The following is an 84,880-nucleotide window of genomic DNA, read 5'->3' as shown; positions in this document are numbered from 1 at the left end:
ACCATGAGCCTCGTCGCCACCCCCACCGCCGGCCCGCAACTGCTGACCCCGACCGACCACACCCTGATCATGATCGACTTCCAGTCGCAGATGGCTTTCGCGACCCACTCGATCTCGGCCACCGAGCTGCGCACCAACACCGCCCTGGTCGCCCGGTCCGCGGCCGGCTTCGGCGTCTCGACCATCCTGACCACGGTCGCCGAGAAGAGCTTCTCGGGCCCGATGTTCGACGAGATCAAGGACGCCTTCCCCGGCGAGGCGGCCATCGACCGCACCTCGATGAACACCTGGGAAGACGCCAACGTCATCGCCAAGGTCAACGAGATCGGCAAGCCGCGCATCGTGCTGGCCGGCCTGTGGACCGGCGTCTGCATCGTCGGCCCGGCCCTGTCGGCCCTGGCGCAAGGCTTTGAAGTCTACGTGATCGCCGACGCCTGCGGCGACGTCTCGGCCGAGGCCCACAACCGCGCCATGGACCGCATGGTCCAGGCCGGCGCCCGCCCGATGACTTCGCTGCAATATCTGCTGGAGCTGCAACGCGACTGGGCCCGCGGCGAGACCTATGAGCTGACCACCGGCATCGCCCGCACCTATGGCGGCGCGTATGGCCTGGGCATCACCTACGCCAAGACAATGTTCGGCGCTTCGGAAGGCCACGCCACCGCCGCCTGACGTCCGTTTCGAGGCGGGGTTGTTCAAGACCTCGCCTCCCCTTCAGTTCACGGAGCGTCGGTCATGAAACCTTACCTGCTGTCCCTCGGCGCCGGCCTGCTCGTCGGCGTGATCTACTCGCTGCTCAATGTCCGCTCGCCCGCCCCGCCGGCCATCGCCCTGCTGGGCCTGATGGGCATGCTGCTGGGCGAGCAGGCGATCCCGATCGCCAAGCGCCTGCTGACCAAGGCCCCCGTTGTGTCCTACCTGAAGGCGCCCGAATGCGCCGGCCAGGTGCTGGGCCCGCAGGCCATTGATCCGCAGAAGCCGGAGGGCCAGGCATGACCCTCAATCGCCGCCAGACGGTCGCGCTCGGCGCGGCTTCCCTCTTTTCCAGTCCCGCTTTCGCCCGGAGCCCCGGCATGACCGACCTGCTGCTGATCAACGGCAAGTTCACCACTCTCGACCGCAGCAACCCGCGCGCCGACGCCGCCCTGGTCCGCGACGGCAAGTTCGCCGCCGTCGGCGAGGAGGGGGAGGTCCGTAGCCAAGCCGGCCCGAACCCGACGATCATCGACCTGAAGGGCCGCCGGGTGATCCCGGGCCTGATCGACAGCCACATGCACATCATCCGCGGCGGGCTGAACTACAACATGGAGCTGCGCTGGGACGGCGTGCCGACCCTGGCCGACGCCATGGCCATGCTGAAGAAGCAGGCCGCCAACACCCCGCCGCCGCAGTGGGTGCGCGTCGTGGGCGGCTTCACCGAGCACCAGTTCGTCGAGAAGCGCCTGCCGACCCTGGACGAAATCAATGCCGCAGCCCCCGAAACGCCGGTGTTCATCCTCCACCTCTACGACCGCGCGTTGCTCAACCGCGCCGCCCTGCGCGCCGTCGGCTACACCAAGGACACGCCCAATCCACCGGGCGGCGAAATCCAGCGCGACGCCTCGGGCGAACCGACCGGCCTGCTGCTGGCCCAGCCGAACGCCACGATCCTCTATGCCACCCTGGCGAAGGGTCCGAAGCTGCCCGAGGACTACCAGCTGAACTCCACGCGCCACTTCATGCGCGAGATGAACCGCCTGGGCGTGACCGGCGTGATCGACGCCGGCGGCGGCTTCCAGAACTATCCGGACGACTACGCGATCATCGAGAAGCTGCACGCCGACGACCAGTTGACCCTGCGCATCAGCTACAACCTGTTCACCCAGAAGCCGAAGGCCGAGCTGTCGGACTTCCAGTCGTGGTCCAAGCAGGTGAAGCCCGGCCAGGGCGACGACAAGTACCGCCACAACGGCGCGGGCGAGATGCTGGTCTACAGCGCCGCCGACTTCGAGGACTTCCGCGTCGAACGCCCCGAGATGCCGGCCAACATGGAAAGCGACCTGGAGCCGGTGATCCGCCACCTGGTCGAGAACCGTTGGCCCTGGCGGCTGCACGCCACCTATGACGAGACCATCACGCGGGCGCTGGACGTCTACGAGAAGGTCAACCGCGACATGCCGTTCGACGGCCTGCACTGGTTCTTCGACCACGCCGAGACGATCAGCGACCGCAATATCGATCGCATCGCGGCCCTGGGAGGCGGCATCGCCGTGCAGCACCGGATGGCCTTCCAGGGCGAGTACTTCATGGAGCGCTACGGGGCCAAGGCCGCCGAAGCCACCCCGCCGATCGGCAAGATGCTGAAGGCCGGGATTCCCGTCGGCGCCGGCACCGACGCCACGCGGGTCGCCAGCTACAATCCGTGGGTCTCGCTGAACTGGCTGGTGACCGGCAAGACGGTGGGCGGCACACGCCTCTATCCGCCGGCCAACCGCGTCGACCGCGAGGAAGCCCTGCGCCTGTGGACCACCGCCAACACCTGGTTCTCGAACGAGGAAGGCAAGAAGGGCCAGATCGCCGTCGGCCAGCTGGCCGACCTGGCCGTGCTCAGCGACGACTACATGACCGTGCCCGAGGATGAGATCCCGCACCTGTCGGCCGTGCTGACCCTGCTGGGCGGCAAGGTCGTCCACGGCCAGGGCGAGTACGACAAGCTGTCGCCGTCCCTCCCCCCGCCGATGCCCGACTGGTCCCCGGTGCGGACCTTCGGCGGCTATCAGGATCGTTCGCGTGGCCACGCCCGCGCCCTGGCCAGCGCGTGCGGCTGCGCCAGCAGCTGCAACGTCCACGGCCATAACCACGCGGCCGCCTTGGGCGCCGAGGCCCCGACCAGCGATGCGCGCTCCTTCTGGGGCGCCATGGGCTGCGGCTGTTGGGCGGTGTGATCATGGAGACCCCCGCCCCCCTCTCCTCGCTGCTGCGCTCGTCTGCCTTCGGCGTCTTCGCCCGCGCGGTCCTGACCCTGCCCTACTGGTGGAGCGGGATCGCCAAGCTGGCCGACCTGCACGGCGCCCTGGCCGAGGCCGCTCATTTCGGCCTCAAGCCGGCCTGGCTGGTCGTGGCCGCCACCGTTGTGGTCCAACTGGGCGGCTCGATCGCCCTGATCCTGGGCCGCGCGGGCTGGCTGGCCGCTGGCGCCCTGGGCGTCTTCACCGCTTTCGCCACCCTGATCGCCCATCCCTACTGGACGGTCACGGACCCGGTGGAGCGCTTCCACGCGCTGAACACCTTCCTGGAGCATATCGGCCTGATCGGCGGATTCATGCTGGCGGCGATCCTGGTCGAGCGGGAGAAATGGGCGTGAGCGCGCCGCAACCCACCTGGCTGGCCGGCGCCACCGGCGTCGGCATGGCCCTGGTCGGCGGCTATGTCGATGTGGTCGGCTTCGTGCTGCTGTTCGGCCTGTTCGTGAACCACGCCACCGGCAACCTGGTCATGCTGGGCGTCTCGCTGGCCGGCGGCGGCCAAGGCATCGCCACCAAGCTGTTGTCCCTGCCGGTGTTCATCATCGCCGCGGCCGCGACCTACGTCATGATCTGCAAGCGCCGGGCGCGCGGCCAGGCCAATGAGGCGGCGGTGCTGCTGCTGCAAGCCGTGATGCTGGTCGTGTTCATGCTGTTGACCGTCGCGGCCCTTCCGGCCCAGAACGCCGACGAGCCGGCGGTAATGCTGGCCGGCCTGGTGGGCGTCTGCGCCATGGCCGTGCAGAACGTCGGTGCGAGGGTAGTGTTCAGCAAGATGGCTCCGACAACGATCATGACCGGCAACGTCACCCAGATCGCCATAGACCTCGTCGATCTGCTGTCGTCCAAGACCGGCCTGGACGAGGCTCTGCGCGCGCGGATCGTCAAGACCTGGCCGCCCGTCATGGCCTTCGCGGTCGGCGCGGTCGGCGGCGCGATCGGCGTGATCCTGGCCGGTCCCTGGAGCCTGCTGCCGGCCGCCGTGGTCGTCGCGATCCTGGGCGGCCTCTACGCCCGCGCCCCGCGCGCGGTGGAGGCATGAGGCGTGTCGTTCTCGCGGCGGCCCTGTTGGCCGCCGCCGGCGCCGCCCAAGCCGCCGAACCAGCCGCCGAGCCGCCCGCCTTCAAGCCGATCCGGTCCGACGAGGACTATGGCTATCTGAGGTCCGCCCCGACGCTGACCGGTCTGGACTCGCTGCGCTACATTCCCGTCGGCCAGGATGGTTACCTGACCTTCGGCGGCGAGGCGCGCGTGCGGCTCGACACCATGGACGCCCCGCGCTTCGGCGTGGGCGGCGCGGAGGCCGACAGCTTCGCCCTGGTCCGGGGCCTGGTCAGCGCCGACCTGCACCTGAATTCCACCGTCCGCGTCTACGGGGAACTCGGCCTGCACCGCGACCTCGGCAAGCGCGAGGCGCCGGCCGCCATCGACCGCGACGGCCTGGACGCCCAGGTGCTGTTCGTCGACCTGACCCCGAGCAAGTCCTGGCGCCTGCGGCTGGGCCGCCAGGAAATGAGCTTCAACGCCACCCAGCGCTTCGTTGCGGTGCGCGAGGGGCCCAACATCCGCCAGAGCTTCGACGGCGCGCGACTGACCTATGCCGGCCAGGGCCTGAAGGTCGATGCGTTCTACACCCATCCGATCACCCTCTCGCCCGGGGCCTTCGACGACAGCCACACGGCGGGCCAGGCCTTCTGGGGCGTCTACGCCACCGCGCCGCTCAGCAAGGCCGCCAGCCTGGATGTCTACAGCCTGAACCTCGATCGCGACCGGGTCCGCTTCGGGACAGTCACCGGCGATGAGCGTCGGCGCGGCCTGGGCGCGCGACTGGCCGGCAAGGCCGGGGCGATCGACTACGAGGTCGAAGGCATGGTCCAGCGGGGCCACTTCGCCGGCCAGGACATCCGCGCCTGGGGCGGCAGCGCCGGGGCGGGCTACACCTTCGCCGCGCCATGGAAGCCACGACTGTCGGTGCGCCGCGACATCGGCTCCGGCGACAGCGATCCGACGGACGGCAAGCTGGAGACCTTCAACCCGCTGTTCCCCAAGGGCGCTTACTATAGCGAGGCGGCGCTGATCAGCTGGAGCAACCTCTCCGCCTGGCGGGTCGCCCTGGGCGCGGCCCCGACCAAGACCGTCTCGGTCGAGGTGAGCCACACCGACCGACGTCGCCAGACCGGCCGCGACGCCATCTACATGCAGCCCTACGCGGTGCTGGCCGGCGGCGGCGCCTCGACCGCCAAGGGCGTCAGCCAGGACTGGCAGGCCGACGTCGCCTGGCAGGTCAACCGCAACGTCAAGGTCACGCTGGAGGCGGTGCACACCGACGCCGGCGCGGCGGTGAAGGCGGCCGGTGGACACGACGTCGATTTCGGCATGGCCATCGTCCAGTTTCGCTTCTGAGACGACTACGCGACGGGGCGATACCCCTTTTGGGTTAGTGAAATGTCACCCGTTGGCGGCTGACGCCAAACACGTTCATCGACCATGGTCTCCCAACGGTCAGGCGCAGGCACGCGTCACGGGCCAAGCCTTGGGGGAACGCGATGCTCAACGCGATCGGAACAGCAGACATCGAACCGTTCGCCGTCGGCGACAACGGCATGATCTCCGAGCTTTTGGACAAGGCCCTGCGCCTGTTCGAAGGCGATCGGATCGCTTCCCGCCGGCTGGTGGAGCAGGCCTTCACCCTGGCCGACCGCTCGACCCATCCCGCCCCTCTGGTCCAAGGCGCCCTGGCCGCGTGGCAGGCGCGGCGGATCGAGGCCTTCGTCGAGCAGCATCTCTCGCACCCCATCCGCATCGACGCGGTGGCTAGCCTGGTGTCGCTGAGCCCGAACTACTTCTCGCGCGCCTTCAAGGCCACGTTCGGCACGACCTTCTCGCACTATGTGATCCAGCAGCGCATCACCCTGGCCAAGCAGATGCTGCTGACCACCGACGCCTCGATCGCCGAGATCGCCCTGGACTGCGGGCTGGCCGACCAGTCGCACCTGACGCGCCTGTTCAAGCGCGCGGTGGGCTCGCCGCCGAACGCCTGGCGCCGCGCCGCCCGCTGCGACGCCTGGACGCCGCCAGTGGCTGCCTAGTCAGATGTCGATGATCCCGCGCCGCACCGCGACGGTGACGGCGTGGGTGCGATCGCTGACCCCCAGCTTGCCGAAGATGCTCTTCACGTGAACCTTGACCGTCTGATCCGAGATCGACAGCCGCCGCGCGACGCCCTTATTGGGCTCGCCGCGCGAGATCAGGCGCAGCACGGCCAGCTCGCGGTCGCTGAGCTTGTCCTCGTTCATGTGCGACAGGATCTGCTCGGCCACGCACGGCGAGACATAGCGGCGACCGGCGCTGACCGTGCGGATCGCCTCGACCAGCTCGCGGTGCAGGGAGCTCTTCAGCAGGAAGCCCAGGGCCCCCAGCCGCAGGGCGCGCTCGGCATAGGCGTCGCCGCCATAGGTGGTCAGCACCGCGATCTTCGAATCCGGCGCCTCGCCCAGGATCACCGGAATGGCTTCCAGCCCGCCCAGGCGCGGCATCTGCAGGTCGATCAGGATGACGTCGGGCTTCAGCGTTCGCGACTTCTCGATGGCCTCGGCGCCGTCCGACGCCTCGCCGGCCAGTTCGAAGTCGGGCTCGGCCAGCAGCGCGTTGGCGATGCCCTCCCGCATCAGCGGATGGTCATCGACGATGAGCACACGCGTCTTGCGGCCCTCGGGCGTCATGGCGTTCATCGGGTTCAACGGTTGCGGGATCTGGCCTGATCAGTACGCGGACAGGTCAGGACAGTTGTAAGCGAAACATAGCCGTAACCGGAACGGGTTTGGCTACGCTTTTGAACGCCACGATCACTCTGTCCCCAGAGATCGCCGACAGCGCTTACCCGCAAGCCATTTTTGCGTTTGAGGCAGACGCGCCAACACCCCCGGACATGTCGATGTCCGGGGGCGAAACGGTGAAATCGATTCGCTCAGGCGGTCAGGCCAGGTGCGCTTCGACGAACCACAGCTGCTTGTCGATTGCCCGCGACACCTCGGTGAAGACGTCCGAGGTGTCGGCGTCGCCCAGCTCGGCGGCGGCGTCGATGTCGGCGCGCAGGGCCTTGCCGAACTGGGCCAGGACGGCGGCCACGGCCTTCAGGTGGCTTTCGCCGCCATGGGTCTCCAGCGAATACTCGTAGAGTGACGAGTTGGCCGCCGTGGTCTTGGCCCGGCCGTCCGGAATGCCGCCGATCGAGGCGATGCGCTCGGCGATGATGTCGGTGAACTCCTCGACCTCGCCATGCAGGGCGTCGAACAGCTGGTGCAGCTGGTAGAAGTTGAGCCCGCGCACCGTCCAGTGCGCCTGCTTCAGCTGGGTCTCCAGGTCCAGGCAATCCGACAGCCGCGCCTGAAGCAGGGCGACCGATTGTTTGCGGACGTGGTCGGAGAGGTCGATGCGGCTGGAATACATGAGCGATCCGTTCGTGAGAGACTGGAGCCCTAGCCAATCCCAGAATCCGAACGGCGCCTTGTACGGACGCATCCTGACGGCGAGAGATATGATCAAAAGCGTCCGCGCTCGACGCTTCTTTGCGGCCAAGCTAACAATGCCGACCGCGCCACATCTTCAGGACCGAGAGCTGCCGACTATGCCCTGGGGACGGGTCCTCCTGCGCGCTCTGCCTCTGGTCCTGGTCCTGGTCTGCGGAAGCCTGGCCTGGGCGGAAGAGCCCCAGCAGCAGATCCCGCGGCTTCTGCACACAGCCTGGCGGCAGGACACCGGCGCGCCGCCGAACATCTGGTCGATCGGCCAGGCGCCGCAGGGCGAGCTGTGGCTGGGCACCGGCGCGGGCCTCTACCGCTTCGACGGCGTGCGCTTCAGCCAGTTCCGCTCGGACGGGACGACCACCCTGCCCAGCGAGATCATCATGGCCATGATGGTCACCCGCGCGGGCGAGGTCTGGGTCGGCTACCACTCGGGCGGCGTCTCGGTGATCCGCAACGGCAAGATCACCAACCATGTCGACGGCCCGCCCAGCGGCACGCTCAAGCAGTTCGTCGAGACCCGCGACGGCGCGGTCTGGATCGCCGCCTTCGGCGGAGTGACGGTCTATCGTAACGGCCGCTGGACGCCGATCGCCTGGGACCCGGCCTATGGACGGGCGTTCAACATGCTGGTGGCCCGCGACGGCGCGGTCTGGGTCGCGGCGCAGTACGCCCTCCTCCGCATCGATCCGGTCTCGCTGCAGGTCCGCAAGAGCAACGAGGCCGTGGAAGGCTCATGGGCCCTGGCTCAGGCGCCCGACGGACGCCTGTGGTTCGCCGACCAGGCCCTGGGCCTGCGCCCCCTGGACCCCGCCCACCTGTTCGATCCCGTCACGCCGGTCCGCAAGGCCCCGGCCAAGCCGGACCTGCTGGTCTCGCGCCGGGTGATGTTCGACAGCGCCGGCGTGCTGTGGGGCGCCTATGAGGACGACAAGGGCCTCTACCGTATCCTGGCCCCCAGCCGCGTCCCGACCGGGCGCGTGCTGTCCAAGGCCGATGTCGATCAGACCTATGGCGCGGCCCAGGGCCTGACCGCCGATTTGGCCGCCGCCCTGTTCCTGGATCGCGAGCGCAATGTCTGGGTCGGCAGCCTGCTGGGCCTGGACCGCTTCAGCGCCGCCGACATCGTCACCGAACGCTCGATCCCGTCCAGCACGCGCGAGGGCTATCGGGCGGTGGTGACACCACAGGGCCGGCTCTATCTGACCGACGCCGATACGCTCTATCGCTTCGACGGCGCGGGCCGGCCGCGCGTGCTGCACCAAGGCCTCGGCCATCCCAACGAGCTGTGCGCCGGCAAGGACGGCACGGTCTGGATGGCCGCCGACAAGGGTCTGTGGCGGGTCAACGGGCCAAGCCTCGCGCCGATCGCCCCGCCCGTCGGCGCCAAGGGGCGCATCGTCCTGGCCTGCGCCCAGGACAGCGTTGGCGGCCTGTGGGCGTCGTTCAGCGGCGCGGGCCTCTTTCGCCACGACGGCCAAGGCTGGCGGCCGGTCACCGCCCAGCTGCCCAAGAGCTTCTATCCACGCATCCTGGCGGCCAGCGCCAATGGGACGATCTGGGCCGCCGACCCCGGCTTCGACCTCTATGCGATCGGCGGCGGCGGCGTGCGACGGTTCACGCCAGGCGACGGCCTGACGATCGGCGAGTTGAAGACCATCGTCACCGACCGCCGGGGCCTCGTCCTGGCCGGCGGCGAGCGCGGCGTGGCGCGGCTGGCGGGCGACCGCTTCCAGTCCCTGACCGTCGACCGCCATCCGGCGCTGAGCCTGGTCTCGGGCCTGGCGCCCGACGGCCTGGGCGGGGTCTGGCTGGGCACGATCCGGGGCGTGTCTCGGATCACGGCCGAGGCGCTGGACAAGGCCTTCGCCAACCCCGCCATGCCGGTCGAGCTGAAGCGGTTCGACTACCGCGACGGCCTACCCGGCGCACCGCAGCAGCACTGCTGCCACCGCACGGTCGTGGCCGATGGCGACCACCGCGTCTGGCTGCTGACCAACCGGGCCGTCGCCTGGATCGACCCCGGCGCCCTGTCGCACAATCCGGTGCCGCCGACGGTCAGCATCACCAGCGTGACGGCGAACAACGTCCCTCTGCCCGCGCGGCAGGACATGCGGCTGACCAGCGACATCCGCGACCTGCGCATCGACTTCGCCGCCCCCAGCTTGGTCGTGCCCGATCGCGTCCGCGTGCGCTATCGCCTGTGGGGCGTCGATGGCGACTGGGTCGATCCGGGCGCTCGGCACCAAGCCTTCTACACGCGCCTGCCGCCGGGCCAGTACCGGTTCTCGGTCATCGCGGCCAACAACGACGGGGTCTGGAATCGCGACGGCGCGACCTTGGATTTCGTCATCCCACCGACCTTCTTCCAGTCGCGGACCTTCCTGGTGCTGATCGGCCTGGGCGTCCTGCTGCTGGGCGGCGGGGCCTTCTACCTGCGCCACCGCCTCACCGCCCGCCGGATCACCCAGCAGTACGAGGACCGGATGGCCGAGCGCGAGCGCATCGCCCGCGAGCTGCACGACACCCTGCTGCAGACCGTCCAGGCCCTGGTGCTGAAGGTGCACAACCTGACCAGGACCTTGCCCGACGAGGCCTCGCGCGGGCAGGTCGCCGAGGCCGTCGACCGCGCCGAGCAGGTGGTGATCGAGAGCCGCGAGCGGATCATGGACCTGCGCACCGCCCGCTCCAGCGAGGACCTGGCGCAGCGTCTGAGCGTCGCCGCCGACTTCACCGGCGCGACCGCCAAGCCGGAGCTGCAACTGACGACCCTAGGCGAGACCCGCCAGCTGACGCCCTCGGTGCTGGACGAGGTCACGCAGATCGGCTCCGAAGCCATCCGCAACGCCGTGCGCCACTCCGGCGGCAGCCTGGTGAAGGTGGAGATCGCCTTCGAGCCGTCCGCCTTCCGGCTGGTGGTGCAGGATGACGGCGTCGGCATCCCCGAGGGGCGCCTGGCCCGCGCCGAGCAGGCGGGCCACTACGGCGTCGTCGGCATGCGCGAGCGGGCCCAGCGCCTGGGCGGCGACCTGCGGGTCGAGAGCAGTGGCGGCACGTGGATCGAACTGACCATCCCGCCGCGCCAGGCCTATGGCGAACGCCAGTGGTTGAGCGAACTCATGGCCAGATTCCACGCCCTACCGGTTTTGGGGAACCGGTAGCAAACAGCAGCGTTCCAAAAGGAGTTCGGGGATGGGTGCGCCCCGGACGAGGCTGTCGAGCACCCTGCTCCGGCCGCGTCCGGTTCCGGTCACCCTCGATCCACACGAGTGGCGCTGAGTTGGGGTGACGAGCATGCAAGGCGTTCTGGAACGGGCCACGGACAAGCCCGAGCTCGACGGGCATCAGCTGTTGGCGGCGTTTCGCGCCTTCCGGCGAGGCGACTTCTCGGTCCGCCTGCCCGGCGACCTCAGCGGCCTGGACGGCGAGCTGGCCGAGGCCTTCAACGACGCCGTCGAGATGAACGACCGACTCTCCAAAGAGTTCGAACGGCTGCGCGACGTGGTCGGCCGCCAGGGCAAGATCAACCAGCGCGCCCAGCTGCCGGGCGCGGTCGGCGCCTGGGCCGACAGCGTCGAGGCCGTCAACAGCCTGATCACCGACATGGTCCATCCGACCGCCGAAATGGCCCGGGTGATCGGCGCCGTGGCCAATGGCGACCTGTCCCAGACCATGGATCTGGAGAACGAGGACCGTCCCCTGCGCGGCGAGTTCCTGCGCACTGGCAAGGTCGTCAACACCATGGTCGGGCAGCTGGGCTCGTTCGCCTCGGAAGTGACCCGCGTGGCCCGGGAAGTCGGCACCGAAGGCAAGCTGGGCGGCCAGGCCCAGGTCAAGGGCGTCACCGGCGCCTGGAAGGACCTGACCGACAACGTCAACCTGATGGCCGGCAACCTGACCGGCCAGGTCCGCAACATCGCCGAAGTCACCACCGCCGTCGCCAATGGCGACCTCAGCCGCAAGATCACCGTCGACGTGAAGGGCGAGGTGCTGGAGCTGAAGAACACCATCAACACCATGGTGGACCAGCTCAACAGCTTCGCCTCGGAAGTGACCCGCGTGGCGCGCGAAGTCGGCACCGAGGGCAAGCTGGGCGGCCAGGCCAACGTCAAGGGCGTGGCCGGCACCTGGAAGGAGCTGACCGACAATGTGAACCTGATGGCCGGCAACCTGACCGGCCAGGTCCGCAACATCGCCGAAGTGACTACCGCCGTGGCCCGCGGCGACCTCTCCAAGAAGATCACCGTCGATGTGCGCGGTGAAATCCTGGAGCTGAAGGACACCATCAACGTCATGGTGGACCAGCTCAACGCCTTCGCCTCCGAAGTCACCCGCGTGGCCCGCGAGGTCGGCACCGAAGGCAAGCTGGGCGGCCAGGCGCGCGTGGAAGGCGTCGGCGGCACGTGGAAGGAGCTGACCGACAACGTCAACCTGATGGCCGGCAACCTGACCGGTCAGGTCCGCAACATCGCCGAGGTGACGACCGCCGTCGCCATGGGCGATCTCTCCAAGAAGATCACCGTCGACGTGAAGGGCGAGATCTTGGAGCTGAAATCGACCATCAACGTCATGGTCGATCAGCTGAACGGCTTCGCCTCGGAAGTGACCCGCGTGGCGCGTGAAGTCGGCACCGAAGGCAAGCTGGGCGGCCAGGCGCGCGTCGAAGGCGTGACCGGCGCCTGGAAGGACCTCACCGACAACGTCAACTTCATGGCCGCCAACCTGACCGGCCAGGTGCGCAACATCGCCGAAGTCACGACGGCCGTCGCCATGGGCGACCTCTCCAAGAAGATCACCGTCGACGTGCGCGGCGAGATTCTCGAACTCAAGAACACCATCAACACCATGGTCGATCAGCTGAACTCGTTCAGCTCGGAAGTGACCCGCGTGGCCCGCGAAGTGGGTACGGAAGGCAAGCTCGGCGGTCAGGCCCAGGTGAAGGGCGTGGCCGGCACCTGGAAGGACCTCACCGACAACGTCAACTTCATGGCCGCCAACCTGACGGGTCAGGTCCGCAACATCGCCGACGTCACCACCGCCGTCGCCAATGGCGACCTTTCCAAGAAGATCACCGTCGACGTGAAGGGCGAGATCCTGGAGCTGAAGAACACCATCAACACCATGGTGGATCAGCTCAACGCCTTCGCCTCGGAAGTCACCCGCGTGGCGCGTGAAGTCGGCACGGAAGGCAAGCTCGGCGGTCAGGCCCAGGTCAAGGGCGTCGGCGGCACTTGGAAGGAGCTGACCGACAACGTCAACCTGATGGCCGGCAACCTGACCGGTCAGGTGCGGAACATCGCCGAGGTGACCACCGCCGTCGCCATGGGCGACTTGTCGAAGAAGATCACCGTCGACGTGCGCGGTGAAATCCTCGAACTCAAGAACACCATCAACACCATGGTCGATCAGCTGAACTCGTTCAGCTCCGAAGTGACCCGCGTGGCCCGCGAAGTCGGCACCGAGGGCAAGCTGGGCGGCCAGGCCCAGGTGAAGGGCGTGGCCGGGACCTGGAAGGACCTCACCGACAACGTCAACTTCATGGCCGCCAACCTGACCGGCCAGGTCCGCAACATCGCCGACGTCACCACCGCCGTGGCCAACGGCGACCTCTCCAAGAAGATCACCGTCGACGTGAAGGGCGAGATCCTGGAGCTGAAGAACACCATCAACGTCATGGTCGATCAGCTGAACGGCTTTGCCTCGGAAGTGACCCGCGTGGCCCGCGAAGTCGGCACCGAGGGCAAGCTGGGCGGCCAGGCCGCCGTGCCCGGTGTCGCCGGCACCTGGAAGGACCTGACCGACAACGTCAACATGATGGCCGCCAACCTGACCGGCCAGGTCCGCAACATCGCCGACGTCGTCACCGCCGTCGCCCAGGGCAACCTCAAGCGCAAGCTGACCCTGGACGCCAAGGGCGAGATCGCCTCGCTGGCCGACACCATCAACGGCATGATCGAGACCCTGGCCACCTTCGCCGACCAGGTGACCAACGTCGCCCGCGAAGTGGGTTCGGAAGGCAAGCTGGGCGGCCAGGCCCGGGTGCCCGGCGCCGCCGGCCTGTGGCGCGACCTGACCGACAACGTCAACGAGCTGGCCGCCAACCTGACCACCCAGGTCCGCGCCATCGCCGAGGTGTCGACCGCCGTGACCAAGGGCGACCTGACCCGGTCGATCACCGTGGAAGCCTCGGGCGAAGTGGCCGCGCTCAAGGACAATATCAACGAGATGATCCGCAATCTGAAGGATCAGACCCTCAAGAACACCGAGCAGGACTGGCTGAAGACCAATCTGGCCCGCTTCAGCCGCATGCTGCAGGGCGAGCGCGACCTGTCGACCGTGTCGAACCTGGTGCTGTCCGAGCTGGCCCCGCTGATCAACGCCCAGCACGGCGTGTTCTACGTCTCCGACACCAACGAGGCCGGCGAGGCGGTGCTGAACCTGGCGGCCAGCTATGCCGGCAACCGGCGCAAACCCCCGGCGGCGCAGCTCTATCTGCGCGAAGGCCTGATTGGCCAGTGCGCGGCGGAGAAGGAACGCATCCTGCTGACCAACGTCCCCAAGGACTACGTCAAGGTCAGCTCGGGCCTGGGCGAAAGCGCCCCGCGCAGCATCATCGTCCTGCCGGCCCTGTTCGAAGGCGAGCTGAAGGCGGTGATCGAACTGGCCAGCTTCGGCGCGTTCAACGAGACCCAGCAGGCGTTCCTGGACCAGCTGATGGAGTCGATCGGCATCGTGCTGTCGACCATCGCCGCCAATATGCGGACCGAGGGCCTGCTGGAGCAATCGCAGCTGCTGACCTCGGAACTGCAGGCCCAGCAGGAAGAGCTGAAGAAGACCAACGACCGCCTGGAACTGCAGGCCGCCAGCCTCCGCCAGTCCGAGGAACTGCTGCGCTCCAAGCAGGACGAGCTGCAGACCACCAACGCCGAGCTGGAGGACAAGGCCGTCCTCCTGTCGGCCCAGAACAAGCAGGTGGAAGCCAAGAACGCCGAGGTCGAGCAGGCCAAGGCTGCGCTGGAGGAGAAGGCCGAACAGCTGGCCCTGACCTCCAAGTACAAGTCCGAGTTCCTGGCCAATATGAGCCACGAGCTGCGCACGCCGCTGAACAGCCTGCTGATCCTGTCGAAGATGCTCAGCGAGAACGCGCAAGGCAATCTGAGCGACAAGCAGGTGGAGTTCTCCAAGAACATCCACTCGGCCGGCGCCGACCTCCTGGGCCTGATCAACGACATCCTCGACCTGTCGAAGATCGAGAGCGGCACGGTCACGCTGGACATCGGCCAGATGCCGTTCGCCTCGCTCAGCGACCAGACCCGCCGCACCTTCGCCCAGCTGGCGCAGGACAAGAAGCTGGACTTCGCGATCGACCTCGATCCGGCCCTGCCGCCGGCCATGTACACCGACGACAAGCGCCTGCAGCAGGTGATCAAGAACCTGCTCAGCAACGCCTTCAAGTTCACCCAGGCCGGCTCGGTGAAGCTGTCCGTCAGCCGCGCCGAGTCCGGTTGGGCGCTGGGCAACGACCACCTGAACAAGGCCGGCCAGGTGCTGGCCTTCGCGGTGGCCGACACCGGCATCGGCATCCCCGAGGACAAGCAGCGGATCATCTTCGAGGCCTTCCAGCAGGCCGACGGCACCACCAGCCGCAAGTACGGCGGCACGGGCCTGGGCCTCTCCATCAGCCGCGAGATCACCCGCCTGCTGGGCGGCGAGCTGAAGGTCGTCTCGACCCCGGGCGAGGGCTCGACCTTCACCCTCTATTTGCCGCTGAACTTCAGCCCGACGGCCCAGCCGGCGCCGATGCCTGCGCCGCGCATGCCGTCCGCGCAGTCCTCGACCTTCACCTTCTCCACCGCCGACGCGCCGGCCTATGAGCCGGTCGAGAGCGTGATCGACGATCGCGACACGATCACGCCCGCCGACTCGGCGGTGCTGATCGTCGAGGACGACCCGCGCTTCGCCTCCATCCTGCTGGCCCTGGCCCGCGACGCCGGCTTCAAGGGCGTGGTGACCAGCGAAGGCGCCAGCGTCCCGTCCCTGGCCCGCCGCTTCGCGCCCGAGGCCATCCTGCTGGACGTCGGCTTGCCCGACATGGACGGTCTGGCCCTGCTGGACCTCCTGAAGCGCACGCCCGAGACTCGGCACATCCCGGTGCAGGTGATCTCGGCCGACGATCGCGGCGGCCTGTCCCTGTCGATGGGCGCCCTGGGCTTCACCAGCAAGCCGGTCGAGCAGGAGGCGGTGGTCTCGACCCTCGACCGCGTGCGTCGCCTGGCCAGCCACGAGGATCGCTCGCCGGTCCTGGTTGGCGGTGACCAGGAGACGGCCGCTCTGCTGGCCTCGGCCTTCGGCGGCGCGCGGACGGAAGCCAAGCTCGACGCCCTGCCGCCCGAGGCCTTCGACGGCGAACAGGGCTGCCTGGTGGTGGCGATCGCCAGCGGCCGGGTCGGCCCGACGCTGGACCTGCTGCGCCAGCGCGGCGCGGTGTCCGGCTCGACCGTGCTCTACGCGCCGGGCGAACTCGACGCCGAGGAGGAGCGCCGCCTGCGCCTGGCCGTGTTCACCGGCGCGGCGCGCCTGGCCCGCAACGGCGAGCAGTTGATCGACCACGTCGCCCTGATCCAGCACGACCGGGTCGAGCGCCTGCCCGACAGCGCCCGCGCCATGCTGACCCGCACCCGCCACGCCGACGCGGTGCTGACCGGCCGGACCGCCGTCGTCATCGACGACGACATCCGCAACATCTTCTCCCTGGCCAGCGCGCTGGAGGAATACGGCATCGCCCTGCGCTACGCCGAGAGCGGTCGCGCGGGCCTGGAGCTGCTGGACAGCCTGCCCGAGGTCGACATGGTCCTTGTCGACATCATGATGCCCGACATGGACGGCTACGAGACCATGCGCGAAATCCGCGCCCGCTCGCGCTTCGCCAACCTGCCGGTGGTGGCGGTGACGGCCAAGGCGATGAAGGGCGACCGGCAGAAGTGCATCCAGGCCGGCGCCTCGGACTATGTGTCCAAGCCCGTCGACCTGGACCAGCTGATCTCGGTCCTGCGCGTGGCGGTGCAGCGCGCCGACGCCCGCAAGCTGGCCGGCGACAACATTGTAAGCCTGTCCAGCGTGGCCCACTGAGCATGTCGATCCAGGCGGTCCAGTTCCCTCCAGAGCCGCTTCCGGTCGACCGACCGAAGGCCAAGATCCTGATCGTCGACGACGACGAACGGAACGCCTTCGCCGCGTGCCAGGCCCTGGAAGCGCTGGACCAGGAACTGGTCGTCGCCCGCTCCGGTCCCGAGGCGCTGCGCAAGCTGCTGACCGACGACTTCGCCGTCATCCTGCTGGACCTGCATATGCCGGGCATGGACGGCTACGAGACCGCCGCCCTGATCCGCGAGCGGCGGCGCACCCGCGACGTGCCGATCGTGTTCCTGACGGCGGTGTTCCGCGACGAGGGCCACATCTTCAAGGCCTATTCCGCCGGCGCCGTCGACGTGGTGTTCAAGCCGGTCGATCCCTTCATCCTGCGCTCCAAGGTCCAGGTGCTGGTCGATCTGCACATCAAGCGCATGGAGCTGGCCCAGGAGCTGGAGAACCGCCAGCGCCTGCTGGAAGAGAATGCCCGCGTCCAGGCCGAGAAGCTGGAGGCCGAGCGCTCGCTGCAGATCAGCCTGCGCCGCCAGCAGGCGATCCAGCTGGCCCTGCCGATCGTGTTCTATTCCCGCCAGGCCGACCCGCCCTATGCCGCCCTGTCGGTCAGCGAGAGCATCCTCGGTTTGACGGGCTACGACGCCCATCTCTTCACCGACGATCCGGACTTCGGCTACGGCCACGTCCATCCGGACGACCGCGCCATCGTCGCCCAGGCGCAGGAGGAGGCGCGGCGAGGCATCGCCTATACCTGCGAGTATCGCCTGCTGTGCGCCGACGGGACCTACAAGTCGCTGATCGACCAGGGCGTCCCGGCCGAGGACCACGAGACCGGCCGCCCCGTGGTGTTCGGCACCCTGCTGGACAACACCGAGCGCCGCGCCCTGGAAGAGGCCCTGGGCCACGCCCGCAAGATGGAGGTCGTCGGCCAGCTGACCGGCGGCGTCGCCCACGACTTCAACAACCTGCTGACCGTGGTGCTGGGCAATGTCGATCTGATCCAGCGGCGCTGCGGCGCGGACTTCGCCTATGTCCGCCAGGTCACGGCCATCCGCCAGGCCACCGAGCGCGGCGCGGCCCTGACCCGCCAGCTGCTGGCCTTCTCGCGCCGCCAGCGCCTGGACCCCGCCGCCGTCGACCTCAACGACCTGGTGCGGGACTTCGCGCCGCTGCTGCGGCAGGCGATCGGCGACGGCGTGTCGCTGCGCTTCGAACCGGCCCAGGCTCCGGCCTTCGTCAATGTCGACCCGGCCCAGCTGGAAAGCGCTCTGCTGAACCTGGCCGTCAACGCTCGCGACGCCATGGGCGGGTCAGGCGGTCTGACGATCAGCATTCAGATCGACCCCGACGCGGGCCACCGCCTGGTCGTGCGCGACACCGGTCCGGGCATGGCCCCCGACGTCGCCTCGCGGGTGTTCGAGCCGTTCTTCACCACCAAGGACGTCGGCAAGGGCTCGGGCCTGGGCCTGGCGCAGGTCTATGGCTTCGTCAGCCAGTCCGGCGGCCAGGTGACGCTGTCGACCACCCTGGGTGAAGGCGCGGCATTCGAGATCACCCTGCCCGCCATCGCGGCTGGTCCCGCGCGCGCGCCGGCTCCTTCCGCGCCAGCTGAGGACGCCACCGGCTCGGAACGCATCCTGGTGGTCGAGGACGACCCGGCCGTGCTGGCCCTGGCCGTCGATACGCTGGAGGGCCTGGGCTACCACGTGACCACCGCCCGCAACGCCGCCAGCGCCCTGCGCCGGCTGGGCGGATCGAAGGCGTTCGAGATGCTGTTCTCGGACGTCATCATGCCCGGCGGCGTCAGCGGCCTCGATTTGGCCCGTCAGGCGCGTGGCAAGCACCCCAAACTGAAGGTGCTGCTAACTTCAGGCTTCATCGGCGAGGAAGCGATCGACTGGGCCGACGAGTATCCGATGCTCGACAAGCCGTACGACGCCCCGTCCCTGGCGGCGAAGGTCCGCGCGATCCTCGACGCCGAGGCCCGCGCCTAGGCGGTGATCGTCACGCTGACGATCGTGCCCTCGGTGAGTTCGATCGAGAGCGGCGCGGCTTGCAGACCGGGCACGAGGTTGAAGACCCGCTGGGCTGGGATGGCCGCGAAGTCCGCATCGGCAATGACCGTGATCCGGCCGTTCCCCTTGGCCACCGTCACCGTCCGCTTGTCCTTGCGCTCTACTGCTTGGTCGGCGCGGGCGATCATCGGCAACACCAGCCGCACGGTCTTGCCGGCTAGAACCCCGGTGACCTGGGCGGTCAGGGTCAGGCCCTTCGGCGTCAGGGCGTGGGTCAGGGCGTAGGCGACCGTCCCCTTCCCTTCCGGCGTCACGAGCTTGCCGCTGGCCACGGTGCGTACCGCGTCCCCTCCGCCGGACACCTCGAACTTCGCGGTCAGGTCGGCGATGTTTGTGAAGACGTCCTTGCCGTCCACCAGCTCGATGCGCGGGGTCAGCACCTGGTGGTTGGCGTCGATCGGGGCCTGCTGGTTGCTGATCTCGACGGCCTTGTAGCGGGTCATGCTGGACGCCAGCACCGGCCCCAGAGTCTGGTGATACAGCAGCGAGACCGCCCCGCCCGAGGCGTGGCCGCCGCCGGCCGGCGTCAGATAGTCGAAGTCGTAGTCGGTGAACGTCGCTCGCCACGGCCCGACCGAGGCCAGGTGCGTGCCGATCTCCGGGAAGCGCTTCAGGCCGTACGGCTTGTCGCGCGGCAGCTCGGTCCGAGCGACCACAGTTGGCTTGGCCAGGTCGATGACCGCCGCCAGCGAGGCGGCATGGCTGAAGGTGTGGTGGATGCAGGGACGGTAGCCGGCGGCGCGATAGTCCGGCCCGCCGTACAGCAGGCCGTCATGGGTGCAGGCGGCCATCAGGGCCAGGTTGCGGGCCGAGACCTCGGCGAAGCGCGGGTCCTTGTCGGCCAGCACGCGATAGGCCGTATGGCAGCCGTCGCTGGTGCGACTGCCCCACCAGGTCCATTTGACGTTCCGCGTGCCCCAACTGTTGTCCCAGGCGCCGTCGGGCAGCATGAACTCCATGTGGGCGCGTAGGCTCGCGACCACCTGATCCATCACCGCCTGGTCGCCGGTGCGCAGGGCGTACATGGCCAGGGCTGGCAGGGATTCCTCGACATTGTAGCCAAGGTCCACCGGCGGCCGCCCCTTGGCGGTGCGGCCGCGCTGCGGATGGCCTTCGCCGAACAGCAGGCCGTTCGGGGTGAAGTAGTCCAGCGCCCCGTGGGCGAAGGTCCGGGCCTTGGCGGCATAGGCCTCGTTACCGAACACCTCCGCGCCCAACGACATCGCGTAGGCCGTCGTGATCGGATAGTTGATGTTGCCGGTCTCGAAGGTCATGAACCCGTCGAGGAAAACCAAGGCCTTCTCCAGCCGCGCGCGCCAAGCCTCGCGGGTGGCGCGGTCCAGCAGGTCGCCGTGGTGCAGCAGGGTCTCCGACAGCGCGATGGCGCGGAAGACCGTGATGCCTTTCCAGTCGTTGAGGAAGACGTCATTGACCCAGCTGCCGTCAGGCCGGGTGACGTTGCGCTCGCTCCAGCCGTGGGCCGCGATCGCCGCTCGGACATAGCGCTCGTCACCGCTGGTCCGCGCCTGGCGTAGCAGCGGATAGACCGCGTCACCGATCCGGCCGTGGACCATGCCGCAGCCGGGACACAGGAAGGCGCCGTCGCCCTCGCCCGCGCCATGCACCTGCCGCTTCAGCAGACCGTCGCACCAGGTCTTCAGCAGCGCGCCGTAGGGCTCGAGCCCCGCGCCCACCGGCGAAGCGCCATGGGCCACGCCCGGCGCCAGCATCGCCGCTGCCGACAGTCCCAGCACATGCCGACGCGGCAATCCGTTCCCCATGACGCAACCTCCCCTCGCCGGTCGTCGCCGGCGGTTGGGTTAGTCTTGCGTCAGGGAAGTCATTTTGGCCAGACCAATATTGAATTTGGTCATGCCACTTTCGGTTCAGCCTGCGGAGCGACCTTCTTCGCCGGACGACGACGCTTGGGCGTCCCCGCCGGATTGCCCCAGAAGGTCACCACCGCCAGCGTGCCCAGCAGCGTCAGGGTCAGGCCCGAGATGGTCATCACCAGCCGATACGCCAGCCCGCCGACCTTGGCCGCGTGCAGCGGGAAGTCGGCATTGGCGATGCGCGAACCTAGCGGCAGAGCCTGGGCGTCACGACTGCCGACCATCGCGCCGGTGGCCGGATCGAACCAGGCCATCGAGCGGCCGTTGGGAAGCCACTCCACCTGCTGGCGCAGACGGATCGAGATTAGCCCGCCCTTCTTCTGCGGCAGGCCGATAGTCCGCACCTCAGCGCCCGGGAAGCGCGCCTGGGCCGTGGCGATCACCTTGGTCCAGTCGAGGTCCTTGGCCAGCTTGCCGCCCTTGGTCTTGGGCGCGGCCGAGGCCTTCTCCATCACCGCCGGCGGCGTGAACGGCGCGCGCAGGGCGTTGGAGAACCATTTCAGGTTCATGGCCGCCCCGGTGGCCAGCGACAGGATCAGCAGCGGCGCGATCAGCACGCCCAGGTCGCGGTGATGATGGACGATCGCCGCCCGCTTCATCATCCGGGGCCACAGGCGGACGTGGAACATCCGCCGCGTCGGCCACCACAGGATCAGGCCCGTGACGACGAAGCCCAGGCCCGCCAGACCCGCGATCCCGCCGACGATCTCGCCGGTGTCGCCGTTGAACAGGTGATGGTGGAAGTCGAAGATCCACACCTCCGGCCGGGCCCAGTTGGAGGTCCAGGCCTGGACGATATCGCCGTCCTGGTCGGTATAGGCCGCCTTCTGCTCGGTCTTGTAGGCCAGCTTGTGCAGGCCCATCCGCTCGGTCGCCAGCACGATCGAGCGTGGGCGGTCCTGGGCGGCGAAGACCTTGGTCGCCATCGCCCCCAGGGTCGCCGCGTCCTGCCGCTGGGCGTCGGCGGCGTGGGGCACGGTGGCGCGCAGGAACGCGTCCTCGTGCACCAGCAGCGCGCCGGTGAAGCCCAGAAGCGCCAGCAGGAGACCGATCAGGCCGCCCGTCCAGCGGTGCAGCAGGCGCAGGGTTTTCATCAGAAGCGCGTTTCCCAGCCCAGCGTCGCGGTGCGGCCACGGCCGGCGTAGAACTTGTCTTTGGCGGGCAAGACGGTGTCCGAATTGTACGAGATGTACTGCTTGTTGAAGATGTTCTGGACCCCCAGCGACACGGCCCCGACCGGCAGCCGGTAGCGCACGAAGGCGTCGGCGACCGTGTAGCCGTCGAAGTCGTCCTTCACCAGCGCCGTCTGCATGTCGCGCTTGATGTACTTCTGCACCTGCGCACGCAGCGCCCAGTTGCCGTTCTGATAGTCAGCCGCGAGGTTCAGGCGGTCGGGCGAGATGTTGGCGCCGTCCAGGTCGGTGTCGACCTTGCCGTCGGCATTGGTGTCGGTCTTGCCGCGCAGGCGGGCATAGCCGGTCGAGACCGAAAGGCCCTCCACTGGGGTGCGGGCCTTTACATTGACCTCCAAGCCCTCGATCGCCACGCCCTGGCGCTGGACGTCGAAGATGCCGCCGGCGTTCTTGACCAGCAGTTGGCCCAGCTTCGACTTGGACCAGAAGTAGGCGACGCTGGCGTCGAACGGCCCGCGCTTCAGCTCGGCCCCGACCTCGCGGTTGTTGGACACGATCGGCTCGATCGACAGGTAGGTATCGACATCGACATTGGCGACGTTGATGGCGCGCAGGATCCGGCCGACGTCCGGCACGGTGTAGCCCTCGGCATAGCTGCCATAGAGGCGCACGCCCTTGGCCGGCTCGAACACCACGCCGCCGTTCAGCAGGGTGGCGCTGAACTCCGGATTGCCGCCGCCGACCTTGCGCGAGCCGTAGAAGGCCAGAGTGGTGAAGTCATCGACCTTCAGCTCGACATTCTCGAAGCGCGCGCCGCCGGCCAGGCGCAGCTTGCCGTCGAACAGGGCGTAGTTGCCCTGGATGAACGGGGCCAGGCTCTGGAACTTGGTCGGCGGCACCCAGGCGCGGCCGGTGACGATCAGCATCTGCTCGGTGCGGTCGGTCAGGGCGTCGAGGCCGGCGGTGGCCGTCAGGCCTTCGATCCCCGGCACGGCGCGCTCGTAGCTGATCCGCGCGCCCAGCTTGCGCGAGCGGTTCGAGGACTGTTCGAACAGCGTGCCCGACGGGGCGATGGCCACGTCCTGGAAGGTCGCGCTCTTGTCGCCGCCGAACGTGTCGCGCGAGCGGTTGAAGAACAGCTGGGCATTCAGCACGCCGCCATGGAGATCGTCATTGACCAGGGCCGCCGACAGGGTCTCGACGCGGTTGGCCGCCGGCTCGCCGGGCTGCACGCCGCGATAGGCCGTGGTCGGCAGGCGGGTCAGGCGGTTGCCGTCGGTCGGGGCCGCCGCCGTACCGGTGACGGTCACGAAATCGCCGTCGCCCTTCAGCTCGAAGCGGTTGCCGACGATATCCAGGCGCGTGCTGGGCGAGATTTGCCAGCCCAGGCGGGCGAACAGCGACAGGGTCTTGGAGTCCTGGACGTCGCCTTGCGTGTTGTCCATGCCGATGCGGCGGCCGTTGGCGTCGTAGAAGGCGCCGCGGGTCTCATAGGCGACGCCGGCGGTGGCGTCGAACGCCCCACCGCGCCAGCCGACCAGGCCGGCGATCTTGGCCCCCAGCGCGTCGCCCAGGTCATGGCCGGCGGTAGCCTGGACCAAGGCCCGGCCCGAGACGCCGTCCGTCTTCGGCGGACCGACGGTGACCTGGTTGACCACGCCGCCGGTGGCGCCGATGCCTTGCAGGGCGTTGGAGCCGTAGATCAGCTCGACGCGGTCGATGAAGAACGGGTCGATCGTGTAGCCGTCGCGCGAACCGTCGCGGATCGGGGTCGACTGCGGGATGCCGTTGATGGCGTAGAGCGGCGAGCGGCCGCGCAAGGATTCCCCCGCCCCCGACAGCTTCTGGCGGGTGGGCGAGAACGACGGCGACAGGGTCGAAACGGCGTCGACGATCGAGCCGCTGACCGCGACCTGTTGGCTCAGCATCTCCTGGTCGATGACGTCGACGGTCAGCGGCAGCGCGCTGGCGGGCAGGATCGTGCGGGCGGCGGTGATCACCACCTGATCCACGTCGGTGTCGCGGCTCTTGTCCTGAGCGTGCGCCGCCGACAGGGCCAGCAGGCTGAGCGTGGAGAGCAGCGCGCCACGCAGGCCGGCGCGAGAGAAGTGAAGTCGCATGGTCATCCCCGTCGAAGTGACGCGGCTATGACCTAAATGCGAGTGATTTGCAATATCGCCAAGGTGGAAGTGGGAGCGCCGCGTCCGATTGGGGGGCTGGGGGTCGGACGCGGCGCGCGAGGTCTTGCCTCGAAAGCCGCTAGCGGGGGGACGGCGGCGGCTTCGAGAGACATACTGACCGGACGCGCCGCCCTCGCCTATCATACCTAGCATGGGGTCCGATCCGGCCGTCTGGCCCCGATCCCATACCTTAGTATCATGGCGCCTGAGGGCGCGGACGAGCAGCCTTGAAGCCAGTGCAGTAACGGCGCGCCGACGGGCGGGCCGCCAGTGAAGAGGATAAGCCGTGGGTCACGGTCCGACCGTTTCAGTGATCGACGACGACGGTGAGGTGCGCGCCAGCTTGCAGAACTTCCTCCGGGCGGCCGGCATGGCGGTGCGGAGCTTCCCGGGCGCGCGCGAGTTCCTCGATGACGACGGTCCCAGCGACTGCGTGATCACCGACCTGCACATGCCCGACATGGATGGCCTGGCCCTGCTGGACGCCCTGGCCGCGCGCGGCTCGACCACCCCGGTGATCGTCATGACCGCCTTCCCGACCGAGGCGGCTCGCGCCCGCAGCGAGGCGTTCGGCGTCGTCGAGTTCTTGACCAAACCCGTCGATCCGGACGTCCTGTTCGAGGCGATCGAGGCGGCGCTGCGCAAGCTCTGATCTCTTCGCTGCCTTGGAACGTCTTTGGGGGAGGAGACGCGCATGAAGAGCACCGACACGAACAAGCCGCTGGTCTGCGTCATCGACGACGACGCCGAGGTGCGCGGCTCGTTGGACGCCCTGCTGCGCTCGGCCGACTTCCGGGTGGCTGCGTTCGCCAGCCCCGACGGCTTCATGGCCAGCGACGAGGCCGACGCCGCCGCCTGCCTGATCCTGGACGTGCGCCTCAAGAACGCCGACGGCCTGGAGTTCCAGCAGACCCTGCTGGAGGCCGACGCCCGCGTGCCCGTCATCCTGATCACCGGCCACGGCGACATCCCGATGACCGTGCGCGGCATGAAGGCCGGGGCCGTGGACTTCCTGGCCAAGCCCTTCGTCGATGACGCCCTGCTGACCGCCGTAGGCGAGGCGGTGAAACGCGACCAGGAGCGCCGCGCCAAGGACGGCGCCGACGACAGCCTCAAGACTCTCTACGCCAGCCTCACCCCGCGTGAGCGCGACGTCATGGGCCTGGTCACGGCCGGGCTGATGAACAAGCAGATCGCCGCCAAGCTGGCGCTCAGCGAAGTGACCGTGAAGATCCATCGCGGCAACCTGATGCGGAAGATGCAGGCGCCCTCGCTGGCCGACCTCGTCCGCATGGCCGAGACCCTGGGCGTTCGCGACAGCGGCGCCGCACGATATGGTCACGCCTAGAACTCCAGCGGAAAAGGCGGCATGGACCAGCCCCACCGGACCCTCAATCGCTGGCTGATCGCCGTGGCGGCCCTGCTCGCCGCCGGCATCTTCGCGGCCGACCTGCTGACCGCCCTGCAAGGCGCGGTGGCGGTGCTCTACATCGCCGTGGTGCTGCTGGTCGCCCAGACCGGCGGCCGTCGGCTGGTGGTCGGGTCGGGCGTCATCGCCGCGATCCTGACCATCGCCGCCTTCGTCGCCAACCACCGCTCGGGGCCGCTGGATGGGGCGGCGATGCGGTTCGGCGTCAGCCTAGTGGCGATCATCGCCACGACCCTGCTGTCCCTGCGCGACTGGTCCGTGCGCCTGACCCTGGCCGAGCAGGCCCGGATGCTGGAGCTGACCCACGACACGGTCATCATCCGCGATGGCCAGGACCGCATCGTCTACTGGAACGACGGCGCCGAGGCGCTGTACGGCTTCGCCCGCAAGGACGCCGTGGGGGCCATCTGCAAGGACCTCCTGCGCTGCCAGTTCCCCGCCGCGACGGTGTCCGAGGCGCTGGAACGCGACGGCCAGTGGTCGGGCCTGGTCACGCGCACGCGCCACGACGGCTCGCAACTGGTCCTGGCCAGCCGCTGGCTGCTGCGCCGCGATCCCGACGGCCGCCCGGTCGGCATCATCGAGACCAGCGCCGACCTCACCGAACAGCGCCGCGTCGAGGCCGAGCGCGAGGTGTCCGAGCAGCGCTACCGCGCCATGTTCAACGCCGCCGGCTTCGCGGCCTGGGAGTCCGACTGGTCGGCCGTCCGCCGCCGGCTGCTGGAGACGTCTCCCGACCTGACCCAGCTGCGCGAACGCCTGCCCGACGACCCGGCCGCGATCCGCGCGGCCGCGCGCCTGGCCAATATCCGCGACCTCAACCAGGCGGCTCTCGACCTGTTCGAGGCGACCAGCGCCGAGGAGGTGATCGGCGGCAGCCTGATCAGCGGCTATCCGGCAGAGGCCGAGCATGCCCTGCACGACATCTTCTGCGCCATCGCCGAGGGCGCGACCATGGCCGAAAGCGAGACCCGCCTGACCACCCGCACCGGGCGCGCCATCGATGTCGTGCTGCGCGTCACCCTGGTCGAGGGCGGCGAGCCCTGGTCGCGGGCCCTGGTCATGGCCTTCGACGTCACCGAGCGCAACGCCGCCCGCGCCCGCCTGGAGCACGCCTCGGCCGAGCTGGCGCACGCCGGCCGGGTCTCGATCCTGGGCCAGTTGGCCGCCTCGATCGCTCACGAGGTCAATCAGCCGTTGGCGGCGATCATCAACTACGGCAAGTCGGCCAAGCGCTGGCTGAACCGCGAGGAGCCCGAGGTCGCCGAGGCCCAGACCTGCCTCGACCACATCCTGTCCAACAGCGGCCGGGCCGCCGACATCATCGCCGGCGTCCGCAACCTGTCGCGCAAGGCCTCGGGTCAGGTGGAACCGGTCGATCTGGCCCAGTTGCTGCGGGAGTCGCTATCGCTGGTGCAGCGCGAGGCCAAGGCGGCTCGGGCGAGCATCCAAGCCGTGATCGCCGACGACCTGCCGCCGGTGATCGGCGATCGCGTCCAGATCCAGCAGGTGGTCGTCAACCTGCTGATCAACGGCCTTCAGGCGATGCAGGGATCAAGGCGGCGCGAGCTGGAGCTCAGTCTCCACGCCGAGGGCGACTTCCTGCGGGTGGCGGTGACTGACAGCGGCCCCGGCATCAGCGGCGAGCCCGGGCGGATCTTCGAGCCGTTCTTCACCACCAAGCCCGACGGCGTGGGCCTGGGCCTGTCCATCTCCCGCTCGATCATCGAGGGCTTGGGCGGGCGGATTTCGGCGAGCAACAACGCAGGATCCGGCGCCACCATCGCCTTCACCCTGCCCCGCGGCGCGGCCGCCGCGACCTAGGGACCGGGCCACCCCATACCTACGGGTGAGTTCCTTCGCCGACGACCGGCGCCAGACTGCTCAAGCGTCGGGAACACAACCCTTCCCGGCCGCGCCACACAGTCTGGAAGGTCCGACGGCCATGCACGTTTCCACGACCCCACTGACCGACGCCGCCGTCCTGGCGAACTTCATCCTGACGCCGGAGATCTCCGACCAGCTCGAGGCCCGCCTGCGCGAGGAGTTGTCCGCGCGCGCCCGGCGGGTGCTGGAACAGGTCCAGCCGGCCCGCGTCGCCACACACACCGGGGGCCTGGCGCCCTGGCAGGCTCGGCGGATCAAGGCGCAGATCGAGGCGCGCTGTGGCGAGTCCCTGCGGGTCTCCGAACTGGCCGCCAGCCTGAACCTCAGCGCCAGTCATTTCTCGCGGGCCTTCAAGATCACCTTCGGCGAGTGCGCCGGCGATTATCTGCGCGCCCGCCGCGTCGAGCGCGCCCAGCGCCTGATGCTGGAAGGCAAGCTGGGCCTGGCCGAGATCGCCCTGCAATGCGGCTTCTCGGACCAGGCCCACTTCTCGCGGGTGTTCTCCGCCACGATCGGCATGCCGCCGCACCGCTGGCGCCGGACGCTGGCGCTGGCCGCCTAGCTGGCCTCGCGCGCGTCCCTCAGCCGGAAGGCCTCGACCACCGCGGCGATCAGCCTCCCTTCCGGCGACGGCTTGGCCAGATGAAAGTCGGCCCCGGCCGCGAAGCTGGCATATTCGGCGTCGCGGCCCGCGTGCGAAGTGAACATGATGATCGGCGTGGCGGGCAGGCCTAGGAGAGCCTCCTGCCGGCGGATTTCGCGTACGGCCGACAGCCCGTCCAGCACCGGCATCTGGATGTCCATCAGCACCGCGTCGAAGCGGGCGGCCAGGGCCAGGTCGATGGCCACCCGGCCGTTCTCGGCCATCTCGACGGCGGCCAGCGGCTCCAGCAGCACGCCGGCGGCCAGGCGGAACACCAGGTGATCGTCGACGACCAGCACCCGCCGGGCTCGACCGGCGGTCAGCCGTGACGGGACCTCGCCGACCACGACCGTGGGCGGCGGTTCGTTGTTCAGGACATGCTGCAACCGCTGGAACATTTCGCATCACCACGTTCGGATGACGCCAGGATTGTCCGTCCTCCGCCCAAACGGCGATCGTGCTGCGGTATGGCCAACCCAGTTTAAGTTAGAAGGGCCGATACCAAGGTATCGGGTCGCCCTGCCCGAGGCGCCAGATAGAGCGTCAGGACGCCATCGGCCACGAGGCCAAGCGGCCCTTCAGCTGGTCGATCATCCGCACCAGCTCGACCACGGAACGCGCGCCCATCTTCCGCATCATGTGGCCGCGATGGATCTTCACGGTCACTTCGGAAAGGTCGAGGTCGGCGGCGATCTGCTTGTTCAGCTGGCCCTTCACCACGCCATCCAGGACCTGCAGCTCGCGGGCCGTCAGGCGCTCGCGGCGGGCCAGGATCTCGGCGGTGGCCAGGGCCTCGCGGCCGCGCAGGCGGTCCTTCTCCAGGGCGGCTGTGACGGCGTCCAGCATGTCCTGGTCGCGGAAGGGCTTGGCCAGGAAGTCGACCGCCCCGCCCTTCATGGCCCGCACGCTCATCGGGATGTCGCCATAGCCGGTCATGAACACGATCGGCGCGTGGTCGCCATGGCGGTCCAGCTGGTCCTGGAACTCCAGGCCGCTGAGGCCCGGCAGGCGGACGTCCAGCACGAAGCAGCAGGCCGCGCCTGAGGGCACCCCACATGACATTTGGGGAGCGGCCCGGAACTCGGCGATCGAGCCGTACTGGCGGCTCTCCAGGTTCACCGACCGGAACAGGCGCGCCAGGCCGTCGCGGATGGAGGCGTCGTCCTCGATGACGATGACGAGGTCGCTGGGGGTGTTCTGCGGATAGCTCATGGGATCAGTCTTCTAAAATCGGCAGGCGGACGGCGAAACTCGCCCCGCCTTCGGGATTGTTGGAAGCGCGGATGGAGCCGCCGTGCGTCTCGACGATGGAGCGGACGATCGCCAGCCCCATGCCCAGACCGTCGGCCTTGCTGGTGACGAAGGGGTGGAACAGGGTTTCGATATCGCCACTCAAGCCCACGCCTTGGTCGGCCACAGTCAGCACGATCGCATCGCCGTCGCGGGCGGTTGAGACCGTCAGCGTCCGATGGTCGGGGTCGCTCTTGGCCATCGCCTGGGCGGCGTTGACCATCAGGTTGATCACCACCTGCTGCAGCTCGATCCGGTCGCCTTGGACGAGCGGCAAGCTGGGATTCAGGTCCAGGCTCACGACGGCGCCGCACTGGCACAGGTCGTGGCCGATGATCCGGCTGGTGTTCTCGACCAGGGCGTTGAGATCGACCGCCTCGACCGTGCGCGGCGCGCGGCGGGCGAAGTCGCGCAGGCGTTTCAGCACCTCGCTGGCGCGCAGGGCGTCCTCGACCATCTGCTCGACCCCGGCCCGCGCCTCGGCGAGATCCGGCTCAGGCCGCTTGAGGAACCGCAGCGCCGCCTGGCCCTGGACGACCACCGCGCCCAGCGGCTGGTTCAGCTCGTGGCCGATCGAGGCGGTCAGCTCGCCCATGGTCGTCAGACGCGTAGCGTGGGCCAGGGCGCGGCGGGATTCCGACAGCTCCTCCTGGGCCTGGTGCAAGGCCGACAGGTCGGTGATGCCGATCACCACCCGGTCCAGCAGCGGCCGCTCGGGTGAGAAGGTGATCGAGTACGAGACCGGGATCAGCGTCCCATCCAGGCGGCGCAGATGAGCCTCGGCGGTGAAGGTGGCCCCTCCGCTCCAGATCGTTTCCAGCACGCGCTGGAAAGGGCCGGCGTCGCAGGTCAGGACGTCCTGGTGATGCTTCAGGAAGGCGGTCTTCGAGGTCGCGCCAAACAGCGCCAGGGTCGCTGGATTGACGTCGATGATCTCGATGCGCTCGGCGACCCTCGCCGGGAAGTCGGGATGTTCTGCGATGTAGCGCGACAGGTCGGTGACGCCCTGGGCCCGCAGGTCGTCCAGGGCGATCTTCACCGCCGAATAGTCCTTCACCCACAGCAGGACGCCGACATTGTTGAACAGCGCCCGCCAGCGCCGGCCGCCCTCGCACACGACCCGCGACACCCAGGCCTGGCGCAAGGCCACAGCGGTGGACACCCCGATCGCGGTCAGGCTCCAGGCCAGCACAGAGACATCCGGCGCCTGGCTGGCGGCCAGGATCGCGCAGAGCAGCGCCACGGCCGCCAGGGCGACCACCGGCAGGCCCACAGAAGCGACGATCGGACCCAAGGCGTAGAGCGGCGTCAGCGACGCGTCGGGCGCGCGGTTCTGGATGAAGATCCACGCCACCAGCCCGGTCACCGCCGCGCCCGCCATCCAGCGGGCCGACGTCCGGTAGGGCCAGGGGGTCTTCAGCTCGATCCGGTTGATCATCATGAGGGTCCGTCGGACCACGGACGGCGCGATCCTGGCGGACAGATGTGATCATTGGGCGAACATCGCTATTCACATCAAAGTATGAGCCGCGCCCGGACGACCTCGCGACCCATACCGAGGGATTAGTCCCCTCGCCGATCCGGTCGGGCCGGCCAAACCCCTGTGGAATGGCGGGCGGCGCGGCGGGGTCCGATAACCGGTTCATGACCGCCCCCGCCCTCGTCCTGTCGCCCGACACCGCCTTCGGCCGCGCGGTCAGCGAGATTCTCGCCCGGCTTGGCGCACCCTCGCTGCTGGTTCTGCCGCCCTACGACGGTGACGGCCTGGCCGAGAGCCGCGCCTATGTCGAAGAGGTTCTTGCCATCGCCTCGGCGCACGTCCCCGGATACGGCCTGATCATCCATCCTCTGTCGCTGAGCGCCCTGCCGCCATTCGGCGACGAGGCCGACTACGCCCACCGCGCGGCCCTGGCGGCGGCGCAGCTGAACCGCGCCTGGTACGCGCCGCTGAGCGTGCGGGTGGCCCAGCTGTTCATCGACAGGCTGGACATCGTCACCAACCGCGCCGATCGCACCGCGCCGCTGGACCTCGACGGCCTGAAAATCGGCCTGCGCCACGTGCTGGCCGGCGCGGACGAAGCCTTCTGCGATCCCGCCGCCCTCGCGGTCTGGGAGGCGGTCAACGGCGACTGGTGATCAAGTCAGCACGTCGCGCCGCGGGACCAGGGCCGGCGGCAGGTCCTCGCGGCCGGCGGCGAACAGCATCTCGCGCTCGACCGTGCGGCTCAGGGCGTCCAGCGGCAGGTCGTTGAGGTCCGAGCCGAACGGGTCCTCCAGCTCGTCGCCCAGAGCGTCCAGGCCGAAGAAGGTGTAGCCGACGATGATGGTCAGCAGCGGCGCCCACCAGCCCAGCGACGAGGCCAGGGCGAACGGCAGCAGCATGCAGAAGACCAGCGCCGTGCGGTGCAGCAGCAGCCAGTAGGCGAACGGCAGCGGTGTACCCTTGATCCGCTCGCAGCTGGCCTGGACGGTCCCCAGTTCATTCAGTCGGGTCTGCAGCAGGGCGTGGCCGACGGTGTCGATCCCCGCCAGCCGCTCCGTGGTCCGAGCGATCTGCGCCAGCGCCAGGTCCGTCGGATTGGGCGCGGCGCGCCAGTCGATCTCGGGGCGCCAGGCTGCCAAGGGCGCGACCTCGTCTCGATCCCGCAGGCGCGCGGCCAGGCTCTGGGTGAAGGCCGCCACACCCAGCAGCACCGGCGCGCGGGCCTCGATCGGCAGGCCGCCCAGCTGACGGGCGATGGCGCGGGCGGTGACCAGCAGCTGGCCCCACAGCTTGCGGCCCTCCCACCAGCGGTCGTAGCAGGCGTTGTTCCGGAAGCTGATGAAGATCGACAGCGCCAGACCCATCACCGTGAACGGCGTGGCGGCCAGGTGCGCGAAGGCGCTGGGCTTTACCCTTGCCAGCAGCACCGCCGCCACCGACAGGGCCGCCAGCACCAGCAGCCGGCCAGCGATCTTCGGCACGATCGAGCCGTGCAGGGTGAAGAGGACCTCGCGCAGTCCAGGCTGGGCCTTGACGATCATGTCGTCGGCTTACGCCCGCGCACGCCGGCCCACCAGTTGCGGCGACGCGGTTTTTGAACGCTCTTGCTGGAGAATTCAGCGCACACCCAGCACGACGACGCGGGTCGGCGCGGCCGGGTCGAAATTGTCGTCGGACATCAGTACCAGGGTCCGGCGGCCGGGTCCCCACGCCATGGCTTCCAGGTTGGCGGGCGGGACGCCCAGGCGATCGAAGTTCACCACCAGCTGCTTGGTCAGCACGGCCTCGCGGGTGTCCACGACATAGAGCCGGCAGTGGTAGGAAAAGCGCCCGCCCGCGTCCTCGACGCCGGAGCGCTCCAGCACCAGCAGGCGGTGGGCGTCCAGCGTCAGGATTTCGCTGATCCCGTTGTCGCCGCGCCTCGCCGGCGCGGCCTGGATGGGGTCGAGGCGGTAGGCGTATTGCGCGACGACCTTGCCCTGGCGATCCAGCTTGGCGATCCGCGTGACGCCGCCGGTCGCGACGGTGCTGACCGGGCCGTCCTGGACCAACGGCGCCTCCATCGAGACCCACAGCCAGCGGCCATCCGGTGAGAAGCTCAGGCCTTCCAGGGTCAGGTTCGGGCGCGCGCCGTCCTTGAAGCTGAACGGCGTCGGGATCGTCCCCTTCGCCGCGCCGTCGCGACCCATGCGGCGCAAGGCCGGATCAAAGCCGCGCGGGGCGTCGCCCTCGGTCGACCAGACGAGGTCGCCGTTCAGCGGATCGATCCGCAGCGCCTCGGCGTCCGGACGTTCGCCCTGCTCGGGCCTCAGCCGAACGTGGTGCGTCAGCTTCAGACCCTTGTCGTCCAACCGCCCGACGAAGAACCCCGCCTTGTCCGAGCGGTCGTCGGAGATCATCAGCCACTCGCCGCTGCGCCGGTCGTAGTCGAGGCCGGAGACGCCGCCGAAAGGCGTCCCATCAACCATCGTCCCCTGCGGGACCTCGAAGCTCGCCAGCAGCTTCAGCGCCAGGGCGAGACCGAGCAGGCTCACTTCAGGACGCGCACGCTGTCGCGCGAGATCAGCTCGACATTGAACACCACCCGGCGGCGCGGCTCGCCCCGGGCGCCCATCCGGCGGATCAGGGCCTCGACGGCGGCGGCGGCCATGTCCTCGACCGGCATGTCGATCGTGGTCAGGGCCGGCGTGTGCAGCTGGGCCCAGGGGATGTCGTCGAAGCCGACCACCGAGACGTCGTCGGGCACCGACAGGCCCATCTCGCGGATATGGCGCATGGCCCCGATGGCGATCAGGTCGGCGCCGGTGATCACCGCCGTAGCGGTGCGGCTCTCCAGCGCCTTGGCGACCTCGGGCTCCAGGTCCAGCGAATAGGCGTTGTGGACGTGCCAGACGAGGTTGCCCCGCTCGCGCACCGTGGCGATCGCCGCCTCGGCCCGCTGGCGAGCGCTGGAGGCGGCGTGGGGACCGGAGATCACCCCGATGTTCACATGGCCCGCCGCCAGCAGATGCTCGGCCGCCAGGCGCCCGCCATCGGCATAGTCGGCCTGGATGACGTCGTAGCCGGGCAGATTTCGATCCAGCACCACGGTCGGCACGCCCTCGATCAGCTTGCCGACCGGACCGTCGTCGGCGATCGGGAACCAGATCACCCCGTCGACGCCGTGATCGACCAGCAGGTTCACCGCCCGCTCCTCGGCCTCGGCCGAGCCTTCGGTATCCGTGAGAAAGACGCTGTAGCCATGGGCCCGCGCGGCCTGGATCACCACCTGAGCCAGGCTGGGGAAGAACGGGTTGGTCAGGTCCGGCAGGATCAGGCCGATGGCCCCGGTCTTGCCGGTCTTCATCGCCTTGGCGCTCTGGTTGGGCCGATAGCCCAGCTCGGCGGCGACCTTCAGGATGTGCTCGCGCGTCGCCTCGCCCACCGAGCCCGCGCCATTGATCGCGTAGGACGCGCTGGCCAGCGACACGCCGGCGGCCTTGGCCACCTCCTTGAGGGTCGCCCTGCGGGGTGGGTCTTCGCTCTTGGCCATGCGGGGATTCCGTCGGGAGATAGCCAGGACGTGAAACCTTTCATGGGCAGCGTCAAGGATCGGGGCGGATCGCAACGACCCGCCCCTTCCGGAAGCGCCTAACAAGGGGAGAAGACGCCCCCGAACTGGTCCCTAGAACCGCGCCTTGACCGAGAAGGTGTAGGTGCGCGGCGCGCCGACGAAGTAGCGGTCCAGGGTCTTGGCGTTCGGGGTCGCGGCGGTGTAGCCGAACTCCGGCTGGGTGGCCGTCGAGCCGCTGACCGCGCCGATGTATTCTTTGTCGAACAGGTTATCGACGTTGAACTGGAAGCGCAGGTCCGGGACGCCTGCACGCTTCAGGTCATAGGTCGCCGTCAGCCCGACCAGGGTGTAGGCGTCCAGCATCTCGACGCCCAGTTCCTGGAAGGTGGTCGGGGCGACGATGTGGCCGCCGACGCGCTTGCCGACATAGCGGGCGTTGGCGTCGATCTTCAGGCCCGCCAGCGGCTTCCAGCCGACCTGGCCATAGACGCTGTCCTTGGGGATATCGCGCACGCCGGCCCCGCCGATGATCGCGACGGCGGCCAGGGCCTTGCGGGCGTCGCTGCCCACGGCAGGGTTGTCGTGCTTGGCGTCCTGGTGCGAGTACGAGCCGTAGAGATCGACGACGCCGAAGTTGTAGTAGCCGGTCAGCTCGACGCCCTTGGTCTTGACGCCCGCGATGTTGACGGCCTTGGTGGCGACGTTGCCGCGCACGACTTCCTGCGGGTCCAGGGTCGCGGTTGGGTCCCGCGGCACGATGCCGACATTGTTCTTCAGGTCGACGTCATAGGCCTGGATCGAGAAGGCCATGTTCGGCTTCACGTAGCGCAGGCCAAGATCCACGTTCTCGGTCGAGACCGGGGTCAGGTCCTTCGGGTTGATCACCGCCGTCGAGCCCAGGAAGGCGTCTTCCGGGATGCCGGCGAAGTTCTTGGCGTAGCCGCCGAACAGCTCCCAGGCGTCGGCCAGCTGATAGGTCGCGCCGAGCTTCGGATTGAGGTCCGAGTGCTGCGAGAACTTGACGTTGGCCTTGTATTCCAGCGGCGACTTGGCGTCGTATTTGACGTCGTACCAGGTGACGCCGAGGTCCACTTTCAGCTTGTCGTCGAAGGCGCGCAGCTCGTCCTGGGCGTAGAGCATGGTCGTCTCGACCGAGGCGCTGCGCTCGTACTCGACATAGTTCAGCTTGGAGCGGTCATAGGCGATGCTCTGGGCCGAGTTGATGATCGGGAAGAAGTTGCGCTTCTCCGTGGAGTCGCCGCCTTCCCACCAGCCGCCGAAGCGCAGGTTGTGCACTCCGAACTTGGCTTTCAGCTCGCCGGTGACGCCATAGCGATCACGGTCGCGGGGCGTGACGCGCATGTCGGCCGGACCGCCGACGACGTTGCTGTTGCGGATCGTCGTGAGCGTCGGACGCACCGCGCCGCCATTGGCGTTGTAGCCGGTCACGGCGCGCGGATCGCCGCCGGTCAGAACGCGCTGGCGGTCCTGATAGCGGAAGGATTCGCCCTTGAGGTTCTGGTAGTACGGATTGACGTCGAAGCTGATCGCGTCGCTCAGCACGAAGTGGCTGTTGGCATAGGCCAGCCAGTCCTTGCGCCAGCCGCCCAGGGCCCCGCCGAAGTCGATGTCCTTGGCCGGGATGCCGGTGATGGCGTCCAGCGCGCGGTCGCTGCGCGGCGCGGCCTCGAACTCGCCCTTGGTGACGATGTTGAAGTCGTTGTCGGTCTGGTCGTTGTACGAGACGCGGGCCTTGACGAACGAGCCGTTGTCGAAGGCCTTCACGACCTTCAGCTCATAGTGATCGCGCTCGCTGCCCCGGCTGGCGCGGCCGGCCCAGACGTCGTTCTCCTGGTGCGAGTAGGTGAAATAGCCCGACAGGCCCGGCGCGATCTCGCCGCTGTCGACGCGGGCGTAGATGCGGCGGAAGTCGAACGAGCCGACGCCGGCCTCGACCGTGGCGCCGAAGTCCTGGCGCGGGGCGTCGGTGACGAAATCGATGAAGCCGCCCAGGGCGAAGCGCGACGGCGCGCCGATGTCGCCGGCGCTCTGCGACACGGTGATCTTGCCGATATTGCTGCTCTCGATGAAGCGTTGCGGCGGCGAGCCGCCGTTGAAGCGGCTGTCACCGGTGGGGATGCCGTCCAGGGTCAGGCCGACCTGCTCGTCGCTGAGGCCGCGCATGTAGATCTCGAACGAGAAGCTGCCGCCACGGGCATCACCGGTCGAGACCTGCACGCCCGGCACCTTGACCAGGGCCTGGGTGATCTCGGCGCCCAGCGGACGCTCCTGGATGTCCTCGGCGCCGATGGTGAACGTGGCGCGAGCCAGGCCCGAGCCGAAGCGTTCGGCGGTGACCACCACCTCGTCGACCGTTTCGGTCGGAGCGGCGGGCGGCGCGGCTTGTTGGGCCATGGCGGGCGCGGCCATGACCAGGCACAGCGCGCTCGAAGCCAGCCAGATGGACGTCTTCATACTCAAGCCCCCTTCAGGCGACCCGCTCTCGGCGGTGTCGGTACGATTTAGTGAAACGTTTCATATTCGAGTTCAATGACATTTTCATCACAGGGAGCGGAGGATCGTTCGGCGCCCAATCCGAAGGCGTGCTTTGCATTATCAGGCATTTTCCAGATGTCCGGGTCCAGCTTGCGCGCCATACGGACGAAATGCCAAGCACCCGCTTACCAGCGATTGCGTGCTATTTCCTTGAAACGTTTCACTCTATAAGCTTCTCCCGAGCGTCGTCGGAGGGGACATGCCGGACAACGAAACCGCGCGCGCCTTGCTGGGCGTCGTCGTCTTCCTCGGCATCGGCTGGATGCTGTCGGAGAACAGGCGCGCCCTGCCCTGGCGGCCGGTGCTGGTGGGCCTGGCCTGCCAGGTCGCGCTGGCCCTGCTGCTGACCAAGGTTCCGGCCATCACCGCCGGCTTCGCCGCCGCCACCCACGCGGTCGACGCCTTGCAGGCGGCATCGAAGGCTGGGTCCAGCTTCATGTTCGGCTATCTGGGCGGCGGTCGCGCGCCGTTCAGCATGGCCGACCCCAGCGCCGCCTTCATCTTCGCCTTCCAGGCCCTGCCGGCCATCCTGCTGGTCGGGGCGCTGTCCGCCCTGCTGTGGCACTGGAAGGTGCTGATCGTCATCGTCCGCGCGGCGGCCTGGGCGTTCGGCAAGCTGTTCGGGGTCAGCGGCCCGGTCGGGGTCTCGACCTCGGCCTGCGTGTTCCTCGGCATGGTCGAGGCGCCGCTGCTGATCAAGCCGTTCCTGCCGCGCCTGACCCGCGCCGAGATCTTCATCATCATGGTCGACGGCCTGTCGGTGATCGGCGGCTCGATGATGATCGTCCTGGGCTCGCTGATCGCCGCCAAGGTGCCCAACGCCTTCAGCCACCTGCTGATCGCCTCGATGATCAGCACCCCGATGGCCATCGGCATGGCGAGGTTGATCATCCCCGGTGAGACCAGCACGGCGCATGAGCCCATCGTGCTCACCAGCCCCTATCGCAGCAGCCTGGAAGCCCTGACTTTCGGCACGCTGGACGCGGTGAAGATGGTGCTGAACATCGCCGGCCTGCTGATCGTCTTCGTCGGCCTGATCGCTCTGATCAACATGGGCCTCGCGGCGCTTCCGCACGCCGGCGCGCCCCTGACGCTGGGCGGTGCCCTGGGCTGGCTGCTGACCCCGATCGTTTGGCTGACCGGCGCGCCGCTCTCCGACCTGCAACACGTCGGCGCGATCCTCGGGACCAAGGTCGCCGCCAACGAGGTGGTGGCCTACAGCGACATGATGGCCCTGCCGCCCGGCGCGCTCAGCGACAAGAGCCTGCTGATCCTGACCTACGCCCTGGGCAGCTTCGGCAATGTCGGCAGCGTCGCGATCCTGATCGGCAGCCTGTCGTCCATGGCCCCGGAGAAGGTTGGCGAGGTCGTCGAACTCGGCTTCAAGGCCCTGGCGGCGGCGTTCCTGACCACCTGCCTGACGGCGACCATCATGGGGGTGATCGGGGGTTAGGCCATCACTCCTGCCAGAAGGCTGTCAGGAGCGGTGTGGAAGGAATGGCGTGTTCAACCTGGAGAGGGAACAAGCCATGACCGCGCAAATCGTCTTCACCGAAATCCCGGCCTCGGATCCCGAGCGCGCCTGCCGATTCTACGAGACCCTGCTGCAGGGCGAGGTGACCCGAGCCGACGGCGGCCCCAACCCGATCTGGATGCTGCCGCACGCCGAAGGCGGGCATGCGCCGGGCCACATCTATCCCGGACAACCGGCGACGAACGGCGCCGGCGCGACCACCCACTTCGCCGTGAACGATACGCTGGACGACGCCATGGACCGGGTCCGCAAAGGCGGCGGCGAGGTCGTGTCGGACGTCATCGACATCCCGGTGGGGTCGTTCTTCTACGCCAAGGACACCGAGGGCAACAGCCTGGGGCTCTTCAAGTACAGGACGGCCTAGCCGCCAGCAGCGCGCCCGCCGCCGCGACCCCAGCCTCCGCCGCCACGCGCGGCGGAGCGCCGGTGATCAACGCCGCCAAAGCCGCGCCGGCGAAGGTGTCGCCAGCGCCGGTGGCGTCGTCGGCGTCCAAGGGCGTGACCGGCAAGTCGAAGACCTCACCGGCCGCCTCGACGTGGACGCCGGCGGCGCCGCGGGTCTCGAACAGGATTTGGCCGGGTGGCTTGGGCGCGGTCCGCCCCGCTTCCAGCCAAGCGCGTTCGCCGGCGTTGCAGAAGATGACCTCGGCCCGCGCCGTCAGCCGCGCCACCAGCTCCGGCGGGAAGCACCCCGGGTCGTCCTTGGCGATCCAGGCCAGGCGGGGGCCTTCGAGGTCGAGCAGAGGGGCGGTGATCTCCGGTGGGCCGGCGGCGATCACCAGCCATTCGGCGTCGACGGCGAGACGCAACTGGGCCTCGGTCAGCACCGCGGGCCCCGGCCGCAGCAGGCAGCCGTAACTTCCGTCGGCGTTGTAAATCAGCAGGCACCGCGTCGACGGCGCGCCAGGCGTCATCGCGACGCCGTCCAGCGACATGCAGGCCGCCTGGTAGGTCGCGCCGTCGGCGTCGTCGCCGATCCAGGTCAGCGGCGCGGCGGCCACGCCCGCTTTCACCAAGGCCGCGCTGGCGTAGAGCGCCGCGCCGCCGGCGCGCGGCCAGGCGGCTTCGCGCATCAGCCGCGTGCCTTGGCCGGTGAAGTCGCCCTCGACCCGGACCACGTAGTCGATCGTCGCGAAGCCCGCGACCGCCACCCGCACCATCGACCATCCTCTCGTTTCAGCGGCTTGACTGAAACGTTTCACTGGGTAGTTTGCAAGGACATTCTGACCTTCGGACACCGTCATGCAGCCGCCCAGTTTCATCGCGTTCACCGGCGTCGATCGCCTCGAGCTGCTGCCGGGGCTCAAGGCGTTGTCGGCCCGCTATCCGATCGAATGGGGCGTGCTGGTCGATCCGGCCCAGGAGGGGGACAGCGCCCTCTTCCCGCCCGCCGAGATCCGCGACGCCCTGCTGGCCGAACGCGACCTGCGCTGGGCGGCCCATGTCTGCGGCGACGCGGCCAAGGCGATCGTGGCCGGCCCCCTGACCGCCCCTCCGCCGCCGACCGGTATCCAGCGCGTGCAGGTCAATCACAGCTTCAAGGGCAGCACCCCGGCCCAGGCCGCCGCCGCCCGCGACTATGGCCGCCGCCTGGGCGTGCGGGCGGTGCTGCAGTGCTCGGCCGCCTTCCCGGTCAGCCAGACCGGCGTCGATTGGCTGTACGACGTCTCGTTCGGCACCGGCGCGCGGCCCGATCGCTGGCCCGCGCCGCCGCCGGCCGAGGGGCCGTTCTGCGGCTATTCCGGCGGCATCGGTCCCGGCACGGTCACCGACATCCTGACCCGCATCGCCGCGCCCGACGGCGCGCTCTACTGGATCGACATGGAGTCGGGCGTACGCACCGACGGGGCCTTCGACCTGGCCAAGTGCGAGGCCGTCTGCCGCGCGGTCTACGGATGACCACCGCGCCGAGGCTGGTGATCCTCGACACCGATCCTGGCGTCGATGACGCCCTGGCCCTGCTCTATTTGCGCGCCCATCCCGGCCTGCGCTTGCTGGCGATCACCACGGTGTTCGGCAACGCCGACATAGAGATCACGACCCGCAACGCCCTGTGGCTGCGGGCGCGGCTGGGGCTGGGCGCGCCCGTCTGCCAAGGCGCCGGCGCGCCGCTGGCTCGCCCACGTGGCCCCTCCCCTGTCCATGTCCACGGCGAGAACGGCCTGGGCGACATCGACCTTTCCGGTCCCGCCCTGCCCTGGGCCGATCCCGGCTTGGCGCATGAGAAGATCGTCGAGCTGGTCCGCGCCCATCCTGGCCAGGTGACCCTGGTGGCGATCGGCCCGCTGACCAACCTGGCCCTGGCCCTGCGCGCCGCGCCGGACATCGCCGGCCTGGTCGCCGAGGTCGTGATCATGGGCGGCGCCTTCGCGCGCGGCAACGTCACCCCGTTCGCCGAGGCCAACCTCCACAACGACCCCGAGGCCGCCGCCGAGGTCCTGGCCGCGCCCTGGCCGCTGACCCTGGTCCCGCTTGATGCGACCCTGCCCTGCGTGCTGACCGACGCCGCCGCCCGCGCGATGGCCGAGGCGAACGACACCGGCCGTTTCGTCCACGAGGTCACCCGAGGCTACGCCGCCGCCTATGCCCGTCACGAGGGCCTGGACGGCTGCGTCCTGCACGATGTCGCCGCCCTGGTACGCCTCACCCGTCCCGAGCTGTTCACGGCGCGCTCGGCGCCGGTGGCGGTGACCCTGACCGGCGAGCGCCTGGGCCAGACGACCTGGTCCGAGCAGGGCCTGCTTCGCCAGGTCTGCACGGACGCCAGCGGCCCTGAACTCGCGCGGCATTTCCAGCAGACCTTGGCCTAGGCCCGAGCTTCCGGCTTAGCTGGCGGACCTGTTCCGACCGGAGTCGCTGATGCCGTTGCTTGCCCTGCTCGCCGCCCTGGCTCTGTCGCCAGCCGCCGTCGAGGTCCCCGCCCAGCCTGCTCTGACCCAAGCGATCGCGGCGCGGGACACCGCCCTGTTCGACGTGATGTTCGCCGACTGCGACCCGGCCGCCCTGACGAGCATGGTCACCGACGACATGGAGTTCTATCACGACAAGGGCGGGCTGATGGCCCACGACGCCTTCATCGCCGACTACGCCAGGAGCTGCGAAGCCAAGAAGGCGCCGGACGCTTGGCGCTCGCGCCGCGAGCTGACAGCCGGCACGATGAAGGTCTACGCCATCCCCGGCTTCGGCGCGGTCGAGGAAGGCGCGCACGTCTTCTACGAGCGCAAGGGCGACGGCCCCGAGCGGCTGGCCGGCAAGGCGCGGTTCTCGATCCTGTGGAAGCTGGGCGCCGACGGCCAGTGGCGCATGGCGCGGACCTTCAGCATCGACCACGCCGCCATTCCCTAGAAAAAATGGCCGGCGCTTTCGCACCGGCCACGAGGGGAGGCTAGTCGAACCTGGCGACGGGGGGAGGACCCGCCGCCAAGCCTTGGATCGAGCTAGAAGCGCGCGGTCACGCTGGCGTAGACCACCCGGCCCTCGACGTCATAGGTCGCCGAGAACGTGTTGTTGGACGGCGCCGACGAGCCGACGATCGGCGGGTTCTTGTCGAACAGGTTGCGCACGCCCGCGGTCACCGAGATGTCCTTGTTGATGTCATAGGCGCCGGTCAGGTCGAAATAGCTCTGCGCCTTGATCACCGGGTTGGTCAGCGTCGCCTTGTCGGGGAACGCCGCGCCGAGGCGCTTGGGCAGCAGATAGGTGTCGACCGTCGTCTCGCCGATGAAGCGATGACGCAGGCTGAGCGTGGCCGCGCCCGAGCGCCAGGTCACGCGCGACGTGCCCTTCCAGCGCGGGATCGGCTGGCCGCAGGTCGGGCCGAAGGCGCCGACGCAGTAGTTCTTGGTCGCCGGCAGCGCCTGGACCGGCGTGGCGGTGAACTCGTCGGTGTAGGTGAAGTTCGTGCCGATATCGAAGCGGCTGTCGCCGAACGGACCCCAGGCCAGGTTGAAGCGGTAGCTGGCGTCGAAATCGACGCCCGAGGTCTTCAGGCCGCCGGTGTTGCCGTTGGTGGTGGTGACATAGCCTGGACCGGTGATCTGGCCGGTCAGCGGATCGCGGGTGATCGCCTTACAGAACACGCTGCTGGCGTCCTGGATGGTGTTGTAGCAGAGGCTCAGGGTGTTCGCGATGCCGCCGCCCAGGGGCGCGATGGCGCCGTCCAGGTTGATCTTGAAGTAGTCGACGCTGAGGGCCAGGCCGGGCACGAAGCGCGGCTGCAGCACGATGCCGAAGGTCGTGGTGTCCGACTCTTCGGGACCGACGTTCGGGTTGCCGCCCGACACCTGGTTGATGAAGGTGTTGGGCTGCACCGACAGGCTGAACACCGAGGCCGCCGGCACGCCGGTGGCCACGCAGATCGCCCGCACCGCCGCCGTCTGCTGGGCCGTCGGCTGGCGGCTCGAGCAGGGGTCGACCGCCGAGGGGCCGCTAGTGGTGTTGCCGCCGAACAGCTCGCCCACGTTCGGCGCGCGGATGGCGTGCTGGAACTGGCCGCGCACGGTGATGTCGGAGACCGGCGCGTACTCGCCGCCCACCGAATAGGTCCACACGCCGCCGACGCCGGCCAGGTCGTAGTCGGAATAGCGGAAGGCGCCGTTGACGCTGGCGCGCTCGCCCAGGGGCGAGTCCTTCAGCAGCGGGACGCGGACTTCGCCGTAGACTTCCTTGACCGATTCCGAGCCCTTGGTCGCCAGGGCGGCGTTGAAGCCGGAGACGTCACCCGAGGCCAGGAAGCTGTCGGGCACGAAGCGCGCCGAGGCCTTGCGATACTCGACCCCAGTGCTGAAGTCGGCCGGACCGGCCCAGGTGTCGAACAGCTCGCCGGCCAGGCTGGCGGCCAGCACCTGCTGCGAGGACTCGGTGTAGTTGGTCGAGGTCACGGCGATCGAGGCCGCGCCTTGCGGCGACAGGTTGGCGCCGAAGATGTTGAGCAGCGGGGCCGCGCCGCCGGCCGACAGCAGGCCCGCCTGGAACTTGCTCAGCGAGGCCGCGCCGCTGGAGATGCTGGTGTCGGTGGTGCGGGTGTAGCTGTAGTACGCGTCGTACTTCAGGTTCCGCAGGAAGCCTTCCGAGACGCTGCCCACATCGCCGCGCACGCCGAGCGCCGTGCGATAGGCCGAACGGTCGACGGTGTTCAGGCGATTGCCGACGTCGGGCAGGCGGCGGTTGACGTTCAGCACGGCCAGGCCGTCGCCCGCCGTGGTGGTCAGCGACGAGGTGCCGTTGGTGACGCGGATCGTGCCGGTCTCGGCCAGGTCGAGCTGGCGCAGGACCTCCTGCATTGGGGCCGACAGGTAGGGGTTGTTGACGTTCAGCAGGAAGTTGCCGCCGATGCCGCTGGGCGGCAGCTGCATCGTGACGCGGTTGTTGCTGTAGCTGGCCTCGGCATAGCCGGTCATGTGCGCGTTGAACTCGTAGTGGCCCGCCATGTTGGCCATCACGCGACGCTGCGGGATGACCACATAGGCAGCCGGACCCAGGTCGTAGTCGTCGCCCGGCGTGACGGCCGGACGCGCGGTCTTGCCCGCGTCGTCGAAGGTGAAGCCGCGCGAGCCCATCGAGCTCAGACCCGCCGCCGCGAGAGCAGCCGTCAGGCCAGCGCTCGACGGCGAACCGACGGTGACGAAGCGGCCGTTGGGGATCGTGCCGCTGCCGCCGAAGATCAGGCCCGGACGACCGCCCGCGCTCAGGCAGGTCTGGCCGCCAGGAACGGCCATCGGCGTGCCCGGACGCGTGGCGCTCCAGGTGCTGGCCGTGACGCAGCCGTCGGCCATGCTGGGCGTGGCCCAGCCGCCGCGGTCGCCGCGCGTGTAGCCGCCGCGATCCAGGTAGTTCAGCGCCACGACGACATTGCCGCGGTCATCGGCGAAGTTCGTGCCGAAGGTCAGGTCGGCCGTATAGGTCTTGGTCTTGGTGTGGGTGTCCTGGCGGGCCTCGCCGGTCAGTTCCACGCCCTGGAAGTCGTCCTTCATGATGAAGTTGACGACGCCGGTGATCGCGTCCGAGCCATAGACGGCCGACGAGCCGCCGGTGACCGTCTCCACGCGCTTGATCAGCGCGGCGGGGATCGTGTTGATGTCGGTGGTCTGGTCCGGGCCGGTGATCGTGAAGCGGCGGCCGTTGACCAGCACCAGGTTACGCTGGGCGCCGAAGCCGCGCAGGTTCAGCGTCGCCGTGCCGCCCGGCACGGTGTTGGCCGTCGGGCCATTGTTCTGCGAGCCCAGGAACTGGGGCGTGTCGTTCAGCAGCGTCTCGACGTTCTGCGTGCCCGACAGGCCGATCTCTTCCGCGCCGATCACGGTCACGGGCGTCGGGGCCTTGAAGCCACGGGCCGACAGACGCGAGCCCGTCACCACCACTTCGGTCACGGTCTGGTCGTCGGCCGAAACGGGGGCCGAAGCCGGGGCCGGTGCTTGCGTCTGCGCGCTTGCCAGCGCTGGCACAAGGAAGACAGCGGCCAGGGCCAGCGCGGTCTCGCAGCCCATGAACAAACGTTGCTTGCGGTTCTTTTCCATCATCCCCTCCCGAAGGTACCGCTATCATTTTGCGGCGATTGGCGAGACGCTAAATCCATATTCCGATATATGCAATAGCCTTCCATAAAATGATACCAGTGCGGCATTTGAAGCACAGCAGCGTAAAACAACCAGGAAACAGGGACCAGGAGATGCTCTTTTGAAAGTTGAGAATCCTTCCAGGCGCATGCTGCTGGCCACCACCACCGCGGCTTTCGTGGCCCCTGCCCTGGCAAAAGCGGCTCCGGACGACTGGGCGAGGGCCGCCACGATCGGGCGTTCGGTCCGTCCGCCGAGGTTTCCTTCGCGGATTTGGGACATCGTCTCATTCGGCGCGATCGAAGGCGATATCGACACTGCCAGCGCCGCGATCGCCCGCGCGATCCAGGCCTGCGCGGCGGCCGGCGGCGGTCGTGTCCTGGTCCCGCCAGGCCGATGGCCGACCGGCGCCATCCGCCTGCTCAGCTGCGTCGAGCTGCACTTGGCGGCGGGCGCGACCCTGGTCTTCAGCACCGATCCGAAGCGCTACCCGATCGTCGCCACGCGGTGGGAGGGCGCGGAGCTGATGAACTACTCGCCGCTGGTCTTCGCCGACGGCGAGCGCGACGTGGCGATCACCGGGCGCGGGACACTGGACGGTCAGGGCGCGGCCTGGTGGTCGTGGAGCAGCGGCCCGCAATTCGGATGGCGCCCCAGCCTGCCCGACCAGCGCCCTGCCCGCCAGGCCCTGTTCGACATGGCCGAGCGCGGCGTCCCGGTGGCGGAGCGGGTCTTCGGGGAAGGCTCATATCTGCGGCCAATGATGGTGCAGTTCCAGAACTGCACGAACGTGCTGGTCGAGGGCGTCACCCTGCGGGACTCGCCGTGCTGGACGCTGCATCCGGTGCTGTGCCGCAATGTCACCGTGCGGGACGTCACCTTCATCGGCCACGGCCCCAATACCGACGGCTGCGATCCGGAGTCGGTCGACGGCATGGTCATCGAGCGCTGCACGTTCGACTGCGGCGACGACTGCATCGCCATCAAGTCGGGCCGCAACGCCGACGGCCGCCGCCTGGCCAAGCCGACCCGCAACATCCTGATCCAGGACTGCGTGATGAAGGACGGCCACGGCGGTGTGGTGATCGGCAGCGAGGTTTCCGGCGGCGTCGAGAACGTCTTCGTCCAGCGCTGCCACATGGACAGCGACCAACTCTGGTACGCTCTGCGCTTCAAGAACAACGCCATGCGCGGCGGGGTCATCCAGGACATTTACGCCCGCGACATCACCGTCGGCCGCGTGTCTCGGGCGGCGATCCTCTGCGACTTCAACTACGAGGAAGGCGCGCGCGGCGCCTTCACGCCGGTGCTGCGCAGGGTGCGGATCGAGCGGATGCGGGCCCGCGCCGCCGCCCAGGTCGCCGACCTGCAAGGCCTGCCGAACGCGCCGCTAGGCGAGATCGCGCTTCGCGACTGCCGCTTCGACGGCGTGACCAAGGCCAGCGTGATCGCCCATGCCGACGCGCTGCGACTGGAGCGGGTGAGCGTCAACGGGAGGCGGGTCGCCTCCTCTGCTCAGCTCAGCGCGCCACCGACCTGACGTTCACCCAGTCGAAGTCGGCCACGCCGGGCTTGGCTTGCCCCGGCTCGCCATAGCTGAACAACGCCGGCCGCGCGCCCTTCCACCAGGAAAAGCGCGGCAGGACCCCGCCGCCCATGTCGACGAAGGTCTTCCCGCCGTCGCGGCTGTAGCTGTAGTTCGCCGCCTGGTCGGCGACGGCCACGCGCAGGTCAACCACGCCAGCCGGCAGCGCCGGACCCAGGGTGTCGATGCCTCGGAGCGAGAAGACGATCCGGCTCTGGCCGTCCTTCTTGAACACACCGATCGCGCCGATGCCCGCGCCGAACATGGCCAGGCCCGCCCGCTGCCCCTCGACCAGGCCCTTGGCGTCGAGACGGGCGGTGATGACCGAGCCCCGGCTCTGCAAGGACTGGGTCAGGGTGTTGCGGGCGCTGACCAGGTTGACCGCCGGCCCGCCCGTCAGGCGCAGGAAGCCGGGACGCGCCGACAGGCTCCAGCGGCTGTCGTCGGGATTGTGGTTCCACTCCCACTGCGGCCCCAGCTTGGCGCCCGAGAAGCCATCGGAGGTCTGGGGCGAGACGGCCAGGAAACGTCCGCCGACATCGGGCATGGCGTGCGTCAGGACCGGCTGGCCGCCTTGCGCGTCCGAGCCCGCGCCGGGGATCGGCTCGCCCATGAACGGCCAGTCGTCCTTCCAGGTCACCGGCTGCAGGTGGACGATGCGGCCATAGGCGCCTTCGCCGTTGAAGTGGACGAACCAGCCCTGGCCGGACGGCGTCTCGATCCAGCCGCCCTGGTGCGGGCCCTTGAGGCCGTTGCCCGGGACCAGCACCTCGCGATGCTCGTAGGGCCCCCAGATCGACCGCGAGCGCATCACCGCCTGCGGCCCGGTGTCGACCCCGCCGATCGGCGCGAAGATGTAGTACCAGCCGTTGCGCTTGTAGAGCTTGGGTCCTTCCAGCACCGGCAGGGCCTTGGCGTCCTCGATGATGACCTTGCCCTCGTCCAGCACCGACTTGCCGTCCGGGGCCATGCGGTGCAGCACCAGCGGCCCGGCGCCGACCTTGCCGTGGACCAGATAGGCCTGGCCGTCGTCATCCCAGAAGGGGCACGGGTCCTCGAAGTTCGGGCCGGCGATCACCGCCACGGGGGCGGTCCATGGCCCGTCGACCTTGGTCGCGGTCGACATGAAGATCCCCTCATAGGGGGTGGCGAAATAGACGTAGAACTTGCCGTCGTGATGGCGGATCGACGGCGCCCACACGCCGCCGGCATAGCGCTGGCCGGACGTGCGCTGGTCGCGCGGCGTGCGCTTGCCCGTATCGTCGGTCGGCACGGGTCCGGGCAGGTCGTATTCCGGCGCGAACGGCAGCTTGGGCAACACGTGACCGGCGATCGTCCAGTGGACCAGGTCCTTGGACGTCAGGATCGGCACGCCGGGCGAGAAGTGGAAGCTGGACGCCACCAGGTAGTAGGTGTCGCCGACCCGAATGACGTCCGGGTCGGAATAGTCGGCCGGCAGCACCGGATTACGATAGACGGCCGCCGGCGACTTCGGCGCGGCCAGCGCCGGTCCGGCCAGGGCCAGGACGCCCGCCGCCACAAGTCCCATCACGCGCATGACGAGGTCCTTAGAACGATTGGGTGGTGGTCTCGTCGATCCGGCGATCGGGCAGCCAGCGGCTGCCGAACGACCGGAAGCCCGTGACGTTGTCGAGCAGGAAGCTCGGCCCCTTGGGCAGCCGCAGGCGGAAGAGGTCGATCTCCTCGACGTCGTTCAGCCAGAAGGCCGGACGCGCGTCGGCCGCCTCGACGGCGATCTCGACGTTGCTCATCTCGATGTTGCGGGCGTGGCGGATGAAGAAGCCGCTGGCCGGCAGGTCGCCGAACATGTCCGGGTCGGGATAGGCCTTGTCGGCCTCGGGTGGTCGGCGCTTGGCGAGCTCCGCCGTGCCCCCGCCCAGCGAGTGGAAATAGACGTCGCTGATCTTGACGTCCTCGACCGGGTGGCCGGCCACGCCGGCGATGATCGACGGCTGCGGCGTAGCGCCATGGCTGACGATGTTCTGGATGGTGATGCGGCGCAGCTTGCCGACCGGCACGCCCTCCGGCCCGCGCATCCGGCTGCCCAGGCGCAGGAACAGCGGCGGGAAGCCGGTGCCGCGCATTGTGATGTTGCTGATGGCGATATCTTCGGTCAGCGCCCCGTCCATCGTCTCCAGCGCGATGCCGTAGCAGTGGTCGAACACGCAGTTGGTGATGGTGACGTTCTTGAAGCCGCCGTTGGACTCCGTGCCCAGCTTGATGCGGCCATAGCCGTGGAAGCCCGCCGGCATCTTCTTCCAGGTCCCGTCGATGACCGAGCCCATCTCGTAGTTGCCGGTCACGAAGCAGTCCGAGATCGTCAGGTTCTCGGTCGGGCGGGCATAACCGAGCGCGAAAGAGCTCTTGGGGCAGATGCCGTCGTCCCAGGGCGAGTTGATCGTGCAGTTGGTGACGCGGACATTTCGGCAGCAGTCGATGTCCAGCCCATCGCGGTTGGTGTCGACGATCAGATTGTCGATCGTCATGTTGTCGACGCCGGTGGCCAGCAGCGCGAACCAGCCGCCCTGCAGGATCTTGAAGTCGCGCAGCAGGACGTTGCGGCAGTTCTTCAGCGCGATGGCCTTGTCGCCGACGCCGGGGCCGGAGATGTCCGGCGCATCGCCGGGGAAACGGTTGCCGCGCGTCAGGTTCTTGCCCCAGATCAGGCCCGTGCCGGTGATCGAGACGTCGTGCAGGCCCTCGCCGAAGATCAGGCTATTGTTCCAGTGGCTGTGGCCATAGTCCTGATAGGCGTTGCCGGCGCCGGGGCCCGGGTCGTCATAGCCGTTCGGAGCCACGCCATTGGGCGCGGCGGCCAGGATCACCGCGCCTTCGCCCAGATGCAGGGTGATGTTGCTCTTCAGGCGCAGCGTGTAGCAGGCATAGGTCCCGGGCGGGAAATAGACCACGCCGCCGCCCAGCGACGCCACGTGGTCGATGGCCTTGTTGATGGCCGGCGAGTCGATCTTCGCGCCGTCGCCGACCGCGCCGAAATCACGGACGCTGAAGGCGAAGGGCGTGGGGCCCTTGGCGGTCCCGACCGGCGTCGCGGCATTGGCCATGGACGGCGGCGTCAAGGCGGCGCCCGTCAGCAGGCCACCCAGCATCAGCCCTCGTCGATCCATGCTCATCGCGCCCTCCCATTGCCCGTTTCGTCGGGTCTGGAGGGGGAGACAAACAAGCCGCCCGCGATGGAGTCAACGCCTTTTGTTACCGGTAGCATCGACAATGCCAGCGTTGGCGCCCTATCGTGCCAGCGCTGGCGAGGCGCGGGGAACGCACCGCCGGACAGCCGTGGGGAAGGCGCCAAAACATGATCCAGAGCGATCCGGCCGCGAGCATGGCGGTGACCATCGACGACGTGGCCAAGGCCGCCGGCGTCTCGATCCGGACCGTCTCGCGCGTGCTCAACAAGTCCCCGAAGGTCGGCGAAGAGACCCGCCAGGCCGTCGAGGCGATCATCAAGGCGATGGGCTACAGTCCCAGCTCGCGGGCGCGGGCCCTGGCCTCGGGCCGCTCCTACCTGATCGCGGTCGTGCAGGACGATCCCAACGCCCATGTCATCGGCGCCCTGCAGCGCGGCATCGTCGAGGTCTGCTCCCAGCACGGCTATGAGCTGGTCGTCCATCCGGTGCGCTTCGGCGATCCGGACATCGCCCACGACATCGAGAAGTTCGTGCTGCGCTCGCGGGTCGACGGCCTGATCGTGCTGCCGCCAACCTCGGAGATCGCGGCCATCCCCACGCGACTGACAGCGTTGGGCGTACCTTCGGTCGGCATCGCCTCGATCGCCGTGGACCCCTATCCCAGCATGCTGGTCACCCGCGAGCGCGCCGCGACGGCGGAGCTGGCCCGCCATCTGCTGGACCTTGGCCACCGGCGCATCGCCATGATCGAAGGCCCGCCGCGTTTCCGCTCGGCGCAGGAGCGCAAGGCGGGCTTCCTGTCGGCCCTGGAGGCCTCGGGCCTGCCGATCGAGCTGGAGCTGCGTCCGGGCGACTACGGCTTCGACAGCGGCATGGCGGCGGCGGCGTCGCTACTGGCCCTGGAGCGGCGGCCGACGGCGATCTTCGCGTGCAACGACACGATGGCCGCGGCCGTGGTCAAGGCGGCGCGGGAGGCGGGCATCGCGATGCCGGACGCGCTGTCCGTCGCCGGCTTCGACGACGCCGACCTGGCCTCGATGATCTCGCCCGCCCTGACGACGATCCGCCGCCCGCTGCGCGACATGGCCAAGACCGCCACCGAGCAACTTCTGGCGATGATCAGCCAGCAGCAGCCAAGCCTGCCCTTCCAGGTGGTCGAGGCCAGCCTGATCGTCCGACGCTCGACGGCGCCGGCATGAGGTGGCGAGGCTAGGAATGGACCGGGGTCGGGCAGCCCGCGCCGCGCTCGCGTCTTTTCTCGGCGCTGCGGATCAGACTGTTCTTGATCATGTGCACGCCCAGCAACGGCGTCATCACGGCAAGGGCAAGTCCCATCACCGACGCAATGATCATCAGGGCCACGGCGCGCAGCGGCATCGTCGCCCAGCTGGCCAGCGCTGAAGCGTCCAAGTCGCTTTCCCGCGCCTGGCGGCGAGACAACCTGCCCTTGAGGGTTTCGACGAGGAGAACCGGTGACAGCAGGACGGCGCCGACCACGCTGGCGACCAGAACAAGCACCAGGGCCGCATAGCGGAGAACCCCCACCAGCCTTGCCTTGGCGTCCGCGCCCACCCGGTGTGTTGGGCCGATTTCGATCGCCCGCATCATTCCGCCCCTCCAGACCGGTCGCGTCAGCGTTTCCGGCAGCCACAAGAGCTACGCCTCAAAAGTGAAATAGTTGCGCTACGTGCTGCTTTTCTGTGGCGGCGGCTCAAGAAGCCGTCTTCCTGGACGCTAGCGGCCAGCGACAGACGTTCTTGGCTTCGACCTGACAGGCCGAGCCACCTGCGACCCCATCTCCCAAATACTGGCCCGGGCTCAAAGGCCTGAGCCAAGGCAGAGCTTGCCTGGGCAGCGGTCGACATCCGCCTTCGCGCACTTTTGGCGGTTAAATTGGCAGCCCACTTGATGGGACCGTCCGCGCGACCGTTGCGGCGCCTGGCTTCTCGGTATCACGCCACAAAACAACCCATGACAGATTCAATAACTTGACACCCGTCTGTCGCGAACATCAGCTTTAGTAGCGGTCTAGTTTCTGCGGGGGGCGGAGATGTGGCAGTTCTGGCGTAAGAGCGCGGCTGCGCTTCTTGTCCTGACGTTTCTGGGGCCTTCGGAACCGGCGCCCGCCGGGGTGACCGTCGCCAGCCCGGAAGTGGCGTGCGGCGACGCCATCTTCGCCAGTCCGAGCTTCGCGAGCTTCCTCAGCAGCAATCCCCAGCTGCGATCTCTATCCCATGCGGACCAGAAGCGCGCCTACGTGGCGCGGGGTCTCGTCGCTAGCGCGGACGTGTTGAGGGCGGCGACCAAGACCGCCAAGGACGTTGGCCTAACCCAGGACGACCACTCCGAAGATATCGAGGTCGATGTCGAGGACTACCTGCCCCCGGGCGTCGACATCGCGCGGATCCAGCTACCGGCGGACCATGCGTCCTTCGAGGTCATTCCTCTCGTGCAGGCCCGCATCGAGATGGCGGCCGGGGCGAATACCGACACCGTGGGCCGTCTTCGCCTTCTCCTGAACGAGATGCGGGGCCGATGGGGCGATAGCAGCCCACGCCTGCTGCCGATCCTGCTGGTCTATTCCGACGCGCTTCGAAGCAATTCCGAGGCGGATGAAGCCGCTGTCGTCGATCGTCAGTTCCTGAGCATCGCTCATGCTCACCCGGAGCGGGCTCGACCGCTCAATCGTTCCATCCAGAGCGTGTCCTACCGACTCTCCGAATACTACGAACGACAGGCGCGCGCCCTTGAGGTCGACAACATCTGGGGCGGCGAGAACCAGATCCTGAAAGCCAGAAGGAATGCGACGGATTTCAACACGGAGGCCGAAGCCGCGCGTCGACGCGGGACCTTCTATATCGAAAACATAGTACCGCTGGTGATCGGCTCCCTTCCGGGCGGCGCCCCGATGAGCCTCGCGCAGGTCACCATGCCGACATCGACCCCTAGCGAGGGCGCTACCAGCATCGGCGCTATCGTCAATTCGACGATCACCCTGGTCGTCGCCGTATCCGATCTGGACTCCGGCAAGACCGTCTCGCTGGGCGCGGCGCGCGATGCCGCGGCGCGCCCCTCGGCCATGACCGGTTGCCTCATAGAGAGCGGCAAGGCGTTCGCCGCCTGGGACGCCACGGCCGGAATGAAGACGTTTCGCACGGCGCTGGATCAGGTCGATGCGCGAACGGCCGCCCAGGCGGTCCGCCTCATGATCGAAGGCGGAGATCTCAGAGCGGCGTTCTCGCCGAAATCGGGCCTCAACGCCCTCGACGACGACGACGCGAGCGACTGGCTTGCCTGGAGCCTCGGCGGTTTCGCGGCCGCGTATGGCAACGGCGATCTCCCCAAGATCGCCGATGTGCTTGAGGCGTTGCTTAGCGATCAAGTCCTGACGGAGGTGGCCAACGGGCTCGAGAAGGCCGCGATCGGCGAGGACAAGGACAGCCCTAGCGCCAAGCAAAACCGGAAGGCTCTACGCGCGCTGGGTCCCTATGTCGCCGGCCTGGTCCAGAAGCTTCGCCCGGTCGTGGCGGACACACTGCGCGAGCCAAGCCCTAAGAGCGAGAGGGACACGGTCGAGCTTCGTGACTGGCTCGCACGGACCGAAAAGCCGTTCAAGACCCGTCTCATGAAGGTGGCCCGAGATCAACTACTGGGGGCGGACGATTACCGACGGGAGGATTTCGAGCAGCAGCTCCCGGAGCTGATGAAGTCCTATGACACTGTCTATCCGCTGTTAACCGGCTTCGCGGATGGCCTGGTCGTCAAGGCGGCGATCGCCAATAACGACATGGTCGGCGCCCGCCGCGCCGCCGCTATCGCCGCCCAGAGAACGGCCGTCTATCTGGCCACGGCGCCATCTTCGCCGCAGACCGACGACATCCTGCGAGCCGGACTACGCGCCGGGACGACGCTGACGTCAGCGCGCGCCATCGACGAGGGCTACGCGGATGCCGCCCGCGACCTGGCCGCCGCCATGGGCGTCACGATATACGCCAAGTTCAACAGCATGAGCGAAGCCTTCTCCGAAGGGGAATTCGACGAGGCTCCGACGGAGGCGAATCCGCCCCCCAGCAGCGATGAGGAACGGCTTGGATTGAAGCTCCAGGAGGCGACGGCCTCGCTCGGCGGCGACTTCCTTTGGGGCGAAACCTCGCCAAGCCCGGAAATGACGAACGCGCGCTCAAAATTAGTGAGCGAACTGTTCACGCTTTTAGCCGCCCGGAACAAGGACACCAACTGGCTGGAATTAATGCGCAACGGGCTCGATCCCGCGACGCTCAAGCCTTTCAAACGCCAGACCGCGACCAATCTCGCCAACCTCTTCGGCGGCGTCGATCCTTTGTTCGAGCGAGGCCTGACGATCACCTCGACCCATCTGACCGCGCTCAAGACCGCCAACCGCCCCCAAGAGACGGCCATGGTGGGCGACATCTGCGCGGCGGCGGTGCATTGGTGGAGCACGGCGTCGGTCGAAACACGAAAATCCTATGGCGCAGTCGCTCCGGAAAGCTTCTACCGGGCGCTGATCAGCTGGCTGATCCAGTTCGATCGTCCCGAGGAGGCCGAAACGGTCGCGAAGTTCTGGGTCGAGGCCAAGCGGTCGCCGTTCGCGATCCCACGCCCCGCCTTGAACATACAGATGCGGGCCTGGCGGCAAGATCGTTCGGCCTGGACCATTCAGGCCTGGCTGACGACCTCGCGCCTGTTCCGCGCCGCCAAGCCGGCCGACGCCGATCTCGACCTGCTGCTCAATGCGATGGACGCCGCCAACCGCAACGTCACAGGCGCCGACTTCACCGCTCGCCTCCAAGCCGGTCAGTTGCCGCCCTCGGCGCGTAAGGCCTATTTCGACTGGGCCGGGGCTTCGCAACGCCTGGAGGCCATACGCTTCGGCTCAATCGCGAACGCCAAGGCCGCCCTGAACCTGATCGGCGCGACAACCGCCTTCTCACTCGCTTCGCAGGACGAGCAGGATAGCCTGCGCGACGCCGAGGCGAAGACTTGGGACACCTATCAGGCTTCTTTGCGCGCGAACGGGATCGCCCCGCCGCTTGTGACCTATCGCACCGTGACCCAGACCTTGACGCCCGATGAGGTCCTGCTGACCGGCTTCGTCATCGACGACCGGGTGGTCATGATGGCGCTGGCTCCCGGGCGCACGCCGCGGATGACGATCGCTCCTATCTCCTATTCGCAAGTGAGACGGCTGGTCGATGGCTACAAGCGCGATCTCACGCTCACGAAGACGGGTGGAGCGCCGCGCACTTTCGACCGCGACAACGCCGCAGCGCTCTGGGCCGTGATCGGCGCTCCGGCCCAGCCCTATCTCAAGTCCGCCACACGCCTGGTCTGGACGCCGCCCCAGGGCCTGAACGATTTTTCGCTCACCGCCCTGCCGGTCAGTGGCCTCGGCGATACGGGCTGGCTGGGCTTGGACCGCGAAGTGATGGTCGTCCCCTCGCTCGAGACATTCCTGAGCCTCAGGCGCGCGCCTAACGTCACCTATCGGCAGCGTCTGCTGGCGGTCGGCGACATCGCATTCGGTCAGTCGGGCGCCAGGTCGCTGGGCGCCGACAATCCGCTGCTTGCGCCGACGCCTGGCGCGCACGAAGCCTTCGATGCGGTCGCGCGCGAGGTTCCGACGTCATCGATCGTGCTGCGAGACAAGAACGCCACCAAGAGTCGCTTGAACTCGCTCAAGGGCCAGGCCTTCGATGTCGCGCTTTTCTACACCCACGGCGTCACGCCGCATGACGGCGCTCTATGCGGCCGCCCCCTGACCCAAGCCTTGGCGCTTTTCCAAGACCAAGGCTGCGCCGACGCCTTGCTCAGCCCTGACGAGGCGGCGGCCTTGCAAATCAAGGCGCGCGTCGTGGTTCTCGCGGCTTGCGCGACATCCGCGGCGCCCGACAGTGAGCTGGGGCCGTTGGGCGGGCTGACGCGAGCTTTCCTGGTAGGGGGCGCTCAGAGCGTCATCGGCGCGCATCTCCCTGTCGCCGATCGCGCCGCCGCGCAGTTCACGCCGATGGTCGTGGAAGAGCTGTCGACCCGACGCGGAGCGTCTTCGGCGTTGCGGATCAGTCTTGTCCGCCTGAGATCGCAACCGGGCCTGTCTTCCCCGGCCTATTGGGGTCAATTCGAGATCGTGGGAGAAGGCGCATATCTCCCCGCCCAAACGCCCGAGCGCCCTCGAACCTCAACATGATGAGTCCCACGCGCTGTCTGCTCGTAGCGGGCGTGGCGACCGTCCTGTGCTGGGGGGCGATGATCCTGGACAACTTCTCTCTGTTGCCCGCGATCGCCAAGGCCGTGGTTCGAGCCAACGCCGCGGAACTCTTCGAGGAAGCCGCCAAGCAGAGCTCGGCCCGTCCGCTCATCCCTTTGACTGTGGTCGTGGCCGACCAGGATCACTGGGAAAGCACGGTGGAGAACAAGGCCGATCGAAGCCCGCCCGTGCAAGCCTTCGATCGAATCCTGATCGCCAACACGCTCGACAGTCTTCGGACCGCCTCGCCCAGCCCTCGCGCGGTCATCCTGGACATAGATGTCTCGCCGGCAACCCCGGAACAGGGTGAAAGCGCGCTCAACACGGCGCTCGACCGCTGGAACGCCGACAAGAAAGCTCCTCCCCTCCTGCTTATTCGGTCGGAGGATTGTGGAGAGCCGGTCAACTACTTCGGGGGCGAACACCCCAACCGAAAATGGCGACCAACGCCCTACGACGACGCCGTCGCCCCCACGTCTCACGGACCTTCCCGGATCGCATGGGTCTGCTCGCTTCCCGTGCCCAGCGTGGACGGCGTGGTTCAGCAGTTTCATCGCTACGGATGCGCCCAGCGTCAAACCATGCCGCTCGGCGTGGCGTCCGTCGGCGAATTGGCCATCTGGCTCTGGCGAACTCCCCCCAACCCGTCGTCACGGACCGTCGGCGACTTCTATGCAAGGTTCGGCGACGAACTGAACAGAGCCTGCAGCGGCCAGGAGTCGACGCCTCGACCGCCCCAGCCGATCGTCTATGCGAAAGGCCTGCGCGAGGGAGAACCGGGAGGTCTTCGGCTGATCAGCCTGTCGGCTCTGTCCACGGACAAGTTGATGACCCTTAGAGATATGGCGGGAAGAGTTGTCATTCTGGGCCAGAACACTCGGCGCTCCCCAGATCGTTTCAAGACCTACTGGGCCGACGCCGCGCCGGGTCCGGTGCTCGTCGCGGCGCATATAGACACGATGACCCGCTACGCCGCGCTACGCCCCTGGCCGCCTTGGCTCGGTCCACTGCTGACGCCGGTCCTGAGCTTGGCCGCCAGCATCATTTTCGCGATCTGCGCCGGCGTGCGCGACTGGGTCTTGAGTCGACGATCACTCTCCCGCGCCGGATCGGCATCGACCGCGCGATGGCCTTCGGCCACCCTAATGCTGGCTTTGACGAGTTCGACCGTCACGGGCTCCATCGTGGCGATGATCTCCCTCAGAACGCTCGCCTTGGCCGCGCGACATGCGCCGCTGAATGCTTGGCCCCAGATGTCGCTGGTCTTGCTGACCGTCACGATCGTTGGCGTGCTGGTGGACCTGGCAGGAGAGAAAGCGTGAAGTCCCTGAGCATGAGACATCATCTGTATCGGATTGTTTTGTCGATTGTACTGAGTGCGTTCGCGGCGGGCGGGGCGTACGCGGCCTGCCCGGCCGGCAAGGCGCAGGCTGGCGATCTCGCCGGACCGGCGGGGCGATCCGTTTCAGTCGGTCGGGACGGGAATTCGATCACGCTCAAAGCGCGTGCGCCTATCTGCGTCGACGACATGATCTTCGTTGATCCGGACGATGTCGATCTCGAGCTCTACTGGAGCGCGACAAGACGCGTGAAAGCGCCGACCGTATATCGCGTCCCTACCCGCCTAGCCTTCCTGGCGGAGCTGACTCGAGAGACCTTCGCGGACCTCTTCGAGGCGCAGGCGAAGACGGCCGTATCCACGGGCTCACTGCGTCCGGAAAGGTTCTCCTTCGCGGTGGCGGGGCTCGACGACGGCTCGGCGATCGTGAGCAGCTCTGCCAAATCTTTGTGGGTGCCGATTACCCCGCCAGGCCTCGCCGGAAGGGCCGTTCTCTATGATCCTCGCGGGCGCGCCACGCTGACGCTGTCCGTCCCGCCCGACGCAACACTGCTTAAGCTCAATCAATCGCTTCGCCCCGGCGCCTGGCGACTGTTGATCGAAACCGTTGAAATTCGCCGCGTAGCCACGTTCACGGTGGTCCCGGCGCTGGACAAACCGCCCGTGGCCGCCTGGGCGCAATGGTCTCCGGATGAGCGCCTTCTGGCCATGGCCTGCACGAACGTCAGCCGATACGGCCTGGCGGCTCTGCAAGGCGCCGAGAATATCGAATTACGCGCGAAATTGCTCTGGTACTGGTCTGATCCGCAAGCGACGTCGCCATGCGCTGAGGGGTAGCGATTGCTGGCGAGAGCGTGCAACATGCTGCTCCTGGCCTTCATGGCGCCGGACTTTCAGAAAGCGATCCTCGCCGGCGAGCAACCAGCGGGCATCACGCTGCGGGCCCTGATCGAAACGACGCTGCCGATCTGCTGGACGCAGCAGCGTCGCGGGTTCGCGGCCTTCCACTACTTGCCCTGACTGGATCGCAGACGCGCGGAGACAAGGGCCGAAAACGGCCCGCTACCGGCGATGAAGCCTGGGGATTTCGGGGACTCTTGCGCGACTTTCGGTCCGAAAGGTCACGTGCTTTCGGGGCCTTACGGCCGCGTCGGCGCTCAATTGCGTGAAAGCAAGGACAGCGTGGCGGTGAGAGAGGGATTCGAACCCTCGATAGAGTTTCCCCTATACACGCGTTCCAGGCGTGCGCCTTCAACCACTCGGCCACCTCACCAGCGCACTCGAGTCGGGGGTGGTTGAGACCCCCGGCGCGGGAAGGCGCGCAATATACTCAGGGACCGTCAGGTAGCAAGCGCGTTCCCGGATGAAAGACGCGACATGACCGCCTATAACGGCGACCGAAGATTTTCCGCGTTGAAAGACCCGAAATGCCGTCGTCCGAAAAGCTTGCCGACCTGCCCACCGCTGATGCCGCCCTGCCCGGCCGTCCCGAGCCGATCCCGACGGCGGAAACGCACTTCATCAATGGCCATCCGCTGAAGGGTCCCTATCCGGACGGCCTGGAGACGGCGATCCTGGCCATGGGCTATTTCTGGGGCGTGGAGCGGGTGTTCTGGCAGATCCCGGGCGTCCATGTGACCGCCGCCGGCTACTCGGCCGGGATTACGCCGAACCCGACCTATGAGGAGGTCTGCACCGGCCGCACGGGGCATACCGAGGTGGTGCTGGTGGTGTTCGACCCGAAGGTCGTGACCTACGACGCCCTGCTCAAGACCTTCTGGGAGAATCACGACCCGACCCAGGGCATGCGCCAGGGCGGCGACATCGGCACGCAGTATCGTTCGGGTCTCTATGTCACCAGCGACGCCCAGGCCGCCGCCGCCGTGGAGTCGAAGGAAGCCTACCAGCAGGCCCTGTCGGCCAAGGGCCTGGGCGACATCACCACCGAGATCGCCGCCGCCGGGCCGTTCTACTTCGCCGAGGACTATCACCAGCAGTACCTGGCCAAGAACCCCGAGGGCTATTGCGGCATCGGCGGCACGGGCGTCGTTTGCCCGATCGGCTTGGGCGTCCAGAGCGGCGTGCCCGCCTGATGACCCCGGAGGCGTTCGACAAGGCGTGCCTGGCTCTGCCGGGCGCCACCCTCTCCATCCAGTGGGGCGACGACCACGTGTTCAAGGTCGGCGGCAAGATGTTCGCCGTCCGTGGCGCCGCCGTGCCCAAGGGCGGGATCTCGTTCAAGGTCTCGGACGTGGCGTTCGAGGTGCTGACCGAGACTGGCCGGGCCGTACCTGCCCCCTACCTTGCCCGTGCGGGGTGGGTGCGGTTCGAGGATCTTTCAGACCTGGACGCCGGCGAAGTCGCCGACTGGCTCAAGAGCGCCCACGGCCTCGTCGCCGCCAAGCTCACCCGCAAGCTTCGGGCGGAGCTGGGGCTTTAGGGCCGGCCAGACCCTTCAGAGCCATGGACTCGATGGACTCCAGCAGGCGCTCGTTGGTCAGGCCGGGCGTGGTGGGGGCCCACTTGGTCAGCCAGATCAGCATGCCGACCATCAGCTGCACCACCAGGGCCGGTTCGCACGGCGCGACGGTGCCGTCGGCCATACCCTCTTCCAGAAACCGCTCCAGCCGCTTGGACAGCCGCGCCGACCAGGCCTCGATCGCCTGGCGCTGATCCTGGTCCAGATACGAGCTGTCGCCGAAATAGAGCTGGGGCCCGTTGACCACCGCGTCGTCGAGCAGGGCCTGCAGGAAGCGCCGCAGCTTGCACAGGCCCGTGCCGCCGTCGGCGTCGACCTTGACCAGTATGGCCTCGAACCGCTCCAGCGACTGCTGGTGGCCGGCATAGGCCAGGGCCTGCTTGTTGGGGAAATAGTAGTAGAGGGCCGCGTCCCTCAGATCGAGGGCGGCGGCGATCTCGGTCATGGTGGCCGCCGCGAAGCCCTTGGCGTTGATGATCTTGATGGCCGCGCGCAGGATCGCCTCGCGCTTCTTCACCGACTTCTGGCTCTGCGCCATCGGCCTGACGTCGTCCGCCAAGATGCGAGGTGTCAGGACCACAGGGTCCGCGCCCTTAGCCAATCGTTCTCTCTCCCTTGCCGGTCCGCGCGATTCTAGCGTCGCGCGATACCGATGCCTTCCAGCATCACCCGAACCCGTTGTGGCGCAAACCGAAAATTCTAACTTGCGCTAGAATATCGAGTTCATATTAAAATCAGCGTCAGTTGCGGACGGATGCAAGACCGTTCGTGCTGGGGCGGAAACATGACGCAAAGCGTCCTAATCCACGGCCAAGGGCTCCCGACCGCGTCTTCGTGCGGTTCGCGCGGTCGGCCAGGATCGCCCTTCCCTCACGTCAACATATCCGCTCTTCCCCAAAAGAAACCCGCGATTGCTCGAGGCGGGACGGGAAGAAATGCGGAAAATAATAAAGAAAAACAGGGAGTTCGTAATGAGAAACGTCCATCTGCTGGGGGTCTCGGCCCTCGCGCTCGCCATCGCCGCGCCCGCCTACGCGCAAACCACCCAGGCTGACGGCAACTCGATCTCGGAAATCGTCGTCACCGCCACCAAGCGTGAACAGACCCTGCAGGACGTGCCGATCTCGGTCGCCGTCACGGGTCAACAGACCATCGAACGCGCCCAGGTCCGCGACCTGATCGACCTGCAGTCGGTCGTCCCGTCGCTGAAGGTCCAGCAATTCAACGCCGCCGGCCAGACCAACTTCGTCATCCGCGGCTTCGGCAACGGCAACGGCAACGACGGCATCGAAAGCTCGGTCGGCATCTTCATCGACGGCGTCTACCGCTCGCGCTCCGCCGCCGCCCTGGACGACCTTCCGGAAATCGAACGCGTCGAAGTGCTGCGCGGCCCGCAATCGACCCTGTTCGGCAAGAACGTGTCGGCCGGCGCGATCAGCATCGTGACCAAGAAGCCGCAGTTCGATTTCGGCGCGAAGGTCGAGGCCACCTACGGCAACTACAACACCCGCCAGATCAAGGGCACCGTCACCGGCCCGCTCAGCGACACCCTGGCCGTGCGTCTTTCGGGCAGCCTGAACAAGCGCGACGGCTACTTCACCAACCTGACCACCGGCAGCGACGTCAACGACCGTGACCGCTGGTCGATCCGCGCCGACGCCCTGTGGGAGCCGACCGACAAGACCTCGTTCCGCGTCATCGCCGACTACAACAAGATCAACGAGACCTGCTGCGGCGTGACCTCGATCTTCAACGGCCCGGCCACCCTGGCCATCGGCGGCATCCTGAAGAAGCCGATCAGCGACACGACCAAGATCTTCGACCGTGACGTCATCTTCAACACCGACCCGGCCAACAAGCTGTCGGGCAAGGGTCTGTCGGGCCAGCTCGACCATGACCTGGGCTTCGCCAAGCTGACCGCGATCACGGCCTACCGGAACCAGAAGAACGCCTCGTTCCAGGACATCGACTTCACCGGCGCGGACATCTCCAACAACCGCACCGCCAACACCATCAAGACCTTCACCCAGGAAATCCGCCTGGCGTCGAACGGCGAAGGCCCGTTCAACTGGCTGATCGGCGGCTTCTACCAGAACGAAAAGCTGGATACCGGCCGCACCATCACCTACGGCACGGACGTCCGCGCGTTCGCCGACGCCCTGGGCGGCGCCGTCCCCGCGAACCTGCTGGCCGCCCTGCCGGCCGCGCTGCGCCCGGCCCTGACCGGCCGGTCGAACATCTACGCCCTGGAATTCCTGCAGAGCCTGGTGACGCCGTCGATCCGCCCCGGCTCGACCTACTTCCAGGCCGGCCAAGGCCTGGACGACTACTACAAGATGAAGCAGGACTCGTACTCGCTGTTCAGCCAGTTCGACTACAAGGTCACTGAAAAGCTGACCCTGACCGGCGGCCTCGCCTACATGAACGACACCAAGAAGGCCCGCTCGAACGTGGTCATGAACGACCCGTTCTCGGCGCTGAACCTGGGCGCCGTGCCGCAGTTCGTCGCTCTGGGTCTGCCCGGCAACCTGTACAGCGCCCTGGGCGGTCTGCAGTTCTTCTACGGCAACGACCCGACCCACGGCCCGGTCAACTATCCGAACGCCACCGAGTCCGGCGAACTGAAGGGCGACAAGGTCACCTACGCCGTCCGCGCCGCCTATGACTTCGGCGCGATCAACGCCTATGCCAGCTACTCCACGGGCTGGAAGGCCGGCGCCTTCAACCTGTCGTCGGACAGCCGTCCGCCGAACGCCAACGGCGTAGGTCGCAGCGCCCAGCCGGAAAACGTCGACGTCATGGAAGTGGGCGTGAAGGCCAGCTTCCCGGGCGGCTACGCCAACATCGCCGCCTTCAAGCAGTCGATCAAAGGCTTCCAGTCGAATGCCTTCACCGGCCTCGGCTACAGCCTGGTCAACGCGGGTAAGGAGTCGGTCAAGGGCTTCGAGGTCGACAGCGCCTGGCGTCCGGTCCAATGGCTGAATCTGGCCGCTTCGGTCACCTATCTGGATCCGAAGTACGACAGCTTCGCCGGCGCGGCCTGCGTGACCTTCGACACCGTCCGCTGCCCGGTCGATCCGGCCACCGGCCGTCGCCCGAACTTCCGCAACCTGACGGGCGACACCCCGGCCGGCATCGCCAAGTGGTCGTTCTCGACCTCGGCGACGATCAACCACGACATCACCGAGAACTGGCAGGGCTATGCGCGCGTGGAATACGACCACAGCAGCAAGGTCCAGCTGACGGAAACGGTGTCGCCGGCCCTGGCCAGCTATGACACCAACATCGTCAACGCCAGCGTCGGCCTGATCCAGACCGCCAGCCAGCTGGAAATCGGCCTGTGGGCCCGCAACCTGACCAACGACGAAAGCCTGATCTCGGCCTTCCCGACGGTGGCTCAGGACGGCAGCTACAGCGGCTATCCGAACGCGCCGCGCACCTACGGCGTCACGGTTCGCAAGAGCTTCTAAGCCGATCTGACGAGGGCGGCCCGGCCGAAAGGCTTGGCCGCCCTTTTCTTATGCAAAGTGGCCTGACCACTTTCCCTTGCGCCCTGGCCACCGGCCGTGCTTCAACCTCTGCGACAGGCCGAATGGCTGGTGGAGGACGCGATGGGATTGAAGGCTCTGATTGGCGCGGCATGCGCGCTGACCCTGCTGGCGCCGATGGGCGCATCAGCCTCATCCCCCACCCTGACCCGGGCCGACAACCGCGACGGCCAGGACCTCTCGGGGACCTGGCATTACTCGGTCGACCCGTACCGCGATGGCCTGGCCGGCTTCCACCGCGGCGCGCCGGGCGAGGGCCACCGCCGCTATGACGATGTCGATGTCGACGCGGTGACCAAGGCCAAGCCGAACGCCCTCTACGAATACGACATGGACCGCAGCCCCACGGCGACCCTGCCGCAAGGCTGGGTCGGGCACGACCCGTCCCTGCGCTACTACCAGGGCCTGATGTGGTACGAGCGCCGCTTCGACGCGCCGGCCCTGAAGCCCGGCCAGCGCGCCTTCCTGCGCTTCGAGGCGGTCAATTACACCGCCAAGGTGTTCCTGAACGGCAAGGCGGTCGGCGAGCACGAGGGCGGCTTCACGCCGTTCTCGATGGAGGTCACCGACGTCCTGCGGGCCAGCAACAACCAGGTCACGGTGGGCGTCGATTCCACGCCCCAGGCCGACGGCGTGCCGCCGCCCGTCACCGACTGGGAGAACTACGGTGGGATCACCCGGCCGATGCGGCTGGTCATCACGCCGGGCACGTTTGTCGACGAAGCCTGGGTGCGCCTGACCAAGGACGGCAAGATCGCCGCCACCGTGAAGCTGGACGGCGCCCAGGCCGCCAACCAGGAGGTCCATGTCCGCGTCGCCGAACTCGGCCTCGACGTCACCGGCAAGACCGATGCGCAGGGCGTGCTCAACGCCTCGGCCACCGCGCCCAAGGGCCTGGTCCGCTGGTCGCCCGAGAAGCCCAAGCTCTATGACGTCGTCGTCCAGACGGCTGAGGACAAGCTGACCGACCGCGTCGGCTTCCGCACCATCGAGACCAAGGGCAGCCAGATCCTGCTGAACGGCAAGCCGATCTTCCTGCGCGGCATCTCGATCCACGAGGAGGAGTTCGGCGAGAACCCCGCCCGCACCATCACCGAAGCCGGGGCCCGCGCCCTGCTGGCCGAGGTCAAGCAGGGCCTGCATGGCAACTTCGTGCGCCTGGCCCACTATCCGCACAGCGAGATCACCACCCGCGTCGCCGACGAGATGGGCCTGCTGGTCTGGAGCGAAATCCCCGTCTACTGGCTGGTCGACTTCGGCAATCCGCGCACCTTGAAGCTGGCGCGCGACATGCTGGCCGACAACATCCGCCGCGACCGCAACCGCGCCTCGATCATCATGTGGAGCGTGGCCAACGAGACGCCGATCACCGCCCCCCGCAACACCTTCCTCTACCAGCTGGTCGACGACGTCCGCGCCCTGGACGACAGCCGCCTGGTCACCGCCGCCCTGCTGACGGCGCGCAAGACCAACAATGGCGTGGTCGAGATGGGCCTGAACGATCCGCTGGCCGACAAGCTGGATGTGCTGGCCGCCAACACCTACAACGGCTGGTACAGCGACGACACGCTCGACAGCCTGCCGGACATGACCTGGAAGGCCACCGACAAGCCGATGGTGTTCTCGGAATTCGGCGCCGACGCCCTGTCCGGCTTCAGCGACCCGGTCCTGATGCGCAAGTTCTCCGAGGACTTCCAGAAGAAGTACTACGAGAAGACCCTGGCCATGGCCGCCAAGGCCCCGACCCTGGCCGGCATGTCGCCCTGGATTCTCAAGGACTTCCGCGCCCCGCGCCGCCAGCACCCGATCTATCAGCAGGGCTGGAACCGCAAGGGCCTGGTCTCGCCCACCGGCCGCCGCAAGCCCGCGTTCTTCGTGCTGCAGGGCTTCTACAAGCAGAAGGAAGCCGCCCAGAAGTAGGACCGCGACCGGCGGGGGCCCATGAGCCCCCGCCGGTAACCATACTCACGTATAGGTGCGACAGACCAACGCAGGGTCCCGCCAAGCCTTGGTTGAATGGTCCCCGAAACGGGGATGGAGAACACTGATCGTCGAAACACGGAGCCCTCTCCCCTGGGGCACAACGGAGATCGACGCCATGTCCTACCAACCCGCCGCCCGCGCCTTCGACACCGCCTCCGCCCGCTTCGACGGCGTCGTCGCCGGCCAGGTCCTGGAAGACGAGGTCCGCTCGTTCGCGCCGGACCTGAAGGACATCCTGGCCCGCGCCGAGCGCTCGATCGGCGATGACCTGGAGACCGCCCGCGCCCTGCTGGCCAAGGCCAACGCCATGATCGCCGAGGCGGCCGAAAGCCACGGCCGGGCCCGCGAGGTCAATCTGGGCGGCCTTGCGCCCTGGCAAGCCAAGCGGGTCAGCGCCCACATCGACGCCCATCTCGGCGACACCATCCCGGTCACCTACCTGGCCCAGCTGGTCACGCTCAGCGCCGGCCACTTCAGCCGCGCCTTCAAGCAGACCTTCGGCGACACCCCGCACGGCCACGTCATGCGCCGCCGGGTCGAGACCGCCAAGGCGATGATGCTGAAGAGCGCCGAGCCGCTGAGCCAGATCGCCTATCTGTGCGGCTTCGCCGACCAGGCCCACTTCTCGCGCACCTTCCGCAAGCTGGCCGGCGCGACGCCCCTGGCCTGGCGCAGGGCCCATTACGCGGTCGCCTGAGACAGCTATGCAAACGACTGCGCGCGTTTGTCGCACAAGAATGACGCCCATAAAGCGTTGCCATCGGTCGCGGACTCGACGAAGTTCGCTGAACTCGGCGCACCCCACCGCGTCCGACACCTTTCAAGAGCCGGCTGGCCCGCCCAGCGCAGACCAGCCGGCTTAATTTAAGGTCCAGCGTTGGGCCCCGTCTCGGGTCTGTTCCCCTTAAAATCCAAGCGCACGATCCCCTCGTGCAATCTTCAGTCGCTTGCGAGTTCCTGCTTTTCGCCTGAATATGAAAACGTTTGCAAGGTAGAGCCTAAAATGGTCGACATCGCCGCCCCCGTCATGCTGAAGCGCCAGGTCCTGGCCATGAGCCGGCTCGCGCCAGCCGTGATGACGCTTGGGCTTTGGGCGATAATGATCGAAGGCGTGCGTCTGGCGGCCTCGGCGCTCTAGGCCGCCGGCAGGACCACCCGGAACAGGGCTCCGCCGCCTGGCGCGGTCTCCACTGCGATGCCGCCGCCATGGGCCTCGACGATCGATTTGCAGATCGACAGGCCCATGCCCATCCCCGTCGCCTTGGTCGAGTGGAAGGCTTTGAACAGGACCTGAGCGTCCTGAGCCTCCACGCCCGGACCGGTGTCGAGCACCTCCAGCACCACCGCCTCGCCCTCGCGCCGCGTGGACAGGGTCAGGTCGCGCACCGCGCGGCCGGCCATCGCCTGGATGCCGTTCATGGCCAGGTTGATGACCACCTGCTGCAACTGCACCCGGTCGCCGCTGACCTCGCCGACGTCCGGCGACAGGGCCAGGATCAGCCGCACGTCGTGCGCGGCCAGCTCGCGCTTCAACAGCAGCGCCGCGTCCTCGATCGCCGTGTTCAGCGCCACCGGCGCGCGCTGCGGGTCCTTGTTCGAGGCCAGCGCCCGGATGCGACTGATGATGTCCGAGGCGCGCTGGCCCTCGACGATCATCCGGCCCATGGCGGCGCGGGCTTCATCCAGGTCGGGTTCGGCGCGATTGATCCAGCGTAGCCCCGCCTCGCCGTTGGTGACGATGGCGGCCAGGGGCTGGTTGACCTCGTGGGCGATCGAGGCGGTCAGCTCGCCCAGGGTCGAGACCCGGGCGGCGTGGGCCAGGTCCGCCTCGGCCTTGCGCAAGGCGTCCTGCGCCGCCAGCCGGTCGCTGATATCGACGATGCCGACCAGCACCGTGCCGCGCTTGACCCCGTCGCGCGGATAGCAGGTGGTGAACAGGGCGTCGAACTCGCTGCCGTCGGCCTTGCAGAACCGCGCCTCGGCCTCGTAGCTGTGCCGCCGCTCCAGGGCCGCGAACACGCTTTCGGCGAACATCGCCTCGCTGGACCGGGGCCAAAACCGCGACACCGATCCCAGCAGCTCCTCGCGCGAGGCGCCGAACAGGGCGACGGACTTGTCGTTGACGTCGACCACCTTGGAGACCTCGATCATCCGGCGGACGACCTCGGGATGCTCGGCGACATAGGCGCGGACGTCGGTCATGCCCTGGGCCTGCAGGTCGGCCAGCACCTCGCCCAGGCCGTTGAAGTCCAGCTCCCAGAACGACACCGCCATGGCGCGGAAGACGTTGCTGTAGCGGTATTCGCTGTATTTCAGCTCCAGGGCCGCCCGGCGCGCGTCGGTGACGTCGCGGCCGGTCTCCAGCACCTCGATCGGCGTCCCCTCACCATCGCGACGAAGCGTCCAGCGGCCATCGACGACCACGGTCTCGCCGGCGCCGGTGGTCCGGGTCAGCTCGCCCTCCCAGTGGCCGGTCTCGATCAACTGGGCCTTGATGTCGGCGATCTCGGCCGGATAGCGAGTGGCCAGCAGGGCGTCGGGGTCCTTGCCGACCGCGTCCTCGCGCGCATGGCCGTACAGCGCCGCCGCGCCGCGATTCCAGAAGGTGATCCGGCCCTCCAGATCGCTGACGAAGATGGCGTCGTGCGCTGCGTCCAGCATCTCGGCCAGGTCCTGGCGGCGACGCTCGACGTCTTCGGTGATCATGCGGCCCCCATCTCCGATTGCATAATTGACGAGGCCGCGCGTCTGGTCCAGCTAACGAGAACGATGGTCACCCAAACGGTCCATATCGTCGATGACGACGGCGCCCTGCGCGAGGCGCTGGGCAGCCTGTTCCGGTCGGTCGGGCTGGAGACCAAGGCGTTCGGCAACGCCCAGGAGTTCCTGGCCTCGGGCCACGCCCATCAGGCCGGCTGCCTGGTGCTGGACGTGCGCCTGCCCGGCCTCTCCGGCCTCGACTTCCAGGAGAAACTGGCCGCCGCCGACATCCGCATGCCGATCGTGCTGATGACCGGTCACGGCGACATCCCGATGAGCGTGCGCGGCATGAAGGCCGGCGCCGTGGACTTTCTCACCAAGCCCTTCCGCGACCAGGACATGCTGGACGCAGTCGCCGCGGCCCTGGAGCGCGATGCGGCCTCCCGCGCCGAGCAGGGCGGCCTAGACGACCTGCGCGCCCTCTACGAGACGCTCAGCGTGCGCGAGAAGCAGGTCATGGCACTGGTCGCCAGCGGCTTGATGAACAAGCAGGCCGCCCACCAGCTGGGCCTGTCCGAGATCACCGTGAAAATCCATCGCGGCAACCTGATGCGGAAGATGGAGGCCAAGAGCCTGGCCGACCTGGTCCGCATGGCCGAGACGCTCAAGCTGCGGCCCGAAGAGCCGTCTTGAACGATCCTCACGCAAAGCCACACAAACCTCCGTATAATTCCAGCCGAAGCGGTTATGGGGCACTTGTCGTCCGGCGACCTTCCCGTCGCGCGTACCAAGGACACGGCCTTTGTCAGCTTCGCCGCTTATCTGCGTCATCGACGACGACGATTCCGTCCGTGTCTCGCTGGAGGGCCTGCTGCGTTCGCTAGGTCACCGCGTGCGGGCGTTCGAGTCGGCGACGGCCTTCATGGCCTCGGACGCGCGGGCTGAGACCGACTGCGTGATCAGCGACGTCCAGATGCCCGGCATGACCGGCGTCGAGATGAAGGAAGCCCTGGTCGCGGCCGGCGACAAGACGCCCGTGATCCTGATCACCGCCTTCGCCGACGACACCCAGAAGGCGCGGGCGGAAAAGGCGGGCGTGACCTGTTTCCTGCCAAAGCCGTTCACCGGCGAGCGGCTGATCGACTGCCTGAACCGGGCGCTGATCAGCTAGATGCTCCCCTCTGGGGGAGCTGTCGCGGAGCGACTGAGGGGGCCATCTGGGCATAGGCCGCGCTGCCCCCTCCGGCCCTGCGGGCCACCTCCCCCAGCGGGGGAGAATCTCTAAAACGGCTTCTCGCCCTTGATCGTCACGCGCTCGACGATCCGCTCCTGGGGCCAGTAGTCCAGGATCGCGTAGTGCTGGGTCGCGCGGTTGTCCCAGAAGACGATGGCGTTCGGGGTCCAGCGGAAGCGGACCTGGTATTCGGGCGACTTCACGCGGTCCAGCAGGTCGGCCAGCAGCGCCTTGGCCTCGTCCTCGGGCAGGCCCAGGATGCGGGTGGTGAAGACCTTGTTGACGAACAGATGCTTGTCGCCGGTCTCGGGATGGGTGCGGACCACCGGGTGGACCATCGGCGGATAGGCGGCGCGCAGTTCCTGGCGCTTGGCCTCATCGACGCGATAGCCGTAGCTCTGGATGATGTCGTGCTCGGCCGTCAGGGTCTCCAGCTGGTCCTTCAGCTTCTGCGGCAGGTCGGCATAGATCGCGGCGGTGTCGGCGAACAGGGTGTCGCCGCCCAGCGGCGGCATGTGCCGCATCCGCAGCACCCCGCCCATCGACGGCGCCTCGCGGAAGGTGACGTCGGTGTGCCACTTGTTGGCAGCGCGGACGATCGGGACGATCTCCTCGCGCAGCTTCATGCCGTCGGCGGCCTCGATGTGCAGGATCTCCGGGAAGCCCGGCACGTGGGCAGTCACCGGATGTCCCTCCAGATCGCCGAAATAGCGGCCGAAGCGGACGTGGGCCTCGTGGCTGATGTCCTGGTCGCGGAACCATACCACCTTGTGGCGCAGCAGGGCCGCGCGGATCGCCGCGACGATCTCGGGCTTGAGCTCTTCGCCCAGATCGAGGCCCGAAATCTCGGCCCCCAGCACCGTGCCTGCGGGGGTGACGGTCAGGCCGGCATAGTCGACGGCGTCTTTTTCAGAGATTGAAACCGGGGCGTTCATGGCGTCCTCCCGAGGGCTTTTCACGACCCTACGACTGAACGCCGTTCACTCAATTCACAATTTCTGGGGCCGATACATGCGTTCCTCGTAGTCGAACCAGTCGAAGTCGGCCGGCGCGGCGGCCCCCGAGGTGTCCTGGCAGGCCATGCCAACGAAGGCGCCGGTGAAGTTCGGCGCGCCGGGAGCAGTGGCTTCGTCGGAGAGGATCGAAGCGTCGAACACTTCGGGCAGCCAGGTCCAGGCCCCCTGCCCTTGCCGGTAGCCGAAGCGCAGGCGCTCGAAATCGACCTCGACGCGCAGCTCGACGGGGCCGGCGGCCAGCGGGATTTCGGCGGTGAAGCTGTCTGACTGCGGGCTGTCGGGATTGCAGCTCATCACCCGCAGGTGCTTGCCGATCGCGTCGTCGTGGCTGACGTGCAGATAGTGCAGCTTGGAGCCGTTGTAGTAGCAGACCAGGCCGGCGGCCTGCTGGAAGTGCTCGGGCTCGAAGTCCAGCACCGTGGCCGCCGAATAGCACTGGGCCTGTTGCCGTCGCGCGACCAGGGCCTGCTTGAAGACGCTGCCCAGGCTCTCGCGGCCGTAGAGTCGCAAGGACCCCGGCTTGGCGGTCAGGCTGAACAGCTCCTCCGGATAGGGCGAACGCAGCCACTGGAAATCGATCGGCAGGTCGGGGCCCTCGAAGTCCGCACGGATAGGAGCGACGGGCCAGGTCTGCTCGGGCAGGTTCGGCGCGGGCGTCTCCAGCGTCGGGTCGCCGGAGCCATCCAGGGTGCGCGGCCAGCCGTCCTCGCCCCAGACCAGCTTCTGGATCGCCGTCTCGCGGCCCAGCGGGCAGCGGCCGCGATTGGGCAGCGGGCGGCCGCACAGATAGACCGCGTAGGTCTCGCCGTCGGCGGTCTCGACCAGGTCGGCGTGACCGGCGCGTTGCAGCGGCGCGTGCGGACGATCGCGCGAGGTCAGGACATAGGTGTCGGGGTGCAGGTCATACGGGCCTTCGAGGTCGCGCGAGCGGGCCATGGTCATGGCGTGGCCCCAGCCGGTGCCGCCCTCGGCGGTGACCAGGTAGTACCAGCCGTCGCGCTTGTAGAGATGCGGGGCCTCGGTCAGGCCGATCGGCGTACCGTCGAAGATCACCTTGCGCTGGCCGACCAGCTTCCCCTCGGCCGGCGAGAACTCCTGCAGCACGATCCCGGCGAAGCGGTTCTTGCCCGGTCGGTGATCCCAAAGCTGGTTGACCAGCCACTTGCGGCCGTCCTCGTCATGGAACAGCGACGGGTCGAAACCGGAGCTGTTCAGATAGATCGGGTCCGACCACGGCCCGTCGATGCTGTCGGCGGTGACCAGGTAGTTGTGGAAGTCCCGCAGGGACGCGCCCGACGCCCCGCCCACCGTCGTGCGGCCATAGCGCTTCACGTCGGTGAAGATCAGCCAGAACTTGCCGTCGGCATGGGTCAGGCACGGGGCCCAGACGCCACAGCTGTCGGGATCGCCCAGCATGTTCAGCTGGCTGGGACGGTTCAGCGGCCGGGTGAGCAGGCGCCAGTTCTTCAGGTCGCGCGAGTGGTGGATCTGCACGCCCGGGAACCACTCGAAGGTCGAGGTGGCGACGTAGTAGTCCTGCCCCACCCGCACGATCGAGGGGTCGGGATTGAAGCCGCGCAGGATGGGGTTCTGGATCACGCTCATGCCTTAACCGCCTCGGACGTCCCATTTGGCGCGGCGCGGTCCTTCACCAGCGTCCACAGCAGAACCGCCCCGGCGATGTCGAGCACGCCCAGGGCCACGAAGAACGGGTCATAGCCGATCTTGGTCACCAGCCCGCCGATCATCAGCGAGAAGATCAGCAAACCGAGATTGCCCATCATCCCGGCCAGGCCCGCCACGGTGGCGACCTCGTTACGGGGGAACAGGTCCGAGGCCATGGTGATGACGGTCACCGACAGGGTCTGGTGCGCGAAGCCGCCCAGGCACAGCAGGGCGATGGCGGCGTAGGCGCTCTCGACCTTGCCGACGAAGATCATGCCGGTCATCAGCACCGCGCCCAGGGTGAAGGCGATGCGGCGGGCGTTGATCAGCGACACGCCGCGCTTCTGCAGGAAGTGGGCGATGATCGGCCCGGCGAGGCACCCGAGGTCGGCGGCCACGAACGGCATCCAGGCGAACAGCGCGATCTGCTTGAGGTCGAAGCCGCGCGTCTGGGTCAGGTACAGCGGCACCCAGAACGACAGCGTGCCCCAGGTGGGATCCGCCAGGAAACGCGGCAGGGCGATGCCCCAGAACTGACCCTGCTTTAGGATCGAGACGATCGACGGCCGCTTGCCCGTGGCGGTCAGGTGCGCCTCCTGGCCGGCGGCGATCAGAGCGCGCTCCTCGTCCGTCATCGACGGGTGCTGCTCGGGCGAACGGTAGCAGACCAGCCACAGCACCACCCAGACCAGGCCGAACGCGCCGGTCAGCACGAAGGCGGCGCGCCAGTTCCAGGCCAGCACGGCCCACACCACCAGCGGCGGCGCCAGGACCGAGCCGATCGAGGCGCCGATATTGAACATGCCGCCGGCGAAGCCGCGCTCCTTGGCCGGGAACCAGGTCGCCACAGTCTTCATGCCCGCCGGCTGGGCCGAGCCCTCGGCCAAGCCCAAGAACCCGCGCAGGAAGGCGAAGCCCTGCCAGTTGTGGACCAGGCCGTGGGCCATGGCGATCAGCGACCAGGCGGCGGCGAACACCGCAAAACCGGTGCGCAGGCCCAGGGTGTCCAGCACATAGCCGCAGACCGGCTGCATCATGATCCCCAGCTGGAAGGCGCTGGTGATCCAGGAATATTCCTTCACCGAGATGCCGAGATCCTTCAGCACCGTCGGGGCCGCGATGCCCATGGTCGAGCGCGTCAGGTAGTTGACGATCGCGCCCAGCATGACCAGGCCGATGATCCACCAGCGCAGGGCTTTCAGCTTCGGCAAAGGCGATACTCCCCATCGGACCGTCACCTTGGCCCGTTCGGTGTTACCGCTATCGTCGATAAGGTCTGACGTCCACCCTGTCGTGGTCTGATATCATCCGGCCTTCTTGGGCAAGGGATGGCCGGCGGCCAGGGCCTTGGCCCGTCGGTTGACGCGGCTAGTGACCGAGGGGGTCTTCTTGCCGGCCTTGGCAGCAGGCTTGCTCGTGGCGCGCGACTTGGTGCGCGCGTCCTTCTCGGCGGCCAGTTGCTGGAAGATCCGCATATGCTTGTCCGCCCGCTGCTTGCAGTGGGCGTGCATGGCCTCGAGTTCCTTGTCGGTCAGCTTCTCGATGCCGATGAACTCGTCCTCGGCCGCCGTGGTGGCGCGGATCAGCTCGTCCAGCTTGGTCTGCAAGGCCAGGCCGTCGCGGTTCTGGGTGTTCTGGATCAGGAACACCATCAGGAAGGTGATGATCGTCGTGCCGGTGTTGATCACCAGCTGCCAGGTCTCTGAGAACTTGAAGAGCGGCCCGGTCACCGCCCACAGCACCACGAAGGCGACGCAGATCAGGAAGGCGGGCGGACTGCCCGTGGCCCTGGCCGTGACATTGGCGAACTTGGCGAACAGCTTGTCCACGAGCGACCTCCTTAGGGATCGCCCCGGTAACGCTTAGACGGGCGCGGAGGCTCCGCGTTGCGGCATCGGCTGATGCAGGACCTCGGCCCCGCGCCGCTCGACCTCGCCGACGAAGCGGTCCTTGCCATCAGCGGCAGCGGCCGGCTCCCAGACGAACACCCCGACGCAGTCGTGCGCCTGAGCGACCTCGGCCGCCAACTCCAGGGCGTCGAGATCGTCCTCGGCCGTGTTGGCGATGAAGGTCAGGGACACGCCATCGGCGCGTCGCGGATAGAAGAGGTAGGTGGGCATGCGTTGCACTCCTGCCATACGAGCGGGAGCGAAAGCCGGGGCTTCATCTCTCAGCCATCGACGCTCGAGAGACCGTGCCGATGATTGCCAAAGCTTAGCACCCCGATTTGGGGAGCGCGAATGAATATGGGCAATATAGGCAATAAATGTCTGTCGTAAACTCGACACTCACAGGCTCGTGAGCGCTGTAAACCATCGAAATACATCATGAATACGAAGCATTCGAGATGCATTGGCGATCGTATAATTGATCTATTATCTGCAATCGAGCTTCAAGAAACACTTCTCTCCGTTCTCCCCGGCGAAAGCCGGGGCCCAGATCCATCCTGAGCGTCAGCCGTGAATGCGATAAAGCGCCGCGCGAAACCGCACGGCGCTGTGGGTTCGATCTGGGCCCCGGCTTTCGCCGGGGAAACGGGTTTATCTGTAGGTCAGCGTCCAGCTGACCGTGATCGGCCCGTTCGCGCCGGCCGCGCCGGTGCAGCTGGTCAGGGCCGTCATCGCGCCGGTCGGGCTGCGATAGGGCTTCTCGTCGGCGAGCGCCCGGGTCGAGCAGGTCAGGCCCTCGACCTTGAAGCCGGTGACGTCGCCGGTCCCGAACGTCGTCGTTCCGCCCTTGGTCGTCGCCTTGCCGGAGAAGCTGGCGAAGGCCAGGTCCACGGCCTTCACGGCGACGCCCGGCTTGGGCGTGAACACGTCCGTGCGGCGGATGCGGCCCGGCTCCAGCACATAGGTCGTTTTCACGCTGAAGCGGTCGTCGGCCACCGGGGCCTTCTGGCCCAGACGGTCCAGCCGGTCCTGGTCGTAGGTCACGGTCGTCCGCGCGCCCTGCCCGTCCACCTTCACGTGGGTGGCGTAGGCCAGCGGCGCCAGCTGCGCGCCGTCGGCCAGGGTGATGCGCGGCAGCAGCTGCGGGAACACCTCGTCGGCCACACCCTGCAGCATCCCCGGCGAGAACGGCACGGGGTAGTACGGCGTGTTCATGTGCTGGCTTTCGCCACCGTTGATGATCGGCAGAGAGATCACGCGCCCCCGGTCCCGCAGGGTCACCACCAGCCGGTCGTTCTGCCCCTTCGCGAACCAGGTCACCGTCCGCTTGGGCAGCTTGTCCAGCCAGGCGCCGAAGCCCGGGTCCGGCGCCTTGTCCTTGAAGCCCAGCGCGTTCCAGATCGCGCTGGTATAGATGTACTGCCGGCCGAGGCTCAGGTTCTCGCCCAGGATCCGGTGCTTGCCGCGATAGGCGTCCGTGCGACGGCCATGCTCCCACATGTTCACCGAGCCCATCTTGGGATCGAACCAGAAGTCCATGTAGCGGGCCGCGACGCGCGACGAGAACGCGTAGGCCATCTTCTTTTCTTCCGGCGTCAGCACGTCCAGCTTGGCCGCGGCGGTCAGCACCTCCAGGAAGGCCGTCTCGCCATAGGTCCCGATGGACCGGCCGTATTCGAAGCCCTCGCCGCGCGGGTTCAGGCGCGGCAGCATCAGGTCGACCGAGCGGCGCAGCCACTGGCGCACCTCCGGCGTGGCGGGCATGCCGGCCTCGATCAGGCGATGGCTGATCTCGCCGATCAGCAGCACGGAATAGCGGTCGAAGCGCCCGTCGCCGTCGGTTTCGTCGGCGAAACCGTATTCGCCAGAGTACTTGCGATAATGGTCCAGCGTCTTGCCCAACAGGGCCTCGCTGGCCGAGGCGTCTTCCCAGCCCAGGCGATAGCGCAGCCGCGCCACGCTGAAGGCGACGCCGTAATAGTTGTTGGGCAGGTTGATCAGGGTCAGGTCGTCGGTGCGGACGAAGCGGCGCCAGTCCAGCTTGGCCTTCAGCTTCTCCAGGGTCGCCGGCGCGATCGCTTGGTCCAGCAGGCCGGCGTCCTTCAGCATGTGGATCGCCTGGCAGTAGTAGTAGATGCCCCAGGTGTCGTTGGGGTCGTCGACGGTCAGGTCGGCGATCTGGCGATAGGCGGCCAGGTAGCGCTGGAACTTCGGATCGGTGCGCGGCGTGTCGACGATCAGGTAAGCGAGCCCGATGGCGATCTTGCCGGGCAGGAACTTGTCGTCAGCCTCGAACACCTTGACCCCGTCCAGGGTCATGTCGCGCTTCTCGGCCAGCAGCTTCTCCAGCAGCACGGCGGTCTGCGGCAGCAGCCGCGTCTCAACCGTCTGGTTCATCGGCGCGACGGGGCCGGCGTAGAGCGGGCCGCGCGGGCCTTGCTCAGGAGCAGCCAGGGCGGGCGCGGCGACCGCCAGGGCCGCCGCCGTCAGCAGGAGAAGCGCACGCACGAAGTGGCCTTACCAGTTGAACATCGTCCCGTCCTGCAGGCGGTTCACCGGCAGGTAGGCGCGCTTGTACTCGTACTTCCCGGCCAGTTCCTCGTCGATATCGACGCCCAGGCCCGGCTTGTCGCCCGGGTGCAGCAGGCCGTCGCTGAAGGTGTAGGCGTGCGGGAAGACCGCGTCCGTCTCCGGCGTGTGGCGCATATATTCCTGCAGGCCGAAGTTCGGGATCGACATGTCGAAGTGCAGGGCCGCGGCCATGGTGATCGGCGACAGGTCGGTGGCGCCGTGGCAGCCGGTCTTGACGTGGTGCAGGTCGGCGAAGGCGGCGATCTTCTTCAGATTGCTGATCCCGCCGGCGTGCAGCACCGTGGCGCGCAGATAGTCGATCAGCTGTTCCTCGATCAGCTGCTTGGCGTCCCAGACGTGGGCGAAGATCTCGCCGACGGCCAGCGGCGTCGTCGTGTGCTGACGGATGATGCGGAAGCCGGCCTGGTTCTCGGCCGGGACCGAGTCCTCCAGCCAGAACAGGCGATAGGGCTCCAGGTCCTTGCCCAGGCGCGCGGCCTCGATCGGGGTCAGGCGGTGATGGACGTCGTGCAGCAGGTGCACGTCCCAGCCCAGCACCTCGCGCGCCTTCTCGAACAGTTTCGGCGTGTGCTTCAGATAGGCCGAGGTCGACCACAGGTTCTCGGTCGGCAGATTGCCGTCGGCCGGCTCGTAGAACATCTTGTCGCCGGAGACACCGTAGGTGCTGGCCAGGCCCGGCACGCCCGTCTGCAGGCGGATGGCCTTGTAGCCCATGGCCTTGTACTTCACCGCCTCGGCGATGGTGTCGTCGATGGTCTCGCCGTTGGCGTGGCCATAGACGGTGACGCCCGTGCGGCACGCGCCGCCCAGCAGCTGGTACACCGGCAGGCCAGCGACCTTGCCCTTGATGTCCCACAGCGCCATGTCGACGGCCGCCAGGGCGGTCATGGCCACCGGGCCGCCGCGCCAGTACGAGCCGCGATAGAAGAACTGCCAGATGTCCTCGATCTGATGGGCGTCGCGGCCGATCAGGCTGGGGATCATGTGATCCTGCAGGAAGCTGACCACCGACAGTTCACGGCCGTTCAGGGTGGCGTCGCCCACGCCGGTGATCCCGTCCTCGGTCGTGATCTTGAGCGTCACGAAGTTGCGACCGGGGCAGGTGACGATGACCTTGGCGTCGATGATCTTCAGCATGGACCTGGAGTAGCTAAGCGCGGCCGTAAAGTGGCCTGACCACTTCTAGCGACTTATCCGACAAGAAGCTAGTGGCCTTGCCAGTTTGCTGAGCACGGTCCTGTAGCGCGCCGAACAGTCATACAATAGGGTGTTCCGACCCCGGCGCAGCGCCGGCTGGATTGACGAGACGATGACGACTTCGACGGCCGAAACCCGCAAGCTGTACCAACAAGTGGCCAATTCGATCGCCGACGCGATTCGCGACGGCACGCACCGCCCTGGCCAGCGCCTGCCGTCCGAGCGTGATCTGGCTGAAGACTATAAGGTCAGCCGCCCGACCGTGCGCGAGGCGATGATCGCCCTGGAAATCCGCGGCCTGGTCGAAGCCCGTCACGGCTCGGGCGTCTATGTCACCGAGGCCCCTCGTCCCGAGGCCCAGGCCCCCGAACTCGACATCGGCGCCTTCGAGCTGACCGAGGCCCGCCGCCTGATCGAGGGCGAGGTCGCCGCCCTGGCCGCCGCCACCATCACCGAGGAAGAACTGGCCGAGCTGGCCGCCATCCTCGACGACATGGTCGTGGAGAACGACAACAACGTGAAGGGCGACCGCGCCGACCGCCGGTTCCACGTCACCATCGCCCAGGCCAGCCGCAACAGCGCCTTCGTCACCGTCGTCGAGAACCTGTGGGACCTGCGCTACAAGTCGCCGCTGTGCCGCGCCATGCTGGAACGCGCCCGCCAGGTGGGCGTGCGCCCGCTGATCGACGACCACCAGGAGATCCTCCTGGCCCTCAAGGAACGCGACCCCACCGCCGCCCGCAACGCCATGCGCGAGCACCTGGGCCGGGTGATCGACAACCTGCTGACGGCGACGGAAATCGACGCCCTGGAACGGGCGCGCAACGAGGTGGCGGCGCGGCGGACGGAATTGGCGCGGCGGTCGGCGATTTAAATCCCTCTCTCATAGAGAGAGGGATTTTGGTGCGCGCGCCCTCAGCTGTAGGTCACTTCCTGTAAGCCCCGATCGTCAGCCGGCTCTGGTCCGCCGGGTCTTTCTTGGCGATGAAGTCGGCCTTCTGAGCGAAACCCGCATCGCCATAGGCCGTGGCCGCCAGGTCATACAGCGGCAAGGCCTCTTCCGTGGCCTCGGCCGGCTTCAGTTCCTTGAACGGGAAGGCCGCCTCGTTGCCGACATAGGGGGCCAGGTAGTCGAAGGCGGCGCGCAGGCCCTGACCCTTCGGGCCCTTGTAGTTCCACAGGTCGACGCCGACGCAGGGGCCCAGTTCCGCCATGCCGACCAGGGGCTCGATGGCGAAATAGCTGTAGTGCAGGCCCCGGGTACGGGCCAGTTCCTTGGGCATCTTGCCGTCGGGATCGATCTGCGGGTCGATTCGGGCCTTGCCGGCCCCGGCGATCGTCGCCTTGGCCAGATCAGGCTTGCGGGCGAACAGCGCGAAGGTCGCCAGCTGGTAGTCGTACCAGATGCCATGGTTGTTCTGGGCCGCCTGCTCCTCCTTGGCCGTCGCGCCCTTCTGGAGCCACTGGGTGTAGACGTCGAACCAGTGCTCGATCGCGGTCTGCTCGGCCGGCTTGATCGCGCCCGACGGGGCCAGCAGGCCGATCGACTCGACCACGCGCAGCAGGCGGAAGGTGTCCAGCACGCCCTCGGCGCGGCCCGGTGTGCGGCCGGGAACGCCCTGGGCGAAAGTCATGTGCGGCCGCATCCGGGTGTCCGGGTCCAAGAACCAGACGTACAGCAGCTCCGAGGCCTTCTTGGCGTATTTGGCGTCGTCGGTGAAATAGTAGGCCAGGGACAACGCCTCGACGGCATTGGCCATGTTGTCCATGCGCACGGCGTCGAAGGCCTCGGTGTTGCGCTCGGGGTTCACCTCGCCGTCCTTGCGGATATAGGGCTCGCCCTTTGGCTGGGCGGGGTCGGGCCACCAGTACGGGCCCATCGAGATGTAGTCGTGCTTGTCGCCGCTGGGCGGCGTGCGGGTCTTTTCGGTGACGGCGTAGTACGGGCCGTCCAGCGCCCTGTCGGCGCGGGCCATCAGGGCCTTGTAGGCCGGGGCGACGGACGGATCGGCGAGGTTGGCCTTGGCCGCCTTCAGCGCCTGCGGCTGCCAGCGGAAGGTGCGGCGACCGTCGAAGTCCGCGGCGTAGCCGTTCTCGGCCTTGCAGACGGGGCCGGCGGCCAGGGCCGGCGCGGCGGCGGACAGCGCGCCCAGGGCGACGGCGCAGCAGGCCAGCGCACGGATCGTCGATCGGATCATCGGGTGTTCCCTCCTCCTCGCCCGGCTTTTGGAAACCGGTGTCAGAGTCAGCTACACCGAAATTGGGCGACCAGACAAGCAACTGGCATGACCAGAATTCCACATGCTGGGCGACATTTGCCTGCAAGTGGCGAGATCAGGTAAGATAACTTTCAGCAGCGCCCGACAGAGGCGCGCTCAAGAAGGGGAGGTTTCGATGCGCATGCGGTTCGCGACGGCCTTGGCCTGCCTGGCGCTGAGCGCCCTCCCCAGTTATGCGCAGAGCCCGAAGCCGCCCAAGCCCACCACTGTCCAGGCCGATCTGGCCGTCTCCGCCCTGACCTTGGGCCGCGCCGTCGCCGACTGGCAGCTGCGCCACATGGACGGCGCGTTCGACTATGTGAAGACCCAGCGTCCCAAGACCCAGAACCCGCGCGGCTGGATCCAGGGCGCCTTCTACGCCGGCCTGACCGCCTTCGCCGAGCGGACGGGGGATGCGGGCTACGCCCAGGCCCTGCGCGCGCACGGCGTCCAGCAGGGCTGGGGGCTGGGCCAGCGGCCGTTGCACGCCGACGACCACGTCATCGCCCAGTCGTGGATCTGGGTGTACGGCCGCGATCATGACCCCGCCCAGATCGCGCCGGTGAAGGCCCGCTTCGACGCCATCCTGGCCGATCCGCCCAAGGCCGACCTGACCTTCATCGACGGCCAGGAAGAACAGCCCTGCCAGGTCCGCTGGTGCTGGAGCGACGCGCTGTTCATGGCCCCGCCGACCTGGGTCGCCCTTTCCGCCGCGACCAAGGACCCGCGCTACGCCGCCTATGGCGACAAAGAGTTCTGGGCCAGCACCGACTGGCTGCTGGACAAGGACAACGGCCTATACTTCCGAGACAGCCGCTATTTCGACCGCCGCGACGATCAGGGCCGCAAGATCTTCTGGAGCCGCGGCAACGGCTGGGCCTATGCGGGGATCGTCAACATCCTGAAGACCTTGCCGGCCGACCACCCGTCACGCCCGCGTTATGTTGCATTGTTCAAGCGGATGTCGGCCAAGCTCGTGGCTCTGCAGAAGCCCGATGGCTACTGGTCGGTGTCGCTTCTGGCCCCCGAGCACAGCCCGCCGGAAAGCAGCGGCACGGGGTTCTTCGTCTACGGCCTGGCCTGGGGCGTGAACACCGGTCTCCTGCGAGACCCGAAATACGAAGCCGCCGCGCGACGCGGCTGGAGCGCCCTCGCCAAGGCCGTGCAACCGGACGGAAAGCTCGGCTGGGTGCAGCAGGTCGGCTATGCGCCCGACCATGTCGAGGCCGACGACACGCAGCTCTACGGCGCGGGGGCGTTCCTGCTGGCGGCCTCGGAAGTCTCGCGCGGCCGCTTCTAGCGCCGCCGCACCACCCCTTCGAAATTCGGATGAGCACTGACGATCTACACGCATGGTTGTGCGTGTGGCGTCGCGCGAACCTACGCCATTGATAATATCGTTATTCAACAAATTCAGCGATTATTATCTACACTAAAAACGCTACATAGAGTTCACCGTTCCGCGAACGGCGAGATTTCGATCTTGTTCCAAGAGTCTTGTTATAAATTTCCGTCATGTTTCGCCGGCGATATGGCGTTGACTTATTCTCGCCCCAATTGGCCAGAGTCGTGGCCTTAGGGATACAGCTTCACGACAATTCGATTACAAGAAGTGCCTCACGATTGACCACTTGGAGTGGAAGCGCCTAAGGCGCCGACAACCGCCGGATCGCGACGGGAAACAAATCTTGCATCGGACTGTAAGGACGCCGGCGCTCGCGCCGACGAGGGCGGTCCGGAAGGATATCGAAATGAAGTATCAGGTTACCCGGGGTCGGTTGCTCGCCACCTCGATGATCGTGGGCGTGGCCGCGCTGGCCGGCTTCGCCGCGAACGCTCAGACCGCCGCGCCGACCGCGCCCGCGGCTGCTCAAGACAATGAAGTCGAAGCTGTCGTCGTCACCGGCTCGCTGCTGCGCCGCACCGACACCGCCACCCCCTCGCCCGTCACGGTCCAGACGACCGAGCAGCTGAAGGCCCAGGGCATCACGACGGTGTCGGACGCCATCCGCAGCCTGTCGGCCGACAACTCGGGCTCGATCCCGGCCGCCTTCGGCAGCGGCTTCGCCGCCGGCTCGACCGGCGTGTCGCTGCGCGGCCTGTCGGTCAACTCGACCCTGGTCATGATCGACGGCCTGCGTAACGCCAACTACCCGCTGGCCGACGACGGCCAGAAGGCGTTCGTCGACCTGAACTCGATCCCGTTCAACGCGGTCGAGCGCATCGAGACGCTGAAGGACGGCGCCTCGTCGCTGTACGGCGCCGACGCCATCGGCGGCGTCGTCAACATCATCATGAAGTCGAACTACCAGGGCATGTCGGCCGACACCTCGTTCGGCACGAGCGAGCACGGCGGCGGCGACCAGTACCGCTTCAACGGCGACATCGGCTACGGCGACCTGGATACCGACAAGTACAACGTCTATTTCGACGTCGAGTACCAGCTGGACAAGCGCATCCGCGGCAACCAGCGCGGCTTCCCGTACAACACCAACGACCTGTCCTCGATCCCGGGCGGCTCGAACGACAACCCGCAGACCGGTGGCAGCACCTTCTACGGCAACGTCAAGCGCGCCACCCTGGGCACGCCGGGCAACCTGGCCACCGGCATCGCCATCGACAGCCCGACCAACGTCTGGCAACCGCTGCGCACCTGCGGCGCCGACGCCCCGCTGACCTCGCAGTTCGATGACGACGGCGTCCTGATGGGCACCTACTGCGCCCAGAACATCGCCAACTTCGGCGACATCCAGCCCAAGCAATCGCGCGTCGGCACCTATGGTCGCTTCACGATCAAGCCGAACGACAACTTCGAAGCCTACCTGTCGGGCAGCTTCATCCAGTCGAAGACCTCGGTGAACGGCACCCCGGTGTCGGTGTCGTCGAGCACCCCGAACAACCTGACCAACCTGGTCCTGCCGGTCTACATCTGCTCGGCTGGAGTCTCGTGCGCCACCGCTTCGGACCGCGCGCTGAACCCGAACAACCCGTTCGCCTCGACCGGCGACTACGCGCTGATCAAGTACCGCTTCAGCGACCTGCCGGCCTCGGCCCGCTACACCAACCGCATGTTCCGTGTGGTCGGCGGCGTGAAGGGCGACATCAACGAATGGAACTACCAGGCCAATGTCGTCATCGCGCACGACACCCTGGAAAGCGCCCAGACCGGCTTCCTCAGCTACAAGCAGCTGATGAGCGACATCAACACGGGCGCTTACAACTTCCTCGATCCGTCGAAGAACAGCCAGGCCGTCCGTAACGCCCTGTCGCCGGTCCTGGCCAAGACCTCGACCACCGACATGGACTCGGTGAACTTCCAGGCTTCGCACGCCCTGTTCAGCCTGCCGGGCGGCGACGCCCAGCTGGGTATCGGCGGCGAGTTCCGTTATGAGGCCACCAACGACCCGGCTCTGAACCCGGTCAACGACGCGCAAGGTCTGGGCAACGCCCGCACCGAGGGCAACCGCACCGTCGCCTCGGCCTTCGCCGAAGTCGGCCTGCCGGTCACGACCCAGCTCGAGTTCAACCTGTCGGGCCGTTACGACCACTATTCGGACTTCGGCGGCAACTTCTCGCCGAAGATCGGCGTCAAGTTCACGCCCATCAAGACGGTCGCCCTGCGCGGCACGATCTCGAAGGGTTTCCGCGCGCCGTCGTTCTCGGAAGCCGGCAACTCGGCCAGCCAGGGCTTCACGACGTTCTCGTTCAAGGCCGACCAGTACGCCGCGTTCCGCGACTCCCACGGCAACAACGAGTACACCAAGGCCTACTCGCTCTCGTCGATCACCACGGCCAATCCGGACCTGAAGCCGGAGAAGTCGACCAGCTACACCCTCGGCGCCGTGTGGGCTCCCACGCGTAGCTTCAGCGTCTCGCTGGATTACTACCACATCAAGAAGAACGACGTGATCGCGCAAGCCAGCGCGGGCACGGCCCTGGCCGCCTACTACTCGGGCCAGGCCATCCCGGCCGGCTACACCGTCGTCGCCGACGCGATCGATCCGGAACACCCGACCGCCCTGGCGCGCGTGCTCTCGGTCGCCTCGCCCTATATCAACGCCGACTCGCTGGTGACCAGCGGTCTGGACCTGAACGTCCAGGCCACGTTCTACCTGCCGGCTGACGTGAAGTGGACGAGCAACCTCGATGCCACGACCATCTTCGACTACAAGTACACGCAAGACGGCACGACCTATAACTACGTGGGCAAGGAAGCCCCGTACGTGCTGTCGTCGGGCGCGGGTACGCCGAAGAACCGCCTGTCGTGGATGAACACCTTCGAGCGCGGCCCCATCCACGTGACGGGCACCATGAGCTACGTCTCGGGCATGCGCGAAGAGGACGACAGCTACACCGACGGCTGCCTCTACGGCAGCGCCGAGTTCAACTGCCGCGTGAAGTCGTTCACGACCGTCGACCTGACGGGCGCCTACGACGTCACCCAGAAGGCGACGGTCTATGCCGACGTCATGAACCTGTTCGACACCGGCCCGATGTTCAACCCGGCCAACTACGCCGGCGTGAACTGGAACCCGACCTACTCGCAGTCGGGCATCGTGGGCCGCTTCTTCCGCGTCGGCGTGCGCGTGAAGTACTAGAGCTATCTCGCGTACGGACCGAGTACTGGTCCGATGAGATGGAGGGGCCGCCTGCAAGGGCGGCCCCTTTCCTTTTGGGCGCCTGAAAAAATGGGCTGGGCCGGGCGTTGCCGAAGGTGCGGAAAAGCCCTCCACTTACGTCAGTCTAAGGAGAGGGGCGACGCACCCATGCGTCCGCCAAGGGCTTACGGGGAGTGACTATGACGCGCAGCGGAGCGATGGCCGGGGCGGCCCTTGGCGTGGTGCTGGCTTTCACGGGGATTGGCGGCGCGATCGCCGCCGACATCACCCCGCCGGACAAGGCCTTCGCCCAGCCGGTTGGCAGCGACTACTTCCTGGCCGACTACACCGCCTACGAGGCTTACTTGAAGACCCTGGCCGGCCAGTCGGACCGCATGAAGCTGGTCGACATCGGTAAGACCGAGGAAGGCCGCACCATGTGGGTGGCGATCGTCTCCTCGCCGGCCAACCTGGCCAAGCTGGACCG

65 protein-coding genes and 1 tRNA gene (1 of these 66 cut by a window edge) are annotated in these 84,880 nt (G+C 67.8%); 38 read left to right on the top strand and 28 right to left on the bottom strand.

The window, feature by feature from the left end:
• The 7 genes from AC07YH_RS15015 to AC07YH_RS14985 all read left to right on the top strand — a co-directional run.
• On the top strand, positions 1-672 hold a 672-nt coding region (locus AC07YH_RS15015), incomplete at its 5' end, for a hydrolase (protein ID WP_494747773.1).
• 63 nt (positions 673-735) lie between these two features.
• Positions 736-996, top strand: coding sequence for a DUF1427 family protein (locus AC07YH_RS15010; RefSeq protein WP_494621277.1), 261 nt, complete (start codon positions 736-738; stop codon positions 994-996).
• Positions 993-2,924, top strand: coding sequence for an amidohydrolase (locus tag AC07YH_RS15005; protein WP_494747772.1), 1,932 nt, complete (start codon positions 993-995; stop codon positions 2,922-2,924). Before AC07YH_RS15010 ends, AC07YH_RS15005 begins: the two co-directional genes overlap by 4 nt.
• Positions 2,925-2,926: 2 nt before the next feature.
• Positions 2,927-3,343 (top strand): DoxX family protein, encoded by a 417-nt coding sequence (locus AC07YH_RS15000; protein WP_494747771.1) that lies wholly within the window; start codon positions 2,927-2,929, stop codon positions 3,341-3,343.
• Positions 3,340-4,044: a YoaK family protein gene (locus AC07YH_RS14995; protein ID WP_494747770.1), complete on the top strand. Its 705-nt coding sequence runs from the start codon at positions 3,340-3,342 to the stop codon at positions 4,042-4,044. Before AC07YH_RS15000 ends, AC07YH_RS14995 begins: the two co-directional genes overlap by 4 nt.
• Positions 4,041-5,405: an alginate export family protein gene (locus AC07YH_RS14990; protein WP_494747769.1), complete on the top strand. Its 1,365-nt coding sequence runs from the start codon at positions 4,041-4,043 to the stop codon at positions 5,403-5,405. Before AC07YH_RS14995 ends, AC07YH_RS14990 begins: the two co-directional genes overlap by 4 nt.
• A 143-nt stretch (positions 5,406-5,548) precedes the next feature.
• A complete protein-coding gene (locus AC07YH_RS14985) occupies positions 5,549-6,091 on the top strand; it encodes a helix-turn-helix domain-containing protein (protein WP_494747768.1) in 543 nt (180 codons plus the stop codon).
• Here AC07YH_RS14985 and AC07YH_RS14980 read toward each other — a convergent pair whose 3' ends face one another.
• Together AC07YH_RS14980 and dps are read right to left on the bottom strand one after the other, a co-directional pair.
• Entirely contained in the window at positions 6,092-6,733 is a 642-nt protein-coding gene (locus tag AC07YH_RS14980) for a response regulator (RefSeq protein ID WP_494747767.1), read from the bottom strand. It abuts the gene before it with no gap.
• 244 nt (positions 6,734-6,977) lie between these two features.
• The gene (gene dps, locus AC07YH_RS14975) at positions 6,978-7,451 is read right to left on the bottom strand and encodes a DNA starvation/stationary phase protection protein Dps (protein ID WP_494747766.1); all 474 of its coding nucleotides are present in this window, start codon (positions 7,449-7,451) and stop codon (positions 6,978-6,980) included.
• Between the two features lie 178 nt (positions 7,452-7,629).
• On the opposite strand from dps, the gene AC07YH_RS14970 reads away from it, so the two are divergent.
• The 3 genes from AC07YH_RS14970 to AC07YH_RS14960 all read left to right on the top strand — a co-directional run bounded on the left by AC07YH_RS14970 (position 7,630) and on the right by AC07YH_RS14960 (position 18,663).
• Entirely contained in the window at positions 7,630-10,686 is a 3,057-nt protein-coding gene (locus AC07YH_RS14970) for a sensor histidine kinase (RefSeq protein ID WP_494747765.1), read from the top strand.
• 133 nt (positions 10,687-10,819) lie between these two features.
• The gene (locus tag AC07YH_RS14965; RefSeq protein WP_494747764.1) at positions 10,820-16,654 is read left to right on the top strand and encodes a hybrid sensor histidine kinase/response regulator; all 5,835 of its coding nucleotides are present in this window, start codon (positions 10,820-10,822) and stop codon (positions 16,652-16,654) included.
• Between the two features lie 2 nt (positions 16,655-16,656).
• On the top strand, positions 16,657-18,663 hold the full coding sequence (locus AC07YH_RS14960; RefSeq protein WP_494747763.1) for a response regulator: 2,007 nt from the start codon (positions 16,657-16,659) through the stop codon (positions 18,661-18,663).
• Here AC07YH_RS14960 and AC07YH_RS14955 read toward each other — a convergent pair.
• The 3 genes from AC07YH_RS14955 to AC07YH_RS14945 form a co-directional block, all read right to left on the bottom strand.
• A complete protein-coding gene (locus AC07YH_RS14955; RefSeq protein ID WP_494747762.1) occupies positions 18,660-20,525 on the bottom strand; it encodes an ulvan lysase-like protein in 1,866 nt (621 codons plus the stop codon). The two genes, AC07YH_RS14960 and AC07YH_RS14955, sit on opposite strands and share 4 nt — an antisense overlap.
• Positions 20,526-20,614: 89 nt before the next feature.
• On the bottom strand, positions 20,615-21,730 hold the full coding sequence (locus AC07YH_RS14950) for a PepSY-associated TM helix domain-containing protein (RefSeq protein ID WP_494747761.1): 1,116 nt from the start codon (positions 21,728-21,730) through the stop codon (positions 20,615-20,617).
• Positions 21,730-23,889 carry a TonB-dependent receptor gene (locus AC07YH_RS14945; protein WP_494747760.1) on the bottom strand — a complete coding sequence of 720 codons (2,160 nt, stop codon included), beginning with the start codon at positions 23,887-23,889 and terminating at the stop codon, positions 21,730-21,732. Before AC07YH_RS14945 ends, AC07YH_RS14950 begins: the two co-directional genes overlap by 1 nt.
• Before the next feature lie 346 nt (positions 23,890-24,235).
• On the opposite strand from AC07YH_RS14945, the gene AC07YH_RS14940 reads away from it, so the two are divergent.
• The 4 genes from AC07YH_RS14940 to AC07YH_RS14925 all read left to right on the top strand — a co-directional run bounded on the left by AC07YH_RS14940 (position 24,236) and on the right by AC07YH_RS14925 (position 27,827).
• Entirely contained in the window at positions 24,236-24,601 is a 366-nt protein-coding gene (locus AC07YH_RS14940; RefSeq protein ID WP_494747759.1) for a response regulator transcription factor, read from the top strand.
• A gap of 42 nt (positions 24,602-24,643) precedes the next feature.
• A complete protein-coding gene (locus AC07YH_RS14935; protein WP_494747758.1) occupies positions 24,644-25,297 on the top strand; it encodes a response regulator transcription factor in 654 nt (217 codons plus the stop codon).
• 21 nt (positions 25,298-25,318) lie between these two features.
• On the top strand, positions 25,319-27,202 hold the full coding sequence (locus AC07YH_RS14930; RefSeq protein ID WP_494747757.1) for a PAS domain-containing sensor histidine kinase: 1,884 nt from the start codon (positions 25,319-25,321) through the stop codon (positions 27,200-27,202).
• 121 nt (positions 27,203-27,323) lie between these two features.
• Positions 27,324-27,827: a helix-turn-helix transcriptional regulator gene (locus tag AC07YH_RS14925; protein WP_494747756.1), complete on the top strand. Its 504-nt coding sequence runs from the start codon at positions 27,324-27,326 to the stop codon at positions 27,825-27,827.
• Here AC07YH_RS14925 and AC07YH_RS14920 read toward each other — a convergent pair.
• The 3 genes from AC07YH_RS14920 to AC07YH_RS14910 all read right to left on the bottom strand — a co-directional run bounded on the left by AC07YH_RS14920 (position 27,824) and on the right by AC07YH_RS14910 (position 30,636).
• Complete coding sequence (locus AC07YH_RS14920) at positions 27,824-28,306, bottom strand: response regulator (RefSeq protein ID WP_494747755.1); 483 nt, start codon at positions 28,304-28,306, stop codon at positions 27,824-27,826. The two genes, AC07YH_RS14925 and AC07YH_RS14920, sit on opposite strands and share 4 nt — an antisense overlap.
• Before the next feature lie 145 nt (positions 28,307-28,451).
• Positions 28,452-29,120, bottom strand: coding sequence for a response regulator transcription factor (locus AC07YH_RS14915; protein WP_494747754.1), 669 nt, complete (start codon positions 29,118-29,120; stop codon positions 28,452-28,454).
• A gap of 4 nt (positions 29,121-29,124) precedes the next feature.
• Positions 29,125-30,636, bottom strand: coding sequence for a sensor histidine kinase (locus tag AC07YH_RS14910; RefSeq protein WP_494747753.1), 1,512 nt, complete (start codon positions 30,634-30,636; stop codon positions 29,125-29,127).
• Positions 30,637-30,842: 206 nt separating this feature from the next.
• Here AC07YH_RS14910 and AC07YH_RS14905 point away from each other — a divergent pair, with 206 nt between their 5' ends.
• Entirely contained in the window at positions 30,843-31,334 is a 492-nt protein-coding gene (locus tag AC07YH_RS14905; protein ID WP_494747752.1) for a hypothetical protein, read from the top strand.
• On the opposite strand, the gene AC07YH_RS14900 is transcribed toward AC07YH_RS14905, so the two are convergent.
• The 4 genes from AC07YH_RS14900 to AC07YH_RS14885 form a co-directional block, all read right to left on the bottom strand.
• Positions 31,335-32,222, bottom strand: a complete 888-nt coding sequence (locus AC07YH_RS14900) for a bestrophin family protein (protein ID WP_494747751.1) — start codon at positions 32,220-32,222, stop codon at positions 31,335-31,337.
• Between the two features lie 75 nt (positions 32,223-32,297).
• Positions 32,298-33,215, bottom strand: a complete 918-nt coding sequence (locus AC07YH_RS14895; RefSeq protein WP_494747750.1) for an esterase-like activity of phytase family protein — start codon at positions 33,213-33,215, stop codon at positions 32,298-32,300.
• Positions 33,212-34,213 carry a LacI family DNA-binding transcriptional regulator gene (locus AC07YH_RS14890; protein WP_494747749.1) on the bottom strand — a complete coding sequence of 334 codons (1,002 nt, stop codon included), beginning with the start codon at positions 34,211-34,213 and terminating at the stop codon, positions 33,212-33,214. Before AC07YH_RS14890 ends, AC07YH_RS14895 begins: the two co-directional genes overlap by 4 nt.
• A 132-nt stretch (positions 34,214-34,345) precedes the next feature.
• The gene (locus tag AC07YH_RS14885; protein ID WP_494747748.1) at positions 34,346-36,709 is read right to left on the bottom strand and encodes a TonB-dependent receptor; all 2,364 of its coding nucleotides are present in this window, start codon (positions 36,707-36,709) and stop codon (positions 34,346-34,348) included.
• 280 nt (positions 36,710-36,989) lie between these two features.
• On the opposite strand from AC07YH_RS14885, the gene AC07YH_RS14880 reads away from it, so the two are divergent.
• Both AC07YH_RS14880 and AC07YH_RS14875 read left to right on the top strand, forming a co-directional pair.
• Positions 36,990-38,243, top strand: a complete 1,254-nt coding sequence (locus AC07YH_RS14880) for a NupC/NupG family nucleoside CNT transporter (protein ID WP_494747747.1) — start codon at positions 36,990-36,992, stop codon at positions 38,241-38,243.
• A gap of 76 nt (positions 38,244-38,319) precedes the next feature.
• Positions 38,320-38,688: a VOC family protein gene (locus tag AC07YH_RS14875; protein WP_494747746.1), complete on the top strand. Its 369-nt coding sequence runs from the start codon at positions 38,320-38,322 to the stop codon at positions 38,686-38,688.
• On the opposite strand, the gene AC07YH_RS14870 is transcribed toward AC07YH_RS14875, so the two are convergent.
• Positions 38,669-39,484 carry a carbohydrate kinase family protein gene (locus tag AC07YH_RS14870; RefSeq protein ID WP_494747745.1) on the bottom strand — a complete coding sequence of 272 codons (816 nt, stop codon included), beginning with the start codon at positions 39,482-39,484 and terminating at the stop codon, positions 38,669-38,671. The genes AC07YH_RS14875 and AC07YH_RS14870 overlap by 20 nt on opposite strands.
• 82 nt (positions 39,485-39,566) lie before the next feature.
• Here AC07YH_RS14870 and AC07YH_RS14865 point away from each other — a divergent pair, with 82 nt between their 5' ends.
• The 3 genes from AC07YH_RS14865 to AC07YH_RS14855 are packed head-to-tail and all read left to right on the top strand — an operon-like array spanning position 39,567 to position 41,669.
• Positions 39,567-40,223, top strand: coding sequence for a phosphoribosylanthranilate isomerase (locus AC07YH_RS14865; protein WP_494747744.1), 657 nt, complete (start codon positions 39,567-39,569; stop codon positions 40,221-40,223).
• On the top strand, positions 40,220-41,134 hold the full coding sequence (locus AC07YH_RS14860; RefSeq protein ID WP_494747743.1) for a nucleoside hydrolase: 915 nt from the start codon (positions 40,220-40,222) through the stop codon (positions 41,132-41,134). Before AC07YH_RS14865 ends, AC07YH_RS14860 begins: the two co-directional genes overlap by 4 nt.
• Before the next feature lie 49 nt (positions 41,135-41,183).
• Positions 41,184-41,669, top strand: coding sequence for a nuclear transport factor 2 family protein (locus AC07YH_RS14855; RefSeq protein ID WP_494747742.1), 486 nt, complete (start codon positions 41,184-41,186; stop codon positions 41,667-41,669).
• A gap of 92 nt (positions 41,670-41,761) precedes the next feature.
• Here the strand turns inward: AC07YH_RS14855 and AC07YH_RS14850 are convergent, their stop codons facing one another.
• Positions 41,762-44,839, bottom strand: a complete 3,078-nt coding sequence (locus tag AC07YH_RS14850; RefSeq protein ID WP_494747741.1) for a TonB-dependent receptor domain-containing protein — start codon at positions 44,837-44,839, stop codon at positions 41,762-41,764.
• Positions 44,840-45,026: 187 nt separating this feature from the next.
• Here AC07YH_RS14850 and AC07YH_RS14845 point away from each other — a divergent pair, with 187 nt between their 5' ends.
• Positions 45,027-46,418 (top strand): glycoside hydrolase family 28 protein, encoded by a 1,392-nt coding sequence (locus AC07YH_RS14845; protein ID WP_494747740.1) that lies wholly within the window; start codon positions 45,027-45,029, stop codon positions 46,416-46,418.
• On the opposite strand, the gene AC07YH_RS14840 is transcribed toward AC07YH_RS14845, so the two are convergent.
• Positions 46,399-48,021 carry a glycoside hydrolase family 43 protein gene (locus tag AC07YH_RS14840; RefSeq protein WP_494747739.1) on the bottom strand — a complete coding sequence of 541 codons (1,623 nt, stop codon included), beginning with the start codon at positions 48,019-48,021 and terminating at the stop codon, positions 46,399-46,401. The two genes, AC07YH_RS14845 and AC07YH_RS14840, sit on opposite strands and share 20 nt — an antisense overlap.
• A gap of 10 nt (positions 48,022-48,031) precedes the next feature.
• Positions 48,032-49,615, bottom strand: coding sequence for a rhamnogalacturonidase (locus AC07YH_RS14835; RefSeq protein ID WP_494747738.1), 1,584 nt, complete (start codon positions 49,613-49,615; stop codon positions 48,032-48,034).
• A gap of 182 nt (positions 49,616-49,797) precedes the next feature.
• Between AC07YH_RS14835 and AC07YH_RS14830 the strand changes: the two genes are divergently transcribed.
• Entirely contained in the window at positions 49,798-50,829 is a 1,032-nt protein-coding gene (locus AC07YH_RS14830; RefSeq protein WP_494747737.1) for a LacI family DNA-binding transcriptional regulator, read from the top strand.
• 10 nt (positions 50,830-50,839) lie between these two features.
• Here the strand turns inward: AC07YH_RS14830 and AC07YH_RS14825 are convergent, their stop codons facing one another.
• Positions 50,840-51,238: a hypothetical protein gene (locus tag AC07YH_RS14825; RefSeq protein WP_494747736.1), complete on the bottom strand. Its 399-nt coding sequence runs from the start codon at positions 51,236-51,238 to the stop codon at positions 50,840-50,842.
• Positions 51,239-51,680: 442 nt separating this feature from the next.
• On the opposite strand from AC07YH_RS14825, the gene AC07YH_RS14820 reads away from it, so the two are divergent.
• From AC07YH_RS14820 to AC07YH_RS14805, 4 genes are read left to right on the top strand one after another with little or no spacing between them, the layout of a single operon-like run.
• Positions 51,681-55,835, top strand: a complete 4,155-nt coding sequence (locus AC07YH_RS14820) for a CHAT domain-containing protein (protein ID WP_494747735.1) — start codon at positions 51,681-51,683, stop codon at positions 55,833-55,835.
• A 59-nt stretch (positions 55,836-55,894) separates the two neighbouring features.
• A complete protein-coding gene (locus AC07YH_RS14815) occupies positions 55,895-57,217 on the top strand; it encodes a CHASE2 domain-containing protein (protein ID WP_494747734.1) in 1,323 nt (440 codons plus the stop codon).
• Positions 57,214-58,071, top strand: coding sequence for a hypothetical protein (locus AC07YH_RS14810; RefSeq protein ID WP_494747733.1), 858 nt, complete (start codon positions 57,214-57,216; stop codon positions 58,069-58,071). Before AC07YH_RS14815 ends, AC07YH_RS14810 begins: the two co-directional genes overlap by 4 nt.
• 24 nt (positions 58,072-58,095) lie before the next feature.
• Positions 58,096-58,254, top strand: coding sequence for a hypothetical protein (locus tag AC07YH_RS14805; RefSeq protein ID WP_494747732.1), 159 nt, complete (start codon positions 58,096-58,098; stop codon positions 58,252-58,254).
• 163 nt (positions 58,255-58,417) lie between these two features.
• On the opposite strand, the gene AC07YH_RS14800 is transcribed toward AC07YH_RS14805, so the two are convergent.
• Positions 58,418-58,507 (bottom strand) — tRNA-Ser (locus AC07YH_RS14800).
• Positions 58,508-58,661: 154 nt separating this feature from the next.
• Between AC07YH_RS14800 and msrA the strand changes: the two genes are divergently transcribed.
• A complete protein-coding gene (gene msrA / locus AC07YH_RS14795) occupies positions 58,662-59,327 on the top strand; it encodes a peptide-methionine (S)-S-oxide reductase MsrA (protein WP_494747731.1) in 666 nt (221 codons plus the stop codon).
• A complete protein-coding gene (locus AC07YH_RS14790) occupies positions 59,327-59,674 on the top strand; it encodes an MmcQ/YjbR family DNA-binding protein (protein WP_494747730.1) in 348 nt (115 codons plus the stop codon). The genes msrA and AC07YH_RS14790 overlap by 1 nt, the downstream gene beginning before the upstream one ends.
• On the opposite strand, the gene AC07YH_RS14785 is transcribed toward AC07YH_RS14790, so the two are convergent.
• A complete protein-coding gene (locus AC07YH_RS14785; protein WP_494747729.1) occupies positions 59,640-60,314 on the bottom strand; it encodes a TetR/AcrR family transcriptional regulator in 675 nt (224 codons plus the stop codon). The genes AC07YH_RS14790 and AC07YH_RS14785 overlap by 35 nt on opposite strands.
• Before the next feature lie 370 nt (positions 60,315-60,684).
• Between AC07YH_RS14785 and AC07YH_RS14780 the strand changes: the two genes are divergently transcribed.
• The 4 genes from AC07YH_RS14780 (at position 60,685) to AC07YH_RS14765 (ending at position 66,382) form a co-directional block, all read left to right on the top strand.
• Entirely contained in the window at positions 60,685-63,183 is a 2,499-nt protein-coding gene (locus tag AC07YH_RS14780; RefSeq protein WP_494747728.1) for a TonB-dependent receptor, read from the top strand.
• 141 nt (positions 63,184-63,324) lie between these two features.
• Positions 63,325-65,181: a glycoside hydrolase family 2 protein gene (locus tag AC07YH_RS14775; protein WP_494747727.1), complete on the top strand. Its 1,857-nt coding sequence runs from the start codon at positions 63,325-63,327 to the stop codon at positions 65,179-65,181.
• 178 nt (positions 65,182-65,359) lie between these two features.
• A complete protein-coding gene (locus AC07YH_RS14770; RefSeq protein WP_494747726.1) occupies positions 65,360-65,941 on the top strand; it encodes a helix-turn-helix transcriptional regulator in 582 nt (193 codons plus the stop codon).
• Positions 65,942-66,247: 306 nt separating this feature from the next.
• The gene (locus AC07YH_RS14765) at positions 66,248-66,382 is read left to right on the top strand and encodes a hypothetical protein (protein ID WP_494747725.1); all 135 of its coding nucleotides are present in this window, start codon (positions 66,248-66,250) and stop codon (positions 66,380-66,382) included.
• On the opposite strand, the gene AC07YH_RS14760 is transcribed toward AC07YH_RS14765, so the two are convergent.
• Entirely contained in the window at positions 66,379-67,950 is a 1,572-nt protein-coding gene (locus AC07YH_RS14760; RefSeq protein ID WP_494747724.1) for a sensor histidine kinase, read from the bottom strand. The two genes, AC07YH_RS14765 and AC07YH_RS14760, sit on opposite strands and share 4 nt — an antisense overlap.
• Positions 67,951-68,013: 63 nt before the next feature.
• Here AC07YH_RS14760 and AC07YH_RS14755 point away from each other — a divergent pair, with 63 nt between their 5' ends.
• Both AC07YH_RS14755 and AC07YH_RS14750 read left to right on the top strand, forming a co-directional pair.
• Positions 68,014-68,637 carry a response regulator transcription factor gene (locus tag AC07YH_RS14755; RefSeq protein WP_494747723.1) on the top strand — a complete coding sequence of 208 codons (624 nt, stop codon included), beginning with the start codon at positions 68,014-68,016 and terminating at the stop codon, positions 68,635-68,637.
• Positions 68,638-68,746: 109 nt separating this feature from the next.
• Entirely contained in the window at positions 68,747-69,115 is a 369-nt protein-coding gene (locus tag AC07YH_RS14750) for a response regulator transcription factor (protein ID WP_494747722.1), read from the top strand.
• A 110-nt stretch (positions 69,116-69,225) separates the two neighbouring features.
• Here the strand turns inward: AC07YH_RS14750 and AC07YH_RS14745 are convergent, their stop codons facing one another.
• The 7 genes from AC07YH_RS14745 to manD form a co-directional block, all read right to left on the bottom strand.
• Entirely contained in the window at positions 69,226-70,113 is an 888-nt protein-coding gene (locus tag AC07YH_RS14745; RefSeq protein ID WP_494747721.1) for a TauD/TfdA dioxygenase family protein, read from the bottom strand.
• A 54-nt stretch (positions 70,114-70,167) separates the two neighbouring features.
• Positions 70,168-71,799 (bottom strand): glycoside hydrolase family 43 protein, encoded by a 1,632-nt coding sequence (locus AC07YH_RS14740; RefSeq protein ID WP_494747720.1) that lies wholly within the window; start codon positions 71,797-71,799, stop codon positions 70,168-70,170.
• Positions 71,796-73,025: an MFS transporter gene (locus tag AC07YH_RS14735; RefSeq protein ID WP_494747777.1), complete on the bottom strand. Its 1,230-nt coding sequence runs from the start codon at positions 73,023-73,025 to the stop codon at positions 71,796-71,798. Before AC07YH_RS14735 ends, AC07YH_RS14740 begins: the two co-directional genes overlap by 4 nt.
• Positions 73,026-73,163: 138 nt before the next feature.
• Entirely contained in the window at positions 73,164-73,688 is a 525-nt protein-coding gene (locus AC07YH_RS14730) for a low affinity iron permease family protein (RefSeq protein ID WP_494747719.1), read from the bottom strand.
• A gap of 33 nt (positions 73,689-73,721) precedes the next feature.
• Complete coding sequence (locus AC07YH_RS14725) at positions 73,722-73,979, bottom strand: hypothetical protein (RefSeq protein WP_494747718.1); 258 nt, start codon at positions 73,977-73,979, stop codon at positions 73,722-73,724.
• Between the two features lie 420 nt (positions 73,980-74,399).
• Positions 74,400-76,256, bottom strand: a complete 1,857-nt coding sequence (locus AC07YH_RS14720; protein WP_494747717.1) for a hypothetical protein — start codon at positions 76,254-76,256, stop codon at positions 74,400-74,402.
• Positions 76,257-76,265: 9 nt separating this feature from the next.
• Positions 76,266-77,477, bottom strand: a complete 1,212-nt coding sequence (manD, locus tag AC07YH_RS14715; RefSeq protein WP_494747716.1) for a D-mannonate dehydratase ManD — start codon at positions 77,475-77,477, stop codon at positions 76,266-76,268.
• A 172-nt stretch (positions 77,478-77,649) separates the two neighbouring features.
• Here manD and AC07YH_RS14710 point away from each other — a divergent pair, with 172 nt between their 5' ends.
• Positions 77,650-78,411, top strand: coding sequence for a FadR/GntR family transcriptional regulator (locus AC07YH_RS14710; RefSeq protein WP_494747715.1), 762 nt, complete (start codon positions 77,650-77,652; stop codon positions 78,409-78,411).
• Between the two features lie 52 nt (positions 78,412-78,463).
• Here AC07YH_RS14710 and AC07YH_RS14705 read toward each other — a convergent pair whose 3' ends face one another.
• Positions 78,464-79,735: an alginate lyase family protein gene (locus AC07YH_RS14705; RefSeq protein ID WP_494747714.1), complete on the bottom strand. Its 1,272-nt coding sequence runs from the start codon at positions 79,733-79,735 to the stop codon at positions 78,464-78,466.
• 196 nt (positions 79,736-79,931) lie between these two features.
• Here AC07YH_RS14705 and AC07YH_RS14700 point away from each other — a divergent pair, with 196 nt between their 5' ends.
• The 3 genes from AC07YH_RS14700 to AC07YH_RS14690 form a co-directional block, all read left to right on the top strand.
• Entirely contained in the window at positions 79,932-81,095 is a 1,164-nt protein-coding gene (locus tag AC07YH_RS14700; protein WP_494747713.1) for a glycoside hydrolase family 88/105 protein, read from the top strand.
• Between the two features lie 451 nt (positions 81,096-81,546).
• Positions 81,547-84,393 (top strand): TonB-dependent receptor, encoded by a 2,847-nt coding sequence (locus AC07YH_RS14695; protein WP_494747712.1) that lies wholly within the window; start codon positions 81,547-81,549, stop codon positions 84,391-84,393.
• Between the two features lie 200 nt (positions 84,394-84,593).
• Positions 84,594-84,880, top strand: the 5' portion of a protein-coding gene (locus AC07YH_RS14690) for a M14 family metallopeptidase (protein WP_494747711.1). Its footprint extends 2,470 nt past the window's final position; only the first 287 of its 2,757 coding nucleotides appear in the window; it begins with the start codon at positions 84,594-84,596; the stop codon falls past the right edge of the window.

The sequence above is a fragment of the Caulobacter sp. GW456-12-1-14-TSB4 genome (assembly GCF_059424195.1).
Note: the sequence above shows the minus strand (reverse complement) of the source record. Positions and strands in the feature narration are given on the sequence as shown.

Bases quoted from the DNA above. Each gene is read 5' to 3' on its own strand.
- AC07YH_RS15010 (WP_494621277.1), top strand. From the start codon at position 736: ATGAAACCTTACCTGCTGTCCCTCGGCGCCGGCCTGCTCGTCGGCGTG.
- AC07YH_RS15005 (WP_494747772.1), top strand. From the start codon at position 993: ATGACCCTCAATCGCCGCCAGACGGTCGCGCTCGGCGCGGCTTCCCTC.
- AC07YH_RS15000 (WP_494747771.1), top strand. From the start codon at position 2,927: ATGGAGACCCCCGCCCCCCTCTCCTCGCTGCTGCGCTCGTCTGCCTTC.
- AC07YH_RS14990 (WP_494747769.1), top strand. From the start codon at position 4,041: ATGAGGCGTGTCGTTCTCGCGGCGGCCCTGTTGGCCGCCGCCGGCGCC.
- AC07YH_RS14985 (WP_494747768.1), top strand. From the start codon at position 5,549: ATGCTCAACGCGATCGGAACAGCAGACATCGAACCGTTCGCCGTCGGC.
- AC07YH_RS14980 (WP_494747767.1), bottom strand. From the start codon at position 6,733: ATGAACGCCATGACGCCCGAGGGCCGCAAGACGCGTGTGCTCATCGTC.
- dps (WP_494747766.1), bottom strand. From the start codon at position 7,451: ATGTATTCCAGCCGCATCGACCTCTCCGACCACGTCCGCAAACAATCG.
- AC07YH_RS14970 (WP_494747765.1), top strand. From the start codon at position 7,630: ATGCCCTGGGGACGGGTCCTCCTGCGCGCTCTGCCTCTGGTCCTGGTC.
- AC07YH_RS14965 (WP_494747764.1), top strand. From the start codon at position 10,820: ATGCAAGGCGTTCTGGAACGGGCCACGGACAAGCCCGAGCTCGACGGG.
- AC07YH_RS14960 (WP_494747763.1), top strand. From the start codon at position 16,657: ATGTCGATCCAGGCGGTCCAGTTCCCTCCAGAGCCGCTTCCGGTCGAC.
- AC07YH_RS14955 (WP_494747762.1), bottom strand. From the start codon at position 20,525: ATGGGGAACGGATTGCCGCGTCGGCATGTGCTGGGACTGTCGGCAGCG.
- AC07YH_RS14950 (WP_494747761.1), bottom strand. From the start codon at position 21,730: ATGAAAACCCTGCGCCTGCTGCACCGCTGGACGGGCGGCCTGATCGGT.
- AC07YH_RS14945 (WP_494747760.1), bottom strand. From the start codon at position 23,889: ATGCGACTTCACTTCTCTCGCGCCGGCCTGCGTGGCGCGCTGCTCTCC.
- AC07YH_RS14935 (WP_494747758.1), top strand. From the start codon at position 24,644: ATGAAGAGCACCGACACGAACAAGCCGCTGGTCTGCGTCATCGACGAC.
- AC07YH_RS14930 (WP_494747757.1), top strand. From the start codon at position 25,319: ATGGACCAGCCCCACCGGACCCTCAATCGCTGGCTGATCGCCGTGGCG.
- AC07YH_RS14925 (WP_494747756.1), top strand. From the start codon at position 27,324: ATGCACGTTTCCACGACCCCACTGACCGACGCCGCCGTCCTGGCGAAC.
- AC07YH_RS14920 (WP_494747755.1), bottom strand. From the start codon at position 28,306: ATGTTCCAGCGGTTGCAGCATGTCCTGAACAACGAACCGCCGCCCACG.
- AC07YH_RS14915 (WP_494747754.1), bottom strand. From the start codon at position 29,120: ATGAGCTATCCGCAGAACACCCCCAGCGACCTCGTCATCGTCATCGAG.
- AC07YH_RS14910 (WP_494747753.1), bottom strand. From the start codon at position 30,636: ATGATCAACCGGATCGAGCTGAAGACCCCCTGGCCCTACCGGACGTCG.
- AC07YH_RS14905 (WP_494747752.1), top strand. From the start codon at position 30,843: ATGACCGCCCCCGCCCTCGTCCTGTCGCCCGACACCGCCTTCGGCCGC.
- AC07YH_RS14900 (WP_494747751.1), bottom strand. From the start codon at position 32,222: ATGATCGTCAAGGCCCAGCCTGGACTGCGCGAGGTCCTCTTCACCCTG.
- AC07YH_RS14890 (WP_494747749.1), bottom strand. From the start codon at position 34,213: ATGGCCAAGAGCGAAGACCCACCCCGCAGGGCGACCCTCAAGGAGGTG.
- AC07YH_RS14885 (WP_494747748.1), bottom strand. From the start codon at position 36,709: ATGAAGACGTCCATCTGGCTGGCTTCGAGCGCGCTGTGCCTGGTCATG.
- AC07YH_RS14880 (WP_494747747.1), top strand. From the start codon at position 36,990: ATGCCGGACAACGAAACCGCGCGCGCCTTGCTGGGCGTCGTCGTCTTC.
- AC07YH_RS14875 (WP_494747746.1), top strand. From the start codon at position 38,320: ATGACCGCGCAAATCGTCTTCACCGAAATCCCGGCCTCGGATCCCGAG.
- AC07YH_RS14870 (WP_494747745.1), bottom strand. From the start codon at position 39,484: ATGGTGCGGGTGGCGGTCGCGGGCTTCGCGACGATCGACTACGTGGTC.
- AC07YH_RS14865 (WP_494747744.1), top strand. From the start codon at position 39,567: ATGCAGCCGCCCAGTTTCATCGCGTTCACCGGCGTCGATCGCCTCGAG.
- AC07YH_RS14860 (WP_494747743.1), top strand. From the start codon at position 40,220: ATGACCACCGCGCCGAGGCTGGTGATCCTCGACACCGATCCTGGCGTC.
- AC07YH_RS14855 (WP_494747742.1), top strand. From the start codon at position 41,184: ATGCCGTTGCTTGCCCTGCTCGCCGCCCTGGCTCTGTCGCCAGCCGCC.
- AC07YH_RS14850 (WP_494747741.1), bottom strand. From the start codon at position 44,839: ATGGAAAAGAACCGCAAGCAACGTTTGTTCATGGGCTGCGAGACCGCG.
- AC07YH_RS14845 (WP_494747740.1), top strand. From the start codon at position 45,027: ATGCTGCTGGCCACCACCACCGCGGCTTTCGTGGCCCCTGCCCTGGCA.
- AC07YH_RS14840 (WP_494747739.1), bottom strand. From the start codon at position 48,021: ATGCGCGTGATGGGACTTGTGGCGGCGGGCGTCCTGGCCCTGGCCGGA.
- AC07YH_RS14835 (WP_494747738.1), bottom strand. From the start codon at position 49,615: ATGAGCATGGATCGACGAGGGCTGATGCTGGGTGGCCTGCTGACGGGC.
- AC07YH_RS14830 (WP_494747737.1), top strand. From the start codon at position 49,798: ATGATCCAGAGCGATCCGGCCGCGAGCATGGCGGTGACCATCGACGAC.
- AC07YH_RS14825 (WP_494747736.1), bottom strand. From the start codon at position 51,238: ATGATGCGGGCGATCGAAATCGGCCCAACACACCGGGTGGGCGCGGAC.
- AC07YH_RS14820 (WP_494747735.1), top strand. From the start codon at position 51,681: ATGTGGCAGTTCTGGCGTAAGAGCGCGGCTGCGCTTCTTGTCCTGACG.
- AC07YH_RS14815 (WP_494747734.1), top strand. From the start codon at position 55,895: ATGATCCTGGACAACTTCTCTCTGTTGCCCGCGATCGCCAAGGCCGTG.
- AC07YH_RS14805 (WP_494747732.1), top strand. From the start codon at position 58,096: ATGCTGCTCCTGGCCTTCATGGCGCCGGACTTTCAGAAAGCGATCCTC.
- msrA (WP_494747731.1), top strand. From the start codon at position 58,662: ATGCCGTCGTCCGAAAAGCTTGCCGACCTGCCCACCGCTGATGCCGCC.
- AC07YH_RS14790 (WP_494747730.1), top strand. From the start codon at position 59,327: ATGACCCCGGAGGCGTTCGACAAGGCGTGCCTGGCTCTGCCGGGCGCC.
- AC07YH_RS14780 (WP_494747728.1), top strand. From the start codon at position 60,685: ATGAGAAACGTCCATCTGCTGGGGGTCTCGGCCCTCGCGCTCGCCATC.
- AC07YH_RS14775 (WP_494747727.1), top strand. From the start codon at position 63,325: ATGGGATTGAAGGCTCTGATTGGCGCGGCATGCGCGCTGACCCTGCTG.
- AC07YH_RS14770 (WP_494747726.1), top strand. From the start codon at position 65,360: ATGTCCTACCAACCCGCCGCCCGCGCCTTCGACACCGCCTCCGCCCGC.
- AC07YH_RS14765 (WP_494747725.1), top strand. From the start codon at position 66,248: ATGGTCGACATCGCCGCCCCCGTCATGCTGAAGCGCCAGGTCCTGGCC.
- AC07YH_RS14760 (WP_494747724.1), bottom strand. From the start codon at position 67,950: ATGATCACCGAAGACGTCGAGCGTCGCCGCCAGGACCTGGCCGAGATG.
- AC07YH_RS14755 (WP_494747723.1), top strand. From the start codon at position 68,014: ATGGTCACCCAAACGGTCCATATCGTCGATGACGACGGCGCCCTGCGC.
- AC07YH_RS14745 (WP_494747721.1), bottom strand. From the start codon at position 70,113: ATGAACGCCCCGGTTTCAATCTCTGAAAAAGACGCCGTCGACTATGCC.
- AC07YH_RS14740 (WP_494747720.1), bottom strand. From the start codon at position 71,799: ATGAGCGTGATCCAGAACCCCATCCTGCGCGGCTTCAATCCCGACCCC.
- AC07YH_RS14735 (WP_494747777.1), bottom strand. From the start codon at position 73,025: ATGCTGGGCGCGATCGTCAACTACCTGACGCGCTCGACCATGGGCATC.
- AC07YH_RS14725 (WP_494747718.1), bottom strand. From the start codon at position 73,979: ATGCCCACCTACCTCTTCTATCCGCGACGCGCCGATGGCGTGTCCCTG.
- manD (WP_494747716.1), bottom strand. From the start codon at position 77,477: ATGCTGAAGATCATCGACGCCAAGGTCATCGTCACCTGCCCCGGTCGC.
- AC07YH_RS14710 (WP_494747715.1), top strand. From the start codon at position 77,650: ATGACGACTTCGACGGCCGAAACCCGCAAGCTGTACCAACAAGTGGCC.
- AC07YH_RS14705 (WP_494747714.1), bottom strand. From the start codon at position 79,735: ATGATCCGATCGACGATCCGTGCGCTGGCCTGCTGCGCCGTCGCCCTG.
- AC07YH_RS14700 (WP_494747713.1), top strand. From the start codon at position 79,932: ATGCGCATGCGGTTCGCGACGGCCTTGGCCTGCCTGGCGCTGAGCGCC.
- AC07YH_RS14695 (WP_494747712.1), top strand. From the start codon at position 81,547: ATGAAGTATCAGGTTACCCGGGGTCGGTTGCTCGCCACCTCGATGATC.